This window comes from Rhizobium sp. BG4 (assembly GCF_016864575.1).
Taxonomy (GTDB): Bacteria; Pseudomonadota; Alphaproteobacteria; order Rhizobiales; family Rhizobiaceae; genus Rhizobium.
In genome coordinates, this window is the sequence record NZ_CP044125.1 from 3783016 (window position 1) to 3893386 (window position 110371).

A 110371-nucleotide genomic window follows, 5' to 3' on the forward strand; every position below is an offset into this window, starting at 1 on the left:
GAGGACGCCGACCAGCACGAGGAGAGCAAGGCCAACGCCGCCGGCAGCATAGAGGAAACGGCTGCCATAGTCGGTCATTACGCTGTCTAACATGATCTCTTACTCCTCTTTACGCAGGCCGCATCATGAAGGCTTTTCAGCTCCTTAGGCAATAGGGCGCGTGCTTGTCCAGTCACGCCCCTGCGAGAAGATTGCAACAAAGGCCCGATGGCATGCGAAACTGGCGCTGTTCCTTGTGAATTCAAGCGCTCTTGCGGCGCGGCACTGTTTTTGCAAGGCCTGCAAATTGCTAAGAAGGAACGAACGCCTGATTCCTGCTTTGTCTTCCGGATACAAAGCGAAATGCCGGATCGGCGCATGCGAGGACTAGATGACGACACCGCGTCAGGCCGACGACTACAATGCCCCGATCGTGGATCGCGGAGGACGTTCAGGTACGGCCATTCGCATCATCCTGCTGGCGCTGGTGCTGATTGCCGCCGCGGCCGCCTTTGTGGTGTTCAAGAATTCGCTCGATAACGAGATGGTGCTCGGTGTTCTCGGCGTTCTCGCCATGGTCGGCATCTTCTTCCTGGTCTCCTCGGTCATCGGCTTCATCGAAGTCATGCCGCAGCGCCAGTCCGACAGTCTCGCCCGCTCGTTCCTCAACAGCCACCCCGACGGTTCGCTGATCACCGACGACAAGGGCCGGATCATCTATGCCAATGGCGCCTATGGAAAGCTGACGGGCGCCCGCAAGGCGACCGGGGTGCAGACGCTGGAGGCGCTGCTGTCGCGCCATCGCGAATCCAACGAGGCGCTGTACCGTCTTTCCAACGGTTTGCGCGAAGGACGCGAGGGCCAGGAAGAGTTCCGCCTGCTGCGCGCACTCGGACCGTCGCCGAATGGCTCCGGCGCCCATTGGTACCGGCTGAAGGCCCGCACGCTGAAGACCGAGGAAAGCGGCAGCAAGCCGCTGCATATCTGGCAGATCAGCGACATTACCTCCGAGCGCGACGACCAGGAGCGCTTCTTCAAGGAATTGCAGAACGCCATCGATTATCTCGATCATGCGCCTGCCGGCTTCTTCTCGGCGGGCCGCAAGGGCGAGATCTTCTATCTCAATGCGACGCTTGCCGAGTGGCTGGGCCTCGACCTCACCAAGTTCATTCCGGGTTCGATGACGATCGGCGATCTGGTGGCGGGCGAGGGCCTGGCGCTGATCCAGTCGGTGCAGGCCGAGCCGGGCCTGAAGAAGACCGATACGCTCGATCTCGACCTTAAGAAATCCAACGGCCAGAGCCTGCCGGTGCAGATCGTTCATAGCGTCACGTCTATGCGCGATGGCGCGCCGGGCGAGAGCCGGACGATCGTGCTGCGCCGCCAAGCGGGAACGGAAAGCGAGCAATCGGCATCTGCCGCGGCGATGCGCTTCACCCGCTTCTTCAACAATACGCCGATGGCGATCGCCTCGGTCGATGGCACCGGCCGCATTCTGCGCACCAATGCGCCGTTCCTGAAGCTGTTCTCCGGCATCGTCTCGCGCGACGACGTCGATAACGGCGCGCTGCTTGAGACCATCGTCCAGGAAAGCGATCGCGAACGCCTGCAGTCCGCGCTCGCTGCGGCGAAGGACCGGCAGGGCGATATCCCGCCGATCGATTCCCGCACACCCAACGACGAGGCGCGCCATTTCCGCTTCTACGTCAACGCCGTCATCGACCAAAGCGACGAGGCGCCGGAAGAGGCGGCGATCGTCTATGCCGTCGAGGTGACCGAGCAGAAGGCGCTCGAGGCGCAGATGGCGCAGACGCAGAAGATGAATGCTGTCGGCACGCTGGCCGGCGGTATCGCCCACGACTTCAACAACGTGCTGACGGCGATCCTGCTCTCGTCCGACCATCTGTTGCTGCAGGCGCGCTCTTCGGATGCGAGCTTTGCGGATTTGATGGAAATCAAGCGCAACGCCAACCGCGCTGCCGTGCTGGTGCGCCAGTTGCTCGCTTTCTCACGCAAGCAGACGATGCGCCCGAGCGTCTTGAACCTCACCGATGTCGTCGGCGACCTGCGCATGCTGGTCGACCGGCTGCTGTCTGGTACGCATGTGAAGCTCGACGTCGAATATGGCCGCGATCTCTGGCCGGTGAAAACCGACCTGTCGCAATTCGAGCAGGTGCTGATCAATCTCTGCGTCAATGCCCGCGATGCCATGCCCGAGGGTGGCAAGCTGACGGTGCGTACGCGCAATGTGACGGCCCAGGAAGTCGCGGCCTTCAATTATTCCTATATGCCGGCCGAGGACATGGTACTGGTCGAGGTTGCCGATACCGGCACCGGGATCGCGCCCGAGATCATGGACAAGATCTTCGAGCCGTTCTTCACCACCAAGGAAGTCGGCAAGGGCACCGGTCTTGGCCTTGCCATGGTCTATGGCATCGTCAAGCAGTCGGGCGGCTATATCCAGCCGGAATCCGAAGTCGGCAAGGGAACGACGTTCCGGGTATTCCTGCCGCGCCATATCGTCGAGCCGGCGATTGCAGCGGAAGCCGAAGCTGTCGAGGCGGGCGAAACCAGCAATGTCGTGCCGATGCCGGTTGCGGCTCAGCCGGAGCAGCCGGAGGATCTGACCGGCAGTGCCGTGATCCTGCTCGTCGAGGACGAAGAAGCGGTGCGGCGCGGCGGCAAGCGAATGCTGGAGACGCGCGGCTATACCGTGCACGAGGCCGGATCCGGCATCGAAGCGCTCGATATCCTGGACGAGCTGGAAGGCAAGGTCGATATCGTCGTCTCCGACGTGGTCATGCCGGAAATGGATGGACCGAGCCTGCTGCGCGAGCTGCGCAAGAAATATCCGGATATGAAGTTCATCTTCGTGTCGGGCTATGCCGAGGATGCCTTCGCCCGCAACTTGCCGGAGGGCTCGAAGTTCGGCTTCCTGCCGAAACCGTTCTCGCTGAAGCAGCTGGCCGTCGTCGTCAAGGAAACGCTCGACCAGAACTGAACGGGAGGCGCTGCCGCCTCCCGCAAGACTTTTTTCTGATCAGGCTTCCAGCGCCACGGCGATCTCTGCCGCGAGACGCGCATTGTTTTCCACCAGCGCGATATTGGTCTTCAGGCTCTGGCCATCGGTCAGGTCGAAGATCGTGCTGAGCAGGTAGGGCGTGACGGCCTTGCCGGTGATCTCGTCACGCTCGGCGCTGTCGAGGGCGCGCTCGATATAGATTTCCATCTCCTCGCGCGGGATTTCGTCGGCTTCCGGAACCGGATTGGCGATCAGCATGCCGCCGTCGATGCCGAGCTGCTCGCGGGTCGCCTGGAAATTGGCGATTGCGGCCGGGCTGTTCAGCGTCAGCGGGCTCTTCAGGCCCGATGCACGCGACCAGAAAGCCGGGAATTCTTCGCTCTCGTAGGTGACAACAGGGACGCCCGAGGTTTCCAGCACTTCCAACGTCTTCGGAATATCGAGGATCGCCTTGGCGCCGGCGCAGACGACGATGACGCCGGTGCGCGCGAGTTCCTGCAGGTCGGCCGAGATATCGAAGCTTTCCTCAGCGCCGCGATGCACGCCGCCGATGCCGCCGGTTGCGAAGACCTTGATGCCGGCACGCGCCGCGGCAATCATCGTTGCGGCAACGGTCGTCGCACCGGTGCGGCGCTCGGCGATCGAGAAGGCGAGGTCGGCACGCGACACCTTCATCACGTCCTTTTCCTTGGCGAGCCTTTCGAGCTCCTCCGGCTCCAGGCCGATATGCAGCACACCGTGCATGACCGCGATCGTGGCAGGGATAGCGCCCTGTTCGCGGATGATCGCCTCGACGCTGCGGGCCATCTCGATATTGCCGGGGTAGGGCATGCCATGGGTGATGATGGTCGATTCCAGCGCTACCAGCGGGGCGCCGCGCTGCCTGGCGGCGGCAACTTCCTTCGAATAGGCAATCGGCAGCTGAGGGGAGATCGGTTTCGTCATTGTCTTTTCCAGTTCATCGATAAGCGCGCTTCAATGCAGAATTCTGGCGGCTGGAACAAGTGCCAGCGTGTCGCGGAGCAGTTCCGGCGTCAGATTTTCACTGACAGCAAGCGGTGACTGCACGGTGACAGCGGCGGCGGCGGCACCATGGCGCACGGCCTCTTCCAGCGGCAATCCCTGCATGATGGCGGAAAGCACGCCGGCTGCAAGGGAGTCTCCCGCACCGGTGACATCGGCCACCATTTTGATCGACGGCGGCTGCAGGGCAATCGCGCCGCCGCTTGCAAAGGCGATCAGCTCGCGCTGACCGCGGGTGACGATGCCGCCCTTCAGGCCGATGTCACCGAGCAGGGATGCCCATTCGGCGGCATTCTCCGGCCGCTGTCCGGCAAGCGCCGCAGCTTCCGCCTCGTTGAGGAACAGATAATCGATACCTCCGGCCGATGGCTTCAGCTTGACGACCTTGGCCGGTGAGATGGCGATCGCGGCAACTGGCTTGCCGAGGCTGTTGGCGCGGGCGACGATCGCGGTGATCGTGTCCTCCGGCAGGTTGGCATCGAAGAGGATCATATCCGTCGCCGCAAATGCATCGCGCACCCAGCGGATCGCCAGGCGGCGGGGAACGAAGAGGCGGTAGAGATCCATGTCGGCGAGTGCAATGACGAGATTGCCGTCGCGCTCGAGGATCGCGGTATAGCTCGGCGTCTTGCGGTCGAGGAACACGAAGGGGCGGTCGTTGATCCCGGCGGCATAGGCCGCCTCGGTGACCATCTCGCCGGTGGGGTCACCGCCGCGCGGCGAGATCATCGTGACGTCGAAGCCGAGGCGGGCGAGGTTGCGAGCGGCATTGAAGCCGCCGCCGCCGGCTTCCTCGAACCAGCTGCCGGGATTGCTGGAACCCGGCGCGGTGTCGCCGGAAATGCGGCCGCGGCGATCGACATGGGCGCCGCCGAGAACGAGAATCTTGCGCTTCACCGTACCGCTCCAGCCGCTCTTGTTTTAGCGAATCGTGCCTGCGGGAAATTCTCCGGCTGCCGATGCCTGGGCGCTCTAAGCCCTTGCTTCACATCGATAAAACAAAAGTAGAACACGTACTGATTTACCTTTTTCTTTCAACTGCTTGAACGCCTCTTGCGAAATGAGAACAAATCACGTACAAAATCGGCATCGGCGGCGACATTGCTAGAGCGGCTTCAATAACCTAAAGGTGGATCGAATGTCACAGAATACATTGCGGCTTGTAGAGGACAAATCGGTGGACAAAAGCAAGGCACTTGAAGCGGCACTCTCTCAGATCGAGCGGTCGTTCGGCAAGGGCTCGATCATGAAACTCGGCGCGAAGGACAGCGTCATCGAGGTCGAAACCGTATCGACGGGTTCTCTCAGCCTCGATATCGCGCTCGGCATCGGCGGTCTCCCGAAGGGTCGTATCATCGAAATTTATGGACCGGAAAGCTCCGGTAAGACGACGCTGGCGCTGCAGACGATCGCGGAAGCCCAGAAGAAGGGCGGCATCTGCGCCTTCGTCGACGCCGAACACGCGCTGGATCCGGTCTATGCACGCAAGCTCGGCGTCGATCTGCAGAACCTCTTGATCTCGCAGCCCGATACCGGTGAGCAGGCGCTCGAAATCACCGACACGCTGGTTCGCTCCGGCGCCGTCGACGTTCTCGTCGTCGACTCGGTCGCAGCGCTGACGCCGCGTGCCGAAATCGAAGGCGAAATGGGCGACAGCCTGCCGGGTCTCCAGGCCCGCCTGATGAGTCAGGCGCTGCGCAAGCTGACGGCCTCGATCTCGAAGTCGAACTGCATGGTGATCTTCATCAACCAGATCCGCATGAAGATCGGCGTCATGTTCGGTTCGCCTGAGACGACGACGGGCGGTAACGCGCTGAAGTTCTACGCCTCGGTTCGCCTCGACATCCGCCGTATCGGCGCGGTCAAGGAGCGCGAAGAGGTGATCGGCAACCAGACCCGCGTCAAGGTCGTCAAGAACAAGATGGCGCCTCCCTTCAAGCAGGTCGAATTCGACATCATGTATGGCGAAGGCGTTTCCAAGACCGGCGAGCTCGTCGATCTCGGCGTCAAGGCCGGCATCGTCGAGAAGTCGGGCGCCTGGTTCTCCTATAACAGCCAACGCCTCGGCCAGGGGCGTGAAAACGCCAAAATCTTCCTGCGCGACAATCCGGATGTTGCCCGCGAGATCGAAACGTCGCTGCGCCAGAATGCCGGCCTGATCGCCGACCGCATTCTGCAGAACGGCGGACCCGATGCCAACGACAGTGACGGTGACGGCGAGCCCTGATCCTTTCCTGACAATTTGAGTGCCAGCCGGCCGCATTCGAGACCCGAATGCGGCCGGTTTCGTTTGTGGATGCCTGTGTGCTCTAAGCTGTCTGACGTTTGCCTGCTGGACAGTGGTTAATGCGGGCGATAAAAGCCACTGGATTTAAAGTTTTGACCTGCCTTGGGCAGCATTGAAGGGCATAGCATGAGCGGTGTGAATGATATCCGGTCGACCTTCCTCGACTATTTCAAGACCAACGGCCACGAAGTCGTGCCGTCCAGCCCGCTCGTGCCGCGCAACGACCCGACGCTGATGTTCACCAATGCCGGTATGGTGCAATTCAAGAACGTCTTTACCGGTCTTGAAAAGCGTCCCTATTCGACGGCGGCGACGGCGCAGAAATGCGTGCGCGCCGGCGGCAAGCACAACGACCTCGACAATGTCGGCTATACCGCCCGCCATCACACCTTTTTCGAGATGCTCGGCAACTTCTCCTTCGGTGATTATTTCAAGGAGCGGGCGATCGAGCTTGCCTGGAACCTGATCACCAAGGAATTCGGCATCGATGCCAAGCGCCTGCTGGTGACCGTCTATCACACCGACGACGAGGCTTTCGGCCTGTGGAAGAAGGTCGCCGGTCTTTCTGACGACCGGATCATCCGCATTCCGACCAGCGACAATTTCTGGGCGATGGGCGATACCGGCCCGTGCGGTCCGTGCTCGGAGATTTTCTACGACCACGGCGATCATATCTGGGGCGGCCCTCCTGGCTCGCCGGAAGAAGATGGCGACCGGTTCATCGAGATCTGGAACCTCGTCTTCATGCAGTACGAGCAGATCACCAAGGAAGAGCGCGTCGACCTGCCGCGTCCGTCGATCGACACAGGCATGGGCCTTGAGCGTGTTGCGGCGCTGCTGCAGGGCAAGCACGACAATTACGACATCGACCTGTTCCGGGCGCTGATCGAAGCCTCGGAAGAGGCAACCGGCGTCAAGGCCGAAGGTGAGCAGCGCGCCAGCCACCGTGTCATCGCCGACCATCTGCGCTCTTCTGCCTTCCTGATTGCCGACGGCGTATTGCCGTCCGCCGAAGGTCGCGGCTATGTGCTTCGACGCATCATGCGCCGCGCTATGCGCCATGCTGAATTGCTCGGCGCCCGTGAGCCGCTGATGTGGAAGCTGCTGCCGGCGCTGATCCAGCAGATGGGCCGGGCCTATCCGGAGCTGGTGCGCGCCGAAGCGCTGATCACCGAGACTCTGAAGCTTGAGGAAACCAAGTTCCGCACCACCCTGAAGCGCGGCCTGTCGCTGCTTTCGGATGCGACAACGACGCTCGGCAAGGGTGACATGCTCGACGGCGAGACCGCCTTCAAGCTTTACGACACCTACGGCTTCCCGCTCGACCTGACGCAGGATGCGTTGCGCGCCCGCGAAATCAGCGTCGATCTCAGCGGCTTCACCGATGCCATGGAGCGCCAGAAGGCCGAGGCGCGTTCGCATTGGGCCGGCTCCGGCGATAAGGCGACGGAGACCATCTGGTTCGAGCTGCGCGAAAAGCATGGCGCAAGCGAGTTTCTCGGCTATGCCACGGAGACGGCAGAAGGCGTCGTCCAGGCGATCGTCAAGGACGGTGCTGCCGTTGCTCAGGCTGCCAGCGGCGACAAGGTTCAGGTCGTCGTCAACCAGACGCCGTTCTATGGCGAATCCGGCGGCCAGGTCGGCGATGCCGGCGTCATTTCGTCCGATCATGCCAAGATCGAAGTCACCGATACGCAGAAGCGCGGCGAGGGTCTGTTCGTGCATATCGGCACGGTCGTCGAAGGCACGATCAAGGCCGGCGATGCCGTCGCCTTGACGGTCGATCATGCCCGTCGCTCGCAGATCCGCGCCAACCATTCGGCAACGCATCTGTTGCATGAGGCGCTGCGCGAGGTGTTGGGTACCCACGTAGCCCAGAAGGGTTCGCTGGTCACGCCCGACCGCCTGCGCTTCGACGTGTCGCATCCGAAGCCGATGTCAGCGGACGAGCTCAAGGTGGTCGAGGATATGGCCAACGAGATCATTCTGCAGAATTCACCGGTCACGACGCGTCTGATGAGCGTCGACGATGCCCGTGCCGAGGGCGCTATGGCGCTGTTCGGCGAGAAGTACGGCGAGGAAGTGCGTGTCGTGGCCATGGGCCAAGGCCTGCATGGCGCCAAGACCGGCAAGCCTTATTCAATCGAGCTCTGCGGCGGCACGCATGTGTCTGCGACCGGTGATATCGGGCTGGTGCGCATTCTCGGCGACAGTGCCGTCAGCTCGGGCGTGCGCCGTCTCGAGGCGGTTACCGGTGAAGCGGCTCGTATCTATCTCGCTGAGCAGGACGACCGCGTGAAGACGCTGGCGTCTGCCCTCAAGGTGCAGGCCGGCGATGTGGTTTCGCGCGTCGAAGCGCTGATGGACGAGCGCCGCAAGCTGGAGCGCGAATTGGCCGATGCCAAGCGTAAGCTGGCGATGGGCGGCGGCCAGGGCGGTTCCGCCGATGAGGCGGCTCGCGAGATCGCAGGCGTCAAGTTCCTCGGCAAGACCATTACCGGGGTCGATCCCAAGGATCTGAAGGGCATTGCCGACGACGGCAAGGCGAGCCTCGGTTCCGGCGTCGTGACGCTGATCGGCGTCTCCGAAGACGGCAAGGCGAGCGCCGTTGTTGCCGTTACCGAAGATCTGGTCGGCCGCTTCAGCGCCGTCGATCTCGTGCGCATCGCCTCTGCCGCGCTCGGCGGCAAGGGCGGCGGCGGCCGTCCCGACATGGCGCAGGCCGGCGGTCCGGATGGATCGAAGGCCGATGAGGCGATCGAGGCTGTTGCCGCGGCACTTGCCGGCTGATCGATAAAGGCCCGGAGGGCAGGAGGTTCTTGATGAAGGTCCACCGCTCTCCGGCCAAGATGATCGGTCTCGCCTTTCTCTCGCTGCTCATGACAGCGCTCGCGCTTTTTGTCGGGTTCACCGGCTATCAAAAGGAAGGCGCGGGCGGTTTTCCTGTTTTCATCGGTATTATCGGTGGGCTTTTCTTCCTGCTCGCCTTCATCGCCATCGCATGGAAGGCCTTCGACCGGCGGCCCGTTCTGGATTTTTCCGACGAGGGCCTGCTGGCAACGGAAGTTGCACCGGAACGCATTGCCTGGCGCGATCTACTGGCGGTGCGCGTCTTCCAGCTTCACAAGCAGCGTTTCATCGAACTTCAGGTGACGCCGCAGGCGTCCGCCGCTTTGACGCTTTCGCGCATGGTGCGGCTGAACAATCGCGCGCTTGGAAAATCCAACGACTATCTGACGCTCTCGACAAGCGGCCTTGACCGTTCCGTCGAGGAGATCTTTTCGCTGATCCAGCAGCGGGCGGAGGCGGCGCGCCAGAGCTGAGCGCGCCGCAATCGGCTCAGTTCCTCGACTGCAGAGCAAGCCGGCAGGCGAGCCCGGTGAAGACCGCCGCCAGCGCATATTGCGGCAGCCGTGGAAGCCGGCGCATCGCCCTGAGGCGATTGCGTATCTGGCTGCCAAGCAGGATCACCGCACCATTCACCGCGAAACCAATGATGTTGAGGATGCTTGCCAGTACGAGCATCTGGCTTGCCATCGAACCGGCATTCGGCTGGATGAACTGCGGAAAGAGGGCGAGTACGAAGAGCGCCATCTTCGGATTGAGCAGGTTTGTCGCCAGGCCCGTCATGAAGATGCGGATGCCTGATATCCTTTGGATCGTTGACGTGGGCTCGAAGGCGGTCGCCTGCGAGCGGATCGTCTTGTAGGCGAGGTAGAGAAGGTAGGCGCAGCCGGCCCAGCGGACGGCCTCATAGGCGGCGGGGACGGTGACGAAGAGCTGCGACAGGCCGAAGGCGGCGGCGAGTGCGTGGCAATAGGTGCCGGCGGCAATTCCGCCGTAGGTGAGAAAGCCTGCGGCGCGGCCCTGGCTGATGCTGCGCGAGGCGATCAGCAGCATGTCGGGTCCGGGCGTCGCCGTCAGCACCAGGGCTGCGGCGGCAAAGAGCATGAGTGTTGAAAAATCCGGCATTATGAAATCCTCTTGGGTTCGAGCCGGAATTCCGGTCTATCAAGATTCGCGGGCCGCGCAAGTCCGCAGGATTTGTCAAATCGGGCTGTGCTTTCCTGCAGCCGATCGATTTGCATGAGGTTTGACATGAACGGGCAAACGGCTTGGTTTCTCTATGAAAACCGCCTCCAGCGGGTTTCGGCCTATATCTACGACCACCTCGACGAGGAGCTGGATATGGCGCGGCTGGCCGAGATTGCCTGCATGTCGAGCTATCACTGGCACAGGATCTATCGCGCGGTTCATGGCGAGACGCTGGCGGCCACCGTCAAGCGGCTGCGGCTGCATCGCGCGGCGGGCGATATCGTCCGCACCGATCTTGATATCAGCGAGATTGCGAAACGATCGGGCTATCCCAATCTCCAGTCTTTCAACCGGATCTTCAAAGCCGTCTATGGCATGCCGCCGGCACGCTACCGGAAAGAGGGAAGCCACACAGTCTTCCAACCTCCGCTGCCAGGAAAGGCAACAGCCATGTTTGACGTGACCTTGAAGACCATCCAGCCGATCGACCTGATCGGCGTGCCGCATCGCGGCTCCTACATGCAGATCGGCAAGGCATTCGAGACGCTGTTCGGAACGCTGCATGCCCGCGGGCTGGCGAAACCCGACATGCGGATGATTGGCGTCTACTTCGATGATCCCGATATCGTTCCGGCCGACGAGCTGCGTTCGATCGCCTGCGTTGCCGGCGGCGCGGATATCGCAGCCGATCCGCCGTTCGAGCGCCGGCGGATCGATGGCGGCGAATATGCGGTTCTGCGCCACAAGGGACCCTATGCCGATATGCACAAGGCTTATCAGTGGCTTTATGGCGAGTGGCTGCCGGTTTCCGGCCGGCAGCTGCGCGATGCGTTGATGTTCGAGGACTATCTCAACAATCCCCGCGATACGCCGCCGACCGGATTGCTGACGGATATCTATATGCCGCTAGTATGAGGCGGCCTGCGGCATGCCCTTCAACGCCTCGTCGTCGATTGCGGCGGCGCGTTTGTAGGCCTCGCGGCTGGTGACGCGGCCGAGATAATCGGCAAAGGCCGGCCGCTTTTCGATGGAGCCGAAATTCAAGCCCCAGCTGACATGCGAGCCGACATAGACATCGGCGGCCGTGAAGCGGTCGCCGGCGATATAGGGCGTCTCGGTCACGGCCTTCTCAAGCGTGTCCATGACATCGCCGAAGCTGCCATATCCGACGCTGCGGGCCTTGTCGGCGGGGGTGACGACGCCGAGCATGCGGATGGTAACGACCGATTCCAGCGGGCCTGCGGCAAAGAACATCCAGCGATAATAGGGGCCGCGCTCTTGCGGGCGCGGCGCCAGTTCATTCCCAGGGAAGGTATCGGCGAGGTAAGCGCAGATCGCGGCGCATTCGGTGACGACAGTGCCGTTGTGGCGGATCGCCGGGACCTTGCCCATCGGGTTGACCGAGAGATAGTCCTCGCCCTTCATCGTACCGCCGAAGGTCAGGATCTCGGTGCGGTAGGGAACACCTGTTTCCTCCAGCATCCAGCGGGCAATGCGCCCGCGCGACATCGGGTTCGTGTAGAATACCAGCTCTTCGGTCATGACCTCTCCTTCTCCATTGTTCGTATCTGGCGCAGGCCAGCGATGCGGCAATGTCTAGAGGAGGCTGCTGCCAGATTCTGTCAGCAGTCAGAGCTGCTTGCGGTATTGGATGAAGCCGGAGCGTTCGGCGATCTGGTCGTAGAGGCGGCGTGCCCGCTCGTTGGTCTCGTGCGTCATCCAGTAGAGCCGGCCGGCGCCATGCTCGCGCGCCAGATCGGCGACGCGCTCGATCAAGGCTGCGCCGGTGCCAAGCCCGCGCTGGTCCGCCTCGACATAGAGATCCTGCAGGTAGCAAGTCCATTTCGGCAGCCATGTCGAGCGATGGAAGATCGCGTGGACGATACCCTTCAACGTGCCGTCATCGTCGAAGGCGCCGAAGGCATGCATCGGCTCGTTTGCGGCGTGGAAGCGCGCCCAGGTCAGGTCGGTGGTCTCAGGCGGAATGACGACTTCGTAGAAACTCTGATAGCCCTTCCACAGCGGCTCCCATGCAGCGCGGTCGGAAGGCGTGAGCAGGCGGATCGTCGTCATGTTCTGTTCCCTTGTTGATGAAATGAAAACGGCGGGAAGATCCCGCCGTTCTGCTGTTTGCTATTGCTGGCCGCCTCAGGCGCCCATGGCCTTCTGCAGGTTCTCGTCGATCTTGTCGAGGAAGGCAGTGGTGGAGAGCCAGGGCTGATCCGGGCCGATGAGCAGCGCCAGGTCCTTGGTCATGAAGCCGGCTTCGACGGTGTCGACGCAGACCTTTTCCAGCGTCGAGGCGAACTTTGCGAGTTCGGCATTGTCGTCCAGCTTGGCGCGGTGTGCGAGGCCGCGGGTCCAGGCGAAGATCGAGGCGATCGAGTTCGTCGAGGTTTCCTGACCCTTCTGGTGCTGGCGGTAGTGGCGGGTAACCGTGCCGTGAGCGGCTTCGGCTTCGACCGTCTTGCCATCCGGCGTGAGCAGAACCGAGGTCATCAGGCCGAGCGAACCGAAGCCCTGGGCAACCGTGTCGGACTGGACGTCGCCGTCGTAGTTCTTGCAGGCCCAGACGTAGCCGCCGGACCACTTCAGAGCCGAAGCGACCATGTCGTCGATCAGGCGGTGTTCGTAGGTGATGCCGAGTTCCTTGAACTGATCCTGGAATTCAGCTTCGTAGACTTCCTGGAAGATGTCCTTGAAGCGGCCGTCATAGGCCTTCAGGATGGTGTTCTTGGTCGACAGGTAGACCGGCCACTTGCGCATCAGGCCGTACATCATCGAGGCGCGGGCGAATTCGCGGATCGACTCGTCGAGGTTGTACATCGCCATGGCAACGCCGGAACCGGGGGCGTCGAAGACGTCCTTCTCGATGACAGTGCCGTCTTCGCCGACGAACTTGATGGTCAGCTTGCCCTTGCCCGGGAATTTGAAGTCGGTGGCGCGGTACTGGTCGCCGAAAGCGTGACGGCCGACGACGATCGGCTTGGTCCAGCCCGGAACGAGGCGCGGAACGTTTTGGCAGATGATCGGCTCGCGGAAGATGACGCCGCCGAGGATGTTGCGGATCGTGCCGTTCGGGCTCTTCCACATCTGCTTGAGGTTGAATTCCTTGACGCGGTCTTCGTCCGGCGTGATCGTCGCGCACTTGATGCCGACGCCGTGCTTCTTGATGGCGTTGGCGGCGTCAACGGTGACCTGATCGTTGGTGGCGTCGCGGTTTTCGACCGAGAGGTCAAAATAGTCGATTTCGAGGTCGAGATACGGATGGATCAGCTTGTCCTTGATAAGCTGCCAGATGATGCGCGTCATTTCATCGCCGTCGAGATCGGCGACGGGGTTAGCGACCTTGATCTTTTTCATGTATCTGCCTCGTAAGCTTGATGGGGACTGGGTCCCGTGGCGGGTGATTTCTAAAATCCCGAGGGCTATAGCATTGTGTGCCCGGAACGCAAAGCCGCAAGCGCCCCCGAAAGCGGATTTTGGGGGCCATTGCCAAGCGCGCGAATTCGGCTAGTGTCCGCGGCAATTGCTTCGTTAACGGACATTTAATCATGAAGACGATTGCCTTGCTGATCGCCGGTTTGGCCGGCCTGCCGACGCTCGCAACTGCCGCCGATATTCCGGCGCCGGTTCAGGAAATCATGGACGCGACGGTCAACAACTGGTCGGGCGACGACATCGAGTGGGTCGACATTTTCGATGCGGCAAAACTCGACAAGCTCTACAGCAAGGATTTCGCCGCCAAGTATCGTGAAGCGGCCAAACATCCGGCCGTCGACGACGGCATTTCGCCCTTCGATTACGATGTGATCATCAATGGCCAGGATGCTTGCCCGCTCGAGGATCTGAAGCTGACGCCGCAGAAGACGGCCGAGGGAGAGGACGAGGTCGTCGTCTCGTTCCGGAAGATGGGCTGCGCCGATGGCGACGAGGCGAAGGCGGTCTCGACCGTGCGTTTCGAGATGGTGACCGAGGACGGCAAGCCTGTCGTCGACGACATCATGCTGCAGGATGACGAAACCAAGGAGACGAGCTCACTGAAATCGACGATGGACGAGATCGCCAAACAGTAGGCGCCGTCAGCCGTTTGATTTTGGCCTTTGCGGCGGTATCTCCGGGTAGCGCATCTTTCGAGATTCCGGTGCGTGAGGGCTTATCTGTTGTTTTCGGGTTTCGATCTTCGCGACTGGCTGCTTGCCAACGATCCGGCGCTGTCGCGCTTGCGGATCGCATCGCGCGTGACGCTGACGATCGTCATCTCCTTCGCCATCCTGTTTGCCATCCACCTCTTCGCCGTGCCGCTGCCGACGGCGTCTTACGGTCTCGGTATCCTGCTCTCGATAGAGGGCGGGGTTGCCGTGCGCGACAAGGGCAATGCGCAGCAGCTGGTCACCCGGCTGCTTGGCTGTGTCGCCAGTCTGGTGGTTGTCGGGGTCGCGGCGGCGCTGGAGGGCCACCGGGTCCTCTCGGACCTTGCCTTTCTCGTGGTGATCTTCCTGGCGGCGTCCGCCCGCGTTTTCGGGGCGCGCGGCTTTGCGATCGGCATGTTCGCCTTCACCTCCTATTTCATGGGTGCCTATTTTCAGCCTGATATTGCGGAACTGCCGCTGGTCGCGGTCGGTCCCGTCGTTGCGGCGCTGACGGGGCATGTCATGCGCGTCATGGTCATGCCCGAGGATTGGCGCCGCGACCTTCTGCGATCGCTGGAGAGCGTGCAGGGCAGGGTGAACCAGATCCTGTTCAAGCTCGCCGCCCTCGCATCCGAAGGGAAAGTCGCCGAGCATGATCGCCGGGAACTGCGGGTGCTCGAGGAGCGGCTGAAGGAAGTCGTGCTGATGGCCGAAAGCTTCATTCCGCGCCCGGCCGGCGGCGTGTTCGACAAGGGCGGCGACCCGGCGGCGGAACTGGCGATCCGGCTTTTCGATCTTCACCTTGCCGCCGAAAGCGCCATCGTGCTCAGCCTGCAGAGTGTTCCGGATTTCGCTCTCGTCCATGCCATTATCGAGGGCCGGCACAGGGGGCTCGACGAGGACAGGGACGCATCGCCCGATGCTGCAGCGGAGACGCGCCGGGCGCTCTTCTGGCTCGGCGAAACGAAATGTCACCTGGGAGAGACAATAGCCGAGGCGCGGCTGACCGATTTTGCCGGGATACTGCCCGCGGAGGACCAGGCTACCGCCACCGGGATCGACTTCTCGCTCAACAACCCGCAGATCAGGTCGACGCTGCAGATCACGCTCGCGGCGGCGCTGGCGATGAGCTTCGGTCTGCTCCTGTCGCGCGAGCGGTGGTTCTGGGCCGTGCTGGCCTCGTTCCTGGTGTTCACCAATACCAATTCGCGCGGCGACACCGCGATGAAGGCGTTGCAGCGATCGCTCGGCACGCTGTTCGGCATTGCGATCGGTCTCGGCCTTGCGACGCTGATTGGCAGCGAGGATGCGGTCGGTATCCCAGTCGCCATCGTCTGTATCTTCCTCGCCTTCTACTTCCTGCAGATTTCCTATGCGACGATGACCTTCTTCATCTCGATCGTGCTCTGCCTTGTCTACGGGATGACCGGAGCGCTGACCGTCGATCTGTTAGCGCTGCGCTTCGAGGAGACGCTGATCGGCGCGATTGCCGGGACGGCGGTTGCCTTTCTCGTCTTCCCGGCGCGCACCCGCGGCGCGCTCGATGCGGCCCTCCGGAAATGGTTCGATGCACTCGACGCGCTGCTTGCCGCCACCATAGATGGGAAGCCGCGCTATGAGCTGATCGGTCTGTCGCAGACGCTCGATGCGGCCTATCGGGATGTGACGGTTGCGGCGCGGCCACTTGGCTCCACCTGGTCTGTCGTGACGCGGCCGGGGCCTATCCGCCAGACGCTGGCGATCTTCCTGTCGGGGACCTACTGGGCGCGGATCGTCGCGAGTTCGCTTGGTGGCAATATGGGCGCTGAGGACCACGAACAGATCGTTGCTGCGCTGAGACAGGCGCGGGCGCGGATCGCCGAGATCGCGCCGCGTGCGTCCGAGTGCTTCTTCATCGAGCGGCAGTCGCCGTCATCCGCGGCACGCAATCTGCCGATCTCGGCTCAGGGTTCGCGGCTGGGCGTCGAGATGATCGGCGGCGTGCTCGATCGGCTCTATCCGGCGGCATAAGCCTTGCCGTTTGCCGCCAGCGGGGCTATTCCGGCTCGAAAGCAAGGACGGCGTATATGGCAGGCACAAACAGCGAGCGGCAACTTCTGACCGAGGGACCGGCGATCATTCTGGTCGAACCGCAGATGGGCGAGAATATCGGCATGGTGGCGCGCGCCATGGCGAATTTCGGCCTTTCGGAGCTCCGGCTCGTCAATCCGCGCGACGGCTGGCCGAACGAGCGGGCGCAGGCGACGGCGTCCAAGGCCGATCACGTCATCGAGGCGACCAAGGTCTACGACACGCTGGAAGAGGCTATTGCCGACCTCAATTTCGTCTATGCGACGACGGCGCGCGAACGCGATGGCTTCAAGCCGGTACGCTCTCCCGTCGTCGCGGCGGAGACGTTGCGGACGAAATTTCGGGCAGGCGAGGGCACCGGCATCCTCTTCGGCCGCGAGCGCTGGGGTCTCACCAACGAGGAAGTGGCGCTGGCCGACGAGATCGTCACCTTCCCTGTCAATCCCGCCTTTGCCTCGCTGAACATCGCCCAGGCGGTGCTGCTGATGTCCTATGAGTGGATGAAGTCGGGTATGGAGGATCTCTCCGACGTGCCGTTCCAGGCGATGGAGCAGACGCAATCGACCAAGGAGCAGCTGTTCGGTTTCTTCGACCAGCTCGAGGAGGCGCTGGAAGCGCGCAATTATTTCCATCCGCCCGCGAAAAAGCCCAAAATGGTGGACAACCTCAGGGCCGTCCTCTCCCGCCGCGCCTTCACGGAACAGGAAATCAGTGTGCTGCGCGGCGTAATCTCCTCCCTCGACCGTTTCTCGCGGCAATATCCGCGCGGAAGCCGGTCTCCCGCAGTTGCCAAGGAACAGCCGAAAGATGACGTCAGCGGCGAATGAGCTGAAACCGGTCCTGGTCTTCGATTCCGGTATCGGAGGGCTGACCGTGCTGCGCGAGGCGCGCGTGCTGATGCCGGAGCGCGGCTTCATCTATGTCGCCGACGATGCCGGATTTCCCTATGGCGGTTGGGAAGAGCAGGCTCTGAAGGAGCGCGTCATCGCGCTCTTCGGCAGACTGCTGCACGACTATGACCCCGAAGTCTGCATCATCGCCTGCAACACGGCCTTCACGCTTGTCGGCGCCGATCTCAGGGCGGCCTTTCCGCAGATGACCTTTGTCGGCACGGTGCCGGCGATCAAGCCTGCGGCCGAGCGGACCCGCTCGGGGCTCGTTTCGGTTTTGGCGACGCCCGGGACCGTCAAACGCGCCTATACGCGTGATCTCATCCAGTCCTTCGCGCAGCAATGCCACGTTCGTCTCGTCGGTTCGGAGAACCTTGCGCGGATGGCGGAGGCCTATATTCGCGGCGAGACGGTTTCGGATGAGGCCGTGACGGCGGAGATCGAGCAGTGCTTCGTCGAGAAGGATGGGCACAAGACCGATATCGTCGTGCTCGCCTGCACGCATTATCCGTTCATGGCCAATCTTTTCCGCAGGCTCGCACCTTGGCCGGTCGACTGGCTCGATCCGGCCGAGGCGATTGCTCGGCGCGCCCGCAGCCTGGTGCCGCAGGTGGCCGGCGCCGTTCATCCTGACAATTTCGACTTTGCCGTCTTCACGTCGGGCAATCCCGATTTCGCGACGGCGCGGCTGATGCAGGGTTTCGGCCTCAGCACGCGATAGGTGATCCGCGCTTTCCTTAGGCGCGGCAATGACGCAGATTTGTCGATGGGGAATCAGAAGCGGCGCCCACCGCCTCTGAGAATGAAGGGATGCGCGCCGTGCCGCTTCAAAGACTTGTCATGCTGATTTTCTTCCTGCAGCCGATCGCCTTCGGGCATGGCTGCCGCGCATCCCGGATGTGCAGGCGAAGCTGAACCTCGGCACCGCGGATCTCGCGATCGCGCTTCTAGGCCTGCCGATCGGTACGCTGCTGACCTTGTCTTTCGCCGGCCGCGTCGTCTCACGCATCGGGGGACGGGCGGCGATCATCTATGGCTTCGTCTTCTTCCTCGCCGTCGTCTCGCTGCCCGCCTTCGCGCCGACCGTGACGCTTCTGTTCTTCTCGCTGATGATCCTTGGCGTGGCGCTCTCGACCGTCGAACTCGGCATGAATGTCGAGGCTGACCTGACCGAGAAAGTGACGGGGCTGATCATCATGAGCCGCTCGCACGGCTTCTGGAGCCTCGGCATCATGTTCGGCAGCCTGCTCGGCGCCGGTGCGATTGCCATCGGCGTGCCGCCGCATTGGTCGATCCTCGCCATTGCTGTCGTCGTGCTGCCGATTGCGCTCTTCGTCAGCACCCGGCTGCCGAAACTGCCGGAAAGTCACCATGCGGAGACCGCCGCGACTTACCGCTTCAAGCTGCCCGGTCTGGCGCTTATCGGCATCTGCGCCTTCGTCTTCGGTGTGACGATGACCGAGGGCGCGATTGCCGACTGGTCGGCGGTTTATCTCCGTGATGTCTTCGGCTCCGAGGGCGCGCAGATGGGTCTCGGCTATTCCGTCTTCGCCTTCATGGTGGCGGCGGGCCGCTTCAGTGGCGATTACATGAAGGGCCGGTTCGGGCCTGTGGCGATCGCGCGCGGATGCGGCATTGCCTCGCTTGCCGGGATGCTGATCATCCTGGTGGCGCCGGCGCCGGCTTTTGCGCTCCTCGGCTTCGCGGCGATCGGCGTCGGCGTCTCCGTCGGTTTTCCGCTCGCTGTGACGGCGGCTGCGGCGCTGACCGACCGCCCGGCGGCTGCGAGCCTGGCGATCCTATCCTTCGTTGCGCTGCTCGGCTTTCTCGTCGGGCCGCCGATCATCGGTTTCATCGGTGAATATTGGGGCTTGCGGATCGGTTTTGCGGTGTTGATGGTGCCGCTGTTCGTCAGCCTGATCTTCACGCATATGCTCACACCGCGCGCGACCGAGAATGGCGGCCGGCTGGTCGAGCGCGAGGCCGTCTGAACGCTCGCGTCTTTCTGTGGGTTTTTGCGGCAAACGGGTAACAATCGCGGCGGCGAATATGCTAGACACGCCGGTGAAATATTAAGGGGAATCAGACTTGCAGGTTGGCATCGATATGGGAACGGCGTCCGGCAGCAGCCCGGCGACACTCGATATCGAGGAGCTGCTGGCAACGCGCCTGCTCGTTCAGGGCAATTCCGGCTCCGGCAAGTCGCATCTGCTGCGGCGCCTGCTAGAGCAATCCGCCCAATGGGTTCAGCAGGTCATCATCGATCCCGAAGGCGACTTCGTAACGCTCAGCGACCGTTTCGGCCATATCGTCGTCGATGGCGAGCGCACCGAAGCAGAGCTTGCCGGTATCGCCAACCGCATCCGCCAGCATCGCGTTTCCTGCGTGCTGACGCTCGAAGGCCTTGATATCGAGCAGCAGATGCGTGCTGCGGCTGCCTTCCTCAACGGCATGTTCGATGCCGACCGTGAATATTGGTATCCGGTTCTCGTCGTCGTCGACGAAGCGCAGATGTTCGCGCCGTCCGTTGGCGGGGATGTCTCGGAAGATGCGCGCAAGATGTCGCTCGGCGCGATGACCAACCTGATGTGCCGCGGCCGTAAGCGCGGTCTGGCGGGCGTCATCGCCACGCAGCGTCTGGCGAAGCTTGCGAAGAACGTCGCGGCCGAAGCCTCGAACTTCCTGATGGGCCGCACCTTCCTCGATATCGACATGGCGCGCGCTGCCGATCTGCTCGGCATGGACCGGCGCCAGGCGGAAATGTTCCGCGACCTGAAGCGTGGCAATTTCGTTGCCCTCGGGCCGGCACTGTCGCGCCGGCCGCTGCCGATCCAGATCGGTAACGTCGAGACCTCGGCGCGTTCGTCGAGCCCGAAGCTGATGCCGCTGCCGGATGCGCCGCAGGATGTCGAGGACCTGATCTTCACGCCGGATCCGGAAGAGTTCCAGCGGCCGATCTTGCGCCGCGCGGCGCCGGCGCCGCGCCCGACCACCGATATTCTTGCCGAGCTGTCGCGCTCCGCGCCCGCCGCAGTCCCGGCGCCTTCCGAGCCGCGCTCCAGCCAGCCGGAACTGTCTGCCGAGGAGCGCGAAGAGCGCCTGTCCGGCGTGCTCGCCGAAATCCTCGACGACCCGGCCTCGGGCTTCCGGACGGATTCGGTGCTCTACCAGGAATTTCTCGTGCGCTTGCGTATGCGCCGCGTGCCGGGGCCGCCGCTGTCGCTGCAGGATTTCCGCCGCCGCGTGGCTGTATCGCGCTCAGGCGTCGATCCCGAAATGGCGGCCAGCGAAGGCTGGGCCACGGCGCTCTCGCTGTCGAATGGCGTGACCGACGATCTGCAGGGCGTGTTCCTGATGATGGCGAAGGCAGCGCTCGGCGGCGAACCATGCCCGTCCGACGCCCGCATCGCCCGCGCTTACGGCACCCATTCGGCCCGCCGCGCCCGCCGTCTACTCGGCTATTTCGAAGAACAGGGCCTGATCGTCGTCCATACGGATTTCACCGGCAAGCGCATCGTCGCTTTCCCTGACCTGCAGGCTGAGACCGCGCCGGGTTCGGCTGACGCGCCTGACGACGACGCGCTGAAGAGCGCTGCCGAGTAAGGCTTTCAAACCCAGCTCTGGATAACTTCCGGGCTGGCGTGGATGCAGGTCAGTTCCAGCCGTGTCGTGCCGATATTCTTGAAGCAGTGGGGTGTCTCGGCGTTGACGACGACGATGTCGCCGGGGTTGGGGTCTAGGGTCTCTTCGCCGACGGTGAAGCGCGCCTGTCCCGAGCGGACGATCCACATTTCGGTATAGGGATGGACATGCAGGGCAGGGCCTTGGCCCGGCTCGTTGTCTATGAGGAAGATCGAGACGGGTGCGCCGAACGCGCCGCCTTCAAAGAGAATGGTTCGGTTCGGGGACTGCTGCTGATTTTCGCGGCTGATGACGTGGAACATGATTTCCTCCCTTGGAACCTGAACCGGATTTCGCTATCAATTTATCTTAGTGAGAAGATAATCCGATTTATCTTCTCGTCAAGACAAATCGGATTTGACCATGACGACTGAAGACCATGTCGACCGCTTGCGTGCTCTCTGGGCCCAGGAACTGCCGGATCTCGATACGACGCCGATGAGCATTCTCGGCCGCATCTACCGGCTGTCCAATCTTGTGCGGCCGTCGATCGAGGCGACCTTTGCGGAATTCCATCTCGATCGCGGCGAATTCGATGTGATCGCGACGATCCGCCGGTCCGGGCCGCCTTACCGGATGATCCCGACGGAGCTTTACCGTCACCTGATGATCTCCTCCGGCGGGTTGACCCACAGGCTCGACCGGCTGGAGAAGGCTGGGCTGGTCACGCGCGAGCGCTCGGATCAGGACAAGCGCAGTTTCGTCGTGGTACTAACCGCAGAGGGTATCCGCCGCGCCGAGGCTGCTTTTCGCGAGGACATGGGCCGGGAGCTCGGTCTCCTCGATGCGCTCGATGAGGGGGAGCGCCGGGCGTTGTCCGGTCTGCTGCGCAAGCTTGCGGGTTCGCTCGAACCGGCCGAGGGCGAGGCGTCGGCGGCAGATTCCGTTTGACAATCCCGTGACTTATCCATAAACACCGCGCCAGCACCGGGCAGCAATGTCCGGTGTTTCATTTGACATGTCCCGTGGATTCATCCCGTTCGCGTAATGGTTTGGTCCTGTCGGGCTTTCGAGAGAAAGCCAAAGGAGGGCGTGTTTCCTTCGCGCGGTTTGGCTACAAACCGTTCTAACACTCTGAAAGGAAATACGATGAGCAAGCGCGAATCGTCCAAGTACAAGATTGACCGCCGTATGGGCGAAAACATCTGGGGCCGTCCTAAGTCCCCGGTGAACCGCCGCGAATACGGCCCGGGCCAGCATGGTCAGCGCCGCAAGGGCAAGCTCTCTGACTTCGGTGTGCAGCTGCGCGCCAAGCAGAAGCTGAAGGGCTACTACGGTGACCTGCGCGAAAAGCAGTTCCGTGCGATCTTCGACGAAGCCAACCGCCGCAAGGGTGACACTTCCGAAAACCTGATCGGTCTTCTGGAGTCCCGTCTCGACGCGATCGTTTATCGCGCCAAGTTCGTCCCGACCGTTTTCGCAGCCCGCCAGTTCGTGAACCACGGCCACGTGACCGTGAACGGCGTCCGCGTCAACATCGGTTCTTACCGTTGCAAGGCCGGCGACGTCATCGAAGTTCGCCAGAAGTCGAAGCAGCTCGTAACGGTTCTGGAATCCATCTCTCTCGCTGAGCGTGATGTTCCTGACTACATCGAAGTTGATCACAACAAGATGGTTGCGACCTTCGCACGCGTTCCTTCGCTCTCCGACGTTCCGTACCCGGTCGTCATGGAGCCGCATCTGGTGGTCGAATTCTATTCGCGTTAATCGCGAGGCGTTTTCGCATACGGAAAAGCCGCCTCACAGGGCGGCTTTTTTTTATCTGGAGAGAAGTCATGGTGGATTTGCAGGCAGTCCTCGACAGCATCTACAAGGAACTGACGCCGCGGATCGGCGAGGGCAAGGTTGCGGATTACATTCCCGAGCTCGCCAAGATCGATCCCAACCAGTTCGGGATGACGATCGCCACGACGGACGGCAAGATCTACAGCGTCGGCGACGCTGCCGTAGCTTTCTCCATCCAGAGCATTTCCAAGGTCTTCATGCTGACGCTGGCGCTCGGCAAGGTGGGCGAGAGTCTGTGGAAGCGCGTCGGCCGCGAGCCATCGGGCTCGGCCTTCAATTCCATCGTCCAGCTGGAACATGAGAGCGGGATTCCCCGCAACCCCTTCATCAATGCCGGCGCCATTGCCGTCACCGATGTCGTCATGGCCGGCCATGCGCCGCGCGAGGCGATCGGTGAGCTGCTGCGCTTCGTGCGCTATCTGGCGGACGACGAATCCGTGACCATCGACGAGAAGGTCGCGCGCTCGGAAACGCAGACGGGCTACCGCAATTTCGCGCTCGCCAATTTCATGCGCGCCTACAAGAATATCGATCATCCGGTCGAGCATGTGCTCGGCGTCTATTTCCATCAATGCGCGCTGTCGATGACCTGCGAGCAGCTGGCTCGCGCCGGGCTGTTCCTGGCGGCGCGCGGCAGCAACCCGGTCACCGGCCATTCCGTCGTTTCACCGAAGCGGGCGCGGCGTATCAATGCGATGATGCTGATGTGCGGGCATTACGACGGATCGGGCGATTTCGCCTACCACGTCGGCCTTCCCGGCAAGAGCGGCGTCGGCGGCGGTATCTTTGCGGTGGCGCCCGGGATCGCCTCGATCGCCGTCTGGTCTCCGGGCCTCAACAAGGTCGGCAATTCGCAGCTTGGCGCCGTGGCGCTGGAAATGCTAGCGGCGCGCACCGGCTGGTCGGTTTTCGGCGATTGATGCTGTGTCCTGCCGCTGCTTTCTGCTAAGGCAGATCAACTGACGATCCGGAAGAGACGATGAATATCGCTGCAAACATTGCCGACGCCCTCGATGAAACCACCGAAGACGGTGGTATCGCCCACGCGCTGTTTGCCGATGCGCCGCGTTCGGTCTCGTTTAACAAGTTGCGCAAGCGTCTGCTGCGCAATGTGCGTCAGGCATTCGACGATTTCGATATGCTGAAGGGCCAGAAGCGCTGGCTGATCGGCGTTTCCGGCGGCAAGGATTCCTACGGTCTGCTCGCGCTGCTGCTCGATCTGCAGTGGCGCGGCCTGCTGCCGGTGGAGCTGGTCGCCTGCAATCTCGACCAGGGCCAGCCGAACTTCCCGAAGCATATCCTGCCGGAATATCTGACCGGTATCGGCGTGAAGCACCGGATCGAGTATCGCGACACCTATTCGATCGTGAAGGAGAAGGTGCCGGAGGGGGCGACCTATTGCTCGCTCTGTTCGCGTCTCCGCCGCGGCAATCTCTACCGGATCGCCAAGGAGGAGGGCTGCGATGCGCTGGTGCTCGGCCATCACCGCGAGGACATCCTCGAAACCTTCTTCATGAACTTCTTCCATGGCGGGCGCCTTGCCTCCATGCCGGCGAAGCTGCTGAACGATGAGGGCAACCTCATGGTTCTGCGACCGCTGGCCTATTGCGCCGAAGACGACATGGCGAAGTTCGCTTCTGCCATGCAGTTTCCGATCATTCCCTGCGATCTCTGCGGTTCGCAGGACGGCCTGCAGCGCAATGCGATGAAGGATATGCTCGCCGATATCGAGCGGCGCATGCCCGGCCGCAAGGATACGATGCTCAGGGCACTCGCCCACGTGAACCCGTCGCATCTTCTCGATCCCAAGCTTTTCGATTTTTCGAGCCTGATGGTCACCGAACCGTCATCGAAGAGCGAGTAACTGGGCGGACGCCCGAAACAGGAACATGCCATGACCTCGAAAGTTGATGTAACGACGCTCTCCGATCTCCTCCGGCGGGCGGCGAAGGCCGAGATATTGCCGCGCTTCCGCCGGCTGGGCGCCGGTGACGTGCGCGCCAAGTCGGAAGCGACCGATCTGGTGACGGAGGCCGACGAGCAGGCCGAGCGGATGATCAAGGCGGAGGCTGCAAAGCTGTGGCCCGAGGCGCTGTTCATCGGCGAGGAATCGGTCGCAGCCGATCCGGCATTGCTCGACCGCCTCGAAGGCGCTGATCTCGCCATCATCGTCGATCCCGTCGATGGCACGTTCAATTTTGCTTCGGGCATTCCGGCCTTCGGCGTGATGGCGTCCGTCGTCTCGAAGGGCGAGACCGTAGCCGGTATCATCTACGATCCGATGGGCGACGACTGGGTGCTGGCGGAGAAGGGCAGCGGTGCATGGCTGAGGCGGCCGGACGGCGAGACGGAGCGGCTGAAAGTTGCCGAGCCTGTCGAGCTTGGCCAGATGGTCGGCATGGCCTCGACCGGCTTCTTTGCCAAGGAGAAGCGCGCCGAGATCCTCGCCAATCTCGCCAAGGTGCGCTTCCTGGCCAATTATCGCTGCGCGGCGCATGAATACCGCGCCTTTGCGTCAGGCCATGTGCACTATCTCTCGTACAACAAGCTGATGCCGTGGGATCATTTGGCGGGGACATTGATCTCGCAGGAAGCCGGCGCCTATGCCGCCCGTTTCGACGGCTCGCCCTATCTGCCGCACCATGTCGACGGCGGGCTGCTGATCGCACCGGACAAGGCGTCGTGGGAGTTGCTGCGGAAAGAGGTTTTCACCGTCTAAGTTGGTGAGGGCGCAAGCTTCGGTCCAGCCCGGATAGATAGGAGGAAACGCATATTTCCTCCCAAGCATTTTCATCACGTATCGACCCCGCTCATCGAGCGGGGTTTTCGTTTGCGCGACAGCTCAGTTCGTCGAGCTGGTCACCAGCTGATCGACCGGAACAATCGGATTGCTCTGGGGGAGGGAGGCGATGGCGAACATCGCGAAAGCATAAGCGGCAAACACAGAAGCCGCGATGGTGGTCTTGATCATGTCTTGCTCCATCGTTGCCTGCTAAAACTAACCCTAAAGAGCGATGGCAACAAGGAATATGAACGCCAGATGAACGGAATGTCATCGCAATGCGGCTTTTTGGTAGGCGCTGTGTGGTTCCTGCACCATGAATGGTTGCGGTGAACCCCGGCCTAGTGAAGGAACGAGTCGCGCGGTGATTCGTTGAGTCGCGTGTTTTGCGTGAGGTATTGCGTCATGGAAAAGACTGACATCCGGAAATTCGATCCCGTCAGGCTGAAGCTGCGCGGCCGTAACCGCGTGGTCCGTTCGGTGCACGATGCCTACCGGATGATGGTCACCGAATGGCCGGTTGCCGATGGGCCGGCGCTCTATCGCGCCGAGGTGACCTGCCTCGATGTCTTCAATGGCGCGGTCGGCGCCAGGGAGGCGCGCAAGAAGTTCATTGCCGCCGTCAACGAGGCGCATCTGCCCTATATGGACTGACGGCAAAAGGCCCGCTCGAGAGCGGGCCTTCGTTTTTAGAAATGTGCGGCACCCGCATCCAGCTGCGGGCTGTCGCCGGGATGGGTGAAGAGCTTGCCCTTCTCGGCCCAGAGCGTGGCGGCAACACTGACGGCGCCGAAGATCGCAAAGCCGGCGAAGAGCGGCTGGACCGTGCCGTTGAACATCTGGCCGACGGCGCCGCCGAGCACGGCACCGAAGGTCGTCGAGACGAAGCCGGTGATGGCAGTGGCGGTGCCCGCAAGATTGCCCATCGGCTCGAGGCTGATCGCCGTAAAGTTGGTGGCGATGACGGCAAACATCATCAGCAGCACGGTGAAGAGCGCGTAGTCGAGCACGAAATTGACCGTGCCGCCGAGCGCCATCACGTAGCCGAAAGCCGATACCAGCGTGAAGAGGATGACCGCTGCATGCGAAATGCGGCGCATGCCGAAGGTGCGGACGAAGAAGCCATTGGCGAAGTTGGCGACGGCAATGCCGCCGGCCGTTGCCGCAAAGGCGATCGGCAGCCAGTCGCCGAGGCCGTAGACCTCGCCGAAGACCTGCTGGACGGAGATGACGTAGGCGCTGATGACGCCGGTGAACATCGTCAGGCCGATCATGTAGCCGCAGGTGATGCGGTTGGTGAGCACGGTCTTGAAACCGTCGGTGACGGCGCGCACCGACAGCGGGATGCGCTCCTCACGCGGCAGGGATTCCTTCAGGCGGCTTGCGGCCCAGATGAACAGGATCGAGCCGACGAGGCCGAGCAGGATGAAGATCCAGTGCCAGTTGGCATAGCTGATGATCAGCTGGCCGACCGACGGCGCGACGATCGGTACGATCATGAAGACGATCATGACGAAGGACATGACGCGCGCCATCTCGCGGCCGCCGAAGCAGTCACGCACGATCGCCATGCTGGTGATGCGCACGGCAGCTCCGCCGATGCCCTGGACGAAACGCATGACGAGGAGCATTTCGAAGCTTGAGGTGGCGGCCGCGCCGAACATGGCGAGCACGTAGACGGCGAGACCGCCGAGCAGGATGTTGCGGCGGCCGAAGGCATCGCAGAGGCTGCCGAACAGGATCTGCGAGACGCCGAAGCCGAAGAAGAACACGGCGATGACGAGCTGGGCATCATTGGTGTTGGTGACATTGAGCGAGTGCCCGATGGCGGGCAGGGCAGGCAGCATGCTGTCGATCGCCATGGCGATGCTGGCTGTCATGATCGCGATGGTGATGACGAATTCCGCAAAGCCCATGCCGATGCGGCGCGAGCCCTGGTTTTCGACGTGCGGCGTGTGATCCGGCGCCATGATGAATTACCCCCAAGAAAGAATGCGTCCGGCGGATCAGACCGCCGGATTATGTGGCTGGAACAGCCGTCCCTTTTCGGCAACGAGCACGAAGGCAAGGCCGATGAAGGCGACGGTGAAATAACCGATGACCATCGGCAGCGCCGTGCCGTCGAACGCCTGGCCTATGGCTGCGCCAATCGCCGCGCCGCCGATCGTGCTGGTGAAGCCGAGCACCGATGAAGCGGTGCCGGCGACATGACCGAGCGGCTCCATGGCGAGCGAATTGAAGTTCGAGCCGATCCAGCCGAACTGGAACATCGCCAGACCGAACAGGCAGATGAAGACCGGGAACGGCGTCGGCTGCGGCCCATAGAGCTGCACGAGTAGCCAGATCGTGTTGACGACGATGAAGCCGACCAGCGACGCATGCGACAGGCGCCGCATGCCGAAGCGACCGACAAGGCGCGCATTCAGGAACGACGAGAAGGACATGAAGATCGCCACACCGGCGAAGGCGAAGGGAAAATAGACCCCGAGCCCGTAGATGCCGACATAGATCTGCTGTGCCGAGTTGATGAAGCCGAACAGCGCGCCGAAGACGACGGTGGTTGCCAGCGTGTAGCAAAGCGCGCTGCGGTTGGTCAGAACCACCTTGAAGCCGCCGATGACAGACTTGGCCGTGAACGGACGGACATTGGCGGGCGCAAGCGTTTCCGGCAGGCGGTTATAGGCCCAGAGCAGGATCAGCGTCGCCATCACCCCAATGAAGACGAAGATCATGTGCCAGGTTGAAAACAGCATGACGAGCTGACCGGTGCCCGGCGCGATAACCGGCACGATCATGAACGTCATCGAGATCAGCGACATCACTTCGGCCATCTGGCGGCCGCCATAGATGTCGCGGACGATCGATATGGTGATGACGCGGGTGGCCGCAGCGCCGATGCCCTGGATGAAACGCAGGACGAGAAGGCCGCCGAAGGACGGGATGAGCGCAATGCCGAAGGCGGAACAGATGTAAATGACGAGGCCGATAAACAACGGCTTGCGGCGGCCGAACCGGTCCGAAATCGGGCCGAAGAACAGCTGCGCGAGGCCGAAGCCGAAGAGATAGGCCGAGACGACGAACTGGCGGTGGTTCTCGCTTTCGACCCCCAGATTGGCGCCGATCTGCTGGAGGGCAGGAAGCATGACGTCGATGGCGAGAGAATTGACCGCCATCATGAAGGCAGCCAGAAAGATGAACTCTCGCTTGCCCATAGGTGTTCGACCCGCGGCAACGGTGGGAGAGGTGTCCGCATATTCGCTTTGATTTCGTTGCATAATTTCATGCTCTGTCATTCGTACGGACTTCCGTACTCACATCGGTTCATAAGCAGCACAGCCGATTCCTGCGCAAGATTGTTGCGCCACTAAGGCAAAGAAAGCAGGAAAATTCGACAGGTAGGAAGCTTTTGAGGGGGAAGGGGCCGTCGTGTGGCTAACGCCAAGGCGACCGAATCCTGTGACGCGAACGAAGTAAACGCCGGTTCGCGGGGGAATCAATACCGCCTATTCGGGATTTGTTCAACACTCGTATAGCATCCTTTGCGTGAACAAAAGGGATACGAAATGGATGAATTCAACCCGCCCGGCACTGCGATAGAGATGAGGCTCGATGGCCTTGTCGACGGCATTCGCCGAAAGCTGATGCAGGGCGATATCGTTTCGGTTTCGAAGGCGACCGGCCTCACGATCGCCGGTCTTTACAAAATCCGAAATAATCCCGCTGCGTCGCCTCGACATGAGACGCTGCAGCTTCTTGCCGATCATTTCGGCTATCAAATCTCCATCGTCGACCATCAGCCGGTTATGCCGCCGCCTTTTCGTCGCAAGCCAAAGAAAGAACCCGTGTGATGGGAAAAACTGTTCTGAACCGCGTGAACAACGCAATCGAAGAAATCCGCGGCGCAGCCGCCCGCCAGGCGCAGAAGATGCCTTTCACATTCGCGAGCAAATCCGGCGTTGATCCGGAACGGCTCGAGTCCTTCGTTCGGGGTGGAAGCCTGAACCAAGCCGAGCTCGAATGCGTCGTCGCCTATCTCTATGAAGGTCGTTTGGTCTACCACGCGAAGACTGACACCCTTGTCCAGCCGGCTACCCGTCCGGAACAAATGGCGCCGATCGCTAACGCTCACGATTACTCCAAAAAGGCGACGTTCAAGGCGCCGCCGTCGCTCGGCACCGAATCCGATCGAGCTCACAGGGCCCGAGTGAAGGCAATGCTTGAAGCCGAGAGAGCCGAAGATCCGGAAGCGTTCGAATATCCCTTCGACCCCAAGGCCCAATATTCCGCCGCTCGCGCCGAGCAGGAGCGGCAGGAGCGTCTAGCCGACCCTGTCCACCAATTTCGCGTTTTGAGCGCTACCCGCCAGGACAAGAGCTTGGACCTCAACCGCGGCGGCAGGAATTGAAACTTTGGCGGACAAGCGGAAAAATGCCGGCGACGACCAGCCGACAACGAATGACAAGATGCGAGACGAGGCGATTGCCTCGCTCTCCGCGCTCGTGAATATGCATCAGAACGCTATCACCGAAATCGGAAACCACCTCGGCGAACAGCTGCGGGCATTCGTCGAGATTTCGAACTCGCTTGCGGCTATCCGCGATCGGCTCGGGACAATCGAGGCCACGCTCGGAATCCATGCCGCGGCAGACGAGACCGTCAATTGAAACAATCCGCGCCTGACTGTCTGAAATTACCGGCAGGCGCCTCATACGGAAAATGCATAATGGGAAAGCTTATTACGAAAACCGCCGCCTCGATGGCCTTGGGGCTTGCGCTGGGGCTTGTATCGACGACAATCGCTTCGGTGACAATGGTCTACCTCGACGGGGACAATGCCAGAGCCGACGCTATATGTGTCGACCGGCACGGCACGTCGACACCATGCTACGAAATCAGCCCAGCCGGATTTCGCCACTACGGCGAGAAGGTGCAGCATTGAATGTGGGCCTCACGACGGCAGAAAAGGCCGCCAGCGAGCAGATTGGAGAAGGTGCGGAATGTGCTTCAGATCGTTGGCTTGCTCGTCGGCATCGTCTCGGGGTCTGGCCTTGCATCACCTTTGCAGGCTTGGATGAAAGAGCAGTTCCGCCCCGCACCTCGCACCATCTACCAGCCTTACGACCTGCGGGATCTTGAAGAAAAACGTTCGGTTGATGCGTCAGATAGGAAAAGGAAGTGAGGCAATGAGGAAGACAATCGGCACAATCGCAGTTGCGCTATGCATGTCCTTCGCCGGCGCGGCGGGCGCGTTCGATCGGCATTTGTACCTGCCAGAGACAATCGGGCTCGATCGGGGAGCCGACGGCATCGTTCGCGGTGAACTCGCAAAATTCTGGCTGGCAGGCATTGCGGCGAAGACATTGGGCGTTACTGGCATGGAGCCTGATTGGCCGCATTGTCAGGACACCGACCTAATCCTGAACCTCAAGACGCGAGCCGTCGACGACACTGTCACGGAAGCGATGCAGCGGGCTTTGAGCGGTAACGGGGACAATCTGCCTCGCGACGTCATGTTCTATGCGCTCGCCAGCGAGGTTCCTGCCGACGACAAGCAATGGTGCCGGGTGCTGATTGCCGATCTGACGCAATATGGCTTCTACGACGGCGCCGGTGACGACATGCTGAACGAAATGCGGAAGGACCGGGAGAAGCTTGAAAAACGCCTTGGAGAGGTCGGACTAAAGCCCGGGAATCCCTGAAAAGGGGCCAGCCGTTCGGCATGCGCCGAACCATCGTGTGAAAAGCAGGGATAAGTGCATCCTCGCTCCCGCGCCGCACAGCAGATGAATTATACTCCTGTTCGGTCAACAGGAGTCGTTCAATTTGCTGCCTTTACTTCTCACGATATTGCAGAGTGAAATAGCTCAAGCCCTTATCATTGCCGCTCTAACGACCGTCGCCGCCGCGTTGCTGCGGAGGCGCGGTAAGCTGCTCTATGGGGTCGGTAACAACTTCGTCTACCTGGTCGCCAACCCGCAGGCCGGGCAGGACGGCCAAGCGCAGAACGTGCCAGTCGCGACGCGCCAAATATGGTTCGAGAACGCTGGGCGCGAGACGATCAAAGACATTGAAATCATTCTGAACTACCGGCCAACTCATTTTGAAGTCTGGACGCCCCGGCAATGGACAAGCGAACTAATCGCCCATGCGCGACTGATGATCAAACTGAACTCCCTTAACGGAGGTGAGTTTTTCCAGCTGCATATGCTTGATTTCTCGACGCCTGCCGGTCTCCCTGACGTCGTGACGGTTCGTTGGGATGGCGGCGTTGGCAAGGAAGTCGGAATGAGGTTCGAGCGGGACTTCCCGTTCTGGATCCGCGCACTCGGAGCGGCGTTCACGATCATCGGAATGGCGACGATCATCTATCTTTTGTTCCGAGCAGCTGTCGTCATCGCCACGATCTATAGCGTCATCTGACATGCTACCCGATGTCGGGCGGCCGACATTGCGTCGGCCGCTTTGGGAGTTATCGTCCTTCGGTCTTCGAATTGCCGCCGGTATCGGCCGTCGGGCGAGGTATGCTCAAGCCGACCTGAGCGGCCACATTTGCGTTGAAGGCCGCGGCGGCGGACTGTCCGAAAGCCGCCCCAGCCGCGCCGGCGCCCTCGAAAAACGTCGCCGCCGTCGAAAGGAAGTTTTGTCCAGCGTCCGAACCCGCGCTGCGCAATTCCCCAGCGCCGCTTCCGAATGCCTGTTCAATTTGCGTCGGCACGGTCATGTCCAGAAATGAATTCAGCGCCGAGATGCGATCCGGCGTCATGCCTGCCGGCGCTGGTGGGCCTTGGAATGGCGCCCTCGGTTTGCCGTCTGGCGTGCCGTAGAGAAGTTGAAGCTGGTAGGGCGTCAACTGTTGCACACTCCCGCGCCCGAGCGTCGTCGCCGCTGCAAGGCCAGCAATCGCCGGGAACTGCGATATGAGGGAAAGAGCTCTCGCTGCCAGCCCGGTTGACGCACCGGCGGTTGCTGCACCTGCAGCGGTGCCCACCGTCCCGGCGACACCTGAGCCGCCGAGCGAAACCGCCGCCCGAGTAAGGGCTGCTGCCGACCCATCGAGAGCAAGCGCAGATTGGTTCAGCGGGTTGAACAACGCGGCGAGGCCAAACTGACCGACTTTGAACACGCCGAGCGCTGCCGCTGCCGTTCCCGCCGTTAGCGCGAGCCGATCGAAGTTGCTGCCTGTCAGTGCGGTTTTCTCGACCAATGACGCGACACTGGTAATGGCCGGCGCTACTGACTCCGCGATCGGCGTCAGAACCTTCGCCGAAAGCGTATTGAATGAGGCGATCAGATCAAGCGTTGCGAGGCGCAGGTTTCCTTCGGTCCCCTTCGTGGGATCGGAAACGTCCACGTTTCGCGTCAAGTTGAACTGGCGATTTCGCTCGTCGACCGACTGCAGGACCTGGTTGATGACGTTCTGCGACGTCTGATTGAAACCGGCAGTCTTGAGGAAGTTCGAAAGCTGGTCACGGTTGTTCGTATCGACACCCTGCGACTGAATCCGCTTGGCAAGCACCTGCTCGATGAACGACAGCGGATCCCGGTTGAAGAGTGCCGCCTGCTCGGACGTGAAGCCTCGAAGGCCGCGTTGATTGAGATTGGCGACCGCGCCCTTTGCGATACCGGAACCAGCGCCGGCCTGCTCGGTAGGCGTGAACAGTTCTTTTTGCAGGCGATTGAGCCCCTTCGCAGCCGTGGTGCTGGCATCGAATAGCTGTGTGAGATTGAAGACGCCTTTTTCATTCAACGTCCCGGTCAAGCTGCCAAGAAGGCGGAATTGGGCAATTTGCGTATCCGGCTTGAACGATTCACCGGTGGCGATGGCGCCCCGGGTGATGCCTGAAACAAGTTGGGTGGACCGAACGACGTCGTCGTTCGAGTTCGCCAAATTGACGAATTTGTTCGTGAGCGTCGTAAGCGATCGGCCGAGCCCGGGAACGACGTTGTCGGCGACGACTTCGGCGTTCGCCGCGAGCTTCGTCTGTGCCGAGAGAACACGCTCAGGCGTGCCGCCTGCCAATTGGTCAAAGGCAATCTCTCGGGCTCGGGTGATGCCGATGCGCGGGGCGCCCAATGCTGCGCGCTCGGCAGCATCGTTGACGAAGTTGCGCTGTGCAGGCGAAAGTGCGATCCGTTCTCGCGTGTCCTGCGCCTGGCTGGCGTTCAGCGATTGCAGTGCCAGCGACGAGATGGTCACGGCCCCGGTGAAAGTTGCGGCACCCGAGACAGTAAGGCGAGAAATAGCGCCGGAAAATCCCTTACCTGCGCTGGTAAGCAGGCCGCCGCCACGCCCGCCACGTCCTCCGCCGATGATCCCCGCGGTTGAAACCCGGGGCGTACTGCCACGCTGGTTCACGTTGACGCTGATGGTCCGCGATTTCGGAAGCTGGTTCAGCACTCGGCCGATCGCTTTCACATCGCGCTGCGCCGCCTTGAGGCTCGAAAGGTCAAGGGTTGAAAGCTTGCGCATCCTGTTAGCGGTCGCAAACAAGCCTCTGAGTTCTTTATTCAATCCGGCGATCTGCTTCGAGGATTGATCGTTGATTTTGAGTGTGGCGGATTCGGTAAACGAAGCCATATAGGTTTTCTCCTAAGCTGCGAAATGGGGCGCCGCGCTGGAAAACCCGCGACGCCCCGCCCATCCTTCGGCTGGTCAGCCTTCGGAGAACGATTTGCCCGGGTCGAACCGGCTATGAAGCATGTCGTCAAAATTCTTCTTCACGGCTTCCAGGTTCCGCCGGCGGCTTGCCTCGAAGGCGGCTTCGAGCTCGGCGTCGCGTTCCTCGCGGGTTTTCCGCTGTTCGGTGACTGTTGTTTTCATGGCGATCATGCTCCGATTTGCAGGGTTGCGGCTTCGTTGCCCGGGAAGGTGACGACGGAAATCTCGAACAGGTCGCCTTTCTCGATAATGAGCTCGTCGGGGCCGTTCTTCGTTTCCACCCAGCGATATTCCTCAAGGAAAAAGCCGACCGAGTAATTCAGGCCGCCGAGAGCTTTGATCGCGGCGTACCGATCGGCGACATAGGGGATATCGAGCGAGAGCTTTGCCTCGATCGCGAGCCCCGTGGCATCATAGGCAAGACGATTGATCACGCCGGCGGGCTTCGAATGATCGTGGTCGAGAATGAGCTTGATCCCGCGCGATCCGTTCAAGCCCTTGCTGTCGATGGATTCCTGAAACGCCCCGTTCAGTACGCGGTGATTGTAGCTGTCGAGGCCGGGCGTCGAGGCGTAGCCGGAAATCTTACCCTGATCGTCAGGCGCGAATTTGTGCATGACGTTGGTGAAAGAGCGGACCACCATCCCCTTGAGAACCGTCGGCGTGACGCTCAACCGGGCAATGCCGAGCGTCATTTCGACGCTGGCGAGGGAAAGGCCAAGGGAAAGACGGGCGCGGACCATCTCTGCGGCGTCCGCTGCCGCATCAGGCTCCCCCTCGCGGAGTTCCTTGAAGCATTCGCTGAAATCCTTTCCGTTGGCCTCCTGACGGGACCAGAGCGTCGAATGGTCGATCGACAGAGCAATCGCTTTCTTTGCCTTGGCTTCAGACATGCAATTACGCGCGTACAAGAGGGCGTGGCGCGGCGTGTCTGCATATCGGATCGCGTTCGTGACTCGAGCGGCTTCATTGCGGCTCTTCACGATTCCGCGGTCGACGAGCATTTTTTCGAATTCGTGGATCGGCAGGCGATTACGCATGGGCGAATACCTCGCTCGACTTGCGAACGAAGCGGGCGACGCGCTCAGCGTCTTCCCATGAAGCGACAAGGCCGCTCTCGACGAGATAGGCCTCGAACTGCGCAGCAGTAAACGAGGCGTTCGGCTGCTTCGGCGCAGCCGTCAGGTTATGGCCGGCGAGTTCTTTGCGAAGGGGGGATTTGGGATCCAGATACATCATTGCGGTCTCCAAGTTGCTGAAAAGCATGAGAGACCGGATGAATGTGCTGCCAGAGCTTCCGGAGCTCGGTCGCTGCCAGAGCGCCGCTATGTACGAAAGCTACCAGACGTTGCGTGGTTGCGCAAGAATCTTGCGTCGCTGCTACTGATCGGCCAAGGCAATATACGCTTCGACCTGTTCGGGACGCTCGAACACCTGGACCGTTCCGTCAGGCATCCGGACGAGGGTCGTTTGTGCGCTGGGATGACGCCACACCCGGCCGATATCGCCGATCGGCAATCGCAGAATCGTGCCGTTGGGGAACGCCGTCAACGCAATCGTCTTGACGTTCTCAGCCTGCAAGGCGCTACCACCGGAAGAAATCGAAGAGGCCACGTACTTTTCCTTTCCTCGATGTGAGTTCGGCAACCTGCGCTTCGTGAACAGCCGCCATCGCAGGCCGATACGGTTCCACCTTGCAGGCATCCCGCAGCCGACGTCGCTCCTCCTGCCGCTGTGCCTGCGCCTCCTGCCTCTCGACAAGCCGCGCCATCATGCGTTGCTCAAGAGCCAGGCGTTCTCTGATCTTCCCGGGCGTTTCATCCGACATGCTCATTCTCTTCGTTCTCCGCTTTGCGCTGCGCCGCCATTTCCTGCGCGATGGCAATCCGTTGGGCCACCATCGCCTTGCGACGCTCTTCCTTCTCTTCCTCAGTGTCCGGTTCGACGTCGGCAACCATCGTCAAAATGAGCTCCTGCCTTCTCGCAATGCTCATGCGCCCGATGGCCTCCAAGTCGAGCAGAACGCGCTCCCGATCGATTTCAACGCGGGGGCGGGCATGTTCCGGTTCGAGGATATCGTCGTCGAGCAACGGGACCGGTTCGCCAGCCATGCGAAATGCATCCGCTCTCGACGAGGGCAGGAAATCGTCAACCCGCTCGACCGACACGATGACGACCGGAAGCTCAAGACCCGCGCCGGTGAGCTTGTGTGTGGGAATGCTGGCATGTTCCGCCACGAAGAGCAGGGGGCCGCCGGTATGCGAGGGCTCTTCGTCACCCTGCACCGGTTGAACGGTTTCGGCCTCTTCCGCCAATTGCGCGTCATAGGCTTCCAGTTGCTCGTTCATGGCCCGGGCATTGATGACGCCAGAACGAACCATGCCCTGCAGGAGCGCGGCAATCTCGTGGCGTTTCAGCAGTGACGTGTCGATATCGGCTATCATCGGGCACCTGCTGCTGCCCTGCGAACCGCGATGAACTGACCAGCCTTCGCCTTCTGCAACAGCGCCTCGCAAAGCTTCAAGCCGTGATCCATGTCGAGTTCGCCCGATGCGACCTGACGCATGACTTCGGCCATAGCCTCATCAGGGACCATGTCGACGATTTCGGCGCCTGCCTCATTCGGAGCGACAACCGGGCCAAGGGCGCGGCCAATCAGCATCTGACTGACGCGAGCCTTGTCCGTCATCGAGCCTTTCTCCATGACCTCAATTGCCGTGTCGAAAGCCTGTTTAAGGGCGCCGAACGCCCGGGCCTTGCCATAAAGCCGAGCCATGCCGGCATCGGTGGGGCCGATATCGGGGTCGATGCCAGCGCGCTTGCAGGCTGCGACGTGCTCCCGCTTCTGACGGCGGCGCTCTAAAGCGGCTTCCTTGGCTTCGTCAACGGCGGCGCGGGCACCTTGCACCGCCCCAGCCTTCAAAGCCTCTAGGCGAGCATCTGTATGGGTTTGCGGGGCAACAGGCTTCGGAAGAGCAATCCCAAGAAGCCGACCGGGATCAACCTGACGCTCGAAGCCGAGCGCTTCCTCTGCTTGGCGGGCGAGAGCCCGGGCCTGCGAGATAGACTGCGCAGATTGGTGGCTGTCGAGTTTCCACTGCACTTCGGCCATGCGCAGCGCCGCGGCCTCAATGAGCCGTTCGATACCGTTCTCATGCATGCGGTCTGCGAGTTCGAGCCGATAGGCCTTGATGGCTTTGAGCATCAGTTTCCCGAGCGTCGATCGGTAATCGACCTTGCCGTCATTCCGGCGCACGAACATGCCGTTTCGGTCGCGTCGCTGGCGTTTAACTTCCCGCTTCGCCATGACCTGGCTGTTATCGACGGGGTTATCTGCCCCCGTAACACCGCCTTCTTTTCCGATCGTCGTCATTAGGTCTCTCAGTCCGCCGTTTGTAAGTTGGCTTGTGGGTAATTCTGGCCACTTTGCTCTGATGCCTGAATCTAATGGCTTTTCGAGTGGTAGTGACGGTCAAAACGCCCACAACTGCCTTTTAAGGTAGCAAAAGGAAGCATTTTCGCAACCGGCGAGCGGCGGTTTAGGGTAGGGGGAACAAAACGGGAAAGGGATTATCGAAACTCAGACGTTCCGGGACCGCGGCGCGGGGTGCTTCTGATCATCATCCATGTTCGGCAACGGATGCCACCCGTCCCCCTTCCTCTATCCCGCTTGTGAGGTGCTTTGCGAGTTTTGACCTTATGCCCCCATGGCGCTGAAACCGGCTTTGCGCTGGGCGATCGCGAATACTGGATGCTGCTTTCAAAAAAAATCGGTCTGAATTGCCCGTTTGAGAGATTTCGGGCCGTTGCGTTTCTTCCCGGGTTTTTCCCTGACGAGGGGGCTTCGCCCTCTCTCGGGAATGGTCTCTTCCCTATCGTGAAGGATTGACCGTGGCGCGGCCTTCGTCAGCTTTGGGGTAGACGCTGGCGCAATCGCGTCAGGATTAACGCCTGCGAGAAAACAGGGGCTCGCCGGTGTGATGAAAGCGGGCAACGGCTGGCGGCGCTCTGTGGTCGTTTTTTATGGGTCGCATAAAGAGGCGACCAATGCAGCTTGCTCGCCTTCGTAGCGCCCGATGAGAGCGGCGGGAAAACTATCGATCGGCGGTCGCATCTGAGTTGCAGACTCGCCGTGCTAACGGTACGGCTGGCGTGAGGATTATCGAGGGCGATCGGTGGGGACCTGGATCAAGCGAATATTCGGCGCGGCCGTTCTCGGCATTATCGGTTACGGCGCCTTTGACTACTTTCAGGCTGGCTATCACACGCGGCCGGAAATGCCGGAAGGCGCGTTTTCGCTCTCCTACAAGAACGGGCTTCGAGCGATCCTTGTCGGAGTGCCGAACGAGAAAGAGACGCGCCGATACTTCGGACACCCGCAGGACGTGCCGTTTTACCTGAAAGACGCATGGTCGTTCTGCGCTCCGCCCGAAGGTGAGGAAAGGGCGAAAGCCGCAGAATTCATCAAAAGCCGCAACATGCCGGGTGAGCGGTTCGAGGTCGTGTGCAAGATCAAGGCCGACAATGACGTTGTCATCAGGGGCCTTATTACGTCAGTCCCCCGTCTATAGCCGAAAGAGCCTAACATGCACGACAAACCTACCACCGTCGCTGTCCGGATTTCCAACGTTCTTTATTGGGCATGTACGGGCGTCTCATTGCTCATCGTGCTATGGCTGGCCGGAACCGGCATCTACATGCAATTCATTGAAACGCGCTACGCCGTGCAGGGACCGATCGAATGGGAACGAGGAATCCCGGCTTTGGCAGCAGCGGTCCTTATCTTTCTGATCGGCCGAGCAGTTCGATACGTTGTGACAGCGCGGTAGTATCATGGAAGAGCCGGATTCCCAGCCTGTCTCCGATTTGGCGAAGCTCTTCGAGATCCCGCCAGATTATAGCCACGCTGCCAAAGTGCTAATGGTGGCGACGCTTCTTGAGCGCGTACTTGAGCAGATTCTACAAGCTCAGATGCCCAACCTGAGCGGCAAGCTGAAAGAAAAGATATTCAGCGGGTACGGGCCCTTTTCAACATTTTCGGCGAAGATCGACGTCAGTCAGGCGCTGGGGCTGATCACGGCGGAAGAGGCAAAGGATTTGAACGACATTCGAGGCGTTCGTAATTTCTTCGCTCACTCTGACGAGCTGCTGCATTTCGGCCACGAGGCGTTCGATAGCCCGAAGATCAAAAACAACCCGCTGAAACGAAGCGAGGCAATGTTCTTCGCCGCAGCGGCTAATCTAGTCGCGACAATTAAGCCCCGTTTGGAGACTGCGGCATTGATAGGAGCTATTGCCGCTCGCAAAGCAGCACGAGGCAAGACGGACGGATTGTAAGAGCAACGTGCTGTCAATCATGTCCGACCGGCTTCGGATGACGAATCGCGAATGCCGCGGCGCTGATCAGCCCACAAGCCTTCTCCGACCAGTCGGCGGGGAACCGGATCGGCGATTGCCCGCCCATCAAAATCAGTGTCACGGTTCGGTTGCCCGCGAGGTCGCGGCTCGGCCGGCAGCGCTTGATTTCGGAAATGTGCGCCGTGCGTCCCGTCTTCGGGTCGCGGAAAATCAAATGCTCGTGTGTCATGGGACCGTTCCTGTTGCTTCTTCGAGACGGCACAGACGATAAGCGCGGACCGGTAAACGAAAAAACCCGCCTCGATGAGAGACGGGCTTTGCCGGTGACGAGGCGCCGGTCGTCAGTTCGAGACGGACGTCGTCGGCTGGGGATCGGGGCACCACACGCGGACGCGAGCCTTTCGGAATTTTGCCCCGGCGCGGTAACGCAGCGCGACGCCATCGGCAATCATCTGTTCGCCGATGTTTCGTTCCCCGACGTACACCCGGGCCAGCGTCCGGCCGAAAAAGTCTATCCCGTCACGCTCGATGCGCACCGGGCCTGCTGAAAGCAATTGCGCTAGATGTTCTCTTGCTTCGACGCCGAGCTCGTACTCCCGAGCGCAGCGCGGTCGATATGTTTCCGGGGTGTCAATTTCAATGATCCGGAACACTTCGTCCCCAGCCCGGAGCGTGTCACCGTCGACGATCGCCAGCCGGTCGCTAGCAAGGGCAGGGGCGGCTAATAAGGCCGCGGTAATGACGACAAGCGCCTTCATTCTCACTTTCCCATCTTTTCTAAAGCCGTCGACGGCACATTGTGGCGCCTGATGATCGCATTCCACCATTGAAGTTGCTTTGCGCTGATCGATGCGGCGCTGCGCTTCTTCGCCATCTTCGACGCGAAATCAAGTTCCGACAGCGACAGGTCGCGATTAGCGATCAGCCAGGCGGCAATGCTGGCGGCACGCTCGAAATCAAATGCGGCGCCTCTTGCTGCCGCTACAAACCGGTCAGGGTTCATTTCAAATCCTCAATGACAATGGTGGTGGAAAGGCCGAAGATCGAACGGCTCCGACCAGCGCACGCCGGCGTTGCCCTCGACTTCGAATTCGAGCTCGAGTCCGCGCTCAATCTGCGCCGTGACGGCTGCGGTCAGGGTCGCGTCGTCCAAATCGAGCGATGTTGCCGCACCGCCGGTGCTCTCGTCGGCATAAGTCCGGAAGATCATGGCGAAGGCGCCTGCCGACCACGGATCATCCTCGACGGTCGGGATCTCGAACCCCTTCGGGATCAGGGTCCAATAGGTGACGCTCATCGCTTAGCCCTCAAGCTGCCGCGGCCGATGATCGAGCCCGGGATATCCTCAACGCGGCGAAGGACAATCACCTGCGCGTGCTGTTCCGATTGTGTCGGAGGGCAAATCTCGAACTCGCGGACATGCACGAAAATACGATCCGTCATCCTCGCGACCATTTCGGCCGCCAAGTCATCGCCGAAGTGCTCGGAAAACGCCTTGCGGATGCGGTTCCCGGCCGCCCGGATTTCACCGCTTCGCTTCGGAACGTTCCTCGCGTTCATCGCCCGCGCAGCGATCGCATACGGCGCCCCGCTCTTGTGCATCAAGAACGGAACGAGCATGCCCGGCTTTTCGGACTTCGGCGGTTGCCAGTCGAGAAGTTCGAGTTGATCGTTCGTCATGCTCGCGGTTCCTTTCGATCGCGTGTGGACTCCGAGTCCGGAGGGTTAAGACGCCTTGCGGCGGGCACAAAGGGCGCGGCCCTTTGAACCGTCACGATTGCACCGGCGGCGGCTATGGTTTCCTCCGAGCGGGAGGATGGATTCGATTCTGCTTTGGAATGGGCGGGTTCATCGTCCAGCGCCTCGCAAGCGGAAACTAACTCCCACGAACCCGGTTCGTATGCCTCTATTGGAGGGAACCCGAAGAATTCGGAGTCTTCGCGCCCGCGTAGAGTTTCAGGGGTTTCCGAGATACCGTGTACCCTATTCGGCTGGGGGCACCGTGTACCCTATTCGGCTCACCAGATCGCCGCTCGAAACGGGGATCCGGTACGGTCGGAATAACGCTCCGCGAAAACCGGCTTCCGGGCTTGGCTCTTGCAGAAGCGCGCTCGATCCAGCCGCGATCCTCGATCTTGTTCAAGTCGTTCTTGGCGGACTCAACGGCTCGGCTCATCATTCCGGCAAGCACGGTGTTCGAAGCCAGGCAAAGACCTCTTTCCAAATCCATCGCCGTGGCCAATGCGCTAACAATCCTCCCGCAAATGCCGACCTTCGCGCAATCTTCGAGGGCGGCCTTACGCCATTCCTCGATTTTAGCGCGACGGTCGTCCTTCTGCCGATCGGAGAACAGCGGATAGCCTTTCCGCTTCTCAAAGCGTCGACGGGTTCCTTTGAAAATGCAGGGATCGCAAGCGCGCTCGATGCGAGAGAGGGCGTCGGCGCTTGCCTTCTCTGTCGGGTTCGCGCTATTGTCGCCTACGAAAACACCTTGCTTACTGTGGTTTTCTCTGTTCATGACGCCGTTTCGGATGCCTGCCGAGACGGCGTTTTGCTTTTCAGCATTCCTCATTTTAAAAGCTTTCGGATGAAATGACCGGCTGCAAGCTGCAGGAGCGCTGCCAAGTCGGGTAACGTGAGCCGGCATCCGGTGCCGGGGTATTCCTGTGTACTCGGGGCGATCACTCGCCCAGCCGCACGGCGGCTTTCATTTGTCGATCGCCCCTGTAAATCTGCCAGACCCTTTAGCCGCCGTGGCTGAATGCCGTGTGCCCTTACCGACCGGGAGGCTAAGAGCCTCGCCCAGCGGCCAGCCATGCTTTAGCCGCCATTGCACCCTGCGAGGAAGAAGGCCCGCGCCTTCGGCAGCATCAGGCAAGGGAACCGCCGCGCCATCGATCGTCAACGCGATCGAGGTCGCCGAGAGGCGCATGGATGCGCTTTTCGTCATCCAGCGGCAATTGCCGGGTTCGTAACCGCGGCTCTTGTCGAGGCGGCCGAGCAAAGTTCCCTTCGGCTGCTCGCCCATATCCTGCAAGAAGGCCGTGAAGCTCTCTCGCCACCGGCGGCACATGAAAACGCCTCGCCCGCCGTAGCGGTGAAACTTGTCGTCGGCTTCATCGTGGCAGCGCTTTCTAGCGAAGTACCAAGCGCGGTATTCTGACGTTTGCGAAAGCATCAAGCGGCCTCGCCTCGTGCCTTCTGAATCGTCGTCGCGATATAGGCGTCGATTTCGCTTTCGAGAAACACGATGCGACCGCCGTCGAGCTTGATCGGCTTTGGGAACTTGTTGCTCTCGAACAGGGTGTAAAGCTTAGCGCGGGAGTATGTCGTGCGTGCCGTTACCTGCTTAAGGGTCAGAAAGCGTTCGCGAGCGTCAGCGTTGTCGTTCATTTTGCGTTCTCCAATTGTCTTTTGCCGTCTTGGCGAGAACAAAAAGAGCGCGAAATTATCGAAACGGGAATATGTGAAGATTTTACATGCCGGTCGATTTGCAACCAATGAGTTGCGCGCATGAACTGTTTTCATTGTCAAAATTGGCCGAGCATGCAGGGTCATGCGCCCTGTGGATATTGCGTTGCCAAGGTATCAGCGGTTGCAGGAAAAACGAAAGCCCGCCTCATGGAGAGACGGGCTTGGATATTTCAGGACGCCATTTTTGGACGTCAGGCACTCTTGAGAGGGAAGGCCGTGACGTTGTCCGCAGGCGCGTTCTTGCCCGTGAGAAAGCTTGCCCATGCCGTCATGAGCGCTAAACGCTTGGCGAGGTAATCTGCGCGATTGTAGGCCCTTTCTACGGCATCGCCGATCTTGTGGCCGATTGCCATATCGATCAGCCGGGATTCGAATTGCGTCTCGTTGTTCCCCCACGTCGAGAAGGTCGAGCGCAGGCCATGATTGTCCATGACGTCGCTCGAATAGCCGAGCGCTCGTGTCTTGTTCAACATGCTGTTCGTCGCCATCGGGCCGCCGTTCCGCTGGTTCGGAAAGAGATATTCGCTATCCGCCATGAAGTCCGGGTTTCGGGCCTTATGCCGAAGTGCCACCTTGACCACAGAAACCGCCGCTGGCGAGAGCGGAACCTTGTGCTCATGCTTCACCTTCGAAAGCTCTGGGATCGTCCACATGCCCGCTTCTAAGTCGAAGTCGGCGATCTTGGCCTCGCGAACGTCAATCGTCCGAACGCCGCTCAAGATCAGCAGTTGCAATGCAAGCCCTGCGGCGGTGCCGTCAGCGTCCAGCTTCGAATAAAAGGCTGGCATGTCGGCATAAGCCAAGGAAGCATGAGGTTCGACTTTCGTCACCTTCTCGCGAGCAACGAACAGATATTCGAGGCAACCTTTCCAGCGAGCAGGATTATCACCGGTTCGGTATTTCTTGACGGTCGCCCAATCCAGAATGTTTTCAATGCGGCCGCGAAGGTCGGAAGCCGTCTTCGTGTTCGAAGTCCATATCGGGCGGAGCGCTGCCTCGACGAGATCGACGTTGATATCCTCGACGTTCAAGGCACCGAGCGTGGGATAAGCGTAATCTTTGAGCGACTGTTTCCAGCGCCTGAAATGCTGCGCAGTCCAATGCTCGCCCTTGGCATCCATGAAACCTTTCGCGCATTCCTCGAAGGTGCGGCCCTGCCGAGCGGCAGCAATGCGCGCCGACTTCGAGCGGTCCCGTTCTTCGATCGGATCGATGCCGTCTTTCAGTTTCAAGCGCAGCAATCGGGCTTGTTCGCGGGCGTCCGCCAGCGGCAAATCATTGAGCGAGCCAAGACCCATCGCCCGCGCTTTGCCGCCGGGAAGTTTGAAACGGAAGATCCAAGAACGCATCACAGCGCCGTCGCGGGCAGTGCATTGAAGCCACAGATTGCCGCCGTCGCCATGCATCCCAGCCGGCAGGTTCTTGCAATTGTTCGGAAGACGATGGATGCCCTTTGCCATGATGAGCTATTTCCCGTTACCCACATTCAATAAGTCAACGGTAAGAGACAAACTAAGACATTGCAAGAAGATAATTCAGGCGCAATCGCCTGTATATCATGGCAGCGTAAGACGGATTAGGACAACGTGAAATGAGGCGATTGCGAAAGAGGTGTCCGTCACTTTAGAAATTCCCATAAACAGGCCAAGGCGCTGTTCAGCACAGCGCCTCGGACTCAAATCAAATCAGGTTTGGAAACCGGGCGGACGCCCGGTGCCCGGTCAGGAGGCGGCGCGAACCGCGACGCCGTTTTCCTGCAGATGCTGCTGCAACTCGCCAGCCTGGAACATTTCCCGGACGATATCGCAGCCGCCGATGAACTCACCCTTCACGTAAAGCTGGGGGATCGTCGGCCAGTTGGAGTAATCCTTGATGCCCTGGCGGATTTCCGAATCGGCGAGCACGTTGATGCCCTTATAATCGACGCCGATGTAATCGAGAATCTGCACGACCTGGCCGGAGAAACCACACTGGGGAAACTGCGGCGTGCCCTTCATGAAAAGGACGACGTCGTTGCTCTTGATTTCGTTGTCGATGAATTCGTTGATGCCGCTCATGGGACCTATTCCTTTCAACAGGCGGGTTAAAGGCCCACCGTTTCAATCGTTAGCTTTAGATAGCATGCGCCGGTTCAAATTCCAGCAGTCAATGCCAAAAAAAGACCAATCGTAAGCATGCTAGGTAATGCTGTTGCGCTTTCGTTACGCCTGCGATGTCAGCGGCTGCGCTGCTTGCTGCGAACGGCGGCGGTGCGGCGTTTGCTGACCTGCTTCTTCGCGGTCTTGCGCGGGGCGGCGGCCTTCTTGAGCCGGCCAGTCGTTGCCGAGCGAGTCTGCCGCTTGGTGCGCTTCGTCGTCGAACGGCCGGTCGTCTTCTTCAGGATCTCCTTGAGGACGCTTTCGACCACGCCGTTGACGATTTCCTTCATGAGATCGGCCATCATTCACCTTCTGCGATAGAAACTGGTTTTCCGGCTATTGAATTCCGGATGTTTTGCGTTAGCAAGCGCTGTTCGTGCCCGTCCGTGTTTTTTCCGCCTCATTTGGCGTGCAAGGCGGCGCCGATGGCGCCATGGGGGCTTGCCGGAAAGACTGTGATGGAATTGATCAGGAAGCGGGTCGTGCTGCACTTCCCGGGCTTCGAACCGCTGGATGGCCGCGCGCAGCGTGCGCGCTACGAGCGTTCAGCAAAGCAGAGCGGCAAGGTATGGGGCTTCGAGGCTGAGATCGGCGAAGTCGAGAATGCCGTCTATCCCGTCTCCTTCACGGTCGATGCCAAGAGCGCGGCCTGGCAGACGCAGAACCGCATCCATATCCTCGATCACGACGAACTCGTGCAGTCCCTGCGCCACAAATCTCTCGCACGGCGGATGATCGATGGCTTCACGGCAGCCGCCAGGATTATCGGCGACGGGGCCATGGCCGCCTATTTCCGCCACGCCTGGCGCTTCGGCCTGTTCTTCATCTTCCCGTTTCTGCTGATGACGCTGGGGATGCTGCTGACGGCAACGATCGCCCTTGCACCCCTCCGCTTCGACCTGCCGGCATGGAACCTGATCTGGAGCCTGCCGCTCGCCGCCGCATTTTTCGCCTTCGTTTTCCTGCCGTTCACCGAGCGGTTCCACACGCTGCATCTCTTCGCCGATTGGGAAATGGCAGTCGCGCTCGGACGGATGAACCGCCCCGAATTCAATGCATTCCTCGAACGTTGCGCTGGCGCGGCGCGCGCGGCGTTGGCGGAGGAGGCTGATGAGTACGTCATCTCCTCACACAGCATGGGCTCCAGCGTTGCCGCTCATGTGCTCGGCATGCTCCTGGAGCGGGAACCGGAGCTACTTGCCGGAAAGCGCGTCGTTTTCGCCTCGCTGGGCTCCGCCGTGCTGCAATGCGCGCTTCTGAAGCCCGCCGATGTCTTGAGATCGCGTGTCGGCGCCATCGCCCGAAACCCCGCGATCTTCTGGCTCGACGTCCAGTGCCTGACCGACGCGATCCATTTCTACAAGGTCCCGGTCGCCGCCGTCACCGGCCACCCCGACGCACCGCCCGCCAAGATGCTGTTCATTCGCGTCAAGCAGATGCTGACGCCCGAGCACTACAAGAAGATCAAGCTCGATTTCCTACGCGTCCACCGGCAGTACGTGCTCGGACCGGACCTCCAGGCGCCGTTCGATTTCACGCTGTTGACGGCGGGGCCTGTCCGCGCGGATGCTATGGCCGAGGGCGGGCTAAAGGCTGGACTGAGCCAGGCAGCCTAGCGGAAGAGGCTGTGATCGATCCGGAACAGCTGAAAGTCAGAGGGAACCGGGTTCTCCACTCGGACAAGGCCGGGCCAGGAACCACCGCCTGCCAGCGCGGCGTAGAGCGGGGCCTGATCGGCATCGACCGGTAGCGGAAATTTGCAAACGGCGACATAGTCGAACGGAGCGGCTGCGGCTTTGCGTGTCTCGCTATCGGGTGACGTGAAGAGCTCGAACATGCGCTTCATGCCGGGAGACGCGCGATGGAACGGGACGGCGGCGACGGAGAAGCCGGAAGGTAGCGCAAAGGCCAGTGGAATGGACAGCCCCTGCGGCACGGCGATCCCACCCGGCGCGACCGAACTCAGGGCTGAAAAATCCTGCCCTTTGCATTCGCTATAGCCCATATAGTCGATCGCATCATAGGTCTGCTCCTGGGGCGGAAAGATAAAGCGCAGCGCGATCGTGATACCGATGATCGAGGCCAGCGTTCCACCGACGAGACGCTTCAGCTGTCCGCCGCTCGGCTTGAGAAAGCCTTCTGGAGCCGTCACCACCTGCAGTGCGTGCGGCAGGAAGAGCGGCACGAAGGCGAAGGCAAAGCGGATATTCCTGGTCTGCAGCAGCGTTAGCACAAGGCTCGCCGCGGCGACGGCAAAGAGGATCGCCAAGCCGGCACGTCCCTTGCCACTATCGCGGACAATGGCCGGCAGTGCCGCGACGGCGATGCACACTAGCACCGCAAGCATCATCACCATGGCGGTCTGATTGTGCTCGAAATAGTAGAGAAAGCTGTATTCCTGGGCGACGCGGTCGAACCAGTCGCGGCGTGATAGCGGGTCGATCATCCAATAGGGGCCGGACAGGCAGCGCGGGAACAGATATGCCGATCCGCCGAGAAAAACGGCGCCTGCCGATGCCAGAGCTGCAATTCGAGCCAGCGGCTTTTGCCGATCGAGCGCCAGTGCGCCAACCACCAAGATCGCCGAACAGCCGAGCGCGAGAACGATGTAGGGTGCAGAGAAGGCATCGCAGTGGGTGGACACCATGCCGACGGGGCCGAGAAATGCGAAGCCTGCCGGCAATGTCAGAGCAATGATCGTCGCGGCTGCAGCGAGGAGGACGTCCCGGGAGCCGGGCACGCCGAAGATGTAGCATCCGACCAATCCAACGAAGGCCATTGCGATGAGCGGCAACCCCTCAAGGCCGATGATAACGCAGATCAAAGTGCCCACACCGATCAGGATGCCTCCGGCCCGGTTCCATCGCTCCAGGCCGATCCCGATCATAGACAGTCCGATGATCTGCATATTGTGATGATCAATGCGATAGGGAACGAATTCCCATATGGCGTAGGTCATCAAGATGATGCTTGTGATGAGTATTGGATAAGAGACGCCGACGCCGCCACGCATCTGCCGTGAAAAGAAACTGGCGATCAATGCACTGAAGCCAATGAGCATCAATGGCGGCCAGACCTGGAAGGCGATCTGAAGTGCGCGTTCACCACCAAAGGCGGGGGAAAGCAACGAGGCGATCGTGACGTAGGCTAGATCGATCAGCCGCGACCAGGGGGAAGTGTAGGGTTCGGGTGTCGCGATGACCGGCAGTCCGAGGTCGAACCAGCGCCCGCCGCCGAAGAAAAGATGGCGGATTTGCAGCTCACGCATCTTGTCGTCGATATCGCCGAGGAAGTTCTGGCCATCGATGCGGTCGAGCAGGGCGATGACGAGGCAGAGCGGTGCGACCGTCAGGAACACGCGTAGCCATGCCGATCCGTGACCGGCGTTAGCCTTATCTTTAATGCCGAGAAAATCCGAAGCCATGCCGCTATCCACCGCTACGATCGTGCGAAGGAATATGCGCGGCAGACAATTAAGATTGCGCTAGGGAACAGCAAGGCCGAAAAACAAAAATGCCCGGCAGTGCCGGGCATTTTGCATTTCACTCAGGTGCTGATGTCTGCAGCGCGAGGGCGTGCAATATGCCGCCCATGTTGCCTTTCAGCGCTTCGTAGACCATCTGGTGCTGCTGTACGCGGCTCTTGCCGCGGAAGGCTTCGGCGACGACTTCGGCGGCGTAGTGGTCGCCGTCTCCTGCCAGATCGCGGATCGTCACCTTGGCACCGGGGATCCCGGCCTTGATCATGTCTTCGATATCGCCGGGTTTCATGGGCATGATCGATTACTCCTTGCGCATCATTCCGCAGCGGCGAGTGCGCCGCGGCCATCCATGAATTCAGGGAACCACGATTCATGGGCGTTGCGCAATTGCTGAATGGGCAGTGCGATCAGATCATCGACAACCAGTTTGTCACCGGCAACGGTGCCGAGGCGGCGGAAGGGAACGCCGGCGCCTTCTGCATTGGCGCAGAGGAAATCGGCGACATCGGCCTTCACGGCGACGACGTAACGGGCCTGGTCTTCGCCGAAGAGCAGTGCATGCGGCGCGCCCTTGCTGTCCGACAGGCTGACATCGAGACCCTTGCCCGAGGACATCGCCATTTCGGCGAGCGCCAGTGCCAGACCGCCCGACGAAATGTCGTGGCAGGCGGTGACCTGGGCGTTGCGGATTGCCGAGCGGACGAAATCGCCGTTGCGGCGTTCGGCGAAGAGATCGACCTCTGGGGCACCGCCATCGGTGCTGCCGATGATGTCGCGCAGGTAGATGGAGGAGCCGAGATGGCCGCCGTCGGTGCCGATCAAGATCAACTGGTCGCCTTCAGCGGCGCTGCCGATGCGGGCCATCGACTTCCAGTCGGGCAGCAGCCCGACGCCGGCGATGGTCGGGGTCGGCAGGATGGCGACGCCGTTGGTTTCGTTATAGAGCGAGACGTTGCCGGAGACGATCGGGAAATCGAGGGCGCGGCAGGCTTCGCCGATACCCTTGATGGATTCAACCAGCTGGCCCATGATTTCGGGCTTCTCGGGGTTGCCGAAGTTCAAATTGTCGGTCGCAGCCAGCGGCTCGGCGCCGGTTGCGGTGATGTTGCGCCAGCATTCGGCAACGGCCTGCTTGCCACCTTCGAACGGATCGGCCTCGACGTAACGCGGCGTGACGTCGGAGGAGAAGGCGAGCGCCTTGGTCGGATGGCCCTCGACGCGCACGACACCGGCGTCGCCGCCCGGCAGCTGCAGCGAGTTGCCCTGGATCAGCGTGTCATACTGCTCATAGACCCAGCGGCGGCTGGACTGGTTGGCGGAGCCGACGAGGTCGAGCACGGCCTTGTTGTAGTCTTCGGGTGCAGCCACCAGTTCGGCCGGCAGCGGCGCGCGCTTGCCGGATTCGCGCCAGGGGCGATCATATTCCGGAGCCTGATCGCCGAGATCCTTGATCGGCAGGTTGGCGACTTCCTCACCCTGGTGGACGCAGCGGAAGCGCAGGTCATCGGTGGTCTTGCCGACGATCGCGAAATCGAGGCCCCACTTGACGAAGATCGCCTTGGCGACCTCTTCCTTCGATGGCTCGAGAACCATGAGCATGCGCTCCTGGCTTTCCGAGAGCATCATTTCATAGGCAGTCATGTGCTCTTCGCGGACGGGAACCGTGTCGAGGTCGAGCAGGATGCCGAGATCGCCCTTGGCGCCCATTTCGACAGCCGAGCAGGTGAGGCCGGCGGCACCCATGTCCTGGATGGCGATGACGGCGCCGGTCTTCATCAGCTCAAGGCAGGCTTCCAGCAGGCACTTTTCGGTGAAGGGGTCACCGACCTGCACGGTCGGACGCTTCTCTTCGATCGACTCGTCGAACTCGGCCGATGCCATGGTCGCACCACCGACGCCGTCACGGCCGGTCTTGGCGCCGAGATAGACGACGGGCAGGCCGACGCCCTTGGCTTCCGAGAGGAAGATGGCGTTCGACTTGGCGAGGCCAGCGGCAAAGGCGTTGACGAGAATGTTGCCGTTATAGCGGGCATCGAATTCGACTTCGCCGCCAACGGTCGGGACGCCGAAGGAATTGCCGTAGCCGCCAACACCGGCGACGACGCCGGAAACGAGGTGACGGGTCTTCGGGTGGCTCGGCTCGCCGAAGCGCAGCGCGTTCATCGCGGCGATCGGGCGGGCGCCCATGGTGAAGACGTCGCGCAGGATGCCGCCGACGCCGGTCGCCGCACCCTGGTAGGGCTCGATGTAGGACGGATGGTTATGGCTTTCCATCTTGAAGACGACGCAGTCGCCGTCATCGATATCGACGACACCGGCATTTTCACCCGGACCTTGGATGACGCGCGGTCCCTTGGTCGGCAGCGTGCGCAGCCACTTCTTGGAGGACTTGTAGGAGCAGTGCTCGTTCCACATGGCCGAAAAGATGCCGAGTTCTGTGAAGGTCGGCTCGCGGCCGATCAGATCCAGGATCCGCTGATATTCATCCGGCTTCAGGCCGTGGCTGGCGATGAGTTCGGGGGTGATCGGGCGGGTATTGGATATGGTCATGAGCTCTCGAAAGTCCCTGCCGTTGCGCGTTTTGCGGTGTCTTTAACCCAAGTTGGCCGCGCGCGCGACAGGAAAATGGCCGCCGTCAACAATGAGGCTCGGGCGCGCCTTTCGAAATGGCAGATGCCTAGAATTTGTAGCCGAGCTGCAGGCCGGCGCGGGTCATGCCGTTGTTCGGGCCGTCGCAGAGATTGGCATGCGAGGAATGGGCGACCTGAGCCAGGACATTCCAGTGATTGTCGAAGCGATAGCCGGCGCCGATATATTCGTGGAACAGCAGGCGGCAGCCGAGCGCCGGGCCGTCATCGTTGTGATCGAGCTCGCCGGTATGGACGACGCCGCCGAAACCCGCTTCGGCGAAGAGCTTCTCGGAAAAGTCAGCAGTCCAGGAGAAGCCGGTGAAGACCTGCGTGGCGGAGCCCGAGGTGCCGATCGAGGTGCCCAAGTGGATGCGCGGCCGCGCAAGCTTCTGCAGGCCGGTGGCTTCGTCATGGCCGAATGGATCGAAGAAGAGGGTCACTTCGGGGAAGACGCCGTCTTCATGTTCGCTGCCGCCCTGGATGGAGGCAGAGGCGCCGAAGCGTAGTTCGTCGAATATCTGATCCTGCGCATGCGCGGGCAAGCTCGATGCACCGGCGGCGAGAACCACGATGGTGGATGCAGACAGGAAACGCAGGACCACTTCGCGGATACAAGCGTTCATCGGTTTCCCTCGCGCCGATCGAATCGCAGCGTGCGCTGCTGATCGATTGGTACCCAGCGAGGGGCAAAGGTAAAGCCGCCCCTAAAATATGACAGTTTTTGGCGGTGTGCTGAGTCTGAAATGCAACAGGATCAGACTTCGCTGTCGTAGGAGGAGACGCCGCTTTCCAGCAGACGCCGCAGTGTCGTCAGCCCGCGGGAGAGCTCGGTGACATCGGCCGGCGAGGAGAAGGAGACGCGGACGCGGTGATAGACGCGTTCGGAGCGGGCCGATTTGAACTCGTCCTCGTCGTCGATCAGCACGCCTTCCTGATAGGCGGCATTCTTGAAAGTGCCGGAATGCCAGGGGTCGGGAACCTTCAGCCACAGGAAGGGCGCATGCGGATGGGAGACGAAATCGAAGCCGGCGAGATGTTCGCGCACGATCGCCTCGCGGCGCGCGAGTTCCTTGACGCTTGCGGCGCGGACGCTGTGGGCCTCGCCCGACTCGACGAGCCGTGCGGCTGTCTCTGCCAGAATGAAGGGCAGGCCGCCGGTGATCATCTTGTGCGTCACCTTGATGCGCTGAGCAAAGTGCGGCGGGCAGGCGGCCCAGCCGCCGCGAACACCGGCGGCGACGGATTTCGACAGGCCATTGATCAGGAACGTTCGCTCCGGCGCGAGCGAGGCGAGCAGCGGCGTCGTATCACCGGTCATGCCGCCATAAAGATCGTCTTCGATCAGCCAGACGCCGTGGCGCCGCGCGATCTCGGCGATTGCCTGGCGCCTGTCGAGCGGCATGGTCGCGAGCGTCGGATTGTGGGCGGTCGGCATCAGGAAGGCGAGCTTCGGATGCTGCTGGTGGCAGACACGCTCGAAATCCTCGGGGATGACGCCGTGTTCGTCGGAGTCGACGATGATCGTGCGGCGGCCGAGGATGCGGGCGCTGCGACTGACCTGCGTATAGGTGAGGTTCTCGAAAACGATCTTGTCACCGGGGGAGGACACGGCGGAGATGATGGCGATTGCTGCGGCGTGGACGCCAGAGGTCGGGACGATATTGGCGGCATCCGGCGCCCAGCCATTGCGCGACAGCCATGTCCGTCCGGCGGTGAACCAGTTCTGCGGGAAGGTTCGCGAGTAGGATGAGACCTCCGACATGTGCTGCTCGCCGATTTCGCCGAGGATGCGCCCGACAATCCTGCCTTGGCCGAGATCGGGTGCCGCGGTCGTGTCGAAGCGGATCTTGTTCGGCGGTGCGTCGATGGCGCGGGTGCCGCCGAGCGAAATCGTTAGCGGGTCGACCTGTTCGCTTGGCGACGCCTGATTGCGGTCGATCACATAGGTGCCGCGGCCGACTTCGCCGGCAACGAGGCCCCGTTCGTGAACGAGCGCATAGGCCCGGCCGATCGTTCCGATTGTCACCCCGATATCATAAGCGAGATTTCGCTGCGGCGGCAGCTTGCTGCCGGCGGGCAGGGCGCCGCTGGCGATGGCGGATTCGATGCTGTCGGCCAGCCGCATATAGACCGGGCCGGAACCGCGCGAGAGATCTGGGAGCCAATTTGTCATGGTGACAATGAATAGATTGTCACCCTTGTGCTGTCAAGAATATGAGACATTTACGCCGGCCGAACGATAGGAGGATGGCGATGTCGATAATGCCGCAGATAAAGGGTGAAATTGTGCCTATTGCATCGGTAAGCGATCCGTGCGTCATTGCGCCCCGCGTCACAACGACCGGCGGGACATGGCTTGAGCGTCTCTGGAATGGATTTATCGAATGGCACAGCAAGCGCGAAGGACGCCGGGCGCTGCGCGAGCTGACGGCTGATCAGCTCAAGGATATCGGCATGTCGCAGTCCGATGCGGCCCGCGAAGTCGGCAAATCGTTTTTCTGGGATTGATCAGCTGCAGGCTTTGCTGCCCGCGGACCAGCGGTTCACGTCGGCGGCAATGCGGGCGGAGACCGGCTGGGACATCAGCGGGCCAAAGGCCTGCAGGCGAGCCGGATTGCCTTCCGCCTGAACGACGAGATGCGGCAGTCCGGCAGGGCTGTTCTTGTGAACGACGAGAATGCGCGGGCGGCCGGAGAAGGAATTGAGCTCCGGCGCCAGACGGTAGGTCGCGAAGGCCGCGTCGCCCGACTTGAACCAGCAATTATTGGCGCCGACGGCAACGCGCTCCATGGTGGAGAGCGCGTCGCGGTTGGCGCTGACGGGCGGCGCCTTGGACTGGCAGGACGCGGCCAGCATTCCGATGACAGCAAGAGCGGCGGCAGCCGTAAGGGTGGTCGCAATGCGCATCGGTGGTCTCCAGCGGTGGTTTAGATCCACCTGATATCCGGCGAAGGTTAAGCGGCGATTACATCCAGCGCCGAAGCGAAGAGACCGCGGCCGTCGGAGCCGCCATGGGCTGCTTCGATCAGGTTTTCCGGATGCGGCATCATGCCGAGAACATTGCCGCTCTCGTTCATCACGCCGGCGATATCATTGATGGAGCCGTTCGGATTGGTGCCTTCGGCATAGCGGAAGACGACCTGGCCGTTGCCTTCGATCTTAGCCAGCGTTTCGGCATCGGCGAAGAAGTTGCCGTCGTGGTGAGCAACCGGCGAGCGGATGATCTGGCCCTTGGCATAGGCGCGGCTGAAGTCGGTATCAGCGTTGACGACCTCGAGCTTGACTTCGCGGCAGACGAACTTCAGCGAGGAATTGCGCATCAGCGCGCCGGGCAGGAGGCCCGCCTCAACGAGGATCTGAAAGCCGTTGCAGACGCCGAGAACCTTGGTTCCCTGCTTGGCCTTCTCGATGATCGCCTGCATGACCGGCATGCGGGCAGCAATCGCGCCGCAGCGCAGATAGTCACCGTAGGAGAAGCCGCCGGGGATGACGATCAGGTCGATATCCGGAATATGCGTTTCGGTCTGCCACACCGTCACCGGTGCGTGACCGGAAATCTTGGTGAGCGCAGCGATCATGTCACGATCGCGGTTGAGACCAGGGAGCTGAACGACGGCGGACTTCATGGGTGCGGTTCAAACCTTGCTTGTGCTTCTGCCAGTTCTCGGAGTTCGAGACGGTTTTCAATGCGATCAAGACGCTGCTCGTGACGATCCAGAATACCGTAAATATTATGGAGATCCTGATGGACCGAAATCATCGTGCCGCGCATGCTTTGCATTTCGCTGCGAATTTCTGCCAGCGAAATGTCAATCTTGTCGAAGCGCTGATGCATCTTCTTCAGAAGCTCATACATGAATTCCTGAGTTACATCAGCCATCGCGCATTCTCCACAACCTTCAGTCGAGAGAAATAGTATAGTTCTCGATCACCGTGTTGGCGAGGAGTTTCTCGCACATGGCCTTGAGGTCGGATTCGGCCTTGGCCTTGTCTGCGCCTTCGAGCTGCAGGTCGAAGATCTTGCCCTGGCGGACCTGGCCGATGCCGGAAAAGCCGAGGCCGCCGAGGGCGCCTTCGATTGCCTTGCCCTGCGGGTCGAGAACGCCATTCTTGAGCGTGACGGTTACACGAGCTTTGATCACTTGCCGATTTCCCTGACTTACTTGACCAATACAGGCCCGGTGCCGCGCACGGGCTCGTTTTCATTGATGATGCCGAGGCGCCGCGCGACTTCGGAATAGGCTTCCAGCAATCCGCCCATATCGCGGCGGAAGCGGTCCTTGTCCATCTTTTCGCGGGTCTCGATATCCCACAGACGGCAGCTGTCCGGGGAGATTTCGTCGGCGAGGATGATGCGCATCATGTCGCCTTCGAAGAGGCGGCCGCATTCGATCTTGAAATCGACGAGCTGTATGCCGACGCCGAGGAAGAGGCCGGTCATAAAGTCGTTGACGCGGATGGCGAGCGCCATGATGTCATCGAGCTCGGCAGGGTTGGCCCAGCCGAATGCCGTGATGTGTTCTTCGGAAACCATCGGATCGTCGAGCGAGTCCGACTTGTAATAGAATTCGATGATCGAGCGCGGCAGGACCACGCCTTCTTCGATGCCGAGGCGCTTGGCGAGCGAGCCGGCGGCGACGTTGCGCACAACGATCTCGAGCGGGATCATCTCGACTTCGCGGATCAACTGCTCGCGCATGTTGAGGCGGCGGATGAAATGCGTCGGGATGCCGATCTTGTTCAGATGGTTGAAGATGAACTCGCAAATGCGGTTGTTCAGAACGCCCTTGCCGTCGATAACTTCATGCTTCTTCTTGTTGAAGGCGGTGGCATCATCCTTGAAGAACTGGATCAACGTACCCGGTTCCGGTCCCTCATATAGAATCTTGGCCTTGCCCTCGTAGATACGGCGGCGACGGTTCATTTTAAGCTTTTCTCTGTCTTGGCGCTCTTGGGATAGCGCAGTGGATCGATCTCGTGGCGTCCCCATAAAGGAAAAGAGTGACTTTCACAATGCGCCAGTAGCTCCTTCCCCGGATTCCCAAGATATAGGGATGCCGCCTGAGAGAATCGAAGATATTGCGGATATCAGCCTACAGAGTTTTGGTGACTGTTGGAAATCAAAGCCGCGTAGCGGGCCGGTTATGCAGGCTTATTTGGTGCCGTTGCGCTTGATCTCGCGGCTGAGGCCGCTTTGGAGCGCGCGTGCGCCGCCTTCCGGATGACGCCAGCTTGCCGCCTGGACATAGGCCGGGATCTGCGACGCGGGCATCGGCCGTGCCAGCGCATAGCCCTGGAGGACGTCGCAGCCGAGATCGGCGAGGATGCGGACGTGATCCATGGTCTCGACGCCCTCGGCGGTCACCAGAATGCTCAGCGAGCGGCCGATATCGATGATTGAGCGCACCAGTTTTCGCTGTTCTGCCGATTGCGGCAGCATGCGAATGAGCTCGCGGTCGATCTTCAGGATGCGCGGGCTGAGCTTCAGCAGGCTGACAATCGAGGCGTGGCCGGTGCCGAAGTCATCGATCTCGATGTCAATGCCAAGGCGGCGAATCTGCCTCAGATTGGCGGTGACCGCGTCGTCGCAATCGTCGAGCGAGATCGATTCCAGGAGCTCGAAGGAGAGGGTGCCAGGCTCGACCTTCAGCGCCTTCAGCTTTTTGCCGAGCGTCGGGTCGTTGAGGCGGCCGGAGGAAACGTTGACGGAGATCTTCGGTGTCCGAAAACCCTGCTTGGCCCAGGCGGCGCGGTCCGCAAGGGCGTGCTCGAGGATGAGGCCGTCGATCGTCGAGACGACGTCGAGGTCCTCGGCGATCTTCAGGAAGCGATCCGGCGCCATCAGGCCGTGTTCGGGATGCTGCCAACGGGCAAGCGTTTCGACGCCTGCGACTTCGAGGGTGCGGGCGTTGAACTGCAGCTGGTAGACGGGGACGAATTCGTGGCGTTCCAGGCCCTGCAGGATTTCGTCGGCAAGGCGCTTGGCAGCAATGATGCTGCGGCGGGCATCCTTGGAGAAGAATTCATGCCGGTTACGGCCGGCACCCTTGGCGCGGTAGAGCGCGATATCGGCGTTCAGCAGCAGTTGCTTGGCATCGAGATCGGCGCCGCTGTCGGCAGCAATGCCGATGCTGGCGCCGAAGCGGCATTCGTGTCCCTCGTAGCGGATCGGCTTGGAGAGCTCGCGGATAATGCGGGCGGCCATGTTCGACAGCTTCTTGGTGCCGCTGTCTATGGCGCAGAGAACGACGAATTCATCGCCGCCAATGCGAGCGACGAAATCGGTCGAGCGGACGCAGTCCTTCAGAACTTTCGCGGCATGTTTCAGCATCGCATCGCCCGCGCGGTGGCCGAGCGTGTCGTTGATCTGCTTGAAGCGGTCGAGATCGATATGCAGGACGGCGAGCGTCAGGCTGCCGTTGCGGCATTCCTCGGCGCGCTCTTCCAGGGTGCGGTCGAGATAGCGGCGGTTCGGCAGGCCGGTCAGGTAGTCGTGAAGCGCAAGGTGCTCGATGCTTTCCTTGGCGGCCTCAAGCTCCTGGTTGCGTGCTTCGGCCAGGTTCTTGGCGTTCTGCAGGTCGTTGCGGAGCTTGACCTCTTCGGTGACGTCCCAGTTGGCACCGATCAGTTTGCGCTTGCCTTCGGCATCGACGAAAAAGGCCGAGCGGGCGCGGATGACGCGCTCGATGCCATCGGCCCGGATGATGCGGAATTCGTGCAGCAAACCCTGGTCCTTGTCGAGGCTCTCGTCGAGGCGGGAGAGCGCGCGGACGCGGTCATCAGGGTGCAGCATTTTTTCCCAGGCTTCGCCGGGTTTGACGCGCGCCGTGCCTTCGAGCCCGTACATGGCCAGCAGGCGGTCGTCCCATTCGACGGCATCGGCCTCCAGATCGGCCTCGAAGACGCCGATGCGGGTGATGTCGAGCGCCAGATCGAGGCGGCGGGAGAGGTGCTCCAGCATCTCCTCGGCACGCTTGCGGGCGGTGATATCGGTGTCAGTGCCGACGATGCGGGCGGGGTTGCCGTTCTCGTCCCATTCGACACAGGCGCCGCGGCATTCGATCCAGACCCAGTGGCCGTCCTTGTGGCGTTCGCGATATTCGAAGACCTGATAATCGGGGTCGCCGGCGATCTGCTTGTCGATCGCCTCAATGACGAAATCGCGGTCATCAGGATGGAGAAGCGCCAACCATTCTTCGTAGTCGCCGTCGGCGCTCTCATCCGGGCCCATGCCGCGGATTTCTTTCCAGGTCTCTGAGTAGTATTTGGTGCCGGCGCGGTGATTGTGATCCCAGACGCCGAGACCCGAGCCGATTAGCGCGTAGTTCCAACGGCTCTCGCGCTCTGCAAGATCAGGCGTGTCGTGGATTTCCAGCCGCCGTTTCTCGTCGGGCTTGGCCTGCTGTGCCGCGGTCTTCGCCTTAGGGTCTTTGCTGGATTGCTTCAATGCGCGCACTCGATCTGCTGATTGCGCGCATTATCCATGTCTTCGCTAAAATAACTATTAAACCCCAAATTTTAGAGGGGCAGCTGGGCTTTACGGCTTCAGCTTCGAGAGAAACTGGGCAAAGACCATCGTGCCTTCGGGCCAGGGACCGTGGCCGGACTCCGAATTGATATGGCCGGATTCTCCGGCGTCGATCAGCAGCGAGCCCCAGCTTGCGGCGATGTCATCGGCATGTTCGTAAGTGCCGAAGGGATCGTTGCGGCTGGCGACGGTGATCGCCGGGAAGGGCAGCGGATCGCGCGGATAGGGGCCGAAGGTCATCAGATGCTTCGGGCGGATATCCGGATTTGCGACATCGGGCGGTGCCACGAGGAAGGCGCCGGCAACCTTGTTCCTGAAATGCGGGATCGCGTGGATCGTCGAGGGAATGCCGAGCGAGTGGGCGACCAACACGACCGGGCGCGTCGAGGCGTTGACCTCCTCGGCAATGCGGGCGATCCAATCGTCGCGAACCGGCTTCGACCATTCGGCCTGCTCGACACGGCGCGCCGTACTCAGCTTGGCTTCCCAGCGGGTCTGCCAGTGATCGGGACCGGAATTGGTGTAGCCGGGGATGATGAGAATATCTGCGTCTGAGGCTTTCATGATGCCGCCGATGTGAGAAGGCTTGAACGTTCTGTCAAGGGAAAGCAGGACAAAGGCGGTCAAATTTGTTATTCTTGGCCATTGCCGGTTGCGGATTTCGTGTCGGCCAGTTCAAAGCCGATGCTTTTTCCGCCGCCGGATGAACGGCTCACGGAGGAGAAAGCCATGACGGCATTTCATGTCATGACGGGAGCAGGCGAAGCCTACGCGCATCCCGCCATCAACAAGATCAGCATTGACGATGTGTTCGACGCGCTGCGGCGCGGCCTGGACGATTTTCGCGAGAAGCCGTCTCACTATGTCTTCCTGTGTCTGATGTATCCGATTGCCGGCGTGTTCCTGGCAGTTGCGACATCGAGTGCCAATCTGCTGCCGATGATCTTTCCGCTGATCTCGGGCTTTGCGCTGATCGGCCCGATCGCAGCGATCGGCCTCTACGAGATCAGCAAGCGGCGGGAGATGGGCGAGGACACGTCCTGGCGTCATGCGTTCGACGTGCGCCATTCGCCGGCGCTGCCGTCGATCATTGCCGGCGGCCTACTGCTGTTCGCCTTCTTCGTTGTATGGCTGGTGGCAGCGCAGACGCTCTATACCAACCTCTTCGGCGACGTCTTCCCGCGGTCGATCGATACGTTCACCGCGCAGATCTTCGGCACGCCTGAGGGCATGCAGCTGATGATGTGGGGCAATCTGCTCGGCCTCGCTTTCGCAGTGATCGTGCTGGCGACGACGCTGGTGACGTTCCCGATGCTGCTTGACCGGGATGTCGGGCTTGTCGCGGCAATGAGCGCCTCGATCCGCGCCACGCTGACTAATCCCATTCCGGTACTGGTCTGGGGCTTCATCATCGCCGCGCTGCTGGTGATCGGTAGCATCCCGCTCTTTGCCGGCCTGGCGCTCGTGATGCCGATCCTCGGCCATGCGACCTGGCACCTCTATCGCAAGCTGATCGGACCGGCCTAAGCCTGTCAGTAAGCGTACCGGAACTTTGCTGCCTCTCTCAGAGTTGTTTTGTCATGTCTTTGAGGGAGGCAACTCATGGAAGGTGCGAAGAAGCTTTTCGCGCATTTCGCAACGAAGGTGTCGGAGCTGGCAGGTGCGCCGGTTACCTTCGTTCTCGCCGTCATTTCCGTCCTGATATGGGCTTCACTCGGGCCGGTCTTCGATTATTCGGAGACGTGGCAGCTGGTGATCAATACCGGCACGACGATCGTTACATTCCTGATGGTTTTCGTGCTGCAGAACGCGCAGACCCGCGATACCCGCGCCATTCAGGCCAAGCTCGATGAAATCATCCTGACCAGCCATGCCGAGAACCGCTTCATCGGCATCGAGAACCTCGATGAAGACGATCTGAAGCATCTGGACCGGCTGGTTGCGAAGGCAGCGAAGGGGCGGACAAATCAGACGAATGGCGATGTGGCGCTGGCGGACGAGCCGAGGAAGCAGAAGGGCAACAAGCGCGCCCGGGCAGCCGCCGAGCTTAAGATCAGCCAGGCGACCGATAAGCCTGCGGCACCGCGCAAGGCCACTCCGCAGAAGGCGACAGCCGCGAAACCCAAGCCGCGCAAGCAGAAAGCAAAAACGGCGCCCTGAGGCGCCGTTTCATTGTGTTGTGACCGGCAATCAGCCGAAGACGCGCTTGAAGATCGTGTCGACATGCTTGGTGTGGTAGCCAAGGTCGAACTTCTCGCGGATATCGGCTTCGGAGAGCGCGGCGCGCACTTCCTGGTCGGCCAGCAGCTCTTCGAGGAAGTCCTTGCCCTGTTCCCAGACCTTCATGGCGTTGCGCTGCACGAGGCGGTAGGCGTCTTCGCGGGACACGCCGGCCTGGGTCAGCGCCAGGAGAACGCGCTGGGAGTGGACGAGACCGCGGAACTTGTTGAGGTTCTTTTCCATGTTCTCGGGATAGACGACCAGCTTCTCGATGACGCCGGCGAGACGGTTCAGCGCGAAGTCGAGGGTGATCGTCGTATCCGGGCCGATGGCGCGCTCGACGCTCGAATGGCTGATATCGCGCTCATGCCAGAGGGCCACGTTTTCCATGGCGGGGACAACCGACATGCGCACGAGGCGCGACAGGCCAGTCAGGTTTTCGGTGAGAACCGGGTTGCGCTTGTGCGGCATGGCCGACGAGCCCTTCTGGCCCGGCGAGAAGAATTCTTCGGCTTCCAGCACTTCGGTGCGCTGCATGTGACGGAATTCGATGGCGATATTTTCGATCGACGAGGCAATGACGCCGAGCGTGGCAAAGAACATGGCGTGGCGGTCGCGCGGGATAACCTGCGTGGAGACCGGCTCCGGGGTTAGGCCGAGCTTGGCGCAGACGTGCTCTTCGACGCGCGGGTCGATATTGGCGAAGGTACCGACGGCACCGGAGATCGCGCCCGTTGCGATTTCGGCGCGGGCAGCGACGAGGCGGGCGCGGTTGCGGTCCATCTCGGCATAGAAGCGAGCGAGCGTCAGGCCCATCGTCGTCGGCTCGGCATGGATGCCGTGGCTGCGGCCGATGCGGACGGTGTCCTTGTGCTCGAAAGCGCGGGTCTTCAGCGCTGCGAGAACGCGATCGACGCCGGCAAGCAGGATATCGGCAGCGCGCACCAGCTGCACGTTGAGCGTCGTGTCGAGAACGTCGGACGAGGTCATGCCCTGGTGCACGAAGCGGCTGTCGGGGCCGACGAATTCGGCGAGGTGGGTCAGGAAGGCGATGACGTCATGCTTGGTGACGGCTTCGATCTCGTCGATGCGGGCAACGTCGAAGTTCGCGGCACTGCCTTTTTCCCAGATGGTCTTTGCAGCTTCCTTCGGGATGACGCCGAGCTCGGCCAGCGCATCGCAGGCATAGGCTTCGATCTCGAACCAGATGCGGAACTTGGTTTCGGGCGACCAGATGGCGACCATCTCTGGGCGGGAGTAACGCGGGATCATGGCTCACTGCTTTCGTTGGTAGACAAAACTTGCTGGCGCCCCTGTAGCAAAGACGCGCGGCAATCTCAACGCATGCGTTTCGCAAGCACCAAACTGGTGGCCAGCAGGCAGACGAGGCCGAAGGGCAGAAACAGGCGAACGCCGAGGACCGCAAACTGGTAGACGGCATTGGCGCCGGTGAAGATGAACTCGAAAATCCAGATGACGCTGCCGAAAGGCGCATGCCAGCGCGAATAGAAGATGCGGTAGTCCATCGAGAACAGAAACGCCGTCATCAGGATGGTGCCTGCGGTCAGGCAGGCGAAGAAGGCGGCAAAGCGCGTCTCGACCGGGCGCCGCCAGGCGAAGAAGCGGGCGAGCGGCAGCATGAAGGGCCAGGCGAACAGGCCGCCGAAGAAATAGAGCAGTGCAAGTTCAGCCAGGTGGCTGGTTTCGAAGCGGTTTCGGGCATAGAGCGCCGCCATTGCCGACGCCGTCATCATCAGGGCCCAGAGGAGGGCGCCTGCGAAGAAATCGGCGGCGGGCGGTTTGGCGGCGCGGAAGCGTTCCATCGTCAGAGCAAACCCCGGACGGACCGGATCATGCGCGGCCGGCTTCGGCAGCGCGGCGCAGGCCGTCGATCTCGGCGCGGTAGCCTTCCAGCGATCCCGCCTTGAAGATCGCCGATCCCGCGACGAGGACGTTGGCGCCGGCCTTACCGACGATTGGGGCGGTTTCGAGCGTGACGCCGCCATCGACCTGCAGTTCGATCGGCCTGTCACCGATCAGCGACTTGGCGGCGGCGATCTTGCCGGCCATGGCCGGAATGAATTTCTGGCCGCCGAAACCTGGATTGACCGACATGATGAGGATGAGGTCGATATCATCCAGCACGTTCTCGATGACGGAGAGCGGCGTTGCCGGGTTAAGGGTGACGCCGACCTTCTTGCCGAGATTGCGGACGGTCTGCAGCGAGCGGTGCAGGTGCGGGCCGGACTCCGCATGAACGGTGATGCGGTCGCAGCCGGCCTTGGCGAAGGCTTCGAGATAGGCATCGACAGGCGAGATCATCAAGTGGCAGTCGAAGGTCGCATCCGTGTAGGAGCGGACCGACTTGATGACATCGGGGCCGAAGGAGATGTTCGGGACGAAATGGCCGTCCATGACGTCGAGATGGATCCAGTCGGCACCGGCCGCGGTCACGTCTCGGACTTCCTGTCCGAGCTTGGCGAAGTCGGCGGCGAGGACGGAGGGGGCGATGCGGATCGGCAGCGTCATGTGGAACTCTCTCTCGTTAAGATGCTCGCCGCGGATTTAGCAGTGCGCGGCGCAACGGGCAACTGATCGCAGCGCGATGACGCAGCCTCACTCCGAGGCAGCGCCGAGGATCTGGAAGGCGCCGTTGCGCCATTCCTGCAGGCGGTAGGGGTTGTCCGTCAGTTCGTGATTGGCGCCGAAGGTGACGGGGCCGATCGGGGTCATGAAATTCGTGCCGGTCAGGACATCGGCAAGCGGCTTGCCGTTTGCTGCCGTTACCGCCTGTTGGGCGATCGCCGCGGCTGCGGCGGCGGGAAGCACGTAGCCTTCCGGCTCGATGCCTTCAGCGCGCATTGCCTGCACGGTATCGCGGGCTTCCGGCTGGTTCGCATATTCCGCGATTGCGACGGCACGCACGCCATCTGCCAGTGCCAGCGGCTGATTGGCGGCGCGCATCGCATCGCCGCCGAGAATATCGAGCGGGATCTTTTCTGCTGCCGCATCGCGGGCGATGATCGCGACGTCGGAGCGGTCGCCGCCCACGAAGACCTTGGTGGCGCCGGCGCGCTTCAGCCGGCGAACAAGGGCGATCTGCTGTTCCTGGCCCGGCCGGTAGGTGTCGGTGAAGGCAGGCTTTAGCCCGTTCTGCTCCAGCGCGTTGCGGACGGCTTCGGTCAGTTCGCGGCCATGGATGGTGCCGTCCTCGATGAGCGCGATCGGGGCTGCTGCCCAGTCGCGGAGGATGACCTCGATGATCTTGGCGGCCTCGGCGCCATCAGGCGGGCCAAGGCGGAAGAGCGGCCATCCGTTCTTCAGCGAATCCTCCATCAGGATGCGCGAGCGGACAGAGACGGTGATTGCCGGGATATTGGCGTCCTTCAGCTTCGGCAGGGCGCCTTCGAGCGTCTCGCTGCAGAGGAAGCCGATGGCGATCTGGACCTTGGCACTGATGAGCTGGTCGGCGAGCGCTCCGCCGCTGTTTTCCTCGCAGCTCTCGTTGATCGCGACGAAGGTATTGCCGTCCCTGGTGATCTGAAAATTGGCGCCGGCGAAGACCTGGGTGCCGAGCTGCTGCAGGCTGCCGCCCTGTGGGGCGACGACGCCGATCGTCACGCCGGCTGCATGGCCCGCCGACGCCGCCACCAGCAGCATCGAAACAGCAGCTATGCCACGCAGAATATTCATAAAAGTCGCCGGCTCCTGACCTTCTTCATGCCCTTTTATCCGGCGATTGGTAATCGTCAAAGAAAAACAGCGGAATAGGCAGCATTTCGTCGCGTTCATTGTAGAAAAGGTAACCGATGACCGCCATATTAGCGGAAGAACAACAAGCGGCGAGGCCGCGGGAGACACCTTTTGTTGAGCAGACAGCCGATCGATCCCAAGCTTTATCGTGATGCCATGAGCCGTTTCGGCGGCCACGTGCAGCTCGTGACGACGGCGCTTGGCGATCAGGTGCGCGGCGTGACGATCACCGCCGCCTGTTCGGTCTCCGACAGTCCGGCCTGCGTGCTCGTCTGCCTCAATAATTCCAACCCGAAGAACGAGATCTTCTTCCGCAGCGGCATCTTCGCTCTGAATACGCTGGGCGCCCATCATCAGGGGCTGGCCGATGCGTTTTCCGGCCGCACGCAGCTCAGCAACGAAGAGCGGTTCGCGACCGGCAAGTTCGAGAAGCTGGTAACCGGTGCGCCGGTGCTTTCCGACAGCCTGGCCTCCTTTGATTGCCGCGTCATGGAAATCAAGGAGATGTCGACCCATCACGTCATCTTCGGCGAGGTCGTCGGCGTCCGCTTCGACGAAACAAAACCGGCTCTCCTCTATATGAACCGCGACTATCACACGCTATAACTTCTCCAAAAGGGAGGAGACATGGCTGATCAGACCGCGCCGCTTCTGCCGCAGTCGATCGACGAGACGATCGCGCTGCTCGGCGGGCACGACTATCTTGCGGGCCGGGCGCTCGGCACCGTGCTTTTCCTGGCATTGAAGATGAAGCGGCCCCTGTTTCTCGAGGGTGAGGCGGGCGTCGGCAAGACCGAGATCGCCAAGGTTCTGTCTAAGGCGCTCGGGCGCCCGCTGATCCGGCTGCAATGTTACGAGGGGCTGGATGTCGCCTCCGCCGTCTACGAGTGGAACTACCCGGCACAGATGCTGGAAATCCGGCTGGCGGAAGCATCGGGTCTGACGGACCGCGGACGGATCGAATCCGATATCTTTTCCGAGCGCTATCTGATCCGGCGTCCGGTACTGCAGGCTTTGTCCTCCGAAAATGGCCGTGCCCCGGTCTTCCTGATCGACGAGCTCGACCGCACCGACGAGGCCTTCGAAGCGTTCCTCCTTGAAGTGCTCTCGGATTTTCAGGTGACCATTCCCGAGCTCGGGACGATCAAGGCCGCCGAGCCGCCTATTGTCATCATCACCACCAACCGGACGCGCGAGGTGCATGACGCGCTGAAGCGGCGGTGCCTCTACCATTGGGTCGATTATCCGCAAGCGCAGCAGGAGCTGGAGATCATCCGCCGCAAGGTGCCCCACTGCAACGAGACGCTGTCGCGCGAAATCGTCGCTTATGTGCAGCGCCTGAGGACGCTTGATCTCTTCAAGAACCCCGGTGTAGCCGAGACGATCGATTGGGCGACGGCGCTGACCGAGCTCGACCGGCTGGCACTCGATCCCGAGACCATTTCCGACACGATTGGCACGCTGCTGAAATATCAGGACGACATCGCCCGCATCCAGGGCGGCGAGGGTGCGCGGGTGCTGAAGGATGTGCAGGACGAATTGCGGGCAGCGGGATAGGCGATGCAGGGCGGAAAGGCAGAGGATGGTATCGTCGTTCCGCCGCTTCCGCTGGGTGACGGCCGGTTTGCCGATAATATCGTTTTCTTCGGACGGACACTGCGCAAGGCCGGACTGAAGGTTGGCCCCGCGGCGATTGCCGACGCCATCGAGGCGGTCGAAGCCATCGGCATGGGATCGCGCGACGAGTTTCATGCGGCGCTTTCGGCTGTTTTCGTCAAGCGGCACGATGATGCTGCCGTCTTCGACGAGGCATTCCGGCTCTTTTGGCGCTCCCGAAATCTCGTCGAGAAGATGATCGCGATGATGTCGCCGCGGGCGCCGGATACGCGGGAGAAGGAAAAGCAGAAGCCCGGCGAGACGCGCGCTAGCGATGCGCTGCTCGGCGACCGCCGTCCCGACAAGCCGCCGCGCGAAGAGCCCGATATCGAGATCGACGCCCGTTTAACGACCTCGGGCAACGAGATCATCCGGCGCATGGATTTCGCGCAGATGTCAGCGGTAGAGATGGCGCTCGCCAAGAAGGAGCTATCGCGACTGCAGCTGCCGCTCGACCGTGTCACCACCAGGAGATTCAGGCCATCGCATCGCCACGCGACGGTCGATCCCCGCGCAACGATGCGCGCCGCACTTCGCACCGGCGGGTCGCTGATCCTGCCGCGCTACCGCGAGCGCAAGGAGATACAGCCGCCCTTGGTGGTGCTTGCGGATATCTCGGGCTCCATGAGCCAGTACACGCGGATCTTCCTGCATTTCCTGCATGTGCTGACGGAGCGGCGGCGCCGCGTCAGCACCTTTCTGTTCGGGACGCGGCTCACCAACGTGACGCGGCAGATGCGCAACAAGGATCCGGATCAGGCGCTGGACGAATGCGCGGCTGCCGTCAACGACTGGTCGGGCGGAACGCGGATCGGCGAAACGCTGCACGAGTTCAACCGGCTCTGGGGGCGCCGCGTCCTGGGTCAGGGCGCCGTGGTGCTGCTGATTACCGATGGGCTGGAGCGCGAAGGCGTCGAGCAACTTTCGGCCGAAATGGACCGATTGCACCGCTCCTGCCGGCGGCTGATCTGGCTCAACCCGCTGCTGCGCTTCGACGGATTCGAGCCGCGGGCGCGCGGCGTTCGCGCGATGCTGCCGCATGTTGACGAATTCCGACCGGTTCACAATCTATCTTCCTTGAGCGACCTTGCTGCGGCGCTCGGTTCCGGACGCGCCGGTACCTACGAACCGCGGCGCTATCTGGAGCGATTGAGAGGCCCGGCATGAGCGAAACGTCTATCGGCCTCGATCCGCTGGTGACGGCGGAAGCCTGGAGGAAGAGCGGCCGCGATGTGGCGATCGCGACCGTCATCGAGACATGGGGGTCTGCGCCGCGCCCGGCCGGCAGTCATCTGGTGATCGATGCCGACGGGAATTTCGAAGGCTCGGTTTCCGGCGGCTGCGTCGAAGGCGCGGTCATCACTGAAGCGCTCGACGTCATCGGCAGCGGCGAGGCGAAGATGCTGGAATTCGGCGTTGCCGACGAGACGGCCTGGCGTGTCGGGCTTTCCTGCGGCGGGCGTATCCGCGTCTATGTGGAAAGGCTCGGCTGATGGAGCTTGCGACGCTCGAGAGGCTGAATGCCTGCCGGCAGGCGCGGATCGCGGCCGTCCTGGTCACGGATCTCGGTGGTGGCCGGGCGAGCGTCGTTGCGGAAGGTGATCAGATCGATGGGGCGCTTGGCGAGGCGGTGGCTACGGCCTTTCGCTCCGGGCGCTCCGGTGTGATCGAGGCTGATGGCGGGCGCTACTTCCTCAATGTCCATCTGCCACCGGCCGATATCGTCATCATCGGTGCCGTCCATATCAGCCAGGTGCTGGCGCAGATGGCGGCGCTGGCAGGCTTTGACGTCAGGATCATCGATCCCAGGACGGCCTTCGCGACGCCGGAGCGTTTCGCCGGGATCGATCTGACCGCGGATTGGCCCATCGACGTCTTGAAGGACAAGCCGCTCGACGCCTATACGGCGCTGGTCGCGGTGACACACGATCCGAAGATCGACGATTTCCCGATTGCCGAGGCGCTGCGCCGAGGCTGTTTCTATGTCGGGGCGCTCGGTAGCCGGAAGACCCATGCGTCGCGTCTCGAGCGGCTGAAGGCCGAAGGCTTTTCGGATGAGGCGCTCGGACGGATCAACGGGCCGATCGGGCTCCATATTGGCGCCGCCAGCCCAGCGGAGATCGCGGTTGCCATTCTGGCGCAGATCATCGAGGCGTTGCGCTCACGCGATGTCGTGTCGCCGAAGGGTGACATGCGATGAAGTTCGGCGAATTTCCGGTGGCCGATGCTGAAGGGCTGATGCTCGCACATGCGGTGAAATTGCCGGAGCGGACCTTGCACAAGGGGCACCGCGTGTCGTCGGCGGATATCGAGGCGCTCACTGGTGCCGGTGTCGTCAGCATCACCGCAGCGCGGATCGAAGACGGGGATCTTAGCGAAGACGAGGCTGCCCGGCAGCTCGCCGCAGCGATTGCACCGGATCATCTGCGCTTCTCCGAGGCTGCGACGGGGCGGGTGAATGTCTATGCGGCGGCTGACGGGCTCTTCGTCGCCGACCGCGATGTCGTCGATCGCGTCAACCGCATCGATCCGGCAATCACGCTTGCCTGTCTCGCCGACCATGCACGCGTGAGGGCCGGCGAGATGGTGGCGACGTTCAAGATCATTCCGCTGGCTGTGCCGGGCCGCAAGGTGGAAGTAGCGTGCGACGCCCTGAGGGCGGCCGTGGCCTTCGAGGTCAAGCCCTTTGCCGACTATGCGGTGTCGCTTGTCGCCACCGAGCTGCCGTCGCTGAAGCCCGCGGTCATGGACAAGACCGCGCGCATTCTGGCGCATCGGCTTGCGGCATCCGGCAATCGGCTGGTCCGCGAGCGGCGTGTGGCGCACAGGCGGGATGCCGTTGCTGTTGCAATCAGTGAGGCCATGAGCGCCACTGATCGCTTGCCGAAGCTTGTGATCGTCTTTGGGGCCTCGGCGGTGATCGATGAGGACGATGTGATCCCGGCGGCGATCCGGCAGGCGGGCGGCGAGATCCTCAGCGTCGGCATGCCGGTCGATCCCGGCAACCTGATGGTGCTCGGGCGGATCGGCGAGACCTATGTCGTGGGGGCGCCTGGCTGCGCGCGGAGCCCGAAGGAGAATGGCTTCGATTGGGTCCTGGATCGCATCCTGGCGGGCGAGAATCCCGATGCGCGCGATCTGACGGGCATGGGCGTCGGAGGATTGCTTATGGAAATCGAGACACGGCCGCGGCCACGCGACAGCGCCGAGGAGCATCACCTACCGGTGACTGTCGCGACAGTCATCCTGGCTGCCGGCAAAGCCAGCCGGATGGGCGAGGGCGGCGCGCACAAGCTGCTGGCGGAATTCGATGGCGAGCCGCTGGTGCGTCGCACTGCGGAGACTGCGCTCGCTGCCGACGCGGCATCGGTGATCGTCGTGACCGGCCACCGGCGGGGCGAGATCGAGGCTGCGCTCTCCGGATTGGATGTCACGGCCGTCGACAACCCGGATTATGCATCCGGCATGGCAAGCTCGCTGATCTCCGGATTTTCGGCCTCGTCTGCGCGTGATGCGGATGGCGTTCTCGTCATGCTCGCCGATATGCCAGGCGTGACGTCCGCCGATCTCGACGCGCTGATCGCCGCCTTCCGTGCGGCTTCCGGGCGTGCGATCGTCCGTGCCGTCTCTCGCGGCAAGCGCGGCAACCCGGTCATTCTTCCGCGATCGCTCGGCGATGCCGTGATGCGGCTTGAAGGCGATGTCGGGGCACGGCATATCATCGAGACATCGGGGCTGCCGGTCATCGATGTCGATATCGGCGATGCTGCGCACCTGGACGTAGATACGCCCGAGGCCGTTCTGGCGGCCGGTGGCGTTTTGAGGGGATAGAATGGATACGGCGGCGATCGAGGAAATGTTTCAGGGGCTCGGCCCTGTCACCATCAAGCGGATGTTCGGCGGCAAGGGGATCTATCACCTTGGCCGGATTGTCGCGATCGAACTGCGCGATGAAATGCTCCTGAAGGCCGACGAGAAGAGCGCGCCGGAATTTGCCGATGCCGGCGCCATCCAATGGTCCTACGAGGGCAAGAAGGGCAATCCGGTGAAGATGCCCTACTGGTCGATCCCCGAGAATGCCTATGACGATCCGGACGAGATGGCGAAATGGGTCAGGCTTGCCTATGAGGCGGCGCTGCGGGCGGAATGATCAGGAGAGTGCTGTGTCTGGAAGCAGCGCGATTGCGGCTGCGGCAAATTCCGACAAAGGCTGCGGCAACTCGCCCAAGCCGAACCAGCCGAAATCGGTGAGCTTGTCCGGCTCGGTCAGCTGAGGTTCGCCCTCGAAGCTTTCCGCCAGATAGAGGAGTGAAATCCAGTGCTGCTTGTCGGCGGCGCTCAGGACTTCCGATGGGCCGAGAAGCCTGACCTTGCCGATCGCAAGGCCGGTTTCTTCTTCCGCTTCGCGGCGTGCGGCGTCTGCCGCCTTCTCCATGAAGTCGACCTTGCCGCCCGGAATGCTCCAGTGGCCCGGTTCCGGCGGCTTGACGCGCTTGTAGAGCAGAATTTTTCCGTCACGCACAATCACCAGGCCTACACCGAGGCCTGGGAAGTCGATGCCCGGCTTTCCCATAAGGGATCAGGCCTTGGCGCCGGCTGCAATCAGCATGAACGCCGGGATGTCGTCACCGAAACCGACCGGAGTCGGGCCGTCATCGTGATCGCGATAGCGGCGGCGATCGCGGGAGTCGTCGTTTGCCGGGTAAGGGCGTGCGTGGCGCGCGTTGTTCTGCTGCTTGTTTTCTGCTTTGCGCTCTTGCTTCACGCTTTCGACCTTTGCTGGTGCTGCTGCTTCAACGACTTCGGCGGCATTATCTTCCGCGGCGATATCAGATTTATGACCACGGCGATCCTTGCCGCGGCCACGGTCCCTGTCACGATCCCGGCCGTTGCGGCGAGGACGATCGCTTTCCTTGCTTTCCTCTGCAGGAGGCAGGGCGTTGAGATCGCCGTTCAGCCACTCGACCTTTTCGCCAATCAGCTTTTCGATCGCATCGGAAAACTTCGTATCGCGCTTGGTGACCAGCGTGAACGCGGCACCGGTGCGGCCCGCACGGCCGGTACGGCCGATGCGGTGGACATAGTCTTCCGAATGGATCGGTACGTCGAAGTTGAAAACGTGGCTCACATCAGGAATGTCGAGGCCACGAGCAGCCACGTCGGAGGCTACCAGAAGCTGGAGCTGGCCGTCGCGGAAATTCTGCAGCATTGTCGTGCGCGAACGCTGGTCCATGTCGCCGTGCAGGGCGCCGACGGAGAAGCCGTGGCGTTCCAGCGAACGGAAGAGATCAGCGACATCCTTCTTGCGGTTGCAGAAGATGATCGCGTTTTTCAGGTCTTCCTGGGCGCGGATGAGATCACGCAGAGTAGCGCGCTTTTCGTAGTCCTTGCCATGGGTGGCAACGAAGCGCTGGGTAATGGTCTTGGAAGCCGATGCCGGCTTTGCGACTTCGACACGTTCCGGGTTCTGCAGGAAGCGGTCCGCGAGCTTCTGGATTTCCGGCGGCATGGTGGCCGAGAAGAACAGCGTCTGGCGCGTGAACGGGATCAGCTTGGCGATGCGCTCGATATCCGGGATGAAGCCCATGTCGAGCATGCGGTCGGCTTCGTCGATGACGAAAATCTCGACTGCGGACATCAGGAGCTTTCCACGCTCGAAATGGTCGAGCAGGCGGCCGGGCGTGCAGATCAGAACGTCTGCGCCACGCTCAAGCTTGCGGTCCTGGTCTTCGAAGGACACGCCGCCGATCAGCAGGGCCACGTTGAGGCGGTGGTTCTTGCCGTACTTTTCGAAGTTTTCTGCAACCTGGGCCGCGAGTTCTCGCGTCGGCTCCAGGATCAGCGTACGGGGCATGCGAGCGCGGGCGCGGCCTTTTTCCAGCAGCGACAACATTGGCAGAACGAAGGACGCCGTCTTGCCCGTACCCGTCTGCGCGATGCCGCAAATATCGCGGCGCTGCAGGGCAAACGGGATCGCGCCCGCCTGAATAGGGGTTGGGGTCGTGTAGCCGGCGTCGGTAACGGCGGAAAGCACTTTTTGGCTCAGGCCAAGATCAGCAAATGTCGTCAAAGGGAAAACTATTTCCGTTCAGGTTCGGCCGAACTCTGGCTGAGTCGGCGGGATTGCATGCCGCAATGCAGCGCGACATATTCCCAAACGGCTTGCAAGTCAAGGAATACGGGCCTTGCAGCCCTTGCACAGGTAAAGCTGTGGTTACTGCGTTTGGTTATTTTATATAGGTCGCGAGTTTCAACCCTGCATTCATGAAATACATCGGATCAACGGCCCGGCCGTTCTGGCGTACTTCGTAGTGCAGATGCGTGCCCGTCGAGCGGCCCGTGCTGCCGGCAAGACCGATGACATCGCCGCGATCGACGGTATCGCCAACCTTGACCAGAATTTGCGACATGTGACCGTAGCGGGTCGAAATGCCGTTGCCGTGATCGACCTCGACCATGTTGCCGTAGCCGCCGGTCCAGCCGGCATTGATGACCTTGCCGGGTGCGGTCGGGCGAACCTTTTCGCCGGGGGCGAAGCGGAAATCGATGCCGGAATGCAGGGCAAGCCGGCCCAGGAACGGGTCACGGCGGTTGCCGAAAGGGCTGGTAATGTCCTTGCCGATGCCGGGATTGCGGAAGGGCAGGGATTCGGCGGTATTGCGCACGGCCTCGAGGCGCGTCAGCGCTGTATCGAGCTGTGCCAGCGAATTGTTGAAATCGTCGTCGCTCTCGGGCTCGACATAGGGGCCGCCTACGGCGCTGTCGTCATCGGCCTTTGCCGTCTGCTGCGGCACCTGAATGCTGAAGCGGTTCAGGACGGTGGAGATGGCATCGGCGGCGTCGCCTGCATCTGCCGTCAGCTGATCGACACGCGAGCGCTGGTCTTCTTCGACGCCTTTCAGCGACAGCGTCACCTTGGAAAACAGACGGTCGGCGCGATCGCCGACGGTTTCAGGGGCGGGAACGTAAGCGAGCGTGGTGTTGTCGGGCGTCGCATCGGCCGGTTCGCTATTGCCGGTCAGCAGCTTGTTGATGGCTTCCGCGCCGCCGGAGAGCGAGGCGCGCTTGTCCTTGGCATCGGGAGCGAAGGATTGCGCTGCAGGTGCCGGTTCTTCCTTGCCCGTCAGGCCGGAGCTTTCAGCGCGGTCGAGCAGCGAGCCGAGCTTGCCGTGGCGCGAGGTCAGCGCCATCTGCTGTTCCATCAGCTTGTCCACCTTGTCCTCGACGACCTGCTGGTCGAGCAGCTGGCGGGAGGTGACGCGGTCGACCTGGGCGCGGAGCGCGGCAATGCGATCCTCGTAATCGTGCTGCATGCGGGCCTGACGGGCCATGGTGGCGCCGATCAGGTCGTCGCGGAGCACGAGATAGGAAGTGGCAAGGAGATAGCCGATGGCAAAGACGCCGACGAAGCAGAAGGCGAGGGCCGCCATCCAGGGCTTGACCGTCATGTGACGGACCTTGTCGCCACTGGCGAGAATGAGGATATGTTCCTGTGAACGCTTGCCGAATACGCGCTGGTGCTGTGCATGCGTCACGGAGAATCTCCCAATTGATGCGCCCGTGCCTCGATTGGATTGATTACACACTGTTAAGGTTAATAAATTGCTTCTTTCATTAATGTGAATGCACGCAATGGTTACGCATTGCTTGTAGATGTCAATGACCGGTAGAAAGATGGCGTGAGGCCGGCTTCGGCGCGCGCCAGGTCATTGAAGGGCGGCTTCAGCGGACCGCGGAAGTTGGCGCGCACCAGTTCCCTGAAGGTCTGCGCGGGATCGCGGCGCTCGCGGGCGCAGAGAAAACGGAACCATTTGGCGCCGATCGCCACATGGCCTTTCTCGTCATTGTAGATCACGTCGAGCACGGCAGCGCTGTCGACATCGCCGGTCTCGCGCATCTTCGCCTGCAGCGACGGCGTCACGTCAAGGCCGCGGGCTTCGAGGATGAGCGGGACGACGGCAAGCCGCGCCGTCAGATCGTTGCGGGTCGAGTGCGCCGCCTGCCAGAGACCGTCATGGGCGGGCATGTCGCCATAATCGGCGCCGAGATCGCGCAGGCGGTCGCGGACCATGCGGAAATGCTTGGCCTCCTCGAAAGCTACCTGCATCCAGCCGTCAAAGAAGGAGTTCGGTACTGGCTCGGTGGCGAAGCGGGCCACGATATCGAGCGCGAGATCGACGGCATTGAGCTCGATATGGGCGATTGCATGCAGCAGCGCGATGCGGCCGTGGACGGTATGCAGCGAGCGCTTCTGAACTTGAGTCGGCGGCACGAGCGCCGGCTTTTCGGGGCGGCCGGGCCGCTCCGGAAGTGCGGCATCGAGCGGCGAGCGCAGCGATATCTTGCGGGCGAACCAGCGGGTGGCGGCTTCCTGGGCGAGCGCCGTCTTGCGATCGAGATCGGCCGAGCGGATGGCGTCGATCGCGCCACCTCTCAGCGATGTCATCTGCAAAGCGGTCATGCCGCGAGGTCCAGCACGGCCTTCAGAACGGCTTCGGCATGGCCTGGAACCTTGACCTTCTGCCAGATGGTGGCGATCGTGCCGTCGGCGCGGATCAGGAAGGTCGTGCGCTCGACGCCCATATAGGTGCGGCCGTACATGCTCTTCTGTTTCCAGACGCCATAGGCTTGCAGCACGGTCCTTTCCTCATCCGATGCGAGCGCGACGGCAAGGTTATGTTTCTTGATGAAACGGTCGTGGCATTTGACCGAATCAGGCGACATGCCGACGAGCGCCGCACCTGCCTTTTCAAACTCGGCGGCGAGCTCGGTGAAGCCGATCGATTCGGCCGTGCAGCCTGCCGTGTCATCCTTGGGATAGAAGAACAGAACCAGAGGCTTGCCTTTGAATTCCGTCAGCGATACGCGGCCGCCGCCATCACGCGGGAGGTTGAAGTCCGGGGCTTCGGCGCCGATACCGATATCCGCCATGTGGAAACCTTTCTTTTGCCGGGTTTATGAGTGACACTGAACCTGGCCGATATATATTGGGCGAGTATCCGGCGAGCTAGACCGGAAAATAAGAATTCAAGGAGTTACCCAAGGCGTATGTCGGCCATCCGCGGCGAAAAGGTTACGTTTCGCAAGAAAGACATCGTCGCTTTGCATGAACTCCCCTCGGCGCAAGCCGAGGACCCGATGATCGTGCATTGCCCGCCGCCGCGCTCGCGGCTGCGGCGCACCGCCGGCTGGACCGGCGCCTGCTGTGCTCTCCTCTTCATCATCATTGCCGCGATCGTCGGCGTGATCGAAAGTGGCATGATCGACACCGCGCTGTCGAAACAGGCGCAAATGGCGCTGAACAACGCGATGGGGCCGCGCTACAAGGCCGAAGTCGGCTCGACGGTAGTGCGCTTCACCTCCGGCCTGCGGCTGGCGCTGGAGGCCCGCAACGTCAACCTGATCGATCAGCAGAGCGGCGAACATCTGTCGACCGTCGAAGCGATGCGCATGGCGCTCGATCCGCTGGCGCTGTTTCGCGGGCGGATCGCGATCACCGATGTCGAGGCGGAGGATATCGCGCTCGATACGGCGCTGCTGCCCGCCGGCAATCCCATCAAGCTCGACAATCTTCGCGTCGACGAAGTGCCCCAAGCGCTCGAATCGGCATTCTCGCATCTCGACCTGTTCGACAGTTTCGCGCAGCGCGGCGGCACGGACAGCGTTCGCATCTCGGGAATCAACGTCAAGCTGGCCGATACCGCCAACGGACCGGTGTCGCTCGTCATCGACGATCTCGTCTTTGCCCGGCCGACCGATCATTCGCTGCAGCTGACCGGCGAAATCGCCATCAACGGCCAGCCGGCGACGCTCGACGTTCAGGCGGAGAGGCTGGGCGACAAGACCCAGCGCTTCACCGCCAAGCTCAGCCATGCCGACCTGACGCCGTTTGCCATCAAGCGAAACGTGCTGGGTGAGATCCGCCAGGGCATCAACGCTTTCGCCGATATAAACATTTCGGCTGTCAGGGACGGCGAGGGCACCGATCCGTCGTTGACGACCGGCGTGACGCTGGCGCCGGGGCTGATCTATGTCGATGGCGACCAGCAGCAGTTGAGTGGCGGCCAGATCAATCTGAATTACGATTTCAAGAAGGAGACGATTGAGATCGCCCGGTCGCAGGGGCAATTCGGCGCGACGACCGTTCCCTTCAACGGCGGCCTGATCGACCTCGACCGGCTGGATCCGACAGCCGGCAAGGGCTTCGGCATCGATCTCCTCGTCAGCGGCGGCAGCGCCTCTCCCGTCGGATCCGGCGAGCAGCCGGTGCCGTTCGATATCCAGACGAGCGGCCGCTTCATGGTCGCGACCAAGGAGCTGCAGTTCCCCGGCATCACCGTATCGACACCGCTCGGACAGCTCTATGGCTCGCTGCATGCGAAATTCGGCGACGTTTCGCCGGAGATCAGCTTCGTCGGCCAGTCGCAGCAATTGCAGACGGCGGCGATCAAGCAGCTCTGGCCGTTCTGGATGGCGCCGAAGGCCCGTGACTGGGTGCTGAAGAACCTGTTCGGCGGCACGGTCGCTGACGCCTCGATTTCCGTCTTCATTCCCTTCGGACGCCTCGATGAGGCCGTCGGCAAGGGGCTGAAGCTCGACGAGAACCAGATCAAAATCGCCTTCGATATCGCCAATGCCCGGATGAATGTCGCCGGCGAAATCCCGCCGATCCGCGATACTTCGGCGCATTTCGACCTGAAGGGGCCGCGGGCGACGATCTCGATCAAGAGCGGCACGTCGTTCTTTGCCTCCGGGCGTTCGGTCAATCTCGGTGCTGGCAGCTTCGTGCTGCCGTCGACCTATGACAAGCCGCTGATGGCGGAGATGCAGCTCGGCATATCGGGCTCAGCTGACGCCGTGGGTGAGCTTCTCACCTACAAGCCGATCCAGGTGCTGCAACGCGCCGGGTTGGCGCCACAGGACCTGAGCGGCAAGATCAATGCCACTGTGCAGGCTCGCTTCGGCCTGGTCAGCGCCCAGAATCCACCGCCGCCGGACTGGAAGGCTTCGATGCAGCTTTCCGGCGTCGATGTCGGCAAGCCGATCTCCGGGCGCAAGATCACCAATTTGGACGGGACGCTCAATGCCGATCCGAAGCAGGTGACGCTCGACGGCAAGGGGCAGATCGATGGCGTGCCGGCGGAGATTTCGCTGCTGGAACCGGTCGAGAAGAATTCGGGCATCACCCCGCAGCGCGTCATTACGGCGACGCTGACCAACGACCAGCGCGAGAAGCTGCTGCCGGGCCTGTCGGATATCATCGACGGCAGCATCAAGGTCGAGCTGACGCGGATCGACGAAGAGCGGCAGTCCGTCGATCTCGACCTGTCGCGCGCCGCCCTGCAGTTGCCCTGGGTTGGCTGGGCGAAAGGCAGCGGCATCCCGGCCGAGGCGACGTTCGAGGTCTCCGGTCCTGCAGAGAATACGCAGGTCAAGAATTTCAAGCTCAAGGGCGACGGCTTTGGTGCCAGCGGATCGCTGAACGTCGCGAAGGGCGGGCTGACATCTGCCGATTTCGACAGCGTCAAACTCTCGTCGCTCGACGATTTCGCCATCTCGATCCGCCGCAGCAAGGGCGTTTTCGACGTTTCTGTCTCTGGCGATACGGCCGATGCACGGCCGATCCTGGCGCGGCTGAAAAACGGCCAGAACGGCAGCGGCGACGATGGCGGCGGCGACAGCAAGGGCGGTGATATCACCGTGCGCGCCAAGCTCGGCCAGATCGTCGGCTTCAACGACGAACGCGTGCGCGGCCTCGATGCGCTCTACATGATGCGCGACGGCGAATTGCAGGTGCTGAACCTCTCCGGTGTCACCGACAGCGGCGAGGCCGTCGTGACGCAGATGAAGGACGGGCGCGTTCTGAATATCACGACGGGTGATGCCGGATCGGTGTCGCGCTTTGCCGATTTCTACAAGCATATGCGCGGCGGTCTGCTCAACATGACCGTGCGTTTCGGCCCGCGCGGCTGGGACGGCTCGGCGGATGTGCGACGCTTCCAGATCGTCAACGAAGACCGGCTGCGGTCGATCGTGGCAACCCCCGTCGGCAAGGATCAGCGAAGCCTGAATGCTGCCGTGAAGCGCGAGATCGATACTTCGGCGCAACGCTTCCAGCGCGGCTTTGCCCGTATCGTCTCGCAGGGCGGTACCGTCACCATCGAGAACGGCGTGGTGCGCGGCGAGCAGATCGGCGCGACCTTCCAGGGCGTGATCCGCGATGCCAAGGGCAATATGGACATGACGGGCACCTTCATGCCGGCTTACGGTCTGAACCGGCTATTCGCCGAACTGCCGGTCATCGGCATCATTCTCGGCAACGGTACCGACCGCGGCCTGATCGGCATCACCTTCAAGCTGACCGGCAAGTTCGACAAGCCGAACCTGCAGATCAACCCGCTGTCGATCATCGCCCCTGGCGTCTTCCGCAACATCTTCGAGTTTCAATAAAAAAAAGCCGGCGCGTGGCCGGCTTCCTTTCAATCAGATTATCCGGACCGCTCAGGCAGCGGGGCGGATCAGGATGTGCTTCTTCTTGCCAAGCGACAGCTTGATCACGCCATCAGCGGTGATCTCGGCACTGCCGATCACCGTGCGTTCGTCGCTGATCGCCTGATCGTTGATGCGCACGGCACCGCCCTGGACGTGGCGGCGTGCTTCGCCATTGGACGCGGCGAGGCCGGCGCGGACGATGAGCGACAGCAGGCCGAGGCCGGCATCGAGTTCGGCAGCCGGAATTTCGACCGACGGAAGGTTGTCGGATAGAGCGCCTTCCTCGAAGGTCTTGCGGGCGGTTTCCGCGGCCTGCTCCGCAGCGGCGCGGCCGTGCAGAATGGCGGTGACTTCCGTCGCGAGGATCTTCTTGACCTCGTTGATCTCCGAACCGGCCAGCGCCGAGAGGCGGGCGATCTCGTCCATCGGCAGCGTCGTGTAGAGCTTGAGGAAGCGCGATACGTCGGCGTCCTCGGTGTTGCGCCAGTACTGCCAGAAATCGTAGGCCGAGAGCATATCGGCGTTCAGCCAGACAGCGCCGGTCGCCGACTTGCCCATCTTGGCACCGGATGCGGTCGTCAGCAGCGGCGAGGTCAGCGCGTAAAGCTGCTGTGTCCCCATGCGGTGACCGAGGTCGATACCGTTGACGATGTTGCCCCACTGATCCGAACCACCCATCTGCAGACGGCAGTCGTAACGCTTGGCCAGTTCGACGAAGTCGTAGGCCTGCAGGATCATGTAGTTGAATTCGAGGAAGGAGAGCGACTGCTCGCGATCCAGGCGCGTCTTGACGCTGTCGAAGGACAGCATGCGGTTGACCGAGAAATGGCGGCCGACATCGCGCAGGAATTCGAGGTAGTTGATCGAACGCAGCCATTCAGCATTGTTGATCATCAGGGCGTCCTTCGGACCTTCACCATAGGTGAGGTAGTTCGAGAAGACGCGCTTGATGGAAGCGATGTTGCTCTCGATCGTGTCGACCGTCATCAGCTGGCGCGACTCTTCCTTGAAGGAGGGATCGCCGACCATGCCGGTACCGCCGCCCATCAGCGAGATGGCGCGGTGGCCGGTTGCCTGGAACCAGTGCAGCATCATGATCTGGATCAGCGAGCCGGCATGAAGGCTCGGCGCCGTCGGATCGAAGCCGATATAGGCCGTCACGGTTTCCTTGGCGAGCAGATCGTCGAGGCCGGATTCATCGGAGACCTGATGAATGAAGCCGCGCTCTTTCAGTGTGCGCAGGAAATCGGATTTGAACTCGGACATGACTTCGTCTCTTGAGGCTTCGGAGGGAATTGAGATCGGCACTTGTTGAAGCGCCGCGGCGCGTTTAGCACTGTTTTGCCGAAAGTGCACTATTCGGCGGCACAGTTTTTGGAGGAAGCATGCCCGGAGTGAGAACCGCGATCGGCCTGATGAGCGGCACGTCGATGGATGGGATCGATGTGGCATTGCTGCGGACGGACGGCGACGGCTTCGTCGAGCGCGGGCCGTTTCTCGGCGTTTCCTACGATCCGGCTTTTCGCGAACGGCTGAAAACGGCACTCGAGCAGGCGAAGGCGATCAAGAACCGGCAGGAACGGCCGGGCGATCTCGCGGCCATCGAACGGGAGCTTACGCAGCGGCACGCAGCTGCCGTTAGGGAGTTTTTGCAACAGAATGCAATGGAGGCCGGCGCTATCGATGTTCTCGGCTTTCACGGTCAGACCGTCCTGCACCGGCCGGACGAGGCCTTGACCGTTCAGATTGGCGACGGCGCACTTCTCGCCCGCGAGACCGGTATTGCGACGGTTTACGACATGCGGGCGAACGATATGGTTCATGGCGGCCAGGGCGCGCCGCTCGTGCCTGCCTATCACGCTGCGCTGGCCGCCAATATCAGCAATGCGAAGATGCCGGTCTGTTTCGTCAATATCGGCGGTATCTCCAACCTGACCTATGTCGGCGCCGATGGTACGGTGATCGCCTATGACAGCGGCCCCGGCAACACGCTGATCGATCAGTGGGTGGAGGCCCATGCCGGGATACCCTTCGATCAGGGTGGCATGATCGCTTCCGAGGGCCATGTCGTCAGCGAGCTGGCCGAGCGTTATCTCGCAAGCCCGTTCTTTACCGCGGCAAAACGGCGATCGCTCGACCGCAACGATTTCCTGCCGCCGCAGGGACGGGATGCGGAGCTTGCTGATGGCGCGCGCACGCTTGCCTATGTGGCGGCGGCATCGATCATCAAATCGGCCGGTCACCTGCCGGTGATGCCGGCGCTCTATGTGATCTGCGGTGGCGGACGGCTGAACAGGGTGATCATGCGCGATCTTGCGCAGCTGGCTGCAGAGCATCGGGCGACGGTGATTTCGGCGGAAGAAGCCGGTTTCAACGGCGACGCGATGGAGGCGGAGGCTTGGGCTTATCTGGCCGTGCGCTCGCTCGAGGGGCTGCCGTTGACCTATCCGGGCACGACGGGTGTCCGGGAAGCGGTGAGCGGTGGTGTGCTGACGGAGGCTATCGATGCAAACGATCCTTGAGACGGAGCGGCTGCAGTTCCTGATGTGGCAGCCGGACGAGGCACCATTGGTTCATGCCCTGCATTCGACGCTGGCGACGAGCCGCTTCATGTCGGGTGGCCTGCCTTGGACGATGGAACGCTGCCAGTCGCGCATCGAGCAGTGGATCGACGAACAGGATGATGACGGCACGACGAAATACAAGGTCGTGGCCAAGAGCGACGGGCGCTTTGTCGGCCGTGCCGGGATATCTCTGCATGACGAGGAGGCGCGCGAGTTCGAGCTCGGCTACGCATTCAATGAGGACGAATGGGGAAAGGGCTATGCGACGGAGGCGGCGCGGGGACTGATCGCCTGGTTCCTCGGCAAGGGCTTCAGCGACCGCTTGATCGCCTTCACGCATCCGGAGAATTTTGCTTCCCAGCACGTGCTGCGCAAAGCCGGCATGCGGGAGATCGAGCCGAGGCTGATCGATGGCTTCGTGGCGCCGACCTTCGAGATCGGCGCCAGCGATATCAAGGCTTAGCGAATACGCTTGGCGGCCGGTTCCGGCACCAGTTCGCCGTTCAGGCGGCGGTCGAGGTAGTCCTCGCACTCGGCCATCAGCGGCTCGACCTGGCCGTTGAAGAAGTGGTTGGCGCCCGGAACAGTGCGGTGGGTGATCAGAATACCCTTCTGCGTCTTCAGCTTCTCGACGAGGCCGTTGACGTCTTTTTCCGGGGCAACCTTGTCCTGTTCGCCGTTGATGATCAGGCCGGAGGACGGGCAGGGCGCCAGGAACGAGAAGTCGTAGGTGTTCGGCTGCGGAGCGATCGACATGAAGCCTTCGATCTCCGGGCGGCGCATCAGGAGCTGCATGCCGATCCAGGAGCCGAAGGAGTAGCCGGCAACCCAGCAGGTCTTCGAATCGGGATGCAGGCTCTGCACCCAGTCGAGCGCCGAGGCGGCATCCGAGAGCTCGCCGGCGCCGTGGTCGAATTCACCCTGGCTGCGGCCGATTCCGCGGAATTGAAGCGCAGTGTCGTGAACCCGCGCTTCTGGAACATGTAGAAGAGCTGGTAGACGATCTGGTTGTTCATCGTGCCGCCGAACTGCGGGTGCGGGTGCAGGATGAGGGCAATCGGTGCGCTTTTTTCCTTGGAGGGCTGGTAGCGGCCTTCAAGACGGCCGGCAGGGCCGTTGAAAATGACTTCGGGCATCGGTACTCCGGGTTTTATTTTCGCGTTCGGACTGCGCAGACTTGACGGACGTTGTCAGCTTTTCTAAAACGCAGTTTAGAACAATTCGAAACTTTGCATGGCACGCCACGCAGTGTGAAAGTGTCATAAGGCAAGCCCGGCGGAAATTTCAAGAAAAATGAGCCGGACCACCGAAGCAGAAACCAAGCGCAGGACTTGAGATCATGGCGCCGCCCCGCCTTTATCTTGACTGGAACGCGACATCGCCGCTGCATCCCGCAGTGCGCGAAGCAGTTTTGCGCGCTATGGATCTGTTCGGCAACCCCAATTCCGTGCATGGCGAGGGACGTGCCGTTCGCGCCGCAATTGAAGGCGCGCGTCGCGAGGTTGCCGCCCTTGTCGGGGCCGAGCCCGCGCATGTCATTCTGACGAGCGGTGCGACCGAAGCCGCCAATATGGTGCTGACGCCGGAATTTCGCATGGGGCGCACGCCGCTCGCGGTCGGTCATCTCTATTACAGCGCCGTCGAGCATCCCGCCATTCGCGAGGGTGGACGCTTCCCAAAGGAAAAGACCACCGAGATTCCGGTGACGTCGGATGGTACCGTCGATCTTGCGGCGCTTCAGGGCCTGCTTGCCGGTCACGATGCCTCATCCGGTCTGCCGATGGTGGCGATCATGCTCGTCAATAACGAGACTGGGATCGTCCAGCCGGTTCGCGAGGCAGCCGAGATCGTCAAGGCGCATCGCGGCCTTCTCGTCGTCGATGCCGTGCAGGCCGCAGGGCGGATCGAGATCGATATCAATGCGCTCGGCGCCGACTTTCTGATCCTGTCGTCGCACAAGCTCGGCGGGCCCAAGGGCGCCGGCGCTCTGGTGTCGCGCGGCGAGATCCTGATGCCGAAGCCGCTGATCCATGGCGGCGGGCAGGAAAAGGGTCACCGGTCGGGGACCGAGAATTCGCTCGCCGTCATCGGCTTCGGCGCGGCTGCCGCACAGGCGCGATCGGATTTCAGCGAACGGAACGGCCGGATTGCGGCCTTGCAGGCGCGGCTGGAAAGCGGCATGCGGGCAGCGGCACCCGATGTGGTGATCTACGGCGCCGATGGTCCGCGTGTGTCGAACACGACGTTCTTCACGCTGCCGGGCCTGAAGGCCGAGACCGGCCAGATCGCTTTCGATCTCGAAGGTGTGGCGCTTTCGGCGGGCTCTGCGTGCTCCTCCGGCAAGGTCGGCGAAAGCCATGTCCTCGTTGCCATGGGCCATGACCCGAAGCTCGGCGCGCTGCGCATTTCGCTCGGCTTTGCGACCAGCGGCGAGGATATCGACCGGGCGCTTGCCGCCTTCGGAAAAATTGCCGGACGGCGCAGGCCGGCCGGGGAGGCGGCCTGACCGTCTCACAAAATTGCGGAAACGGAAATTTCCGCTTGCCATCAGGGCTGAAAAGGCCCTTTTGGCCCACTACATAAGGGGCAATCAGAAAATTGCCCGCACGACAGCCTGCCGGACCTTTAGCCGGCGAGATTGGAGAACGACATGCCAGCCGTACAAGAAACGGTTGATCGCGTCCGCGAGATCGACGTCGATCAGTACAAATACGGTTTCGAGACCATCATCGAAATGGACAAGGCACCCAAGGGCCTGTCCGAAGATATCATCCGCTTCATCTCCGCCAAGAAGCAGGAGCCGGAATGGATGCTCGAGTGGCGCTTGGAAGCCTACAAGCGCTGGCTGACGATGGAAGAGCCGAACTGGGCGCGCGTCGATTACCCGAAGATCGATTTCAACGACATTCACTATTACGCCGCGCCGAAGAGCACGCCGGGTCCGAAGTCGCTTGATGAAGTCGATCCTGAAATCCTCAAGGTCTACGAGAAGCTCGGCATTCCCCTGAAGGAACAGGAAATCCTGGCCGGCGTCGAGAAGCCGCGGATCGCCGTCGATGCCGTCTTCGACAGCGTCTCCGTCGTCACCACCTTCAAGGAAGAGCTGAAGAAGGCCGGCGTTATCTTCATGTCGATCTCCGAAGCGATCCGCGAGCATCCGGAACTGGTTCAGAAGTATCTGGGTTCGGTCGTTCCGACCTCCGACAACTACTATGCGACGCTGAACTCGGCCGTCTTCACCGACGGCTCGTTTGTCTTCGTGCCGAAGGGCGTTCGCTGCCCGATGGAACTGTCGACCTACTTCCGCATCAACGAGAAGAACACCGGCCAGTTCGAGCGCACGCTGATCATCGCCGAGGAAGGCGCCTACGTTTCCTACCTCGAGGGCTGCACCGCGCCACAGCGCGACGAAAACCAGCTGCATGCGGCTGTCGTCGAGCTCGTTGCTCTCGATGATGCCGAGATCAAGTATTCGACCGTTCAGAACTGGTACCCGGGCGACGCCCAGGGCAAGGGCGGCATCTACAACTTCGTGACCAAGCGTGGCGATTGCCGCGGCGACCGTTCGAAGATTTCGTGGACGCAGGTCGAAACCGGTTCGGCGATCACCTGGAAGTACCCGTCCTGCATCCTGCGCGGCGATGACTCCCGAGGCGAATTCTACTCGATCGCCGTCTCCAACGGTCACCAGCAGATCGATTCCGGCACCAAGATGATCCATCTCGGCAAGAACACGTCGAGCCGCATCGTCTCGAAGGGTATTGCCGCCGGCGTTTCGCAGAACACCTATCGCGGCCAGGTCTCGGCTCACCGCAAGGCGTCGAACGCCCGCAACTTCACGCAGTGCGACTCGCTGCTGATCGGCGACAAGTGCGGCGCCCACACGGTGCCTTACATCGAGGCGAAGAACTCGACCGCGCAGTTCGAGCACGAGGCGACCACCTCGAAGATCTCCGAAGACCAGCTTTTCTACTGCCTGCAGCGCGGCATCCCAACCGAAGCGGCGATCGCCCTGATCGTCAACGGCTTCGTCAAGGAAGTCCTGCAGGAGTTGCCGATGGAATTCGCCGTCGAAGCGCAAAAGCTGATCAGCATCTCGCTTGAGGGGTCTGTCGGCTGACGCTGTCTCTGCATTGATTATTCGAGGGCGCGGTTGGGCGCGCCCGTTTCCGAACGCTTTTATGGAACAAGAACATGCTTGAAATCAAAAACCTGCACGCCCGTATCGCCGAAGACGGCACCGAGATCATCCGTGGCCTGAACCTGACGGTGAAGGCTGGCGAGATTGCCGCTATCATGGGCCCGAACGGCTCGGGCAAGTCGACGCTCTCCTACATCCTGTCGGGCCGCGAAGACTATGAAGTCACCGAGGGTGACATCCTCTATAACGGCGAGAGCATTCTCGAGCTCGACGCAGCCGAGCGCGCTTCGAAGGGCATTTTCCTGGCCTTCCAGTATCCGGTCGAAATCCCGGGCGTTGCCACGATGCAGTTCCTCAAGGTGGCGATGAACGAGCAGCGCAAGGCTCGCGGCGAAGAAGAACTGAAGACGCCTGACTTCATGCGCCTCGTCAAGGACGCTGCCGCCAAGCTGCAGATCAACCCTGACATGCTGAAGCGCCCGCTGAACGTCGGTTTCTCCGGCGGTGAAAAGAAGCGCGCCGAGATCCTGCAGATGGCGCTGCTGCAGCCGCAGCTCTGCGTGCTCGACGAAACCGACTCCGGTCTCGACATCGACGCCTTGAAGATCGTTGCCGACGGCGTCAACGCGCTGCGTTCGCCTGATCGCGCCGTGATCGTCATCACCCACTACCAGCGCCTGCTCGACTACATCGTTCCCGACACCGTTCACGTTCTCTACAAGGGCCAGGTGATCAAGTCGGGCGACAAGACGCTGGCACATGAGCTGGAAGCCAACGGTTATGCCGACATCATCGGAGCGGCAGCCTGATTAAGGCGGAAAGGACGTGTCCATGAACATGCAGACCACGAGCCGCCTGACCGCCGCGGAAGCTGCGCTCATCGAGGCTTTCAACAATCAGTTCGGCGAGCTGCCGGGCGACGGCGCGGTCACCGCGACGCGCGACCGCCTGCTCGACGACATCAAGAAGTCCGGCCTGCCGACGCGCCGCGTCGAGGCCTGGCACTATACCGATCTGAAGAACCTGCTGCGCGCCATACCGGCCGTTGCCGGTGATGCTGCCTCGAAGACGGTGAAGCCGCTCGTCGAGGGTTCTTCGGTGCTTTCGATCGTCCAGGGCCATGTCGATGCCAAGGCTTCGGTCGGCGGCATCGAGATTTCGAGCTATGCCCAGAGCCTGCTCGATGGTTCGGCTGCGACCTCTCTCGGCGCGCTTGGCGCCGACGATGCGGTTGGCCGGATCAACGGCAGCTTCGTGCGCGACGGCTATGTGATCGACATTCCGTCCGAAACCGAACTGGAGCAGCCGCTCGAGATCGATATCGTCCATGCCGGCGGCCAGATCCATACGCGTCTTCCGGTCACCTTCGGCGCCGGCGTCAAGGGCACCGTCATCGAGCGTCACCTGTCGGTGACCCCTGATGCGGCGCTCGTGTCCCATGTCAGTGACATCACGATCGGTGACGGCTCGGAACTGACCTGGATCATCCTGCAGCAGCAGGGTGGTGACGACACGCATCTCGGCCAGATCCGCATCGATCTCGGCGCTGACGCGAAGCTCAAGCTTTTCGTCATCAATGCCGGCGGCAAGCTGGTGCGTCAGGAGCTGCATATCAAGGCGACGGGCGAGGGTTCCGATCTGACGCTGCGCGGAATCAACCTGCTCGGCGGCGAAACCCATACGGACGTCACCATGGTTCTCGGCCATAACGTGCCGAATACCGGTTCGACCGAGATCATCCGCAACGTCGTCTTCGATCGCGCCAAGGGCGTGTTCCAGGGCATGATCCGGGTTGCCCCGGACGCGCAGAAGACCGACGCCAAGATGGCCTGCAACACGCTGCTGATGTCCGATGATGCCGAGTTCTCCGTCAAGCCGGAACTTGAGATCTTCGCCGACGACGTGCAGTGCGGCCACGGTGCGACGGTTGCCGATATCGACAGCAACCACCTCTACTACCTGATGGCTCGCGGCATTCCGGAGAACAAGGCGCGGGCGATGCTCGTCAACGCCTTCGTTGCCGAAATCGTCGAGGAACTGGAGGACGAGGCTCTGGTGGATGCCCTGGAAGGCATCATCTCCGCCTGGCTTGAAAAGCACGCCTGAGGGCGCTGGCGGAGGACAATCTCTCCTCCGTCATCCTCGGGCTTGTCCCGAGGATCTAAGCCGGTTCAGAAACGTAGACGTGGATAGATCCTCGGGACAGGCCCGAGGATGACGTAGCGCAGGCGGTAACGGCTGCGAAACCAAAACCTTCTGCGGTAGCTCCTCTAAGGAGCGACATGAAAGGGTCTGAAAATGGACCAGACAACGCCCGTAACCACGTATGACGTCGAAGCCATTCGCAGGGATTTCCCGATCCTGGCGAAGGAAGTGTATGGCAAGCCGCTGGTCTATCTCGACAACGGCGCGTCGGCCCAGAAGCCGCAGGCCGTCATCGACGCGGTGACGCATGCCTATTCGAACGAATATGCCAATGTGCATCGCGGTCTGCATTTCCTGTCGAATGCCGCAACCGAGGCCTATGAAGCTGCGCGCGAAAAGGTGCGGCGCTTCCTGAATGCGCCTTCGGTCGATGATATCGTCTTCACCAAGTCGTCCACCGAGGCGATCAATACGGTCGCTTACGGCTGGGGCATGCCGAAGATCGGCGAGGGCGACGAGATCGTCGTTTCGATCATGGAGCATCACTCCAACATCGTTCCCTGGCATTTCATCCGCGAGCGCCAGGGCGCCAAGCTGGTCTGGGTTGATGTCGATGACGACGGCGCTTTCCATATCGAGGCTTTCGAAAAGAGCCTGACTGAGCGCACCAAGCTCGTTGCCATCACCCATATGTCGAATGCGCTCGGCACTATCGTTCCGGTCAAGGAAATCTGCCGCATCGCCCACGAGCGCGGTATTCCGGTACTGCTCGACGGATCGCAGAGCGCCGTCCATATGCCTGTTGATGTGCAGGATATCGACTGCGACTGGTATGTGATGACCGGCCACAAGCTCTACGGTCCGTCGGGGATCGGCGTCCTCTACGGCAAGAAGGATCGCCTTCGCGAGATGCGCCCGTTCCAGGGCGGCGGCGAGATGATCTTCGAGGTCACCGAAGGCAACGTCACGTATAATGAGCCGCCGCATCGTTTCGAGGCCGGCACGCCGCCGATCGTTCAGGCGATCGGTCTCGGCTATGCACTGGATTACATGGAAAAAGTCGGCCGCGAGGCGATCGCGCGCCACGAGGCGGATCTGACGGCCTATGCGACCGAGCGGCTGCGCGAAGTCAATTCGCTGCGGGTCATCGGCAATGCGCCGGGCAAGGGCGGCATTTTCTCCTTCGAGCTTGCAGGCCTGCATGCCCATGACGTCTCGACGGTTATCGATCGGCGTGGTGTTGCGGTTCGCGCCGGCACGCATTGCGCCATGCCGCTCTTGAAACGCTTCGGCGTGACCTCCACATGCCGTGCGTCATTCGCCATGTATAATACCCGCGCCGAGGTCGATGCCTTGGCCGATGCGCTGGAATATGCGCGCAAGTTCTTTGCTTGAGGATACCGTAATGAGCCTTGATGACAGCGAACAGAAGACCGACGTGCGCGAGGGTATCGTGCATTCGAGCATTCCGGCGGAAGAGCTGGCGCGTCTCAGCGACGACGTGATCGGCGCGCTGAAGACGGTCTACGACCCGGAAATTCCGGCCGATATCTTCGAACTCGGTCTGATCTACAAGATCGATATCGAAGACGACCGCATGGTCAAGATCATGATGACGCTGACGGCACCCGGTTGCCCGGTGGCCGGCGAGATGCCCGGCTGGGTCGAAAACGCCGTTGGTGCCGTGGAAGGCGTGTCGGGCGTCGAGGTCGAAATGACCTTCGATCCGCCGTGGACGCCTGATCGTATGTCGGAAGAGGCGCAGGTCGCCGTCGGCTGGTACTAATTGGCGGCTGGTATTGATCGGTTAAGCCACTGGCACTACATTTGATTCATGAAACACCGGACCTTCAATCCGTGTGCGTAAGGAGAATGAGCCGATGGGCTTTGCAGTAATGAGCATGACGCAGGAAGCGGCCGATCGCGTGAAGGCGATCGTCGGCGGTGCTGGACCGGACGCCAAGGGCATTCGCGTCGGCATCAAGAAGGGCGGCTGCGCCGGGATGGAATATACCATCGACATGGTGACCGAGCCCAACCCGAAGGACGACCTGATCGAGCGCGATGGCGCAAGCGTCTGGATCGAGCCCTCGGCCGTGCTTTATCTGCTCGGCACCCAGCTCGGCTTCGAGCAGACGACGCTGCGCTCCGGCTTCACCTTCACCAACCCGAACCAGACATCGGCCTGCGGCTGCGGCGAATCCGTCGAACTGAAGCCTGCCGATCTCGCGGCTCTTGCCGCCCAGGGAAATCCCGTGGTGACCGCTTCGCATTGATGCGCGGTCTCATGGCCACCAACAGGCCGCCAGCGATGGCGGCTTTTTCTTTTTGCAGTTGTCCGATCGCGGCGGCGTAACATCTCTCAGGCATGATCATCGAAACGCTGCTTCTGCTGTTTGCCAAAGGCGCTCTGCTCGGTCTCGTCATCACGATACCGCCGGGGCCGATTGCGACGCTTTGCATTGACCGCAGCCTGAACCGCGGATTCGCCTCGGGTGCTGCAATCGGTATCGGGGCGGCGCTCGGGGATTCCGTCTACGCGCTGGTCGCTGCGGCGGGTCTGGCGATGGTGTCCAATGTCGTCGATGCCTATTCGCTGCCGATCGCGGCGGTTGGCGGCCTGCTGCTGGTCTTTCTCGGCATCCGCGATCTCGTGACGCCGCCGGCGGCTGCGCGCGAAATGGGGGCAGGGAACCTCTTCCGCACGATCGCCTCGACCTTCCTGCTGGCAATCTCCAATCCCGGCGCGCTGCTCTCTTTCGGCGGTTTGTTTGCCGGTCTCGGACTGGTGGATGGCAATACGCCGATGGAAACGGCGGCGATCGTCGTTGGCGTCTTTGCGGGTGCGATGGTGTGGTGGACGCTGCTCAGCGCCGCGGTCAATCTGGCACGGGACCGGATCTCGCGCGACGTGACGCTGCTGATCCGCCGCATATCAGGATGGCTGATCATCGGCTTCGGCGGCGCCATTCTCGGCTATGCCGCGGTCAATCTATTCGGCTGAAATCAGTCGCGCTTGATGGTGGCGAGCAGTTGCCAGAGATCGGCGCCGGTTTCGAAGACGATCGCATTCGCCTTGTAGCCCTGTGCCGACTGCATCATGTCCGTCATCTCGGTGGCGAGATCGGCCGGCTGACCTTCATCCGTCGTCATCGTCGAGGGATCGATACGGCTGTAGCCCGGCGTGTTAAGATTGGCGACATTGTTGGCGGTGGCGGCGAAACGGTTGGTCTGCGCGCGCATGCCCGACGACGCGGTATTCATGATGCTCGAGATGTTCATCAGCCGGTATTCCCCACACTTCCGTAAGCTTGCTATAGCAGCCGGCGCTTAGCGAATGCTGAACGGGTTTCGTTAACGGTATTGGCGCTCCAAAGCACGATCTGTTTCGAACTGGTGCAGCTTCGTGAAGGCGGGCGGCGTGGTCCGTGCTTGGCAACGGTGGGGTCGGGGACTACCATGCTGGCAGCTGATGGAGGCGGCGATGTCCTCGAGTTTCAATGTCCACAAGGCATCGGGATACGAACAGCTGATGGGGCGCTGGAGCCAGAAACTCGCGCTGCCATTCATCGATTTTGCGGGTGTTGAGGATGGTGATCGCATTGTCGATGTCGGCTGCGGCACCGGCAGCCTGACCTTCGCACTTGCCCATTCCCGGCGTATCCAGGCGATAGAGGCGATCGATTTCTCATCCGTCTTCGTCGAGGAGGCGCTGCGGCGGAACAATGATCCGCGGATCACCATACGGCAGGCCGATGCCTGCGCATTGCCTTTCGAGACCGCGAGCTTCGATCGCGCGCTGGCATTGCTCGTCCTGCATTTCATTCCCGAGGCAAAGAAGGCGATCGGCGAAATGCGCCGGGTCACGCGGCCCGGCGGCACCGTTGCGGCCGTCGTCTGGGATCATCTCGGCGGCATGGCGGGCATGCGGATGATGATCGATACGGTCGCGGCGCTCAGCGAGGCCGGACGCCAGCTTCGCAGCCGCTACTGCTTCCAGCCGATGATACAGCCCGGCGAAATGAAGCGGGCTTTCATCGAAGGCGGGCTTCTCGATGTCGAGGAGACGCAGCTCATGATCCGCATGAATTACGAAAATTTCGACGACTACTGGGGGCCGATTGCAGCGGGGGAAGGGCCGCTCGGCGCATTTGTGGGCAAGCTCGACGGCGCGGAGAGGGCGCAGGTCGATGCTGCGGTACGCGATGCCTACGAAGCCGGGCGGCCCGACGGTCCGCGATCCTTTGCCAATGTCGCATGGGCCTGCCGGGGCCGCGTGCCCTGAGGCGGCTTATTTCTTGATATCGATGCCGGCTTCAACAGCCGCAGCGATGAAGGCGTTACGGGCCTGTTCGTTGCTAGCCTTGCCCTTGATGACGTCGGCGCAGATCAGCAGCGCCTTGTCGAGCGCCGGGCCATCCTCGGTCGGCCAGTCCTCGATCATCGCCCAGGAGGCGGCCTGCGTGGTGCCGATCGTCACATATTGGCCGGGCTCCTCGAGCGCCAGCAGCACGGGGTTTGCCCAAGGCACCTGAGTGAGATCGTTGTCGGATTTTGCCATGGGTTGAAACCTGCTTTTATCGAAAGTCCGATGTCCTTAGCGGTGCAGGTCTTCTGCGACAAGGGAAAAGGTCTCGGTCTCCAGCCATCGCTTGATGATGCCGGGTTCGCCCTCGTGGAGGCCATGGCCCGTTGGCGAAATCTGAAATTCGACTTTCGCGCCGGCAGCTTGGAATTGCTGCACGGATTTTGCGGCATCCTCGGGCTGGCGGCGATCATCGTCTACACCGCCGAGGATCAGGATCGGCTTTGCCGCCATCGGTGGCAGGGCTGCGTCAGGTGCGGGAGATAGCGGACGGATCAGGACGGCGCCGAGTGCGCAGGCCGGATCGTGCATGAGCAGCGATGCGGCCATGATCGCGCCGTTCGAGAAACCGAGCACGATAGGCGGCCCGGATATGAGCTGGGTTTTGATGGCAGTGCTGAGGAACGAATGAATCCGTTCGGTCTGAACAGCAAGATCTGCAACATCCAGCGTCCGGTCGCTATTGCGCCGGAAGAAGGCATAGCCGCCTTCCCAAGCGATGCCACCGCGCAGTGATATGACCGGATGATCGGGTGCAGCCTCCGCGGCGAGCGGTATCAGTTCCGTCTCGTCCATGCTGCTGCCATGCATCAGCAGCAGTGGCGGTAAGCGGGGATCGCCTGCTAAGGCGATGTAGTGGAAGCCCTGCAGGTCAGGCATCGTCAGGTCACGATCTTCGGGAAATGAAAACGCCCGGCCAAAGCCGGGCGTTTCGTTGTTCAGCGCTTACTCGGCCGCTTCGGCATAGTCTTCCAGCGGCGGGCAGGTACAGATCAGGTTACGGTCGCCATAGACGTTGTCGACGCGGTTGACCGGCGACCAGTACTTGTCGACGCGGAATGCGCCGGGCGGGAAGCAGGCCTGTTCGCGCGAATAGGGGCGATCCCATTCGCCGACCAGGTCTTCGACCGTGTGAGGGGCGTTTTTCAGCGGGTTGTTCTGCTTGTCCGAACGGCCTTCCTCGATGTCGCGGGCTTCCTGGCGGATCGCCAGCATGGCTTCGCAGAAGCGGTCGAGTTCGGCCTTGGTTTCGGATTCCGTCGGCTCGATCATCAGCGTGCCGGCAACCGGCCAGCTCATGGTCGGCGCGTGGAAGCCGCAGTCGATCAGGCGCTTGGCGACGTCATCGACCGTCACACCGCAGCTGTCGACCAGCGGACGGGTGTCGATGATGCATTCATGCGCCACGCGGCCGGCTTCGGACTTGTAGAGCACGTCATAGGCACCCTTGAGGCGGGCAGCGATATAGTTGGCGTTGAGGATCGCCACCTTGGTTGCCTGCGTCAGGCCTTCGCCGCCCATCATCAGGCAGTAGCTCCAGGAGATCGGCAGGATCGATGCCGAACCGAAGGCTGCAGCCGAAACGGCGCCGGGGCGGCCGTCGGTTTCCGAGTGACCGGGCAGGTGCGGTGCCAGATGCGACTTGACACCGATCGGGCCCATGCCGGGACCGCCGCCGCCATGCGGGATGCAGAAGGTCTTGTGCAGGTTGAGGTGGCTGACGTCGGAGCCGATGTCACCGGGGCGGGACAGGCCGACCATGGCGTTCATGTTGGCGCCATCGAGATACACCTGGCCGCCGTGCTTGTGCACGAGGTCGCAGATTTCCTTCACCGTTTCCTCGAACACGCCATGCGTCGAGGGGTAGGTGATCATGCAGCAGGAGAGGTTCTCCGAATACTGCTCGGCCTTGGCGCGGAAATCGTCGAGGTCGATATCGCCATTTTCGCGAACCTTGACGACGACGACCTTCATGCCGACCATCTGGGCAGAGGCCGGGTTGGTGCCGTGCGCGGAGGTCGGGATCAGGCAGACGTCGCGGTGACCATTGCCATTGGCGATATGGTAGTTGCGGATCGTCAGGAGGCCTGCATATTCGCCCTGTGCACCGGAGTTCGGCTGCATGGAGAAGGCATCGTAGCCGGTGACAGCGCAGAGCTTTTCCGTCAGGTCGTCGATCATCTCGCGATAGCCAAGCGCCTGGTCGGCCGGAACGAACGGATGGATATCCGAGAATTCGGGCCAGGTGATCGGCAGCATTTCAGCTGTGGCGTTCAGCTTCATCGTGCAGGAGCCGAGCGGGATCATCGAGCGGTCGAGCGCCAGATCGCGGTCGGAGAGCCGGCGGATGTAGCGGGTCATCTCGCTTTCAGCGCGGTTCATGTGGAAGATCGGATGCGTCAGGTATTCGCTGGTGCGCAGCAGTTCCTTCGGCAGGCGATAGGACGGCTCGAAGTCGCCGACGGCGAAATTGCCGCCGAATGCGCGCCAGACGGCTTCCAGCGTTGCCGGGCGGGTGCGCTCGTCAAGGCTCATACCGATCTTGGTGCCGCCGACCTTGCGCAGGTTGACGCCTTCGGCGACGGCTGCGCGCAGGATCAGGCCCTGCATGTGGCCGACATCAACAGTGATCGTGTCGAAGAAGGTTTCCGGCTCGACCTTGTAGCCGAGCTTTTCGAGGCCCTTGGCCATCAGCACGGCCTTCTGGTGGACCTGCTGGGCGATCGCCTTGATGCCCTTCGGACCGTGGAAGACGGTGTACATGGAGGCCATGACGGCGAGCAGGACCTGCGCGGTGCAGATGTTCGACGTCGCCTTTTCGCGGCGGATGTGCTGTTCGCGGGTCTGCAGCGACAGGCGGTAGGCGCGGTTGCCGCGGGCATCGACCGAGACGCCGACGAGACGGCCCGGCATCGAGCGCTTATGCGCGTCCTTGACGGACATGTAGGCCGCATGCGGACCGCCATAACCGACAGGAACGCCAAAACGCTGCGATGAACCGATAGCGATATCGGCACCCATTTCGCCCGGCGACTTCAGGAGCGTCAGCGCCAGAATGTCGGCAGCGACGATGGCGATCGCGCCCGTCTGATGCAGACGGGAGATCAGGCCGGTGAAGTCGTGAATGTGGCCATGCGTGCCCGGATACTGGAAGATCGCGCCGAAGACGTCGACCGGATCGAGATCCGTGAATGGGTTGCCGACGAGCACGCTCCAGCCGAGCGGCTCGGCGCGGGTCTTGATCAGCTCGATCGTCTGCGGGTGGCAGGCGGCGTCGACGAAGAAGGCCTTGGCCTTCGACTTCGAGACGCGCTCGGCCATCGCCATGCCTTCGGCGGCAGCCGTTGCTTCGTCGAGAAGCGAAGCGTTGGCGACGTCGAGACCGGTGAGATCGCAGATCATCGTCTGGTAGTTCAGGAGCGCTTCGAGGCGGCCCTGCGAGATCTCCGGCTGGTAGGGCGTATAGGCCGTGTACCAGGCGGGGTTTTCGAGGATGTTGCGCTGGATGACCGGCGGTGTGATCGTGCCGTAATAGCCCTGACCGATCAGCGAGGTCAGCACCTTGTTCTTGTTGGCGGTCTCGCGCAGCTTGTCGAGCGCTTCACGCTCCGTCATCGGCGCGCCCCAGAGGAGCGGCGCCTTCTGGCGGATGGAGGGCGGGACGGTCGCGTCGATCAGCCCGTCGAGGCTGTTATAGCCAATGACCTTGAGCATATCGGTCATTTCGGCCGGAGACGGACCGATATGACGGCGATTGGCAAAGTCGTAGGGCTGGTAGTCGGTGAACTGGAATTCGGTCGGCGTCGTCATTACGCAGTGAGCTCCTTGTAGGCCGCTTCATCGAGCAGGCCATCGGCATCAGCCGCATTTGCAAGCTTCAGCTTGAAGAACCAGCCGGCGCCCTGCGGATCGGAATTGACCAGCGACGGGTCTGCGACAATGGCTTCGTTAACTTCGGTGATCTCGCCATCCAGCGGACAATAGACGTCGGAGGCCGCCTTGACGGATTCGACGGTGGAGGCATTGTCGTTCTTGGCGAAGGTCGCGCCGATTTCCGGCAGTTCTACGAATACGAGGTCGCCGAGCTGATCAACGGCGTAATTGGTGATTCCGACCGTTGCAACGCCGCCTTCGATCTTCAGCCATTCATGTTCTTCGGTAAACTTGAGCATTGTTTGTCCTCTCTGGGAAAAGTTTCAGCGTTTGTAGGTCGGCGTAATAAAGGGCAGGGCGCTGACGGTGACCGGCAGGTACTTGCCGCGCACTTCAGCAAAAATGACCGTTCCGGCAGCCGCATGCGACAACGGCACGTAACCCATGGCGACGGGACCCTCGACGCTCGGGCCGAAGCCGCCGGACGTGACTTCGCCGAGCTCGGTCTTGCCTTCGGCATCGGCATAGAGCTTGGCATGGCCGCGCACCGGTGCCTTACCGTCAGGCTTCAGGCCGACGCGGCGGCGCGTGGCGCCATTGTCGAGCTCGGAGAGGATGCGGCCGGCACCCGGGAATCCGCCGGCGCGGGCGCCGCCCGTCTTGCGGGCCTTCTGCATGCCCCATTCGAGGGCCGCTTCGACGGGCGTCGTCGTTGTGTCGATGTCGTTGCCATAGAGGCAGAGACCGGCTTCCAGACGCAGCGAATCGCGGGCGCCGAGGCCGATCGCCTCGACATCTGGATGCTCAAGCAACCGCTTGGTGACATCCTCGGCCTTGTCGGCTGGAATGGAGATTTCGAAGCCGTCTTCGCCGGAATAGCCGGAACGGGAAACGAGACAGGAAACGTCGTGCAGGCGGCAGTGGCGCACGTCCATGAACTTCATGGCGGCGACGTCGGCCCAGAGTTCGGCGAGCACATCGACGGCGCGCGGTCCCTGAAGCGCGATGAGCGCGCGGTCGAGCACGGTGATGTCGCAGCGATCGCCGATGTGCTTGCGCATATGCGCGACGTCTTCTTCCTTGCAGGCGGCGTTGACGACGACGAAGAGATGATCGTCGAGATGGGTGATCATCAGGTCGTCGAGAATGCCACCGTTGTCATCGGTGAAAAAACCGTAGCGCTGGCGTCCCTCGGCGAGGCCGAGAATATCGACGGGCACGAGGCTTTCGAGCGCAAGCGCGGCATCTTCATACTTGCCCGACTTCGCCTTGACGATGACCTGGCCCATGTGGGACACGTCGAAAACGCCGGCCGCCTGGCGGGTCTGCAGGTGTTCCTTCATGACGCCGGCCGGATATTGCACCGGCATGTCGTATCCGGCGAAGGGAACCATGCGGGCGCCGAGCGACAGGTGCAGCGCGTGAAGCGGGGTTTTCTTGAGGGCAGCAGTATCGTCCAATGACGCCTCCGGTCGTTGCGCGTGGAATTCCATGCGCGGGCTCAAATGAAGGCGCGGTTGCGCCTCGTTATCGAGCCCCCTCTGTCCTTGCGCCTGAGATTGTTATCCCTTCGGCGAGCGTTTCGATAACGCTTCTCTCCAGAGTTCCGTCTGCCCCTTGTGGTCCTTTTGCCTGAGAGTTTCCGGGGCGGTTGCTCCTTCGGCACCGGCACTTGCGAACCGGCTTCTCCCAACAAGGTCGCGGCAATTATCGGGCGGAACGGGTTGTTGGCAAGGGGGAATGTCGCCGCCGAACAAATTTTTGTCGCGGCATCACGGCGCAAATTGTGATCTGCGTCAAATCGGCTTTTGCTTTTCGCCCATAAAGTGATTAATCGCGACAGCCGCGGAAGGGGATTTGATGGCGAACACGGGCCGGAAAGCTGGGATGCTGACGCGCATGATCTGCGCGCTGGGCCTGCTTGTGCTCGGCCTTGCGCATCAGGCGCCGCAGCTCGCCGCTGAACCCCTCTATAGCAGCGCCGAATATGCCCTGCCGGACGGCTCCTTCGCCTCGCTTTGCGTGACCGTCAAGGACGACGATAGCAAGCACCTGCCGATGGGGCCGAATTGCGAGGTCTGCCGTCTCGCTGCCTCGATCATTCTGCCTGCGCCGGATGCGGCCGCATGGCTTAGGCTGGAATTTTCCTCTTTCGAGAATGCGCTGACCAGCGATATCGCCGTCCTGCCGGTGCGCGCGGTGGCGCAGCCGAAATCGCGGGGGCCGCCGGTTCTGGCCTGATCTCCAGCCCGAACCGAAATGCAACATGATGCCGGAGGCCGCCAAGACGATGCGGATGCCGGCGAGGAGACACCAGATGAAAACCGCTCAGACCCTTGGCCTTGCTGCCGCTTTTTCCTTTGCCGCAACGGCCGCCAGCGCCCATGTGACCTTCCTCGACGCCGAGGCGCCGCAGGAAGCGACAATTCTCGCGACGCTGCAGGTGCCGCATGGCTGCGATGGCAAGCCGACCAATGAGGTGCAGGTGAAGCTGCCGGAAGGTTTCGTTTTCGCCAAGCCGCAGCCGAAGGCTGGCTGGCAGCTCGAGGTCATCAAAGGCGACTACAAAAAGAGCTACGACAATCACGGCACGCCGGTGAAGTCGGGCGCGATCGAGATCCGCTGGAAGGGCGGCAATCTCTCCGACGATTTCTACGACACATTCGTGATCCAGGGTAAGGTCTCCGGCGTCGATGCCGGGACGTCGCTGGCTTTCCCGGTCACGCAGCTCTGCGGCGATACCGTCGAGGCCTGGGATCAGGTTGCCGCCGAAGGCAGCGATCCGCACAAGCTGAAGAGCCCGGCGCCGGTGCTGACCGTTGTCGCGGGCAGCGATCACGGTCATGGTCACGACGACATGGCCGGAATGGACATGAGCGGCATGGCCGGAATGGCGATGGCGGCACCCGCTGGTGACGAAGCAAAGCTCGGCGATCTCGAAATCTCCGGTGCCTTCGCCAAGGCGATGCTGCCGGGTCAGCCGGTCGGTGGCGGCTTCTTCACCATCAAGAACGGCGGCAATAGCGACGACACGCTGATTGCGGTGTCGTCGCCGAATGCCGGCGAAGTGCAGATGCACGAGATGAAGACCGAGAACAACGTGATGAAGATGCGCGAGCTCAAGGGCGGCATCAAGGTTCCGGCCGGCGAGACCGTCAAGCTGGAGCCGGGTGCCCTGCATCTGATGTTCCAGAAGGTGACGGCGCCGTTCAAGCAGGGCGACAGCGTTCCGGTGACGCTGACCTTCGAGAAGGCCGGCAAGGTGGATGTGACGCTGAAGGTCCTGTCCGCCCAGGGCAAGTAAACACCAAAAGGCCCGCGGCTTTCACCGCGGGCCTTTTCGCTTCCTGGGGGTGAATCAGACTTCCTCGTAAGACCTGAGCGCCTGCTGCAGGCCGGCCTGCGGCTGCTTGTTGCCCTTGGTCATCAGGTCGAGGGCCACCTCGGTCGATTGGATGATGTTGGGCGAATCTTCGAGCTCGTCGGCGGCTGCCACGCCGCGCAGCTGGCGTTCGGCCATCCGGCGCGTTTCCTTGGCGGCCATGTTCGGCGGCACGCGCTGAGCGATCCTCAGCGACTCGAAAGCGGCAGCCGCGGTGCTCGCGGATATGGTTACGACCTGTGTCATCTTCTTCAGGATAGACAGCCCGCGTTCTTGCGCCGCTAAGGAAATCGCTCGCATTTTAGCGATGGGCCGGAAACTGTTGGAATCGGCGGGCTGCTGCGCTACACAACGCCCATGTTTCAAGCTCTTCTCGTTGCCGGCGGTGGTGCTGCCGGGTCTCTGCTACGCTATTTCGTCGGTCACTGGTCCCTCAGATTATGGGGGCCGAACTTTCCGTGGGGCACGCTGATCGTCAATATCGTCGGCTGCTTCATCATCGGCGTGTTTGCCGAGATGATCGCGCGCCGCTTCAATGCATCGGCCGATCTCCGGCTGCTGCTGATCACCGGGTTTCTCGGCGGCTTCACGACGTTTTCGGCCTTTTCGCTCGATGCCATCTCGCTCTTCGAGCGCGGCGAGGCGGTGATGGGCGGCGTCTATATCGCTGCCAGCGTCGGTCTCTCGATGGCCGCCGTCATCGCTGGTCTCGCCCTGATGCGTGCTTTGCTCTGAAAGGCGGTTCCCGCGCGGGCAAAAATGCTCTAAAGCCAGCGGCAACCGCCGCGCCAGGCGCAGGCAATCATTTCCGGAAAGACAAGAACAATGGCCGGTATCGAACATATCACTGTTGAAGCCGACGAAGCGGGCATGCGCCTCGATCGCTGGTTCAAGATCCATTATCCGGGGCTCGGTTTCGGCCCCTTGCAGAAACTGCTGCGCTCCGGCCAGGTCCGTGTCGATGGCGGCCGGGTGAAGACCGATGCGCGCATCCAGCCGGGACAGGTCGTCCGCGTGCCGCCGCTTGATGTCGATGCCAAGAAGACCGGGCCGATAGCCTCTCATGACCTGAAGCACGGTGACGATTACGATCTCCTGCAGCGCATGGTGCTGCACGAAGACGACAAGGTGATCGTCCTCAACAAGCCTGCCGGCCTTGCCGTGCAGGGCGGATCGGGCGTCACCCGCAACATCGACAAGATGCTGGAAGCCTGGACCAACAAGAAGGGTGAGAAGCCACGGCTCGTCCATCGCCTTGACCGCGACACGTCGGGGGTTCTGGTCATCGCCCGGACCCGAGGTGCTGCGCAGAAGCTGACGGCCGCCTTCCGCGAGCGCGATACGAAGAAGACCTACTGGTCTCTGGTACGCGGTGTGCCGCGCAAGCACGAAGACAAGATTTCGACCTGGCTCGTGAAGGAAGCGACTGAGGACGGGGACCGCATGCGGATCGCCAAGCATGGCGAGGACGGCGCCGATCACGCCATTTCCTACTACCGCGTCCTTGAGACCGCCGCTCAGAACCTCGCCTGGCTTGAGATGGAGCCTTATACGGGACGTACACACCAGCTGCGCGTCCACGCCCTCCACATCGGACACCCGATCATCGGCGATCCCAAATACTTCATCGAGGATCCGAACTGGGCATTTCCGGGCGGCATCCAGAAGCGGCTGCATCTGCATGCCCGCAAGATCGATATTCCGCATCCGGACGGCGGCCGCCTGAAGGTGACCGCGCCGCTGCCGCCGCACATGGTTCAGACCTGGAACCTGCTCGGCCTCGATCTCGCCGGTGCCGAAAGGGACGACGAGGAATGAAGCTTGCTCTTTTCGATTGCGACGGCACTCTCGTCGACAGCGCTGCGCTGATCCACGAGGTCATGGCGCGCACCTTCGTGGATTTCGGCTATCCGCGACCGGATATCTCGGCAACCAAGTCGATCATCGGCCTGACGCTCGATATCGCCATTGCCCGAATGCAGGGCAAGCCGCATGTCGATGACGAGGCGGTGGAGATGACCGCGCATTATAAGAAGATCTATATGGACGTGCGCAGCGAGCCGGGCATGGACGTGCCACTGTTCGACGGCATCAAGCCGGTGATTGCAGCGCTTGCCGCGCGTGACGACATCCTCATCGGCGCCGTCACCGGCAAATCGCGCCGCGGCCTCGTCAACGTTCTCGAAACACACGGCTTTGCGCCGGATTTCATCGTCTCGCGCACCGCCGACGACTGCCCGTCGAAGCCGCATCCGGCGATGGTCACCGAATGCTGTGACGAAACCGGCATGAATCCGGCCGACGCCATTGTCATCGGCGATGCGATTTACGATATGCAGATGGCAAAGGCGGCCGGCGCCAAGGCGATCGGCGTATCCTGGGGTTATGCAAGTGTCGAAGACCTGGTCGCCGCCGGGGCCGATGCCATCGTCCGCCATCCGAAAGACCTGCTCGAGCATTTTTGAGGTGACGCCATGCGCGACCTGTTGAACGACCTCTCCGAAGGTCTCAGCCATCCCGATCCGATCCGCCGCGCGCAGATCCAGATGAAGAAGCCGCTGCCGAAGCGCTTCTACAAGGATGTGACCGTTGCCGAGCAGGAAGACGGCGGCTTCGCCATCCTGCTCGATGGCAAGGCGGTTCGCACGCCTGCCAAGCAGATTCTTGCCGTTCCCGCCAAGGCGCTTGGTGATCTGCTTGCCGCCGAATGGGATGCGCAGGCCGAGATGATCGATCCGTCGACCATGCCGGTGACCCGTCTGGTCAATACGGCGCTCGATGGCGTTGCCACCGATACGCAGGCGGTCATCGAGGATCTCTTGCGCTTTTCGTCCAGCGATCTTCTCTGCTACCGGGCCGACGGCCCGGAAATGCTGGTCAAGCGCCAGGCTGATCGCTGGGATCCGGTGCTCGACTGGGCGGCCGACGATCTTGGCGCGCGCTTCATCCTGATCGAGGGTGTCATTCACCACGAGCAGCCGCGTGACGCGATCGCCGCCTTCGGTGTGACGCTGCGCCGCCACGACGATGCGCTGACGCTCGCCGCCTTGCATACGATCACGACGCTAACCGGTTCGGCCATCCTGGCGCTTGCTTTTGCCGAACGGCACCTCACTATGGACGAAGTCTGGTCGCTGGCGCATCTTGATGAAGACTGGACGATCGAGCATTGGGGCAGCGACGAGGAAGCCGAGGCGCGCCGCGCCAAGCGCTTCGAAGACTTCAAGGCCGCCGCGGATGTTTTTTTTGGCGCTAAGGGCCTGAAACATATTGCTTTGACAGCCAGAATGGCGAAATCTGCGACTCCTGACGGGGGATAGGTGCAGGTTTTGCAATGAAGTGGCTGCGGTTATGTTTTTGCCAATTGGCGGTGATTTGCGTGGCCTTGAGCGCCTGCAGCATGGGCTCGAAGGAGCCCCCTGCGCCGATCTATGATGTCCGCAGCGCGGTCGTTCTCGGCGGTGTCGGCGTTCCGCCGGCGGTGTTGTCGGGGATCAGCGACCGCGTCAATGCAGCTATCAACGCCACGGTCCGCACCGATGTCTATCCGCGCGTCGTTCTGACGATCCGCATCGTTTCCGTCACCAAGGGGCAGGGGTTCGACAAGAACCGCAACGTGGCCAAAATCACGGCCGACGCGGCCTCGGTCGATGACGGCTCGGTCATCGGCGTCTCGGCCTTCGACGTTTCGAGCTTCGCCAACGATCCGGCTATGGCCGACCAGATTCTTGCAGAGGATATCGCAGCGCGCATCCGCTCGGCGTTCCAGCTGACGGCCGGGCGCGGCTGACGACGAGCCGCTCGCGCGGCGGGAGGAGATTTCATGAAGGAAATTCTCGAAGAGCTCGAGCGCCGGCGCGATGCGGCCCGTCTCGGCGGCGGCGAGGCGCGCATCGAAGCGCAGCACAAACGCGGCAAGCTGACGGCGCGCGAGCGCATCGACCTCATTCTCGATGAGGATTCCTTCGAAGAGTTCGACATGTTCGTCGAGCATCGTTCGACAGATTTCGGCATGGAGAAGAGCCGTATCGCCGGCGACGGCGTTGTCACCGGCTGGGGAACGGTCAATGGCCGTACCGTCTTCGTCTTTGCCAAGGACTTTACCGTCTTCGGCGGCTCGCTTTCGGAAGCGCATGCCGAGAAGATCATGAAGGTGCAGGATATGGCGCTGAAGAACCGCGCGCCAATCATCGGCATCTATGACGCCGGCGGCGCCCGCATCCAGGAAGGCGTCGCGGCGCTCGGCGGCTATGCCGAGGTGTTCCAGCGCAACGTGCTCGCCTCGGGCGTCATTCCGCAGATTTCGGTGATCATGGGTCCCTGCGCCGGCGGTGACGTCTATTCGCCTGCGATGACCGATTTCATCTTCATGGTGCGCGACACATCCTACATGTTCGTGACCGGCCCCGATGTCGTGAAGACGGTGACCAACGAGACCGTGACGGCCGAGGAGCTCGGCGGCGCCTCGGTCCATACGACGCGGTCGTCGATTGCCGACGGCGCTTATGACAACGATGTCGATACGCTGCTGCAGGTGCGGCGCCTCATCGATTTCCTGCCGCAGTCCAATACCTCGCCGATCCCCGAAATCGAATGTTACCAGCCGGTGACAGAGTCGGACGAGTCGCTGGATACGCTGGTTCCGGCCAATGCGAACAAGCCCTACGACATCAAAGAACTGATCCTGAAAGTCGCCGACGAAGGCGATTTCTTCGAGATCCAGGCGAGCTTTGCCAAGAACATCGTCTGCGGCTTCGGGCGGATCGAGGGCTCGACGGTGGGTTTCGTCGCCAACCAGCCGATGGTGCTTGCCGGCGTGCTCGACAGTGACGCCTCGCGCAAGGCGGCGCGCTTCGTGCGCTTCTGCGACTGCTTCAACATTCCTCTTGTCACCTTCGTCGACGTGCCGGGATTTCTGCCGGGGACGGCGCAGGAATATGGCGGTCTGATCAAGCATGGCGCCAAGCTGCTGTTTGCCTATGCGGAAGCGACGGTGCCGAAGCTGACGGTCATCACCCGCAAGGCCTTCGGCGGCGCCTATGACGTGATGGCATCCAAGCATCTGCGCGGCGACCTGAACTATGCCTGGCCAACGGCGCAGATCGCCGTGATGGGCGCCAAGGGCGCCGTCGAGATCATCTTCCGCAAGGATATCGCCGATCCCGAGAAGATCGCCGCGCATACCAAGATGTACGAGGACCGGTTCCTGTCGCCTTTCGTCGCCGCCGAGCGTGGCTATATCGACGAGGTGATCATGCCGCATTCGACGCGCCGCCGTCTGGCGCGGGGATTGAAGATGCTGCGCAACAAGGATCTCTCCAATCCCTGGAAGAAGCATGACAACATTCCGCTCTGACCGAATAAAACTGTGCTTTCCGGTGTTTAGGCACTGTCGAAGATGTGAACGCCAGCCGTGATTCCGTGATTTTTCTCGGCATCGCGGACAGGCTAACGCTCTTCCTGCCCCTAGAAGGAGAGTCTTTATGTCTGCTTTTGATCGCTTGAGCGCCTATCAGCCCTATGCACTGGCTGCGCTCAGAATTTTTGCCGCTCTGCTGTTCATCGAACACGGCACGATGAAACTTTTCGCCTTCCCGATCCCGCAGGGTGACGGTGGCTCGCTGCCGCCGCTGTTCCTCGTCGCCGCATTACTGGAAGTTATCGGCGGCCTGCTTGTTCTCGTCGGTTTCCTGACGCGTCCGGTTGCCTTCCTGCTGTCCGGTGAAATGGCGATCGCCTATTTCATGGCGCATTTCCCGCGCGGCTTCTATCCGGCGGTCAATGGCGGCGGTGAAGCAATCCTATTCTGCTTCATCTTCCTGTTCCTGGTCTTTGCCGGCGCCGGCGCGCTTTCGGTCGATAGCCGCAAGACGGTCTGAAAATGAGAAATGCCGCGGTTTGATCCGCGGCATTTCCACTTTTATGCGGTGAGTTTCAGTCCGGCGATGCCGGCAACGATCAGGCCGATACAGGCGAGGCGCGCAGCGTTTGCGGGATCACCGAGCAGCCAGATGCCGAGCAGGACCGTGCCAACCGTGCCGATACCGGTCCAGATCGCGTAAGCCGTGCCGATCGGCAGCGTCTTGACCGCCAGACCCAAGAGAATCACGCTGATCACCATCGAGACGACCGTGAGCACGGTCGGCATGGGGCGTGTGAAGCCATCGGTATATTTCAGACCGATCGCCCAACCACATTCGAAAAGACCTGCGAGAAACAGCAGGAACCAGGCCATCTTACTCTCCTTGTTAAGAGCGAGGCCGTCCCCGCGACTTTTGCGCCCGAAGGCTCGGGCGCCGCAGTCGTCTGCGTTGTCAGTCATATGCGACGCGAGGCGGCGAAGTTCAAGCTAGGATTTGGCATAGCTGCCATGCCACCCGTTTCCTGTGCTCAGCCGAGGCGTTCGGCGTGCCATCGCAAGTGGTCGTCCATGAAGGTGGAGATGAAGTAGTAGGAGTGATCGTAGCGCTCGTGCATGCGCAGCGTCAGCGCGATGTCCGTGCCCGTGATCGCATCCTCGAAAAGCCAGGGGCGCAGGCCGGTTTCGAGGAAACCATCGGCCTTGCCCTGGTCGATCAGGAATTCCGGGAAACGTGCGCCGTCGCTTACCAGGGCGCAGGCGTCATATTGCCGCCAGTTCTTACGGTCGGCACCGAGATATTTTTCGAGCGCCGGGGCGGACCAGTCCGCGGTCGAGGGTGCGACGATCGGTGCGAAAGCCGAGCAGCTCTTGAAACGGCCGGGGTTCTTCAGCGCGATCGTCATGGCGCCATGACCGCCCATCGAATGACCGAAGATAGCCTGGCGGCTCATGTCGGCGCGGAACTGTTCGGCGATCAGGGCAGGGAGCTCTTCGGTGATGTAAGTGTACATCTGGAAGTGCTCGGCCCAGGGCGCCTCGGTCGCATCGAGGTAGAAGCCGGCGCCCTTGCCCATCTGCCAGTTGGTCAGCTCATCGGCGACGTCGTTGCCGCGCGGGCTGGTGTCCGGGCAGACGACGATCATGCCGAGCTCGGCGGCGAGGCGGCGGTATTCGCCCTTTTCCATGACGTTGGCATGGGTGCAGGTCAGGCCGGAGAGATACCAGAGCACCGGGCAGGGCTCCTTGATCGCCTTCGGCGGCACGAAGACGGCAAAGGTCATCTCGCAATTGCAGGCCTCGGATTCGTGGCTGAATACGCCCTGCATGCCGCCGAATGCGGTCGCCTGCGAAATGATCTTCATGTCAGTCTCCAGTCTGTTCGGAAATGTTCTTGGCGCGGCGGCAGAGCCGGTCGAAGGTTTCGAGGAAACGCGAGCGATCCTTGGGGCCGAAAGCGGCGTTGTAGCCCTTGCTTTCGCCGGTCTCGCGCAGATGCGCGCCGAGATCCCGCATGGCGCTCGCCATGCCGATATTGGTGTCGTCGAAGACACGGCCTGTGGGGCCGCACACCAATGCACCGGCAGCCACACAGCGCACGGCAAGCGGCACGTCTGCGGTGACGACGACATCGGCTATTGCCGCATGCTCGGCGATCCAGTTGTCGGCGGCATCGAAGGCGTTCGAGACGATGACGTTGCGCACCATCGGATCCCGCGACGGCCGCAGCCCGGAATTGGCGACAAACGTCACCTCCATCCCGAGCCGCTCGGCTACCTTCAGAATTTCCGGCTTGACCGGGCAGGCGTCTGCATCGACGTAGATCAATAGACGACCACACCGCGGATGCTTTCGCCCTTGTGCATCATGTCGAAGCCCTTGTTGATGTCTTCGAGGGGCATCGTGTGGGTGATCATCGGGTCGATCTGGATCTTGCCCTGCATGTACCAGTCAACGATCTTCGGGACGTCGGTGCGGCCGCGGGCGCCGCCGAAAGCCGTGCCCATCCAGTTGCGGCCGGTGACGAGCTGGAACGGACGGGTGGAGATTTCCTGCCCGGCGCCGGCGACGCCGATGATGACGGATTTGCCCCAGCCGCGATGCGAGGATTCGAGCGCCTGGCGCATGACCTTGGTGTTGCCGGTGCAGTCGAAGGTGTAGTCGGCGCCGCCGATCAGGTCGCCGTTGCGCTTCGTCAGGTTGACGAGGTAGGGCACGATATCGTCGCCGACATCCTTCGGATTGACGAAATGCGTCATGCCGAATTTCTCGCCCCACTCCTTGCGGTCGTTGTTGATGTCGACGCCGATGATCATGTCGGCGCCGGCAAGGCGCAGGCCCTGGAGAACATTGAGGCCAATGCCGCCGAGACCGAAGACGATCGCCGTCGAGCCGATTTCCACCTTGGCGGTGTTGATGACGGCGCCGATGCCTGTCGTCACGCCGCAGCCGATGTAGCAGATCTTGTCGAAGGGTGCGTCCGGATTGACCTTGGCGACGGCAATCTCGGGCAGAACCGTGAAATTGGCGAAGGTCGAGCAGCCCATGTAATGGTGGATCTTGTCCTTGCCGATCGAGAAGCGCGAGGTGCCGTCGGGCATCAGACCCTGGCCCTGCGTCGAGCGGATCGCCGTGCAGAGATTGGTCTTGCGCGACAGGCAGGAATAGCACTCGCGGCATTCAGGCGTGTAGAGCGGGATGACGTGGTCGCCCTTCTTCACCGAGGTGACGCCGGGGCCGACATCGACGACGATGCCAGCGCCTTCGTGGCCGAGAATGGCCGGAAACAGGCCTTCCGGATCGGCACCCGAGAGGGTGAAGTCGTCGGTATGGCAGATGCCTGTTGCCTTCACCTCGATCAGCACTTCGCCGGCCTTCGGCCCGTCGAGCTGAACTGTCATGACTTCCAAAGGCTTGCCTGCCTGAACGGCGACTGCGGCGCGAACGTCCATCGTCTGATCTCCCTATCTGATTTGCTGGGCGGACAATCGCACGGCGGCAGAGGGGCGCTCAAGCGAAAAGCTTGATCAAAAGACACTTTGTCCGGGATGCGGCAGCCAGTTTGCCGCTAACGTCAGAAAAGCTTTTCGCTCGCGAAAATAATGGCATAGCCGTGCATGGCGATCGCCGCGTAGAAGCCGAATGCAACGAGCATCCTTTCACCATCATTCATCTCATCAAGCTTCTGGCGCGGCTTGACCGAGCCCGAGCCGATCATGCTCATGAGGATGAAGACGGCCAGCCCGGCGATCAGCAGATTGTTCGACAGGCCGATCGCCCAGCCGACGCCGACAATGCAGGCGGTGACGGTGAAGCTTGCGATGATCAGCGAGTGCCGGGTGCGGAAGATCTGGCGCAGCACCTGACCGCCGTCGAAGCGGTGCATCGGCAGCAGGTTGAGGAGATTGAAGGCGCCGAGGATCAGCAGCAGGACGAGCAGCGGCCGGCCGACACTCGCCGGCACGACGCCGTGGCCGATACCCTGGATGGCAGCGATGATGATCGGCACGACGAATGCCGACATTCCGGCGCCCATCAGCGCGCAGGCGGCAACCTCGAAAAGGGTCTTGTAGGGGCGCCCGCCAATCGCGATACCGCCGAGCAGCGGGATGAAGATCATCCGCACCGATTTGTGCCCGAAGGCGCGGTAGGCCGCCATGTGGCCGAGCTCGTGAAGGGCGATGACCATGGTCAGAAAGGTCGAGATCATCAGGCCACTGGCAGTGAGCCCGAAGAACGGCCAGAGCAGCAGAGTGGAAAGCACGGCCAGGAAGGTTTGAACCAGAGGCCTTTCGAAATGGCCTTGCGGCCTGGAGACGCCGGTTTCCACCCATCCCTGCAGAGAGCGGATTTCGCGCTGGAGCACGAAATAGCGGAAGATGAGGAAGGCGAGGCCGCGATAGTGGTCGGTCTGACTGATCTCCAGCGCAGAGCCCTGTGGCGTGGACCTGATGATGCGGCTTTCGCTGTAATGCTGCCAGAAGGCCGGATCGAGCGTGCTGTCGTCGGCGATCCGCGACCGGAAGGCATGCGCGCCACCGGCGGGAAGCGGATCGAGCGCCAGGACGCGGCGCAGCGGCTCGCCATTGCGGTCGAGATGGCTGTAGACCTGCTCGACGAAACCCGGCCGGTGGGCGATGGCCGCGCTGCTAATGACGGCGTGGTGCCAGTCGGCAGACTCGCCGGCGGGATTGATCGCCTTCCACAGTGTTTCGGGCGGACAGCGGAAGGTTCTCGTCACGCTGATCGTGCGCAGACCGAGCGGTATGCGCATCAGAAGCCAGAGCAGACCGAGATTGATGAACAGCAGGATGGCCGCTGATTGAAGCGCCGACATAGAGGACTCCGGCCCCAGCCACAGGGCGAAAACGGCTCATCATAGCGCGAGCCGCTTAACAAATGCCCTTGTCACCGATGGGTGAGCACCTCGCCGCTGTGCCGGAACGGGTCAGGCGAACTCCATGATGACGGCATCGACGGCGAGGCTTTCGCCCGGCTTTGCCTTCACTTTGCCGACGACGAGATCGCGCTCGGCGCGCAGCACGTTTTCCATCTTCATGGCCTCGACGACGGCAAGCGTCTCGCCGGCCTTGACCTCCTGGCCCTCGGCAACCGCAATCGACACGACGAGACCGGGCATGGGGCAGAGCAGAAGTTTCGACGTATCCGGCGGCAGCTTGACCGGCATCAGGCGGTCGAGCTCGGCATGGCGCGGCGTGAAGACCTTGGCGCGAACGGAGAGACCCTGCCAGTCGATGCGCAGACCGTTCAGAACAGGCCGGATCTGGGCGATGACCTTGACGCCATCGATCGTGCCGGACCAGACGGGCTCGCCGGGTCTCCAATTGGTGACAACATGCAGCTCGCGGTCATCGGCCTTCATTCCCATCTCGAAGGGGATGGTGACATGACCTTCAAGGAGGCTCGCAGCGACGTAGTCGCCGCCGACCTTCACCACCCAGTCG

Annotated in this window: 123 protein-coding genes, 2 pseudogenes and 1 riboswitch (2 of these 126 running past the window's edge); of the genes and pseudogenes, 59 read left to right on the forward strand and 66 right to left on the reverse strand. The window is 61.7% G+C overall.

Features of this window, described 5'->3' with window-relative positions:
• Positions 1 to 93: the start of a flagellar biosynthetic protein FliO gene (locus F2982_RS18905; protein ID WP_203428761.1), read on the reverse strand. It extends 1053 nt beyond the left edge of the window; only the first 93 of its 1146 coding nucleotides appear in the window; it begins with the start codon at positions 91 to 93; its stop codon lies off the left edge, out of view.
• A gap of 277 nt (positions 94 to 370) precedes the next feature.
• Here F2982_RS18905 and F2982_RS18910 point away from each other — a divergent pair, with 277 nt between their 5' ends.
• The gene (locus tag F2982_RS18910; RefSeq protein ID WP_203428762.1) at positions 371 to 2980 is read left to right on the forward strand and encodes a PAS domain-containing sensor histidine kinase; all 2610 of its coding nucleotides are present in this window, start codon (positions 371 to 373) and stop codon (positions 2978 to 2980) included.
• A gap of 39 nt (positions 2981 to 3019) precedes the next feature.
• On the opposite strand, the gene F2982_RS18915 is transcribed toward F2982_RS18910, so the two are convergent.
• On the reverse strand, positions 3020 to 3946 hold the full coding sequence (locus tag F2982_RS18915) for a pseudouridine-5'-phosphate glycosidase (RefSeq protein ID WP_112716525.1): 927 nt from the start codon (positions 3944 to 3946) through the stop codon (positions 3020 to 3022).
• A gap of 30 nt (positions 3947 to 3976) precedes the next feature.
• Positions 3977 to 4921, reverse strand: coding sequence for a carbohydrate kinase family protein (locus F2982_RS18920; RefSeq protein WP_203428763.1), 945 nt, complete (start codon positions 4919 to 4921; stop codon positions 3977 to 3979).
• 241 nt (positions 4922 to 5162) lie between these two features.
• Between F2982_RS18920 and recA the strand changes: the two genes are divergently transcribed.
• The 3 genes from recA to F2982_RS18935 all read left to right on the forward strand — a co-directional run bounded on the left by recA (position 5163) and on the right by F2982_RS18935 (position 9634).
• Positions 5163 to 6251 (forward strand): recombinase RecA, encoded by a 1089-nt coding sequence (recA, locus tag F2982_RS18925; RefSeq protein ID WP_112716521.1) that lies wholly within the window; start codon positions 5163 to 5165, stop codon positions 6249 to 6251.
• Between the two features lie 186 nt (positions 6252 to 6437).
• Positions 6438 to 9101, forward strand: coding sequence for an alanine--tRNA ligase (alaS, locus tag F2982_RS18930; protein WP_203428764.1), 2664 nt, complete (start codon positions 6438 to 6440; stop codon positions 9099 to 9101).
• A 32-nt stretch (positions 9102 to 9133) separates the two neighbouring features.
• Entirely contained in the window at positions 9134 to 9634 is a 501-nt protein-coding gene (locus F2982_RS18935) for an STM3941 family protein (protein WP_203428765.1), read from the forward strand.
• A gap of 16 nt (positions 9635 to 9650) precedes the next feature.
• On the opposite strand, the gene F2982_RS18940 is transcribed toward F2982_RS18935, so the two are convergent.
• A complete protein-coding gene (locus tag F2982_RS18940; RefSeq protein WP_203428766.1) occupies positions 9651 to 10283 on the reverse strand; it encodes a LysE family translocator in 633 nt (210 codons plus the stop codon).
• 126 nt (positions 10284 to 10409) lie between these two features.
• On the opposite strand from F2982_RS18940, the gene F2982_RS18945 reads away from it, so the two are divergent.
• On the forward strand, positions 10410 to 11261 hold the full coding sequence (locus F2982_RS18945) for an AraC family transcriptional regulator (protein WP_203428767.1): 852 nt from the start codon (positions 10410 to 10412) through the stop codon (positions 11259 to 11261).
• Here F2982_RS18945 and F2982_RS18950 read toward each other — a convergent pair.
• The 3 genes from F2982_RS18950 to F2982_RS18960 form a co-directional block, all read right to left on the reverse strand.
• Positions 11253 to 11888, reverse strand: coding sequence for a glutathione S-transferase family protein (locus tag F2982_RS18950; RefSeq protein WP_203428768.1), 636 nt, complete (start codon positions 11886 to 11888; stop codon positions 11253 to 11255). The genes F2982_RS18945 and F2982_RS18950 overlap by 9 nt on opposite strands.
• A gap of 87 nt (positions 11889 to 11975) precedes the next feature.
• Entirely contained in the window at positions 11976 to 12419 is a 444-nt protein-coding gene (locus tag F2982_RS18955; protein ID WP_130278216.1) for a GNAT family N-acetyltransferase, read from the reverse strand.
• Positions 12420 to 12494: 75 nt separating this feature from the next.
• Positions 12495 to 13709 (reverse strand): NADP-dependent isocitrate dehydrogenase, encoded by a 1215-nt coding sequence (locus tag F2982_RS18960; RefSeq protein ID WP_130278217.1) that lies wholly within the window; start codon positions 13707 to 13709, stop codon positions 12495 to 12497.
• A gap of 191 nt (positions 13710 to 13900) precedes the next feature.
• Here F2982_RS18960 and F2982_RS18965 point away from each other — a divergent pair, with 191 nt between their 5' ends.
• The 6 genes and pseudogenes from F2982_RS18965 to F2982_RS18990 all read left to right on the forward strand — a co-directional run bounded on the left by F2982_RS18965 (position 13901) and on the right by F2982_RS18990 (position 21042).
• Positions 13901 to 14422, forward strand: coding sequence for a hypothetical protein (locus tag F2982_RS18965; RefSeq protein WP_112716503.1), 522 nt, complete (start codon positions 13901 to 13903; stop codon positions 14420 to 14422).
• An 87-nt stretch (positions 14423 to 14509) separates the two neighbouring features.
• Positions 14510 to 16489, forward strand: a complete 1980-nt coding sequence (locus F2982_RS18970) for an FUSC family protein (protein WP_203428769.1) — start codon at positions 14510 to 14512, stop codon at positions 16487 to 16489.
• A gap of 56 nt (positions 16490 to 16545) precedes the next feature.
• The gene (locus F2982_RS18975) at positions 16546 to 17376 is read left to right on the forward strand and encodes an RNA methyltransferase (protein WP_203428770.1); all 831 of its coding nucleotides are present in this window, start codon (positions 16546 to 16548) and stop codon (positions 17374 to 17376) included.
• Positions 17357 to 18160, forward strand: coding sequence for a glutamate racemase (murI, locus tag F2982_RS18980; RefSeq protein WP_203428771.1), 804 nt, complete (start codon positions 17357 to 17359; stop codon positions 18158 to 18160). Before F2982_RS18975 ends, murI begins: the two co-directional genes overlap by 20 nt.
• A gap of 98 nt (positions 18161 to 18258) precedes the next feature.
• Positions 18259 to 19430: pseudogene (locus tag F2982_RS18985) on the forward strand (MFS transporter).
• 97 nt (positions 19431 to 19527) lie between these two features.
• Entirely contained in the window at positions 19528 to 21042 is a 1515-nt protein-coding gene (locus F2982_RS18990; RefSeq protein WP_203428772.1) for an ATP-binding protein, read from the forward strand.
• 5 nt (positions 21043 to 21047) lie between these two features.
• Here the strand turns inward: F2982_RS18990 and F2982_RS18995 are convergent, their stop codons facing one another.
• Positions 21048 to 21383, reverse strand: coding sequence for a cupin domain-containing protein (locus F2982_RS18995; RefSeq protein ID WP_203428773.1), 336 nt, complete (start codon positions 21381 to 21383; stop codon positions 21048 to 21050).
• Between the two features lie 100 nt (positions 21384 to 21483).
• On the opposite strand from F2982_RS18995, the gene F2982_RS19000 reads away from it, so the two are divergent.
• The 5 genes from F2982_RS19000 (at position 21484) to F2982_RS19020 (ending at position 25624) form a co-directional block, all read left to right on the forward strand.
• The gene (locus F2982_RS19000) at positions 21484 to 22011 is read left to right on the forward strand and encodes a MarR family transcriptional regulator (protein ID WP_203428774.1); all 528 of its coding nucleotides are present in this window, start codon (positions 21484 to 21486) and stop codon (positions 22009 to 22011) included.
• Positions 22012 to 22209: 198 nt separating this feature from the next.
• Entirely contained in the window at positions 22210 to 22827 is a 618-nt protein-coding gene (rpsD, locus tag F2982_RS19005) for a 30S ribosomal protein S4 (protein WP_112716485.1), read from the forward strand.
• Positions 22828 to 22895: 68 nt separating this feature from the next.
• Entirely contained in the window at positions 22896 to 23825 is a 930-nt protein-coding gene (locus tag F2982_RS19010) for a glutaminase (protein ID WP_203428775.1), read from the forward strand.
• A gap of 59 nt (positions 23826 to 23884) precedes the next feature.
• Positions 23885 to 24769: a tRNA 2-thiocytidine(32) synthetase TtcA gene (gene ttcA / locus F2982_RS19015; RefSeq protein WP_112716481.1), complete on the forward strand. Its 885-nt coding sequence runs from the start codon at positions 23885 to 23887 to the stop codon at positions 24767 to 24769.
• 30 nt (positions 24770 to 24799) lie between these two features.
• Entirely contained in the window at positions 24800 to 25624 is an 825-nt protein-coding gene (locus tag F2982_RS19020; RefSeq protein ID WP_203428776.1) for an inositol monophosphatase family protein, read from the forward strand.
• 123 nt (positions 25625 to 25747) lie between these two features.
• Here F2982_RS19020 and F2982_RS32060 read toward each other — a convergent pair whose 3' ends face one another.
• Positions 25748 to 25876 carry a hypothetical protein gene (locus F2982_RS32060; protein ID WP_281438206.1) on the reverse strand — a complete coding sequence of 43 codons (129 nt, stop codon included), beginning with the start codon at positions 25874 to 25876 and terminating at the stop codon, positions 25748 to 25750.
• A 216-nt stretch (positions 25877 to 26092) separates the two neighbouring features.
• Here F2982_RS32060 and F2982_RS19025 point away from each other — a divergent pair, with 216 nt between their 5' ends.
• A complete protein-coding gene (locus tag F2982_RS19025; protein ID WP_162708680.1) occupies positions 26093 to 26341 on the forward strand; it encodes a DUF982 domain-containing protein in 249 nt (82 codons plus the stop codon).
• A 35-nt stretch (positions 26342 to 26376) separates the two neighbouring features.
• Here F2982_RS19025 and F2982_RS19030 read toward each other — a convergent pair whose 3' ends face one another.
• Together F2982_RS19030 and F2982_RS19035 are read right to left on the reverse strand one after the other, a co-directional pair.
• Positions 26377 to 27657, reverse strand: coding sequence for a multidrug effflux MFS transporter (locus F2982_RS19030; protein WP_112716475.1), 1281 nt, complete (start codon positions 27655 to 27657; stop codon positions 26377 to 26379).
• A gap of 36 nt (positions 27658 to 27693) precedes the next feature.
• The gene (locus tag F2982_RS19035) at positions 27694 to 28899 is read right to left on the reverse strand and encodes a multidrug effflux MFS transporter (protein ID WP_112716473.1); all 1206 of its coding nucleotides are present in this window, start codon (positions 28897 to 28899) and stop codon (positions 27694 to 27696) included.
• 351 nt (positions 28900 to 29250) lie between these two features.
• On the opposite strand from F2982_RS19035, the gene F2982_RS19040 reads away from it, so the two are divergent.
• The 7 genes from F2982_RS19040 to F2982_RS19070 all read left to right on the forward strand — a co-directional run bounded on the left by F2982_RS19040 (position 29251) and on the right by F2982_RS19070 (position 32107).
• Complete coding sequence (locus F2982_RS19040; protein WP_203428777.1) at positions 29251 to 29535, forward strand: helix-turn-helix transcriptional regulator; 285 nt, start codon at positions 29251 to 29253, stop codon at positions 29533 to 29535.
• Complete coding sequence (locus F2982_RS19045) at positions 29532 to 30092, forward strand: hypothetical protein (RefSeq protein WP_203428778.1); 561 nt, start codon at positions 29532 to 29534, stop codon at positions 30090 to 30092. Before F2982_RS19040 ends, F2982_RS19045 begins: the two co-directional genes overlap by 4 nt.
• A 4-nt stretch (positions 30093 to 30096) precedes the next feature.
• Positions 30097 to 30351 carry a hypothetical protein gene (locus F2982_RS19050; protein WP_203428779.1) on the forward strand — a complete coding sequence of 85 codons (255 nt, stop codon included), beginning with the start codon at positions 30097 to 30099 and terminating at the stop codon, positions 30349 to 30351.
• Positions 30352 to 30410: 59 nt separating this feature from the next.
• Positions 30411 to 30626 (forward strand): hypothetical protein, encoded by a 216-nt coding sequence (locus F2982_RS19055; protein WP_203428780.1) that lies wholly within the window; start codon positions 30411 to 30413, stop codon positions 30624 to 30626.
• Positions 30627 to 30686: 60 nt separating this feature from the next.
• Complete coding sequence (locus tag F2982_RS19060; RefSeq protein ID WP_203428781.1) at positions 30687 to 30866, forward strand: hypothetical protein; 180 nt, start codon at positions 30687 to 30689, stop codon at positions 30864 to 30866.
• A 4-nt stretch (positions 30867 to 30870) separates the two neighbouring features.
• The gene (locus F2982_RS19065) at positions 30871 to 31386 is read left to right on the forward strand and encodes a hypothetical protein (RefSeq protein WP_203428782.1); all 516 of its coding nucleotides are present in this window, start codon (positions 30871 to 30873) and stop codon (positions 31384 to 31386) included.
• A gap of 124 nt (positions 31387 to 31510) precedes the next feature.
• Positions 31511 to 32107, forward strand: a complete 597-nt coding sequence (locus F2982_RS19070; protein WP_203428783.1) for a hypothetical protein — start codon at positions 31511 to 31513, stop codon at positions 32105 to 32107.
• 49 nt (positions 32108 to 32156) lie between these two features.
• Here the strand turns inward: F2982_RS19070 and F2982_RS19075 are convergent, their stop codons facing one another.
• From F2982_RS19075 to F2982_RS19110, 8 genes are all read right to left on the reverse strand, one after another.
• The gene (locus tag F2982_RS19075; protein WP_203428784.1) at positions 32157 to 34265 is read right to left on the reverse strand and encodes a hypothetical protein; all 2109 of its coding nucleotides are present in this window, start codon (positions 34263 to 34265) and stop codon (positions 32157 to 32159) included.
• A 75-nt stretch (positions 34266 to 34340) separates the two neighbouring features.
• Complete coding sequence (locus F2982_RS19080) at positions 34341 to 34508, reverse strand: hypothetical protein (RefSeq protein ID WP_203428785.1); 168 nt, start codon at positions 34506 to 34508, stop codon at positions 34341 to 34343.
• 5 nt (positions 34509 to 34513) lie between these two features.
• Positions 34514 to 35239, reverse strand: a complete 726-nt coding sequence (locus F2982_RS19085; RefSeq protein WP_203428786.1) for an HK97 family phage prohead protease — start codon at positions 35237 to 35239, stop codon at positions 34514 to 34516.
• A gap of 139 nt (positions 35240 to 35378) precedes the next feature.
• Positions 35379 to 35585, reverse strand: coding sequence for a hypothetical protein (locus tag F2982_RS19090; protein ID WP_203428787.1), 207 nt, complete (start codon positions 35583 to 35585; stop codon positions 35379 to 35381).
• Between the two features lie 141 nt (positions 35586 to 35726).
• Positions 35727 to 35960: a hypothetical protein gene (locus F2982_RS19095; RefSeq protein WP_203428788.1), complete on the reverse strand. Its 234-nt coding sequence runs from the start codon at positions 35958 to 35960 to the stop codon at positions 35727 to 35729.
• Positions 35932 to 36180, reverse strand: a complete 249-nt coding sequence (locus F2982_RS19100; protein WP_203428789.1) for a hypothetical protein — start codon at positions 36178 to 36180, stop codon at positions 35932 to 35934. Before F2982_RS19100 ends, F2982_RS19095 begins: the two co-directional genes overlap by 29 nt.
• Positions 36164 to 36790, reverse strand: a complete 627-nt coding sequence (locus F2982_RS19105; RefSeq protein WP_203428790.1) for a hypothetical protein — start codon at positions 36788 to 36790, stop codon at positions 36164 to 36166. The genes F2982_RS19100 and F2982_RS19105 overlap by 17 nt, the downstream gene beginning before the upstream one ends.
• Positions 36787 to 37719 carry a hypothetical protein gene (locus F2982_RS19110; RefSeq protein ID WP_203428791.1) on the reverse strand — a complete coding sequence of 311 codons (933 nt, stop codon included), beginning with the start codon at positions 37717 to 37719 and terminating at the stop codon, positions 36787 to 36789. Before F2982_RS19110 ends, F2982_RS19105 begins: the two co-directional genes overlap by 4 nt.
• 802 nt (positions 37720 to 38521) lie before the next feature.
• Here F2982_RS19110 and F2982_RS19115 point away from each other — a divergent pair.
• From F2982_RS19115 to F2982_RS19125, 3 genes are read left to right on the forward strand one after another with little or no spacing between them, the layout of a single operon-like run.
• Positions 38522 to 38917 carry a hypothetical protein gene (locus F2982_RS19115; protein ID WP_203428792.1) on the forward strand — a complete coding sequence of 132 codons (396 nt, stop codon included), beginning with the start codon at positions 38522 to 38524 and terminating at the stop codon, positions 38915 to 38917.
• Positions 38918 to 38932: 15 nt separating this feature from the next.
• Positions 38933 to 39175, forward strand: a complete 243-nt coding sequence (locus F2982_RS19120) for a hypothetical protein (RefSeq protein ID WP_203428793.1) — start codon at positions 38933 to 38935, stop codon at positions 39173 to 39175.
• 4 nt (positions 39176 to 39179) lie between these two features.
• Positions 39180 to 39683 (forward strand): hypothetical protein, encoded by a 504-nt coding sequence (locus tag F2982_RS19125; protein WP_203428794.1) that lies wholly within the window; start codon positions 39180 to 39182, stop codon positions 39681 to 39683.
• A 13-nt stretch (positions 39684 to 39696) separates the two neighbouring features.
• On the opposite strand, the gene F2982_RS19130 is transcribed toward F2982_RS19125, so the two are convergent.
• The 11 genes from F2982_RS19130 to F2982_RS19180 form a co-directional block, all read right to left on the reverse strand.
• On the reverse strand, positions 39697 to 39933 hold the full coding sequence (locus F2982_RS19130; RefSeq protein ID WP_203428795.1) for a hypothetical protein: 237 nt from the start codon (positions 39931 to 39933) through the stop codon (positions 39697 to 39699).
• A gap of 112 nt (positions 39934 to 40045) precedes the next feature.
• Positions 40046 to 40462: a thermonuclease family protein gene (locus F2982_RS19135; RefSeq protein WP_203428796.1), complete on the reverse strand. Its 417-nt coding sequence runs from the start codon at positions 40460 to 40462 to the stop codon at positions 40046 to 40048.
• A gap of 2 nt (positions 40463 to 40464) precedes the next feature.
• On the reverse strand, positions 40465 to 40707 hold the full coding sequence (locus F2982_RS19140; protein ID WP_203428797.1) for a hypothetical protein: 243 nt from the start codon (positions 40705 to 40707) through the stop codon (positions 40465 to 40467).
• 9 nt (positions 40708 to 40716) lie between these two features.
• A complete protein-coding gene (locus F2982_RS19145) occupies positions 40717 to 41001 on the reverse strand; it encodes a hypothetical protein (protein ID WP_203428798.1) in 285 nt (94 codons plus the stop codon).
• Entirely contained in the window at positions 40998 to 41324 is a 327-nt protein-coding gene (locus tag F2982_RS19150) for a hypothetical protein (RefSeq protein ID WP_203428799.1), read from the reverse strand. Before F2982_RS19150 ends, F2982_RS19145 begins: the two co-directional genes overlap by 4 nt.
• A 286-nt stretch (positions 41325 to 41610) precedes the next feature.
• Positions 41611 to 42276, reverse strand: coding sequence for a hypothetical protein (locus F2982_RS19155; protein WP_203428800.1), 666 nt, complete (start codon positions 42274 to 42276; stop codon positions 41611 to 41613).
• A gap of 135 nt (positions 42277 to 42411) precedes the next feature.
• Entirely contained in the window at positions 42412 to 42882 is a 471-nt protein-coding gene (locus F2982_RS19160; RefSeq protein ID WP_203428801.1) for a hypothetical protein, read from the reverse strand.
• Positions 42882 to 43097, reverse strand: coding sequence for an AlpA family phage regulatory protein (locus F2982_RS19165; RefSeq protein ID WP_203428802.1), 216 nt, complete (start codon positions 43095 to 43097; stop codon positions 42882 to 42884). Before F2982_RS19165 ends, F2982_RS19160 begins: the two co-directional genes overlap by 1 nt.
• 272 nt (positions 43098 to 43369) lie before the next feature.
• On the reverse strand, positions 43370 to 44638 hold the full coding sequence (locus F2982_RS19170; protein ID WP_203428803.1) for a site-specific integrase: 1269 nt from the start codon (positions 44636 to 44638) through the stop codon (positions 43370 to 43372).
• A gap of 261 nt (positions 44639 to 44899) precedes the next feature.
• The gene (gene grxD / locus F2982_RS19175) at positions 44900 to 45235 is read right to left on the reverse strand and encodes a Grx4 family monothiol glutaredoxin (protein ID WP_199629554.1); all 336 of its coding nucleotides are present in this window, start codon (positions 45233 to 45235) and stop codon (positions 44900 to 44902) included.
• A gap of 158 nt (positions 45236 to 45393) precedes the next feature.
• Positions 45394 to 45618 (reverse strand): hypothetical protein, encoded by a 225-nt coding sequence (locus F2982_RS19180; protein ID WP_203430124.1) that lies wholly within the window; start codon positions 45616 to 45618, stop codon positions 45394 to 45396.
• Between the two features lie 156 nt (positions 45619 to 45774).
• On the opposite strand from F2982_RS19180, the gene F2982_RS19185 reads away from it, so the two are divergent.
• The gene (locus F2982_RS19185) at positions 45775 to 46932 is read left to right on the forward strand and encodes a hypothetical protein (protein WP_203428804.1); all 1158 of its coding nucleotides are present in this window, start codon (positions 45775 to 45777) and stop codon (positions 46930 to 46932) included.
• Here F2982_RS19185 and F2982_RS19190 read toward each other — a convergent pair.
• From F2982_RS19190 to F2982_RS19210, 5 genes are all read right to left on the reverse strand, one after another.
• Positions 46929 to 48740: a hypothetical protein gene (locus F2982_RS19190; protein ID WP_246777481.1), complete on the reverse strand. Its 1812-nt coding sequence runs from the start codon at positions 48738 to 48740 to the stop codon at positions 46929 to 46931. The genes F2982_RS19185 and F2982_RS19190 overlap by 4 nt on opposite strands.
• A gap of 118 nt (positions 48741 to 48858) precedes the next feature.
• Positions 48859 to 49092, reverse strand: a complete 234-nt coding sequence (locus F2982_RS19195) for a BolA family transcriptional regulator (RefSeq protein WP_037061327.1) — start codon at positions 49090 to 49092, stop codon at positions 48859 to 48861.
• 20 nt (positions 49093 to 49112) lie between these two features.
• On the reverse strand, positions 49113 to 51347 hold the full coding sequence (gene purL, locus F2982_RS19200) for a phosphoribosylformylglycinamidine synthase subunit PurL (protein WP_203428805.1): 2235 nt from the start codon (positions 51345 to 51347) through the stop codon (positions 49113 to 49115).
• A gap of 127 nt (positions 51348 to 51474) precedes the next feature.
• Entirely contained in the window at positions 51475 to 52050 is a 576-nt protein-coding gene (locus tag F2982_RS19205; RefSeq protein WP_203428806.1) for an acyloxyacyl hydrolase, read from the reverse strand.
• Between the two features lie 131 nt (positions 52051 to 52181).
• Positions 52182 to 53600, reverse strand: a complete 1419-nt coding sequence (locus F2982_RS19210) for a PLP-dependent aminotransferase family protein (RefSeq protein ID WP_112716463.1) — start codon at positions 53598 to 53600, stop codon at positions 52182 to 52184.
• An 80-nt stretch (positions 53601 to 53680) separates the two neighbouring features.
• Here F2982_RS19210 and F2982_RS19215 point away from each other — a divergent pair, with 80 nt between their 5' ends.
• Complete coding sequence (locus F2982_RS19215; RefSeq protein ID WP_130278231.1) at positions 53681 to 53935, forward strand: DUF1127 domain-containing protein; 255 nt, start codon at positions 53681 to 53683, stop codon at positions 53933 to 53935.
• Here the strand turns inward: F2982_RS19215 and F2982_RS19220 are convergent, their stop codons facing one another.
• From F2982_RS19220 to F2982_RS19250, 7 genes are all read right to left on the reverse strand, one after another.
• Positions 53936 to 54334, reverse strand: a complete 399-nt coding sequence (locus tag F2982_RS19220; protein ID WP_112716459.1) for a hypothetical protein — start codon at positions 54332 to 54334, stop codon at positions 53936 to 53938. It lies immediately after the preceding gene.
• 47 nt (positions 54335 to 54381) lie between these two features.
• A complete protein-coding gene (gene purQ / locus F2982_RS19225) occupies positions 54382 to 55053 on the reverse strand; it encodes a phosphoribosylformylglycinamidine synthase subunit PurQ (RefSeq protein ID WP_203428807.1) in 672 nt (223 codons plus the stop codon).
• On the reverse strand, positions 55050 to 55307 hold the full coding sequence (locus F2982_RS19230; protein ID WP_112716455.1) for a hypothetical protein: 258 nt from the start codon (positions 55305 to 55307) through the stop codon (positions 55050 to 55052). Before F2982_RS19230 ends, purQ begins: the two co-directional genes overlap by 4 nt.
• Positions 55308 to 55326: 19 nt before the next feature.
• Positions 55327 to 55569, reverse strand: a complete 243-nt coding sequence (purS, locus tag F2982_RS19235; protein ID WP_203428808.1) for a phosphoribosylformylglycinamidine synthase subunit PurS — start codon at positions 55567 to 55569, stop codon at positions 55327 to 55329.
• Between the two features lie 17 nt (positions 55570 to 55586).
• Positions 55587 to 56351: a phosphoribosylaminoimidazolesuccinocarboxamide synthase gene (purC, locus tag F2982_RS19240; protein ID WP_112716451.1), complete on the reverse strand. Its 765-nt coding sequence runs from the start codon at positions 56349 to 56351 to the stop codon at positions 55587 to 55589.
• A gap of 228 nt (positions 56352 to 56579) precedes the next feature.
• A complete protein-coding gene (locus F2982_RS19245) occupies positions 56580 to 58802 on the reverse strand; it encodes an EAL domain-containing protein (RefSeq protein ID WP_246777571.1) in 2223 nt (740 codons plus the stop codon).
• A gap of 162 nt (positions 58803 to 58964) precedes the next feature.
• The gene (locus tag F2982_RS19250; RefSeq protein WP_203428809.1) at positions 58965 to 59519 is read right to left on the reverse strand and encodes an alpha/beta hydrolase; all 555 of its coding nucleotides are present in this window, start codon (positions 59517 to 59519) and stop codon (positions 58965 to 58967) included.
• Between the two features lie 165 nt (positions 59520 to 59684).
• Here F2982_RS19250 and F2982_RS19255 point away from each other — a divergent pair, with 165 nt between their 5' ends.
• Both F2982_RS19255 and F2982_RS19260 read left to right on the forward strand, forming a co-directional pair.
• Positions 59685 to 60482 (forward strand): DUF2189 domain-containing protein, encoded by a 798-nt coding sequence (locus F2982_RS19255; protein ID WP_130278232.1) that lies wholly within the window; start codon positions 59685 to 59687, stop codon positions 60480 to 60482.
• A 75-nt stretch (positions 60483 to 60557) separates the two neighbouring features.
• A complete protein-coding gene (locus tag F2982_RS19260; RefSeq protein WP_203428810.1) occupies positions 60558 to 61115 on the forward strand; it encodes a low affinity iron permease family protein in 558 nt (185 codons plus the stop codon).
• A 30-nt stretch (positions 61116 to 61145) separates the two neighbouring features.
• On the opposite strand, the gene purB is transcribed toward F2982_RS19260, so the two are convergent.
• From purB to F2982_RS19280, 4 genes are all read right to left on the reverse strand, one after another.
• The gene (purB, locus tag F2982_RS19265) at positions 61146 to 62447 is read right to left on the reverse strand and encodes an adenylosuccinate lyase (protein WP_130278234.1); all 1302 of its coding nucleotides are present in this window, start codon (positions 62445 to 62447) and stop codon (positions 61146 to 61148) included.
• 65 nt (positions 62448 to 62512) lie between these two features.
• On the reverse strand, positions 62513 to 62998 hold the full coding sequence (locus F2982_RS19270) for a hypothetical protein (RefSeq protein ID WP_130278235.1): 486 nt from the start codon (positions 62996 to 62998) through the stop codon (positions 62513 to 62515).
• Positions 62999 to 63026: 28 nt separating this feature from the next.
• Positions 63027 to 63704 (reverse strand): ribulose-phosphate 3-epimerase, encoded by a 678-nt coding sequence (rpe, locus tag F2982_RS19275; RefSeq protein WP_112716439.1) that lies wholly within the window; start codon positions 63702 to 63704, stop codon positions 63027 to 63029.
• Positions 63705 to 63791: 87 nt separating this feature from the next.
• Entirely contained in the window at positions 63792 to 64868 is a 1077-nt protein-coding gene (locus F2982_RS19280) for a branched-chain amino acid ABC transporter substrate-binding protein (RefSeq protein WP_199629567.1), read from the reverse strand.
• A gap of 171 nt (positions 64869 to 65039) precedes the next feature.
• Between F2982_RS19280 and F2982_RS19285 the strand changes: the two genes are divergently transcribed.
• Genes F2982_RS19285 through F2982_RS19315 form a run of 7 tightly spaced genes read left to right on the forward strand, consistent with a single transcriptional unit; the run spans position 65040 to position 70734 of the window.
• Positions 65040 to 65534, forward strand: coding sequence for a flavin reductase (locus F2982_RS19285; RefSeq protein ID WP_112716435.1), 495 nt, complete (start codon positions 65040 to 65042; stop codon positions 65532 to 65534).
• A 21-nt stretch (positions 65535 to 65555) separates the two neighbouring features.
• Complete coding sequence (locus F2982_RS19290; RefSeq protein ID WP_203428811.1) at positions 65556 to 66485, forward strand: MoxR family ATPase; 930 nt, start codon at positions 65556 to 65558, stop codon at positions 66483 to 66485.
• Positions 66486 to 66488: 3 nt separating this feature from the next.
• Positions 66489 to 67751: a VWA domain-containing protein gene (locus F2982_RS19295; protein WP_203428812.1), complete on the forward strand. Its 1263-nt coding sequence runs from the start codon at positions 66489 to 66491 to the stop codon at positions 67749 to 67751.
• The gene (locus F2982_RS19300; protein ID WP_203428813.1) at positions 67748 to 68077 is read left to right on the forward strand and encodes an XdhC family protein; all 330 of its coding nucleotides are present in this window, start codon (positions 67748 to 67750) and stop codon (positions 68075 to 68077) included. Before F2982_RS19295 ends, F2982_RS19300 begins: the two co-directional genes overlap by 4 nt.
• Positions 68077 to 68784, forward strand: coding sequence for an XdhC family protein (locus tag F2982_RS19305; RefSeq protein WP_203428814.1), 708 nt, complete (start codon positions 68077 to 68079; stop codon positions 68782 to 68784). The genes F2982_RS19300 and F2982_RS19305 overlap by 1 nt, the downstream gene beginning before the upstream one ends.
• On the forward strand, positions 68781 to 70415 hold the full coding sequence (locus F2982_RS19310; RefSeq protein WP_203428815.1) for an NTP transferase domain-containing protein: 1635 nt from the start codon (positions 68781 to 68783) through the stop codon (positions 70413 to 70415). Before F2982_RS19305 ends, F2982_RS19310 begins: the two co-directional genes overlap by 4 nt.
• Position 70416: 1 nt before the next feature.
• On the forward strand, positions 70417 to 70734 hold the full coding sequence (locus F2982_RS19315; protein WP_112716423.1) for a TfoX/Sxy family protein: 318 nt from the start codon (positions 70417 to 70419) through the stop codon (positions 70732 to 70734).
• Here F2982_RS19315 and F2982_RS19320 read toward each other — a convergent pair whose 3' ends face one another.
• The 5 genes from F2982_RS19320 to F2982_RS19340 form a co-directional block, all read right to left on the reverse strand.
• Entirely contained in the window at positions 70735 to 71157 is a 423-nt protein-coding gene (locus tag F2982_RS19320; RefSeq protein WP_203428816.1) for an NUDIX domain-containing protein, read from the reverse strand. It lies immediately after the preceding gene.
• Positions 71158 to 71163: 6 nt separating this feature from the next.
• Positions 71164 to 72654, reverse strand: a complete 1491-nt coding sequence (locus F2982_RS19325; RefSeq protein ID WP_112716419.1) for a DEAD/DEAH box helicase — start codon at positions 72652 to 72654, stop codon at positions 71164 to 71166.
• Between the two features lie 157 nt (positions 72655 to 72811).
• Positions 72812 to 74119, reverse strand: a complete 1308-nt coding sequence (locus F2982_RS19330; RefSeq protein WP_203428817.1) for a M23 family metallopeptidase — start codon at positions 74117 to 74119, stop codon at positions 72812 to 72814.
• 101 nt (positions 74120 to 74220) lie between these two features.
• Positions 74221 to 75045 carry a ferritin-like domain-containing protein gene (locus tag F2982_RS19335; RefSeq protein ID WP_203428818.1) on the reverse strand — a complete coding sequence of 275 codons (825 nt, stop codon included), beginning with the start codon at positions 75043 to 75045 and terminating at the stop codon, positions 74221 to 74223.
• Positions 75042 to 75515 (reverse strand): peroxiredoxin, encoded by a 474-nt coding sequence (locus F2982_RS19340; RefSeq protein ID WP_203428819.1) that lies wholly within the window; start codon positions 75513 to 75515, stop codon positions 75042 to 75044. Before F2982_RS19340 ends, F2982_RS19335 begins: the two co-directional genes overlap by 4 nt.
• A 117-nt stretch (positions 75516 to 75632) precedes the next feature.
• Here F2982_RS19340 and F2982_RS19345 point away from each other — a divergent pair, with 117 nt between their 5' ends.
• The gene (locus F2982_RS19345; RefSeq protein ID WP_203428820.1) at positions 75633 to 79034 is read left to right on the forward strand and encodes a DUF3971 domain-containing protein; all 3402 of its coding nucleotides are present in this window, start codon (positions 75633 to 75635) and stop codon (positions 79032 to 79034) included.
• A 51-nt stretch (positions 79035 to 79085) separates the two neighbouring features.
• Here the strand turns inward: F2982_RS19345 and tyrS are convergent, their stop codons facing one another.
• The gene (gene tyrS / locus F2982_RS19350; protein WP_203428821.1) at positions 79086 to 80342 is read right to left on the reverse strand and encodes a tyrosine--tRNA ligase; all 1257 of its coding nucleotides are present in this window, start codon (positions 80340 to 80342) and stop codon (positions 79086 to 79088) included.
• 119 nt (positions 80343 to 80461) lie between these two features.
• Here tyrS and F2982_RS19355 point away from each other — a divergent pair, with 119 nt between their 5' ends.
• On the forward strand, positions 80462 to 81598 hold the full coding sequence (locus tag F2982_RS19355; RefSeq protein ID WP_203428822.1) for an anhydro-N-acetylmuramic acid kinase: 1137 nt from the start codon (positions 80462 to 80464) through the stop codon (positions 81596 to 81598).
• Positions 81582 to 82103: a GNAT family N-acetyltransferase gene (locus F2982_RS19360; RefSeq protein ID WP_203428823.1), complete on the forward strand. Its 522-nt coding sequence runs from the start codon at positions 81582 to 81584 to the stop codon at positions 82101 to 82103. The genes F2982_RS19355 and F2982_RS19360 overlap by 17 nt, the downstream gene beginning before the upstream one ends.
• On the opposite strand, the pseudogene F2982_RS19365 reads toward F2982_RS19360, so the two are convergent.
• Positions 82100 to 82776 (reverse strand): annotated as a pseudogene (locus F2982_RS19365) (alpha/beta hydrolase). The gene F2982_RS19360 and the pseudogene F2982_RS19365 sit on opposite strands and share 4 nt — an antisense overlap.
• 203 nt (positions 82777 to 82979) lie before the next feature.
• Between F2982_RS19365 and F2982_RS19370 the strand changes: the two are divergent.
• From F2982_RS19370 to F2982_RS19405, 8 genes are all read left to right on the forward strand, one after another.
• Positions 82980 to 84146, forward strand: coding sequence for a cysteine desulfurase family protein (locus tag F2982_RS19370; RefSeq protein ID WP_203428824.1), 1167 nt, complete (start codon positions 82980 to 82982; stop codon positions 84144 to 84146).
• A 144-nt stretch (positions 84147 to 84290) separates the two neighbouring features.
• Positions 84291 to 85760: a Fe-S cluster assembly protein SufB gene (gene sufB / locus F2982_RS19375; RefSeq protein ID WP_130278250.1), complete on the forward strand. Its 1470-nt coding sequence runs from the start codon at positions 84291 to 84293 to the stop codon at positions 85758 to 85760.
• Positions 85761 to 85834: 74 nt separating this feature from the next.
• Positions 85835 to 86590: a Fe-S cluster assembly ATPase SufC gene (sufC, locus tag F2982_RS19380; protein WP_203428825.1), complete on the forward strand. Its 756-nt coding sequence runs from the start codon at positions 85835 to 85837 to the stop codon at positions 86588 to 86590.
• 22 nt (positions 86591 to 86612) lie between these two features.
• Positions 86613 to 87887: a Fe-S cluster assembly protein SufD gene (gene sufD / locus F2982_RS19385; protein WP_203428826.1), complete on the forward strand. Its 1275-nt coding sequence runs from the start codon at positions 86613 to 86615 to the stop codon at positions 87885 to 87887.
• 192 nt (positions 87888 to 88079) lie between these two features.
• Complete coding sequence (locus F2982_RS19390) at positions 88080 to 89321, forward strand: cysteine desulfurase (protein WP_203428827.1); 1242 nt, start codon at positions 88080 to 88082, stop codon at positions 89319 to 89321.
• Positions 89322 to 89331: 10 nt separating this feature from the next.
• Positions 89332 to 89712 carry an SUF system Fe-S cluster assembly protein gene (locus F2982_RS19395; protein WP_112716391.1) on the forward strand — a complete coding sequence of 127 codons (381 nt, stop codon included), beginning with the start codon at positions 89332 to 89334 and terminating at the stop codon, positions 89710 to 89712.
• 94 nt (positions 89713 to 89806) lie between these two features.
• The gene (gene sufA, locus F2982_RS19400) at positions 89807 to 90202 is read left to right on the forward strand and encodes a Fe-S cluster assembly scaffold SufA (RefSeq protein WP_112716389.1); all 396 of its coding nucleotides are present in this window, start codon (positions 89807 to 89809) and stop codon (positions 90200 to 90202) included.
• Between the two features lie 92 nt (positions 90203 to 90294).
• Positions 90295 to 90930 (forward strand): LysE family transporter, encoded by a 636-nt coding sequence (locus tag F2982_RS19405; RefSeq protein ID WP_246777482.1) that lies wholly within the window; start codon positions 90295 to 90297, stop codon positions 90928 to 90930.
• A 2-nt stretch (positions 90931 to 90932) separates the two neighbouring features.
• On the opposite strand, the gene F2982_RS19410 is transcribed toward F2982_RS19405, so the two are convergent.
• Entirely contained in the window at positions 90933 to 91208 is a 276-nt protein-coding gene (locus F2982_RS19410; protein ID WP_199629585.1) for a flagellar basal body protein, read from the reverse strand.
• A gap of 202 nt (positions 91209 to 91410) precedes the next feature.
• On the opposite strand from F2982_RS19410, the gene F2982_RS19415 reads away from it, so the two are divergent.
• On the forward strand, positions 91411 to 92211 hold the full coding sequence (locus F2982_RS19415; protein ID WP_203428828.1) for a class I SAM-dependent methyltransferase: 801 nt from the start codon (positions 91411 to 91413) through the stop codon (positions 92209 to 92211).
• A gap of 6 nt (positions 92212 to 92217) precedes the next feature.
• On the opposite strand, the gene F2982_RS19420 is transcribed toward F2982_RS19415, so the two are convergent.
• The 5 genes from F2982_RS19420 to gcvT all read right to left on the reverse strand — a co-directional run bounded on the left by F2982_RS19420 (position 92218) and on the right by gcvT (position 97625).
• Positions 92218 to 92487 carry a DUF982 domain-containing protein gene (locus tag F2982_RS19420; protein WP_112716383.1) on the reverse strand — a complete coding sequence of 90 codons (270 nt, stop codon included), beginning with the start codon at positions 92485 to 92487 and terminating at the stop codon, positions 92218 to 92220.
• A 36-nt stretch (positions 92488 to 92523) separates the two neighbouring features.
• Positions 92524 to 93171: an esterase gene (locus F2982_RS19425; RefSeq protein ID WP_203428829.1), complete on the reverse strand. Its 648-nt coding sequence runs from the start codon at positions 93169 to 93171 to the stop codon at positions 92524 to 92526.
• 66 nt (positions 93172 to 93237) lie between these two features.
• Entirely contained in the window at positions 93238 to 96102 is a 2865-nt protein-coding gene (gcvP, locus tag F2982_RS19430) for an aminomethyl-transferring glycine dehydrogenase (protein ID WP_203428830.1), read from the reverse strand.
• A complete protein-coding gene (gene gcvH / locus F2982_RS19435; protein ID WP_112716379.1) occupies positions 96102 to 96464 on the reverse strand; it encodes a glycine cleavage system protein GcvH in 363 nt (120 codons plus the stop codon). The genes gcvP and gcvH overlap by 1 nt, the downstream gene beginning before the upstream one ends.
• A 24-nt stretch (positions 96465 to 96488) precedes the next feature.
• Complete coding sequence (gene gcvT, locus F2982_RS19440) at positions 96489 to 97625, reverse strand: glycine cleavage system aminomethyltransferase GcvT (protein WP_203428831.1); 1137 nt, start codon at positions 97623 to 97625, stop codon at positions 96489 to 96491.
• A 150-nt stretch (positions 97626 to 97775) separates the two neighbouring features.
• A riboswitch (glycine riboswitch) is annotated at positions 97776 to 97868 on the reverse strand.
• A 157-nt stretch (positions 97869 to 98025) separates the two neighbouring features.
• Between gcvT and F2982_RS19445 the strand changes: the two genes are divergently transcribed.
• Positions 98026 to 98406 (forward strand): hypothetical protein, encoded by a 381-nt coding sequence (locus F2982_RS19445; RefSeq protein WP_203428832.1) that lies wholly within the window; start codon positions 98026 to 98028, stop codon positions 98404 to 98406.
• A gap of 76 nt (positions 98407 to 98482) precedes the next feature.
• Positions 98483 to 99469, forward strand: coding sequence for a DUF1775 domain-containing protein (locus tag F2982_RS19450; RefSeq protein ID WP_203428833.1), 987 nt, complete (start codon positions 98483 to 98485; stop codon positions 99467 to 99469).
• 54 nt (positions 99470 to 99523) lie between these two features.
• Here F2982_RS19450 and F2982_RS19455 read toward each other — a convergent pair whose 3' ends face one another.
• Complete coding sequence (locus F2982_RS19455) at positions 99524 to 99793, reverse strand: hypothetical protein (protein ID WP_112716371.1); 270 nt, start codon at positions 99791 to 99793, stop codon at positions 99524 to 99526.
• A gap of 111 nt (positions 99794 to 99904) precedes the next feature.
• On the opposite strand from F2982_RS19455, the gene crcB reads away from it, so the two are divergent.
• From crcB to F2982_RS19490, 7 genes are all read left to right on the forward strand, one after another.
• The gene (gene crcB, locus F2982_RS19460; protein ID WP_203428834.1) at positions 99905 to 100282 is read left to right on the forward strand and encodes a fluoride efflux transporter CrcB; all 378 of its coding nucleotides are present in this window, start codon (positions 99905 to 99907) and stop codon (positions 100280 to 100282) included.
• Between the two features lie 90 nt (positions 100283 to 100372).
• Complete coding sequence (locus F2982_RS19465) at positions 100373 to 101365, forward strand: RluA family pseudouridine synthase (protein WP_112716367.1); 993 nt, start codon at positions 100373 to 100375, stop codon at positions 101363 to 101365.
• Positions 101362 to 102012 (forward strand): HAD-IA family hydrolase, encoded by a 651-nt coding sequence (locus F2982_RS19470; protein ID WP_203428835.1) that lies wholly within the window; start codon positions 101362 to 101364, stop codon positions 102010 to 102012. The genes F2982_RS19465 and F2982_RS19470 overlap by 4 nt, the downstream gene beginning before the upstream one ends.
• Before the next feature lie 9 nt (positions 102013 to 102021).
• A complete protein-coding gene (locus F2982_RS19475) occupies positions 102022 to 102867 on the forward strand; it encodes an ATP12 family chaperone protein (RefSeq protein WP_203428836.1) in 846 nt (281 codons plus the stop codon).
• A gap of 14 nt (positions 102868 to 102881) precedes the next feature.
• The gene (locus F2982_RS19480) at positions 102882 to 103337 is read left to right on the forward strand and encodes a hypothetical protein (protein ID WP_112716361.1); all 456 of its coding nucleotides are present in this window, start codon (positions 102882 to 102884) and stop codon (positions 103335 to 103337) included.
• Between the two features lie 33 nt (positions 103338 to 103370).
• On the forward strand, positions 103371 to 104903 hold the full coding sequence (locus tag F2982_RS19485; protein ID WP_130278263.1) for an acyl-CoA carboxylase subunit beta: 1533 nt from the start codon (positions 103371 to 103373) through the stop codon (positions 104901 to 104903).
• A 127-nt stretch (positions 104904 to 105030) separates the two neighbouring features.
• A complete protein-coding gene (locus F2982_RS19490; RefSeq protein ID WP_112716357.1) occupies positions 105031 to 105426 on the forward strand; it encodes a DoxX family protein in 396 nt (131 codons plus the stop codon).
• A gap of 41 nt (positions 105427 to 105467) precedes the next feature.
• Here F2982_RS19490 and sugE read toward each other — a convergent pair whose 3' ends face one another.
• From sugE to F2982_RS19520, 6 genes are all read right to left on the reverse strand, one after another.
• Positions 105468 to 105782, reverse strand: coding sequence for a quaternary ammonium compound efflux SMR transporter SugE (gene sugE, locus F2982_RS19495; RefSeq protein ID WP_203428837.1), 315 nt, complete (start codon positions 105780 to 105782; stop codon positions 105468 to 105470).
• A 155-nt stretch (positions 105783 to 105937) separates the two neighbouring features.
• Entirely contained in the window at positions 105938 to 106771 is an 834-nt protein-coding gene (gene fghA / locus F2982_RS19500) for an S-formylglutathione hydrolase (protein ID WP_203428838.1), read from the reverse strand.
• 1 nt (position 106772) lies between these two features.
• Positions 106773 to 107234 carry a YaiI/YqxD family protein gene (locus F2982_RS19505; RefSeq protein WP_203428839.1) on the reverse strand — a complete coding sequence of 154 codons (462 nt, stop codon included), beginning with the start codon at positions 107232 to 107234 and terminating at the stop codon, positions 106773 to 106775.
• Entirely contained in the window at positions 107231 to 108358 is a 1128-nt protein-coding gene (locus F2982_RS19510) for an S-(hydroxymethyl)glutathione dehydrogenase/class III alcohol dehydrogenase (RefSeq protein WP_112716349.1), read from the reverse strand. Before F2982_RS19510 ends, F2982_RS19505 begins: the two co-directional genes overlap by 4 nt.
• A 122-nt stretch (positions 108359 to 108480) precedes the next feature.
• Entirely contained in the window at positions 108481 to 109743 is a 1263-nt protein-coding gene (locus F2982_RS19515) for a hypothetical protein (protein ID WP_203428840.1), read from the reverse strand.
• A 111-nt stretch (positions 109744 to 109854) separates the two neighbouring features.
• Positions 109855 to 110371, reverse strand: the end of a protein-coding gene (locus F2982_RS19520) for an acetyl/propionyl/methylcrotonyl-CoA carboxylase subunit alpha (RefSeq protein WP_203428841.1). 1493 nt of this gene lie beyond the right edge of the window; the window shows 517 of its 2010 coding nt (coding positions 1494-2010); the start codon falls outside the window, past its right edge; it ends in the stop codon at positions 109855 to 109857.

Bases quoted from the DNA above. Each gene is read 5' to 3' on its own strand.
- F2982_RS18910 (WP_203428762.1), top strand. From the start codon at position 371: ATGACGACACCGCGTCAGGCCGACGACTACAATGCCCCGATCGTGGAT.
- F2982_RS18915 (WP_112716525.1), bottom strand. From the start codon at position 3,946: ATGACGAAACCGATCTCCCCTCAGCTGCCGATTGCCTATTCGAAGGAA.
- recA (WP_112716521.1), top strand. From the start codon at position 5,163: ATGTCACAGAATACATTGCGGCTTGTAGAGGACAAATCGGTGGACAAA.
- alaS (WP_203428764.1), top strand. From the start codon at position 6,438: ATGAGCGGTGTGAATGATATCCGGTCGACCTTCCTCGACTATTTCAAG.
- F2982_RS18935 (WP_203428765.1), top strand. From the start codon at position 9,134: ATGAAGGTCCACCGCTCTCCGGCCAAGATGATCGGTCTCGCCTTTCTC.
- F2982_RS18940 (WP_203428766.1), bottom strand. From the start codon at position 10,283: ATGCCGGATTTTTCAACACTCATGCTCTTTGCCGCCGCAGCCCTGGTG.
- F2982_RS18945 (WP_203428767.1), top strand. From the start codon at position 10,410: ATGAACGGGCAAACGGCTTGGTTTCTCTATGAAAACCGCCTCCAGCGG.
- F2982_RS18950 (WP_203428768.1), bottom strand. From the start codon at position 11,888: ATGACCGAAGAGCTGGTATTCTACACGAACCCGATGTCGCGCGGGCGC.
- F2982_RS18955 (WP_130278216.1), bottom strand. From the start codon at position 12,419: ATGACGACGATCCGCCTGCTCACGCCTTCCGACCGCGCTGCATGGGAG.
- F2982_RS18960 (WP_130278217.1), bottom strand. From the start codon at position 13,709: ATGAAAAAGATCAAGGTCGCTAACCCCGTCGCCGATCTCGACGGCGAT.
- F2982_RS18965 (WP_112716503.1), top strand. From the start codon at position 13,901: ATGAAGACGATTGCCTTGCTGATCGCCGGTTTGGCCGGCCTGCCGACG.
- F2982_RS18975 (WP_203428770.1), top strand. From the start codon at position 16,546: ATGGCAGGCACAAACAGCGAGCGGCAACTTCTGACCGAGGGACCGGCG.
- murI (WP_203428771.1), top strand. From the start codon at position 17,357: ATGACGTCAGCGGCGAATGAGCTGAAACCGGTCCTGGTCTTCGATTCC.
- F2982_RS18995 (WP_203428773.1), bottom strand. From the start codon at position 21,383: ATGTTCCACGTCATCAGCCGCGAAAATCAGCAGCAGTCCCCGAACCGA.
- F2982_RS19000 (WP_203428774.1), top strand. From the start codon at position 21,484: ATGACGACTGAAGACCATGTCGACCGCTTGCGTGCTCTCTGGGCCCAG.
- rpsD (WP_112716485.1), top strand. From the start codon at position 22,210: ATGAGCAAGCGCGAATCGTCCAAGTACAAGATTGACCGCCGTATGGGC.
- F2982_RS19010 (WP_203428775.1), top strand. From the start codon at position 22,896: ATGGTGGATTTGCAGGCAGTCCTCGACAGCATCTACAAGGAACTGACG.
- ttcA (WP_112716481.1), top strand. From the start codon at position 23,885: ATGAATATCGCTGCAAACATTGCCGACGCCCTCGATGAAACCACCGAA.
- F2982_RS19020 (WP_203428776.1), top strand. From the start codon at position 24,800: ATGACCTCGAAAGTTGATGTAACGACGCTCTCCGATCTCCTCCGGCGG.
- F2982_RS32060 (WP_281438206.1), bottom strand. From the start codon at position 25,876: ATGATCAAGACCACCATCGCGGCTTCTGTGTTTGCCGCTTATGCTTTC.
- F2982_RS19025 (WP_162708680.1), top strand. From the start codon at position 26,093: ATGGAAAAGACTGACATCCGGAAATTCGATCCCGTCAGGCTGAAGCTG.
- F2982_RS19030 (WP_112716475.1), bottom strand. From the start codon at position 27,657: ATGGCGCCGGATCACACGCCGCACGTCGAAAACCAGGGCTCGCGCCGC.
- F2982_RS19035 (WP_112716473.1), bottom strand. From the start codon at position 28,899: ATGGGCAAGCGAGAGTTCATCTTTCTGGCTGCCTTCATGATGGCGGTC.
- F2982_RS19040 (WP_203428777.1), top strand. From the start codon at position 29,251: ATGGATGAATTCAACCCGCCCGGCACTGCGATAGAGATGAGGCTCGAT.
- F2982_RS19055 (WP_203428780.1), top strand. From the start codon at position 30,411: ATGGGAAAGCTTATTACGAAAACCGCCGCCTCGATGGCCTTGGGGCTT.
- F2982_RS19065 (WP_203428782.1), top strand. From the start codon at position 30,871: ATGAGGAAGACAATCGGCACAATCGCAGTTGCGCTATGCATGTCCTTC.
- F2982_RS19075 (WP_203428784.1), bottom strand. From the start codon at position 34,265: ATGGCTTCGTTTACCGAATCCGCCACACTCAAAATCAACGATCAATCC.
- F2982_RS19080 (WP_203428785.1), bottom strand. From the start codon at position 34,508: ATGAAAACAACAGTCACCGAACAGCGGAAAACCCGCGAGGAACGCGAC.
- F2982_RS19085 (WP_203428786.1), bottom strand. From the start codon at position 35,239: ATGTCTGAAGCCAAGGCAAAGAAAGCGATTGCTCTGTCGATCGACCAT.
- F2982_RS19090 (WP_203428787.1), bottom strand. From the start codon at position 35,585: ATGATGTATCTGGATCCCAAATCCCCCCTTCGCAAAGAACTCGCCGGC.
- F2982_RS19100 (WP_203428789.1), bottom strand. From the start codon at position 36,180: ATGAGCATGTCGGATGAAACGCCCGGGAAGATCAGAGAACGCCTGGCT.
- F2982_RS19105 (WP_203428790.1), bottom strand. From the start codon at position 36,790: ATGATAGCCGATATCGACACGTCACTGCTGAAACGCCACGAGATTGCC.
- F2982_RS19110 (WP_203428791.1), bottom strand. From the start codon at position 37,719: ATGACGACGATCGGAAAAGAAGGCGGTGTTACGGGGGCAGATAACCCC.
- F2982_RS19120 (WP_203428793.1), top strand. From the start codon at position 38,933: ATGCACGACAAACCTACCACCGTCGCTGTCCGGATTTCCAACGTTCTT.
- F2982_RS19125 (WP_203428794.1), top strand. From the start codon at position 39,180: ATGGAAGAGCCGGATTCCCAGCCTGTCTCCGATTTGGCGAAGCTCTTC.
- F2982_RS19130 (WP_203428795.1), bottom strand. From the start codon at position 39,933: ATGACACACGAGCATTTGATTTTCCGCGACCCGAAGACGGGACGCACG.
- F2982_RS19135 (WP_203428796.1), bottom strand. From the start codon at position 40,462: ATGAAGGCGCTTGTCGTCATTACCGCGGCCTTATTAGCCGCCCCTGCC.
- F2982_RS19140 (WP_203428797.1), bottom strand. From the start codon at position 40,707: ATGAACCCTGACCGGTTTGTAGCGGCAGCAAGAGGCGCCGCATTTGAT.
- F2982_RS19145 (WP_203428798.1), bottom strand. From the start codon at position 41,001: ATGAGCGTCACCTATTGGACCCTGATCCCGAAGGGGTTCGAGATCCCG.
- F2982_RS19150 (WP_203428799.1), bottom strand. From the start codon at position 41,324: ATGCTCGTTCCGTTCTTGATGCACAAGAGCGGGGCGCCGTATGCGATC.
- F2982_RS19155 (WP_203428800.1), bottom strand. From the start codon at position 42,276: ATGAGGAATGCTGAAAAGCAAAACGCCGTCTCGGCAGGCATCCGAAAC.
- F2982_RS19160 (WP_203428801.1), bottom strand. From the start codon at position 42,882: ATGCTTTCGCAAACGTCAGAATACCGCGCTTGGTACTTCGCTAGAAAG.
- F2982_RS19165 (WP_203428802.1), bottom strand. From the start codon at position 43,097: ATGAACGACAACGCTGACGCTCGCGAACGCTTTCTGACCCTTAAGCAG.
- F2982_RS19170 (WP_203428803.1), bottom strand. From the start codon at position 44,638: ATGGCAAAGGGCATCCATCGTCTTCCGAACAATTGCAAGAACCTGCCG.
- grxD (WP_199629554.1), bottom strand. From the start codon at position 45,235: ATGAGCGGCATCAACGAATTCATCGACAACGAAATCAAGAGCAACGAC.
- F2982_RS19180 (WP_203430124.1), bottom strand. From the start codon at position 45,618: ATGGCCGATCTCATGAAGGAAATCGTCAACGGCGTGGTCGAAAGCGTC.
- F2982_RS19185 (WP_203428804.1), top strand. From the start codon at position 45,775: ATGGAATTGATCAGGAAGCGGGTCGTGCTGCACTTCCCGGGCTTCGAA.
- F2982_RS19190 (WP_246777481.1), bottom strand. From the start codon at position 48,740: ATGGCTTCGGATTTTCTCGGCATTAAAGATAAGGCTAACGCCGGTCAC.
- F2982_RS19195 (WP_037061327.1), bottom strand. From the start codon at position 49,092: ATGCCCATGAAACCCGGCGATATCGAAGACATGATCAAGGCCGGGATC.
- purL (WP_203428805.1), bottom strand. From the start codon at position 51,347: ATGACCATATCCAATACCCGCCCGATCACCCCCGAACTCATCGCCAGC.
- F2982_RS19205 (WP_203428806.1), bottom strand. From the start codon at position 52,050: ATGAACGCTTGTATCCGCGAAGTGGTCCTGCGTTTCCTGTCTGCATCC.
- F2982_RS19210 (WP_112716463.1), bottom strand. From the start codon at position 53,600: ATGACAAATTGGCTCCCAGATCTCTCGCGCGGTTCCGGCCCGGTCTAT.
- F2982_RS19215 (WP_130278231.1), top strand. From the start codon at position 53,681: ATGTCGATAATGCCGCAGATAAAGGGTGAAATTGTGCCTATTGCATCG.
- F2982_RS19220 (WP_112716459.1), bottom strand. From the start codon at position 54,334: ATGCGCATTGCGACCACCCTTACGGCTGCCGCCGCTCTTGCTGTCATC.
- purQ (WP_203428807.1), bottom strand. From the start codon at position 55,053: ATGAAGTCCGCCGTCGTTCAGCTCCCTGGTCTCAACCGCGATCGTGAC.
- F2982_RS19230 (WP_112716455.1), bottom strand. From the start codon at position 55,307: ATGGCTGATGTAACTCAGGAATTCATGTATGAGCTTCTGAAGAAGATG.
- purC (WP_112716451.1), bottom strand. From the start codon at position 56,351: ATGAACCGTCGCCGCCGTATCTACGAGGGCAAGGCCAAGATTCTATAT.
- F2982_RS19250 (WP_203428809.1), bottom strand. From the start codon at position 59,519: ATGAAAGCCTCAGACGCAGATATTCTCATCATCCCCGGCTACACCAAT.
- F2982_RS19255 (WP_130278232.1), top strand. From the start codon at position 59,685: ATGACGGCATTTCATGTCATGACGGGAGCAGGCGAAGCCTACGCGCAT.
- F2982_RS19260 (WP_203428810.1), top strand. From the start codon at position 60,558: ATGGAAGGTGCGAAGAAGCTTTTCGCGCATTTCGCAACGAAGGTGTCG.
- purB (WP_130278234.1), bottom strand. From the start codon at position 62,447: ATGATCCCGCGTTACTCCCGCCCAGAGATGGTCGCCATCTGGTCGCCC.
- F2982_RS19270 (WP_130278235.1), bottom strand. From the start codon at position 62,998: ATGGAACGCTTCCGCGCCGCCAAACCGCCCGCCGCCGATTTCTTCGCA.
- rpe (WP_112716439.1), bottom strand. From the start codon at position 63,704: ATGACGCTGCCGATCCGCATCGCCCCCTCCGTCCTCGCCGCCGACTTC.
- F2982_RS19280 (WP_199629567.1), bottom strand. From the start codon at position 64,868: ATGAATATTCTGCGTGGCATAGCTGCTGTTTCGATGCTGCTGGTGGCG.
- F2982_RS19290 (WP_203428811.1), top strand. From the start codon at position 65,556: ATGGCTGATCAGACCGCGCCGCTTCTGCCGCAGTCGATCGACGAGACG.
- F2982_RS19295 (WP_203428812.1), top strand. From the start codon at position 66,489: ATGCAGGGCGGAAAGGCAGAGGATGGTATCGTCGTTCCGCCGCTTCCG.
- F2982_RS19300 (WP_203428813.1), top strand. From the start codon at position 67,748: ATGAGCGAAACGTCTATCGGCCTCGATCCGCTGGTGACGGCGGAAGCC.
- F2982_RS19305 (WP_203428814.1), top strand. From the start codon at position 68,077: ATGGAGCTTGCGACGCTCGAGAGGCTGAATGCCTGCCGGCAGGCGCGG.
- F2982_RS19310 (WP_203428815.1), top strand. From the start codon at position 68,781: ATGAAGTTCGGCGAATTTCCGGTGGCCGATGCTGAAGGGCTGATGCTC.
- F2982_RS19315 (WP_112716423.1), top strand. From the start codon at position 70,417: ATGGATACGGCGGCGATCGAGGAAATGTTTCAGGGGCTCGGCCCTGTC.
- F2982_RS19320 (WP_203428816.1), bottom strand. From the start codon at position 71,157: ATGGGAAAGCCGGGCATCGACTTCCCAGGCCTCGGTGTAGGCCTGGTG.
- F2982_RS19335 (WP_203428818.1), bottom strand. From the start codon at position 75,045: ATGACCGCTTTGCAGATGACATCGCTGAGAGGTGGCGCGATCGACGCC.
- F2982_RS19340 (WP_203428819.1), bottom strand. From the start codon at position 75,515: ATGGCGGATATCGGTATCGGCGCCGAAGCCCCGGACTTCAACCTCCCG.
- F2982_RS19345 (WP_203428820.1), top strand. From the start codon at position 75,633: ATGTCGGCCATCCGCGGCGAAAAGGTTACGTTTCGCAAGAAAGACATC.
- tyrS (WP_203428821.1), bottom strand. From the start codon at position 80,342: ATGTCCGAGTTCAAATCCGATTTCCTGCGCACACTGAAAGAGCGCGGC.
- F2982_RS19355 (WP_203428822.1), top strand. From the start codon at position 80,462: ATGCCCGGAGTGAGAACCGCGATCGGCCTGATGAGCGGCACGTCGATG.
- F2982_RS19360 (WP_203428823.1), top strand. From the start codon at position 81,582: ATGCAAACGATCCTTGAGACGGAGCGGCTGCAGTTCCTGATGTGGCAG.
- F2982_RS19370 (WP_203428824.1), top strand. From the start codon at position 82,980: ATGGCGCCGCCCCGCCTTTATCTTGACTGGAACGCGACATCGCCGCTG.
- sufB (WP_130278250.1), top strand. From the start codon at position 84,291: ATGCCAGCCGTACAAGAAACGGTTGATCGCGTCCGCGAGATCGACGTC.
- sufC (WP_203428825.1), top strand. From the start codon at position 85,835: ATGCTTGAAATCAAAAACCTGCACGCCCGTATCGCCGAAGACGGCACC.
- sufD (WP_203428826.1), top strand. From the start codon at position 86,613: ATGAACATGCAGACCACGAGCCGCCTGACCGCCGCGGAAGCTGCGCTC.
- F2982_RS19390 (WP_203428827.1), top strand. From the start codon at position 88,080: ATGGACCAGACAACGCCCGTAACCACGTATGACGTCGAAGCCATTCGC.
- F2982_RS19395 (WP_112716391.1), top strand. From the start codon at position 89,332: ATGAGCCTTGATGACAGCGAACAGAAGACCGACGTGCGCGAGGGTATC.
- sufA (WP_112716389.1), top strand. From the start codon at position 89,807: ATGGGCTTTGCAGTAATGAGCATGACGCAGGAAGCGGCCGATCGCGTG.
- F2982_RS19405 (WP_246777482.1), top strand. From the start codon at position 90,295: ATGATCATCGAAACGCTGCTTCTGCTGTTTGCCAAAGGCGCTCTGCTC.
- F2982_RS19410 (WP_199629585.1), bottom strand. From the start codon at position 91,208: ATGAACATCTCGAGCATCATGAATACCGCGTCGTCGGGCATGCGCGCG.
- F2982_RS19415 (WP_203428828.1), top strand. From the start codon at position 91,411: ATGTCCTCGAGTTTCAATGTCCACAAGGCATCGGGATACGAACAGCTG.
- F2982_RS19420 (WP_112716383.1), bottom strand. From the start codon at position 92,487: ATGGCAAAATCCGACAACGATCTCACTCAGGTGCCTTGGGCAAACCCC.
- F2982_RS19425 (WP_203428829.1), bottom strand. From the start codon at position 93,171: ATGCCTGACCTGCAGGGCTTCCACTACATCGCCTTAGCAGGCGATCCC.
- gcvP (WP_203428830.1), bottom strand. From the start codon at position 96,102: ATGACGACGCCGACCGAATTCCAGTTCACCGACTACCAGCCCTACGAC.
- gcvH (WP_112716379.1), bottom strand. From the start codon at position 96,464: ATGCTCAAGTTTACCGAAGAACATGAATGGCTGAAGATCGAAGGCGGC.
- F2982_RS19445 (WP_203428832.1), top strand. From the start codon at position 98,026: ATGGCGAACACGGGCCGGAAAGCTGGGATGCTGACGCGCATGATCTGC.
- F2982_RS19450 (WP_203428833.1), top strand. From the start codon at position 98,483: ATGAAAACCGCTCAGACCCTTGGCCTTGCTGCCGCTTTTTCCTTTGCC.
- F2982_RS19455 (WP_112716371.1), bottom strand. From the start codon at position 99,793: ATGACACAGGTCGTAACCATATCCGCGAGCACCGCGGCTGCCGCTTTC.
- crcB (WP_203428834.1), top strand. From the start codon at position 99,905: ATGTTTCAAGCTCTTCTCGTTGCCGGCGGTGGTGCTGCCGGGTCTCTG.
- F2982_RS19465 (WP_112716367.1), top strand. From the start codon at position 100,373: ATGGCCGGTATCGAACATATCACTGTTGAAGCCGACGAAGCGGGCATG.
- F2982_RS19470 (WP_203428835.1), top strand. From the start codon at position 101,362: ATGAAGCTTGCTCTTTTCGATTGCGACGGCACTCTCGTCGACAGCGCT.
- F2982_RS19475 (WP_203428836.1), top strand. From the start codon at position 102,022: ATGCGCGACCTGTTGAACGACCTCTCCGAAGGTCTCAGCCATCCCGAT.
- F2982_RS19480 (WP_112716361.1), top strand. From the start codon at position 102,882: ATGAAGTGGCTGCGGTTATGTTTTTGCCAATTGGCGGTGATTTGCGTG.
- F2982_RS19485 (WP_130278263.1), top strand. From the start codon at position 103,371: ATGAAGGAAATTCTCGAAGAGCTCGAGCGCCGGCGCGATGCGGCCCGT.
- F2982_RS19490 (WP_112716357.1), top strand. From the start codon at position 105,031: ATGTCTGCTTTTGATCGCTTGAGCGCCTATCAGCCCTATGCACTGGCT.
- sugE (WP_203428837.1), bottom strand. From the start codon at position 105,782: ATGGCCTGGTTCCTGCTGTTTCTCGCAGGTCTTTTCGAATGTGGTTGG.
- fghA (WP_203428838.1), bottom strand. From the start codon at position 106,771: ATGAAGATCATTTCGCAGGCGACCGCATTCGGCGGCATGCAGGGCGTA.
- F2982_RS19510 (WP_112716349.1), bottom strand. From the start codon at position 108,358: ATGGACGTTCGCGCCGCAGTCGCCGTTCAGGCAGGCAAGCCTTTGGAA.
- F2982_RS19515 (WP_203428840.1), bottom strand. From the start codon at position 109,743: ATGTCGGCGCTTCAATCAGCGGCCATCCTGCTGTTCATCAATCTCGGT.